This window comes from Thermococcus sp. (assembly GCF_027011145.1).
Lineage (GTDB): Archaea > Methanobacteriota_B > Thermococci > Thermococcales > Thermococcaceae > Thermococcus.
Genome location: NZ_JALVAO010000050.1, coordinates 1 through 108327 on the forward strand (window position 1 = coordinate 1; position 108327 = coordinate 108327).

The following is a 108327-nucleotide window of genomic DNA, read 5'->3' on the forward strand; positions in this document are numbered from 1 at the left end:
AGGAGGAACCTCGTCTGGAAGAGGCTGAACGAGATGGGCCTGCCGACCGTTAAACCGAAGGGAGCCTTCTATATCTTCCCGCGCATTAAAGACACCGGCCTCACAGACAAGGAGTTCAGCGAGTTAATGCTCAAAGAAGCTAAAGTTGCCGTCGTTCCGGGTTCGGCCTTCGGAAAGGCCGGTGAGGGCTACATCAGGATAAGCTATGCAACGGCCTACGAGAAGCTCGAGGAAGCTATGGACAGAATGGAGAAAGTTTTAAAGGAGAAAAAGTTGGTCTGAGTTATAGTTCCCCGAGCTCCACGTTTTCCACCTTTTTTGTCGCCTCATTGAGCTCGATAACGGCGTAGTAACCCCTGAAAAGCGGGCCGGGATTAACGATGACTGTTTTTCCGACCCTGTCAACGCTCCTGGCTTCGTGTATATGCCCGGTGACGACGAGGGGTGGCTGGTTCCTCTCAATGAACTCCCTCAGAGCTTTGCTTCCAACGTGGAGGCCCGAATGAATTCTATCAGCTTTGGTTTCCCTCGGAGGAACGTGAGAGAGAATAACATCTCCGGGGCGGTAGTTCCGCTCAAGGATTTTCATAATTTCGTCCTCGGTGAGTTCCCAAACAGTGTTGAACGGGGTTATGTTGGAGCCCCCAATGCCGATGAAGCCGACGCCGTTGATTTCAACCCTCTTGTCGTGAAGGCCGATGCCGAGTTCATCGAGCAGTTGGGGGACGTCTCTGCCGTCGCAGTTGCCGTGAACTGCAAGAATTGGGATTTCCAACCTTAATAGCGGTTTGAGGACTTCTTTAGCTGTTTCAATTCCTGAAAAGTGTGTTATATCACCAGCAACAAGAAGAACGTCGAAATTCGAATGTGAAACCAAACTAGTAAACTTTTCAACCCACATTCTGTTACCATGTATATCAGTCACTGCAACTATTCGCACTTTCTTCACCTCCATTTATGGAATAACACATGAACTTTAATTAATTTCTATCGACAATTGACTAAATTAACTTTAACGTTTACCGAAAACCTTATAAGGTTTAGGCTCCCCTAAGAGATTAGGTGATAGCATGGAGAGGGTTAAGTCAATACTTCATAGAAGACTTGAGGTTGTTAAGAAAAGGAAAGAAATTCTAATCCTTGAAGAGGCAAAGCTAGTGAGAATGGCAAAACAGAAAAAAGACGTCGCCCACAAACTTGCAAAGGTTAAGAGCGAAAAACTTGCACTGATGATGGAAGAGGCTAAACTTCTAAGAACGCTCAAACAGAACTCTTCCGCTTTCTGAACTTTCCAAACTTTTAAGAAGGAAAGGTCGAAAAAGAGGGAATCAGAAGACGTTGAGCTTGTCCTCAAGAATCAGCTTCTGTATCTTCGTTATGTTGGCTAGCCACTCGTCGGCAATCTCGTAGGCCGGCTTCTGGAGGACGTCGATTGAGTAGCCCTTCTTCGGGATTATCTGGACGCTGGCAACGAGGGGCTCGTCAATTGGCTTGCCTATCTGGCTCAGAATCCTCACGTAGACCTCCTCAACTCCCTCGACCTGCTCGGCTATGTCGTTGGCTATGAGCATAGAGAGGAGGTTGTATATCTTTCCAACGTGGCTAACCGGGTTCTTTCCGGCCGCGGCTTCCATACTCATGTGCCTGTTTGGAGTGATGAGGCCGTTTACGCGGTTGCCCCTTCCAACGCTACCGTCGTCTCCAGCTTCCGCGCTCGTTCCTGTGACAGTGATGTAATAAATTCCATCTTTTGGATCATCGGCTGTGTTAACGTATATCTTTGTAGGTCTCTCTGTGTGGGCCTCGACTATCTCTTTAGCTTTCTCGTAGATAGCTTCCTTAACTGCCATGTACTCGTCGGGGTTTTCAACTTCACTGTCCACTATAGCCGCGGCTATTGTGAGGTCAATCTCATCTCCCCTCCTGAGACCCATGACTTTGATGTCCTCGCCGACGGCCGGCCATTCCTTCTTGAACTCGTCGCTGTTGAGTGCTTTCTCAGTCTCAAGAACTATCTTTTCCGTTTCGCTGAGCGGGGCGTAGCCGACTCCAAAGGATGTGTCGTTGGCGAGCGGAATCGGGTTCTCCTTGGCCTTGTTGAAGACACCCACGAGGTCAACGCTTCCCTGTCCGATGCGTGAGTCTATGACAACGTGGTTCTCGATGTCAAGGTGCCTAACGGCCTTTTTGAGATAGTCCTTTGCGGCCTTTATGGCTATCTCGTGGACCGGGAAGAACTCCCTGTCAACCATCTCAACTGCCCTTCCGGAGAGGAGGATGTAAATCGGCTTTATGACCTCTCCACCGCCAAACTGCGGATAGGCCCTACCGCCAACGACTTCAACCTGGTCAGTGTTGTGGTGGAGGATTATGCCGTATCTCTTGATGTACTCCCTGCTGAGGGCTCTGCTGACCGCCTCGGCGATACCGTCGGCAATGCTGTCCGGGTGACCTATACCCTTTCTCTCGACGAGTTCAACCTTCTGCATCTCAACAGGAGTCCTTACGAGCTCCTCAACGACGATGTTCCTAACCTTCTCGGCCATGAGCGTCACCACCTTTTCCTTTAGCAAGGCTCGCTTCGGCGGAGCTCTTATATAATTTTCGGCATGAATTAGGAAAACTAACATTCCTACTGGTTATGAACCTCGAAAGCCTTAAAATATACCCCGAATAATTTTCTACGACGGTCTCCGCCCGGTGGCCCGGGCCCGGGAGTGGGTTGAGCCTTCGATGAACGGGTAAGACGATGCCGGGCGGACAGGGCTTGGCCTCCGGACCGCCTGAGGGTGGCGATGCCTTCGATGAGGGTGGGGGATAGCCAAGCCCACATTTTTAAGGCGTTTCTCCAACCTTCTCCGGTGGGAGCATGAAGATGGAGGAGATTATAGAGGCCATAAGGAGCGTTCTGGACGAGAAAGATTCCCTGAGGGAGGAGGCCCTTAAACTTACGAGGGAAATCGTCAGGCTTAGCGGAGATACCGTTAAAGCAATCCACCGCGGAGAGCTAAACCTCGCAAAGGAGCGCTGGGAAGAAACTAGAGAGAGGGTAGAAAGACTCAGGGAGATGCTGAAAGACCACCCGGACCTCTACTACTCCGGCTACGTTCAGACCGCCAACCAGGAGTTCGTTGAGGCCTCGCTCCTCCTCAGCTACGTTGAAGGCCAACCGTATCCGTCCCCTGAGAAGCTGGGCGTTCCCCACGCCGATTACGCCCTGGGTATTGGGGACTTCATCGGCGAGCTCAGGAGGTATTTTCTTCACAGACTCCTGGAGGGGGACATTGAAAGGGCAGAAAATGTCTACCGCGAAATGGAGAGCGTTTACAACGCCTTTATAACGCTTGAGTACCCGAAGGGTCTAGTAAACGTCAGGCAGAAGCAGGACCAGGCACGCTACGTCCTTGAGAGGACACTCGAGGATTTGGTGAGGGCAAAGCTCAACAGAAGCCTTGAGAAAAAGCTTGAGAAGGCATTGAATAATGATTGAATTAAACAATTACATAATTCGGGAAAAACTCAAAAAAATTGCCGAGGTTCAGGAGAGACTCTCGAAAAGGATAACCGAGAGACCCGTGAGAAGGGAAGACGTCAAAACCGTAGGTGCCGTTGATGTCTCCTACCGGGGAAACACGGCAGTCTCGGCCCTCGTGGTGTGCACCTTTCCAAAATGCGAGGTGCTTGAAACGAGAACTGTCAAAACGCAGGTTGGATTTCCCTACGTTCCAACCTACTTCTTTCTCAGAGAGACAAGGCCAGTCCTGCTCGTGGTTGGAAACGCTAACTTCGACGTTCTACTGGTGGAGGGACACGGAAGGGCCCACCCAAGGGGCTATGGTCTGGCCTCCCACATAGGGCTTCTCATCGGAAAGCCCGTTATCGGGGTGGCAAGGAAACCCTTACGGGGGGTTTCGCCCGAGCTGTACAGAAGGGTAGGAAAAGCTTATGTAAGCGTCGGGCATCTGATAGACTTGACCTCAGCAGTTGAGATAGTTAAGATACTAAACGATAATGGATATCCGAAACCCCTCAAGCTCGCTGATAAGCTCTCGAAGAGGTGCAACCGATGAAGAAAATCAAGCTCCTGGTTTTGCTCGCCGGCAGGGGGGCAGTGGGAAAGAAGGTTCGCGTAACCGTTAGAGAGCTCGCAAACGAACTTAACGTTTCCCCCCAGACTGTTCTTAGACTTCTGGGGGAGATGGAAGAAGAAGGGCTCATAAAGAGACTCGTGGAGGGCAAAAGGACTTTCATTGAGGTAACACCCGAGGGGGCAGGCTTTCTAAGAGACCTTTGCGAGGAGATTTCGAAGGCACTTTCCACCGGGGTAATAATAGGCGAGGTTGTGTCGGGACTCGGTGAGGGGGCCTATTACGTTAAACAGTACTCTCCTCTAATAAGGGAATATCTCGGCTTTGAGCCTTACCCTGGAACCCTAAACGTCCGAGTCCTCTTCCCGAAGACCGTTTTCGATGCCCTTTGCAACGCGAGGCCGGTCATAATCCCGGGGTTCACAAGAGGGGGCAGAACCTTTGGGGACGTTAAAGCCTACCGCGTGAGGATTGACTCGATAGAAGGGGCTATAGTAATACCCTCGCGAACCGTCCATCCGCCAAAGATAGCGGAGATAGTTGCCCCCGTCAAGCTGAGGGAGAAACTCGGTCTCCGTGATGGGGACAGAATTAGGATTGAGGTGGTAGAATGAAAGTAAACGTTGGTGCCATGCTTACCTTCGCAGGAACGGGCGCGTTCTTTGGGTTTTTACTTGCCGTTCTTGCATACGGGCCCTACGAGAACCAGCTCTTTGCTTACGGGATTTACGTTGGGCTCATCATCGGGGCCCTCCTTGGGATTAGGGCCGATGAGGGGTGGAACTTCAGGACATCGTCTGTTTCCTTCCTCCTAGGAATCGCAATGACGCTTATTCTCGCACTATGGTGGGTCTATAGAGGGATAGACGCCCGGTTTGCCAACCTCATGCTTGGAATTGTTCTCGGAACGGGCCTCTTAGTAAAACCAACGAACTTCACCGACGCGCTTGTAAGCCCCGCGACTTACCTCGGGGGGACCACTACCGCTCTGCTCATCTTGAAGAACTACGGAAGCTTTCAGTCCGTTGAGCACGGAGTTACGGCAATCCTCATCTTCACGGGAAGTGCCATGGCCCTCATTTTCTTTGGGGCGCTCGGCAGGTGGGGTTTCGAGAAGTTCAGGAACTTTGGCAAAAAAAGAAAGTAGCAACGCTTAAATATGCTCATTGATAACCTAAGGCGGTGATTGAAATGGTGATGAGGCTTTCAAAGCTCTACGGCAAGCAGATTTACAATACGAAGGGCAACTACGTGGGTTACGTTGACGAGGTCTTAATCGAGATTGACAGGGGAAAAGGAAAAGTACTCGCGCTTGTTTTGCCGGGAGAAAAGGTTGGAGTCCCCTACGACCGCGTTACTGCAATAGGGGACATAGTCCTCGTGAAGGCAAAGGAGGATTAACCTTCTTTCACCTTTAAAGCTTCCAGGAACCTTTCTGTAACCGCTTCCTCAACGAGCTTAAGGAGGGAGTTCTTGTCCTTGGCGAGCTTGAAGATTCCAAGGGGTATCCTGGCCCCTCCGGCCCTCGCGTGGCCACCTCCGGAGCCGAGTTCTCCGAAGGCCTCCTTCATAACGGCACCGATATTGACCCTAACGTCTCTCGTCCTTGCTGAAATCTCGATTTTGTCGTCAACGATTCCAAAGACGAGGACGGTCGTTATGCCCTCCAGCCTGAGGAGGAAGTCCGCTGCTTCCGCAAGGGCGTCGCGGTTGGTAATGAAACCTACGTTGCTTATTATTATGTTTTTGTATATCCTCCTGTGCATTATGGCTCTCGCGAGGATTTCGGCGGTTTCGGTACTTATGTCGGGGTGCTCTATCTTATCAAGGAGCTCGTAGTCAACTTTACCGGCTAAAAATTCTATTGCCTTCAAATCGACGGGGCTCAGCTTCGAGAACTTCTTTGTGTCTATGTATATGCCGTAGAAGAGGGCAGTCGCGAGGGGCGGTGAAACTGCTATGTTGAGGCCTTTGAGATACTCCACGAGGATTGATGATGCTGAATTGACGTCGGGCCTTATGTCCAGGAATGCATCATCAGGAAGGACATCGGAGAGGTGCTGGAGAACCTGATGATGATCGATGACAATTTTAATCCTCTCGTAGTCGGAGTTCTCGAGTATTGTAAGGTTTCCATTGGGCTGACAATCAACTAGAGCTATGTAAGGATATCTTCTTAGTTCATATGAACCTCTAGAAACGCGAGTTACTTCGATTCCAAGGAGATTGATAAAGGCTCTGTTTTCGTGATGAGTGATCTCCCCACCGTGAACTATTTTTGTTTTGAATCCAAGGGTTTGAGCTATAAGGCTTAGAGCTGCGGCGCTTGCAAGAGAATCTGGATCAGGGTTGTCATGCATAACTATAAGCAGAGAATCGCCATTTGCCTTTAGTTCCCTGAGTTTTTTAACGAGAAGATTAACATTCTTTTTTTCTCCAATGTGCTTTACCATCCTAATCAGAGCATCTCTTAGAGCCGTTCTGGGGGAAATTGCATAGTCCACATTAACGTCTGCTTCAAAGCTTTCTTTTATGCTCGTCTTGAGCTCTTCAAGATTTATTTCATCGGGGAGCACCGTTATTATAGGAACTTCTTTATTGTTTGTTCTGATGACGTAGACGGTCTTTTTTATTGTTTCAACGTCCATAGTTGTTATTATCACGAGCTCTGATTTCTCAATTCCCGCTTTTAAGAGAGTAGCTGTATATGAAAAATCACCGTGAACTACATGAAAACCGCTTTCTTCAAGAGTTCTCGCTCGGATTTCATTTTTTTCAACTATCACAACATCGAACTCTCCCCTGAGGGCCTCTGCTATTGAACGCCCCAGGGCTCCCCCTCCAAGTATGAGGATTCTCATGACTATCACCCACTTTATGCACAACAATGTTTAAATAGGGGCTCTAATATACTAAACCGTGACCCTACCTACGGATTCTTTAATGAGAATGGGGATATATATAGATAATGGTGGTGGGTATGCAGCTACCGGATAAAACACCGCTCGTTGAGAACGTTGTAATAACATCGGCGAGTGAGCTTAGAGATCTTCTTAATCAGGCTCTTAGTCAGGGAAAAGGGGCTTTTCTAAAGATCTTCGCCAAAGACAAAAATGGGAAGTACTACATAACCGTGCTCCTTGATACTTCAAAAGTTCTGGCTGTAGAATGCCTTGTAGTTGACAATAAGCAGACTTTGATTGGAGAAGAAGCAGTTACCCTTCTTAAGTCAATACTTGAAAAGCCCATGGTTGTTGATGTGTACTCTTTGGACGAAATTGAAATGAAGCTTTCAATAGCCGAAAACCTCGAGATATATTCAGAAACTCCCAAAGTTCCCCTCGAAGAACTTCTATCTGGAAAAATAATTCAAACACAGAAGCCTGAAGAGATAACTTCAAGAACAGTTCAATCTGAAACACTAGCTGTTAGAAAACCCTCTTTCGAGCCCCAAAAGCCAGCCCAGCCTGAGATCGTTGTCAATTTTACTGGGGGCACACTTCCAGAGGGGGCCTTTAAGAAATATGCAGAGAACATCATAAGAGAAGCCAATAGAATCAAGGGGCTTTCTATAAGCAGAATTGAGTTCGATGCAAACGTCGGTGAGGGTGTTGTCTATCTAAATGTAAGGGTCTATGGAACAACTGAGAGTACTGACAGAAGGCAGGTAGAAATAGCGGAGAAAAGAATTTTCCACATAGTAAGCAAGTATGCCCCTATAATACTCAGGGAGGCAGAATACAAGCCCATATTGAAGGATATAAGTGTTATTCTAAACGGTGAGGAAGCAAGACCGCATGAGATTGTTGAGAAAGACAAAAAGAAAACAGGAGCTGTTACGAGGGACGGAAAGATTCAGTTATCTGTTCTTGAAGATGTCTGGCCATACTTTAGCAATTTCGCAAGAACGGTGATTAAAGAGTTAGAAACGGCAGGAATAAAGGTTAACAGGGCTTATTTTGACGTAAAGGGAAGAAGAGAGTTTGAAATAAATCTTTCAATAGTAGTTGAAGCTCCCTTTGACAGAGCAACTATTGAAAAAACAGTCAGGACGATTTTGAATAGACACGCAAAGGAACTATCAAGCTCAATAGACCGGTATATCACAGTTCACAATATTGAAGTTGAAGTTGTAGAAAGGGCACTTCAAAAACCAGATACAGCAAAAAGAGTTGTGACCAGTGGGAAAGCTGCGGAGATACTTGCCAAAAAAGAATTACTCGAGAAAGAAGTTGAAAAACTGCTGAAAGAAGCAGGAATAGAGGAACTAGCTCCTTTCACAGAGGAAAAGAAGAAAGAAGCAGAAGAAACTCTGCTGAGGAGTAGAATAGAGCCGGCAATAGAAACCCTGAAAAACAGAGTTCATGCAGAGCTGAAGCTCATTCCAAGGGTTACATTTAAGTGGCTTAAGCTCAACCACGAGATTCAGGGTTCGACAGTCTACGTTGATATCGAGGCATCTTTCGTCAAAGAAAGCGTTGGGGGCCTCTTTGGGGCATATTCAGGTGTTTCAGATGACAGGATAAAACGAGAAATAACTGAGACAATAAACAGAATTATCACAGAAGTCTCCAGAGAGTACAGTGTGTCAATAAGGCCAAGGAAGATAAACGTAATCCTCCGCTGACCTTTTCTCTTTTCAGCACTCAAGATCGTCATCATCCTTTCGTCAGCACTGCCGAGGTCATCATCGTAAGTAGTTCACCGGGACGGTTAAGTCCTTTTTTCATACCTTCATCTAAACGCTAAAGCGCTAATTTTTTAAGGCTTCCTCCAGAGTGGGAACCATGCAAACGTTAATCCTAGGGGTCGCATTGGCGCTTGCATCGGCATTTTCTTGGGCCTCGGCGACGATACTGGTTAGATTAGGCCTCAGAAAGCTGTCGCCAATCGGGGCAAATATCTTCAGGCTTTACGTTGCCTCAACGCTCTTTCTCATAATTTTCGCCCTAACCGGAAACCTGAGCGTTTTTAAACTTCCAGCAAGACTCCTCGTCCTAGCTTTTATCTCAGCACAGTTCGGCTTCGTTATAGGCGATTACTTCTACTTCAACGCCCTGAAAAGGATGGGCGTCTCGAGAACAGTTCCCATAACCTCAACATATCCCCTCTGGGCGATTCTGTGGGCAATCCTCTTTCTGGGCAAAAGGGTCAAGCCCCATGTGATTATTGGTGCCGTTCTCGTCGTCCTAGCAATCATCGTGGTCAAGAAAGCTGAAGAAGAGGAGCACGCCGACAGGCTCGGTTTCCTCTTCGCCTTTATCGCCCCAATTTCATGGAGCGTTGCCATAACTATAATGGACTACCTCACGAGAAGCATGCCTTCCCTTCAGCTTGCAGGTATTAGGATGGTCTTCGCGGCCCTGGGAATTTCGGTCTTCCTTCCAAGATATGGTGAAGAGGTCAGAAAAATAAGCAGAAGGGAAGCAATAGCCCTCACCGGTGCCGCCGTCCTGGGCCTAATCCTTGGGCAGTATCTCTTCGTGTATTCGGTCTCCCTCGTCGGTTCGCCAATAGCGGCACCGGTTTCAGCGATAAATCCAATAATAGCATCGCTACTGGCCGTCCTGCTTCTCAAGGAGAAGCCAAACGCGAGGATATTCGAGGGTCTGATTCTAGCTGTCGTGGGTGTCGTCCTTATCTCGGTGGGCTAAACTTTTAAGGCCCGTTTTCTATTCTAAATCGCCGACAGCGAGGGGACAATACCCCTCGCACGGGCTCGGTCTTCCCGCCTCCGCGAGGTAGTCGGGTTCGATGAGCGGAGCGTGCTCACGCCGAGCCCACAGGGCCGGGAGCATCCACCCGCGGGAGCAATGACCGCGGGCCTCTGTGCCCGGCCTACAGTATTAGAAAGGATTATAACTTCTTAGCTCCATAAATAACTGGTGGTTATTTATGGTAACAATACCTCGGCCAATTGATCCCAGAGAAATCCGGCGAATTCGAAAGGAGCTCGGCATAACTCAGGAGGAACTTGCAAAGAAAGCCGGGGTTACTCAAGCGTACATAGCGAAGCTCGAAGCCGGTAAAGTTGACCCAAGGCTCTCAACGCTGAACAGAATTCTTCAAGCTCTTCTAGAATGCAAAAAGGCTCAACTGAAAGCAAAAGATGTCATGTCTTCGCCAGTAATATATGTTAAGCCATATGAGAAAGTGGAAAAGGTAATTAGACTTATGAACGAGCACAACATTTCTCAGATTCCCGTTGTTTCTGGAAACAAGGTAGTGGGTTCTGTAACCGAGCGGACACTCGTAAGACAGAGCCTTGAGTACGAGGACATCTACGACAGAAAGGTCATGGAGATAATGGAGGAACCGTTCCCCATCGTAAATGAGGAGGAAGACTTGGAAGTTGTTAAGTATCTCCTTGAGGACAATCCAGCTGTTCTCGTCCAGAACAGAGAGGGAAAAATTGTTGGAATCATAACTCGTGTTGACCTTTTCAGAGTTGGTAAGGCATAGTCCACAACTTTTAAAACCTCTCCTTCTCAACATAGTTGGACATTTAATCCGGACAAAACGTCCAGGTGGTAACCATGAAAAAAACAGCGGTGCTTGTTGTTTTGCTCCTGATTGGAGCTGTTATAGCAACCGGATGTATAGCCTCAAATTCAACTACCCCCACGAAAAGTTCCTCATCAACGACGTCCCCAGCCTCAAGCCCAACAACCAGCTCAACAAAGAGCCCAGCCACGAGCTCGAGTTCAACGCAGATGGAAAAGAGCTACTACCCAATAACGATTAAGGACTTTGCAAACAGAACAGTAACAATAAAGGAGGAACCGAAGCGCGTTGTCTCACTCGCCCCAAGTATAACCGAGGACCTGTATTATCTGGGACTTCTCGACAGGGTTGTTGGAGTCACAGGTTACGAGGACTGGCCTCCCGAAGTTAAGAAAATCACCTCAGTTGGAGGCTACGGTGCCTACGCAAGCCTTGAAAAGATAGCAGAACTAAAACCGGACCTTATTATAGCAGACAACGCAGTATTTTACAAGAAGGGTTTCCTTGAAAGTCTGGAAAAGATAGCACCGGTTGTTATAATAGCCCCACAGAGCATTGATCAGATTCCTCAGGCAATTGAGCTCCTCGGAAAAATCTTCAACAGGGAGGACAGGGCGAAGGAAGTCATTGATGAGTTCAACGCAAAGGTAAATGCAATAAAGGAACTCACGAAGAATCAGCCAAAGGTCAAAGTCTTCTTCGTAACCTGGAGCAAGCCCCTCATGACCGCGGGCAAAAACACCTTCATCAACGACGTTATCACGATAGCCGGAGGAGCGAACATCTTTAACGATACCAAGGGATGGCCACAGGTCAGTGCTGAGGAGGTCATAGCAAGGAACCCCGATGTTATAATCTTGACACCCCACTGCGGAATGACGATTGAAGAGGCCTACAAGCTCTTTGCAGGAACCAACGCCGTTAAAGAGGGCCACGTTTACATGATTGAGAACGAGAACGACCTAATTCACCCGAGCCCGAGGATAATAAAGGGAATAGAGATTGTGGCAAAGCTCCTCCACCCAGATGCCTTCAAGACAAAGTATCCACTCACAATAAAGGACATGGCCAACAGAACCGTCACAATCCCGAAGGAGCCACAAAGGGTCGTTTCACTTGCTCCAAGCATTACTGAGACAATATTCTACCTTGGAGCCGGGGACAAGCTCGTTGGAGTTACGAAATATGCAGACTGGCCTCCTGCAGTGAAGAACATAACGAAGGTCGGTGGCTACGGAGCCTACGCCAACCTCGAAGAGATTGCCAAGCTCAAGCCCGACCTCATCATAGCGGACAACGCGGTGTTCTACAAGCAGGGCTTCCTTGAAAGTCTGGAAAAGATAGCGCCAGTTGTAATCGTCAACCCGAAGAGCATCGAGGGAATATACAAACAAATTGAGCTCATTGGAAAGATTCTCAACAGGGAGGAACAGGCCTCGATGGTGATAGCCGAGATGAAAGCACAGATAAGCTACATTGAGGGCCTCGTGGCCAACCAGAGCAGGCCGAGTGTGATGTATCTCGTTAGTACGTACAACGGCTACTGGATAGCCGGAAAAGACACCTTCGCGGACAGTATAATCAAAATTGCAGGAGGTAAGAATGCCTTCGAGGACATTACTGGCTGGAAAGCGGTCAGTGAAGAGGAAATCGTAGCAAGGAACCCGGACGTGGTTATCATAGCCTCAGCCTACGTTGACCCGAAGATATTCTGCTCAGGCCCGCTCTCAACGATCAAAGCCGCGAAGGAGGGCAGGGTTTACACTGTCAGCGATCCCAACGTCTTCCAGAGACCGAGCCCGAGGATTGTACTGGCAATCCGCGAGATGGCCGAACTGCTCCATCCGGACCTCTTCAAGTACCAGCCTCAGCCACTTGTCTGCTCTGCCAACACAACTGCCAACTCGACCGGCTGATTTTTAAGCTTCTTTTCCCTCTTTTTCCCGGTGATGCTATGGAGAAGAAGACCGTTTACAGGGTTCTGCTCGTGATTGTGATAATCCTGGCGATAATATTTACGCTCGGCGTTGTTGGCATCGTTCCCTTTGTCTGGAGCGAATACATAACGGTTTTCATGGTCATCCTGTTCTTCGTTCTGAGGTTCAGTAAAGGCGCTCAACCCTGAGGATTGAGAGGTAAAGGAAGACCATCGAGAGCAGGAGCAGGACGAGGAAGGCATAAATCGGATTGACGACGTCGTAGTAGTGGAGCATGGCGAAGCGAAGGCCATCAACGGAGTACGTCATCGGAGTTACGAGGCCCACAACGAGGAACCACTTCGGAAAAAGGAGGAGAGAAACTATAGCACCGCTCGTGAACATCATGGGGAGCCTAATCAGGTTGAGCCACGTCATGGCGTTTATTGGATTCTCGACGACGAGGGAAACGTAGAGGCCCAAGGCCGAGAAGGTAAAGGCTGACAGAACGAGAAAGAGCACAAAGAGTGAAAGGTTCCATATCGGATAGACCATGAAAGCCCTCAGGAAGAGAAGGCTAACGAAACCGACGAAGAGTCCGAATATCGAACCGGTGAGAACCTTGGCCAGAACGATTTCAGAATAACTCACCGGGGCAACCAGGAGTCTCTCAAAGGTTCTAAGCCTTCTCTCAAAGATTATCGAGGACGAGACGAAGGAGGTCGTCCCGAAGAGGACGGAAATCGAAACGAGACCCGGGGCAAGGTGGTCAACGTCACCGAAGCGAACTGCAAAGGCCAGGGTGAAAACCAGCGGAAAAACGATGCCCCAGCTTATCGAACCGGGTTTTAGAACGTACTCTCTAAGCTCCTTTTCAGCTATTGCAAGGACCTTCAAAGCGGACACCCCCCGCAGGGACAGCCCTTGGTCAGCTCAACGAAAACGTCCTCAACGCTCGGAACCTCTGTGCAGAGGCCCTCAATCCTGAAGCCAAGCTCGGTCTTTAAAGAGTACAGCCTTTCGAGGAATTCATCGACGTTTTCAACCTCCAGAAGGAGCCTCCCCTCATCGAAGGAAACGTCGTACTCCTCTAGGGCCCTCAGGAGAGAAGATGTCAAAGGCTCGACCGAGAGCTTTACAATGACCTTTTTTCCGATTAACTTTGCGAGCTCACCCCTCTTGCCCTCGGCTACTATCTTTCCCTCCCTCATTATCGCTATCCTCTGCGGAATCGTCTCAGCTTCAACCATGTTGTGGGTCGTTATGAAGACAGTCATGCCCCTCTTATTTAGAACCCTGATGAGCGCCCTGACGGCCTTGGCGGAGTGAACATCCAGCCCGTTCGTCGGCTCATCGAGGAAGAGGACTTCGGGCTCGTGAATCAATGCTGAGGCTATCGTCACCCTCCGCTTAAAGCCCGTGCTCAACTTCCCAAACTTCCTATCGGCTGGAAGTTCGAACTCCCTTATGAGCTCCTCAACCCTCTCAAGGGGGGCATCGTAGAGCTTCGCCATGAACCTTAGGTTGTCCCTTACTGTGAGCTCGTCGTAGAGGTTCGAAACGTCCGGAACAAGGCCTATTGACTTCCTAACCGCGAGCCTCTCCCTTTTGACGTCGAAACCGTTGACGTAGGCCTCCCCAGAGGTAATTGACGTTAAGGTCGTTAACATTCTCACGGTGGTCGTCTTTCCGGCACCGTTGGGACCCAGTAGGGCAAAGGCTTCCCCTTTCTTCACACTAAAGCTAACACCCCTCACGGCCTCGAAGTCACCATAGCGCTTAACGAGGTTCTTAGCTATTATCGCTTCCGCCATAGTAGAACCCCCAACAGCAGGATAGCCAAGAGCAGGGAGAGACCAACGTAGGGGTTAAAGCCAAACGTCTCGGTTTCCTCGGTCGAGGTGACGGTAGGTCGGGCCTCGCCGAGGGACCACGCCTCAATGACGCTGTAGCAGTTTTGGACATCATGGGAGCCGTATTCCGTCAGGAAGTAGCCCTTGGGCGAAAAGGCGACGTGGTAAGCGGTCCCGTTGAAGCGCTGGAACCACACAACAGTTCCGTTGGGCGCTATAAGCTCGGCAGTTTTTCCATAGCTAACGACGGTGTAATTGTCTCTGGTTCCAACGTCGTAGGCGTAGCCGATGAGGGGAACGGAGTAGATGGCTTTTCCATCGAGGGCAAGAAGGGTAACGTTCCCGAAGTTCCCGGCAACCGCGATGCCATTCCCGTCGGTATCAACGGCCCTGGCATAGCCGTTGAACTTTTTCTTCCAGAGGACCTTCCCGTTTTCATCAAACGCTATAAGCTCACTCCACAATTCCGACTGCGGAACCACGAGGGCCAGAACCTCATCTCTGGCTACCAGAACTTTCCTAACCGGGCCGGGATTGGTTTTCCACAGGGGTTGTCCGGAAGCTGAAAACACCCACAGCCCCGAGTCCGAACCAACGAGAACCTTATTCCCCCACAGGAGAACGCTCCATGTGTAGTTTCCCAGGCGCTTTTCCCAGGCGAGTTTACCGTTCCGGAAGAGGTAAACCCAGCCCGAGGCATCGCCCGCAACGGCGATACTGCCGTTTTGAGAAATCGAAACGCTGACGACGGCTTCCCTCAGGTTCCTCTCCCACAGGACTTTACCGTCTTTAAAGGCCTGAACCCACCTGCCCTCGGTGCCGATGAGCAGAATATCGTTGTCGGAAAGAGCTGAGGAATAGGCTATCCCCCTTGTTGGTGCCTTCCAGAGAAGCTTTCCGTCGGGACTCAGCAGTTCAGCGTAGTATCCGAAGGCCAGCCCAATCGCTCCGTTCTCGTTTAAGGCCATCGAGAAGACGGCGCATGTGTCGGAGTAGCTCCAGAGATGGGAGGGCTCAAGGGCAAAGGCGTATGGAATGACTAGCAGGATAAGTGCGATTGCAACGAATGTTTTGCTTTTCATCTCACACACCGGCATTCGTTCGGACAACCTAATAAAAAGCTTTCCGGTGTATAGTTGCTAAAACACTTTTGTTCTTCTTTCCCCGTTAGGCTAAACAAACGATGTAAACCTTTGGTTTAGAATTCTCGGGTTTAAAAACGCTTTTTTAGGCTCCGGCAGAGTTCATACTGAGGAACAAAAATGGTCGTGTGTATGTTTATGTTCATCGGAGGTGATTGGGTTGAGATACGTTAAGTTGCCGAAAGAAAACACCTATGAGTTCCTCGAAAGGCTCAAGGAGTGGGGCAAGCTCTATGCCCCTGTAAGGATTTCAGAGAAGTTCTACGATTTCCGCGAAGTTGACGACGTCAGAAAGGTGGAATTTCACTACAACAGGACGATAATGCCTCCGAAAAAGTTCTTCTTCAGGCCTAGGGAAAAGCTCTTCGAGTTCGACCTGAGGAAGCCCGAATACAGGGAAACGATTGAAGACGTTGAACCCTTTGTCCTCTTTGGAGTGCACGCCTGCGACATCTTTGGCCTGAAAATACTCGACACCGTTTACCTCGACGAGCTTCCCGACAAGTATTACAGGGTTCGCAGGGAGAAGGGAATCATAATCGGAATAAGTTGCATGCCAGATGAGTACTGCTTCTGCAACCTAAGGGAGACCGATTTTGCCGATGACGGCTTTGACCTGTTCTTCCACGAGCTCCCAGATGGATGGCTGGTTAGGGTTGGAACCCCCACCGGCCACAGAATAGTGGACAAGAACATCGAGCTCTTTGAAGAGGTTACAACAAAGGATATCTGCGCCTTCAGGGAGTTCGAGAGGAAGAGAAGCGAGGCCTTCAGGTACCACGAGGACTGGAGCGACCTGAGGTATCTCCTTGAGCTCGAAATGGAGCACCCCATGTGGGACGAGGAGAGCGAGAAATGCCTGGCATGTGGAATATGCAACACCACTTGCCCCACCTGTCGCTGTTATGAAGTGCAGGACGTGGTGAACCTTGACGGAGTTACGGGCTATCGGGAAAGGCGCTGGGACTCCTGCCAGTTTAGAAGTCATGGCTTAGTTGCCGGCGGTCACAACTTCAGACCAACCAAAAAGGACCGCTTTAGAAACCGCTACCTCTGTAAAAACTCCTACAACGAAAAGCTGGGCCTAAGCTTCTGTGTGGGATGTGGTCGCTGTACGGCATTCTGTCCGGCGGGGATTAGCTTTGTGAGGAACCTGCGCGTCATCCTCGGCCTCGAAGAGCGCTCTTGCCCCGGGAAAATAGCCGAAGAGATTCCAAAGAAAGGTTTTGCCTATGCGGAAAACATCAGGGGTGAGGACGTATGAGCGAATTACCCAAGGATATTATGATGCCCGACGATAACCCGTACGCCCTCCACAGGGTTAAGGTTCTGAAGGTCTACCAGCTCACGGAAAAGGAAAAGCTCTTCCTTTTCCGCTTTGAGGACCCGAAGATAGCCGAGAAGTGGACCTTCAGGCCGGGCCAGTTCGTCCAGCTGACCATTCCCGGCGTTGGAGAGGTGCCGATAAGCATCTGCTCCTCGCCGATGAGAAGGGGCTTCTTTGAGCTGTGCATCAGAAAGGCGGGAAGGGTGACAACTGTAGTCCACAGGCTTAAGCCCGGAGATACGGTTCTCGTTCGCGGTCCCTACGGCAACGGCTTCCCTGTTGATGAGTGGGAGGGCATGGATTTACTCCTCATCGCCGCTGGACTGGGAACGGCCCCGCTGAGGAGCGTTTTCCTTTACGCGATGGACAACCGCTGGAAGTACGGCAACATAACGTTCATCAATACTGCCCGCTACGGTAAAGACCTGCTCTTTTACAAGGAGCTTGAGGCAATGAAGGACCTAGCGGAAGCTGAGAACGTCAAAATAATCCAGAGCGTAACCAGAGACCCGGACTGGCCAGGGAGACACGGCAGGCCCCAGAAGTTTATCCCAGAGGCAAACACCGACCCCAAGAAGACGGCCATAGCCATCTGCGGTCCCCCGAGGATGTACAAGTCAGTCTTCGAGGCCCTCATAGAATACGGTTACAAGCCAGAGAACATCTACGTAACCCTGGAGAGGAAGATGAAGTGCGGAATCGGAAAATGTGGTCACTGCGTTGCCGGAACGAGCACGAGCTGGAAGTACATTTGCAAAGACGGGCCGGTTTTCGGCTACTTTGATATAGTTTCAACACCCGGGTTGCTCGACTGAGGTGATGGGAATGGAGGAGAAAAAAATCCGCATCGGGTTTTACGCTCTAACCTCATGCTACGGCTGTCAGCTCCAGTTAGCTATGATGGACGAGCTCCTACAACTCATTCCAAACGCTGAAATCGTATGCTGGTACATGCTCGAGAGGAACAGCGTCGAGGATGAGCCGGTTGACATAGCCTTTATCGAAGGAAGCGTCTCTACGGAGGAAGAAGTTGAACTCGTTAAGAAAATCCGCGAGAACGCGAAGATAGTGGTGGCCGTCGGTTCCTGTGCCGTTCAGGGCGGTGTCCAGAGCTGGGAAAAGGATAAGCCACTTGAGGAGCTCTGGAAGACGGTTTACAGCGATGCCAAGGTCAAGTTCCAGCCCAAGATGGCCGAGCCAGTCTCGAAGTACATCAAGGTGGACTACAACATCTACGGCTGTCCACCGGAGAAGAGGGACTTCCTCTACGCCCTCGGGACGTTCCTAATAGGTTCCTGGCCGGAGGACATAGATTATCCAGTCTGCCTTGAGTGCAGGCTGAACGGAAATCCGTGCGTGCTTCTGGAGAAGGGTGAGCCCTGCCTCGGCCCGATAACGAGGGCCGGGTGTAACGCCCGCTGTCCTGCTTATGGTATAGCGTGCATCGGTTGCAGGGGCGCGATAGGCTACGACGTTGCCTGGTTCGACTCGCTCGCGAGGGTCTTCAAGGAGAAGGGTCTGACCAAGGAGGAAATCCTGGAGAGAATGAAGATTTTCAACGCCCACAATCCAAAGGTCGAGGAAATGGTCAACAAGATATTCGAGGGGGTGAAAGAATGAGCAGGGTTTACCTCCCAATCACCGTTGACCACATAGCGAGAGTGGAAGGCAAAGGCGGGGTTGAGATTGTAGTTGGCGACGATGGCGTCAAGGAGGTCAAGCTCAACATCATCGAAGGGCCGAGGTTTTTCGAGGCCATAACCATAGGCAAAAAACTCGAGGAGGCCCTGGCCGTTTACCCGAGGATATGCTCCTTCTGTTCGGCGGCGCACAAACTGACCGCGGTGGAAGCGGCGGAGAAGGCGATAGGATTCACCCCGCGCGAGGAGATTCAGGCCCTAAGGGAGGTCCTCTACATAGGCGATATGATAGAGAGCCACGCTCTCCACCTCTACCTTCTCGTTCTGCCCGACTACCTCGGCTACTCCGGGCCACTCCACATGGTTGAGGAATACAGGAAGGAGATAGGAATAGCACTCGACCTCAAAAACCTCGGGAGCTGGATTATGGATGAGCTGGGAGCGAGGGCCATACACCAGGAGAACGTCATCCTGGGTGGCTTCGGAAAGCTTCCCGGCAAAAGCGTTCTTGAGAAAATGAAGGAGCGCCTGAAGGAAGCCTTACCCAAAGCGGAATACACCTTTGAGATCTTTACTAAGCTTGAACAGTACGAGGAAGTTGAGGGGCCGATAACCCACTTGGCGGTAAAACCGAGGGGTAACGCCTACGGAATCTACGGGGACTACATAAAGGCCAGCGACGGCAACGAGTTCCCGAGTGAAGAGTATAAGGAGCACATAAAGGAGTTCGTCGTTGAACACAGCTTTGCGAAGCACTCCCACTACCATGGGAAGCCCTTCATGGTCGGAGCCATATCGCGCGTCGTCAACAACTCAAGACTCCTCTACGGGAAGGCCAAAGAACTCTACGAGGACCACAAAGAGTTGCTCAGGCCAACGAACCCCTTCGCCAACAACCTTGCTCAGGCCCTCGAGCTCGTCTACTTCATCGAGCGTGGAATCGACCTCATCGATGATGCCCTCGCCAAATGGCCCTTCAGAGCCAAAGACGAGGTAAAGATTAAGGACGGCTTTGGCGTCTCTACCACGGAAGCACCGCGTGGAATACTCGTCTACGCCCTTGAAGTCAAGGACAGAAGGGTGGCTTACGCTGACATAATAACGCCGACGGCCTTCAACCTGGCGATGATGGAGGAGCACGTCAGGATGATGGCAGAGAAGCACTACAACGATGACCCGGAGAGGCTGAAGCTTTTGGCCGAGATGGTGGTGAGAGCCTACGACCCGTGCATCTCCTGTTCAGTGCACGTGGCGAGGCTCTGACCTCTCAACTTTTTTAAGGTCTTTAAACTAACTAAAACCGGGGAGAGAGATGGGGGAGGTTGTTATTCAAGTCGTCGTTCCCGATGGCTACGAGGAGGCCTTTAAAAAAGAGGTTGAGGAGATGGCCAAATACCTTCGAAACAGGGAGAGGCTAAAGAAAAAGATGGAAAAGCTCTTTGGAATGCTAAAAACCGACAAAACGTGGAAGGAAATGAAGAGGGAGATGTATGAAGGGCGTCTTGCTCGATACCTCGATTCTCCTTGAGCACTTCAAAGGAAATCCCAAGGCCAGAAACGTTCTCCTGAGTTTAATGGAGTCCGATGTAGTTCTCTTCATTAACCCTATAATCTTCAGTGAGGTCGTTTATCTGCTTCTCGGCTTCTATTCCGATGTATCTCCAAGAAGCCTGAAGGGAAAGCCTGAAAAGCTACCTGAGGAGCTTGACCTCGTTTTTGAAGTCCTTGAAGAATACGCCTTTGTGGAACTTGGAGAGAAAACTTCTCTGATAGCTAGAGACCTCATTAGGAAATACGCCATGCTCCCGAACGACGCCTTAATCCTAGCGACCTGCATAGAGCACGGCTTCTCCTTGGCGACGCTCGATGAGGATTTTAAAATCCCAGCGAAAGAAGAGGGAATTCAGTTGCTGGGCGTATGAATAAAAAGAAAGGGAAAGTCAACCGCTCATTCTCTCGCAGGGGAAGTAAACCTTGCCAACGAAGCCCTCTCCTGTGGGTCCAACGATGTAAACGTCCCCTATTGAGTACCTGTAAACGATAACCATGTTCCCACTCTTGGATTTACATATACCGGGCAGAACATACGTTCCGTTTATGAATTCAACTTGGGGAGCATTGGCAATCTGGATTGGCTCGTGGAACTTCATGGTAATGTTGAACGTCTCGTTCCACAGGGTTATTCTTTTCACGGACACGAGAAGGGGCCTCACAAGGTAATTGGCTCCGTACTTCTCGACCTCATAGTTGACGGTCATATCAACGGTTTTGTTGGGGACTCCCGAAACCCTAATGTTCAGAAGAACAATGGAGCCGTTGATAAGAAAAGCTGTTAGTGAAAGAGGATCGCGGGACTCGTTGTACTCATAAACTGGAATCATGTATGTGGGAACCATATAAACATCGTTTGAGAGCCTGAATGTTGAAAGGTTGTAAACAGGCCCCCCGGCCTTTATGAATATCACCGGATATGAGTAGTGAACGACTATGTGACGGTAGCCTGTGAAATTGGCCGTGACGTTAACCGTTACGGCAGTTACGTTGATGGGGACTTTAAACGGAACCTCTGTAACGTTGAGGGAAAAGCTCTGAGAAGCCGATGAATTTCTTCCAACCTGCACGAGGCATCCAGCCGAAAAAACCGCCAGGATGAGAACAAGGACCATAATCTTCTTTGCCATAGGAACATCCCTCACATGTTTCTTTGATACTATTATGACAACTGTCAGTTGTATATATAAGGGTTTTGGTAAAACTTCATAAACATCGGGGGGAACTCAATTGGGGGAGTATATGAGAACACTAATTCTCGCCCTCGGAAACGAACTCATGAGGGACGATGGAGTTGGACTTAAAGTTGGCAGAGTTCTCAAGGAGATGGGCTACAACGTTCTCGAAGCTGGAACCGACGTCTTCCTCCTGGCCAACCACTACAAAGGAGAGGATAGGATTGTTATAGTTGATGCAATACTCAGCGATAAGCTTGAAGCGGGTGAAATAGTTCATCTGAGGGGGGAGGAAGTTTTTGAAAAACTAAAGGCAGAGATAAGGAGTGCTCACTTCATGGGTGCGATAGACGGCTTGAAACTCCTAATGGCAATGGACGAGCGCCTTGCCAAAGCGGACATCCATTTCGTGGGTGTTGTTGTCAGGGAGATAGACCTTGGGATGGAGCTGAGCGATGAAGTCAAGGACGCCATTCCGAGGGTCGTTGAGCTTATCGAACGCCTCTCTAGGGACAGTAAAACCCCAAAAGGACATCCTTAAATACAATGTGAGTATAGATAAAATGAGGGATGTTTATGGAGGCCTATAAGTGCGAACGCTGTGGGGCGCCCCTTGAGGTGACCCCCGAGACAATCGTTGCCGTCTGTCCGTACTGCGGTTTTCCGAACCACATCACCGGAAACCTCAGGACTGAGGACATGTTCATCGTTCCCTCGATGAACAAAAACCAGATAGCGGAGGCGTTCTGGCGAACCGTTGAGAAGGACTTTGACCTCAGGCGAATTAAGGACTCCATTCAGGTAGTGGAAATCGAAGGCCACTACGCCCCCTACTGGGTTGGGAACGTTCACGTCGAGGGAGACGTTGAGTATACGGTTCTTGAGGAGGAGTGCCATACCTACACCGACAGCGACGGGAACACAGAGACCAGATGTCACACCGTCGAGAAGCACTATCACGACTACGTTGATGAGACGCTCCACCTGATAGGGCCCGCCAGGAGGCAGGTGGCGAGCTTCGGTGTTGACGACATCATAAAGCACTACTCCAGAACGAATCCAGAGGAGAAGCGCCTGCTCGACCTTGACGAGGGCCAGTGGGAGAGGCTCAAGCTTGAGATACTAAACACCGAGATGGACGAGGAACAGGCAAAGCTGATGATGAGGGAAGACGCTATAGACGTCATAAGGAACCGCTATTCCGCGAAAGCTGACAAGATAGACTGGTTCGATGTGAAAGCCGAGGAACCGAAGTACACGCGCCTCGTGCTCCTGCCGATGTGGACTGTCTATTACAAGTTCGAGAACTCGATATACCATTCGGTCTTCGCGGGCTGGGACGGAAAGAGGGTGGCATCAACCGAACCCATGTCCACCCTGAGGAGGGCCGAGTACCTCGGCGGTGTAGTGCTTGGACTTCTCATCGGGGCCTTTGGAGTCGCCTACGGAGCGGGAGTGAACGACCTGGGCATAGGGGCCTTCTCCCTCGGAATAGGCTCGGTCTTAAGCGGTTACTTCGGCCTTAGAGTCCTCGAAGGCCAGCGCGTCGAGAGGGGTGGTTGAAGTGGAAGTCACCTGTCCCACCTGCTCGGCCAAGTTTAAAGTTCCCGACACCGTTGAAGTGGCAACCTGTCCCTACTGCGGAACGACGTTTCACGTTCATACCAAAGAGACCGGTGAACACTTCTTCTTCCCGCCGATGAAAAAAGACGCAGGTGGAGTTCTCCTCAAGTTCCTCTCAAGGCAGTATGGTGCCCCGGCTGACATAACAGGGGCGAAGATAACCAAAAAGGAACTTCACTGGGTCCCGGTTTACTTCTTCTACCTCCACGGGAGGAGCAGAAGATGGGGGAGCGTTGAGGAAGTCCAGTTCATGGGGATTCCGGCAGGTTCTCCCTTCGAGAGCCTCCTTCAGGGCTATCCCTTCCCGATTAGGGGGAAGGTCTTCTTCAGCGAGGACATTGTGAAGAAAGGCCGCTACTACGAGCCCGAGGTGTCGAGGGAGGAGGCGGAGGAGCTGGCTAGGGTAGCTTTGATAAACGCCCTGAAGGGCGAAGGAAGTCAGGAGGATAAAGACATAAGCGAGGAGGAACTTGAGCTCGAGGTTCGCTACCTCGGTTTGGTTCATTACCCCCTCTGGGAGCTCCGCTACGAGTATGGGGGCAACGAATACTGGGGCTACGTTGACGGAACCGATGGGAGGGTTATCTCAGCTGAATACCCGCTGGAGAGCGAGGCCAGGAAGAAGGCCACCGCCCTGGCGATGGGCGTCGTTGGAGCGGGTGCGGTTCTGGGTGTAATAGCCTCGGCCATCTTTGGAACTCCATGGGGAATTCTCGGTGGGATTGTCCCGGGCATTGCCGGGGCCTGGGGGATAGGCTCAAAGGGCGCCGTGAAGAAGAGAATAGTGAGCGGTGTCATGAAGGGTCGCTCCGGAAACCTTTACTTCCAGCCGATTTGAGGTGATAACATGGGGAAGGAGACCTCAATAGTTGAGAAGCTTGAGCTCGTGATTCCCGGTTTCCACGGATACAAGAAGAAGGAACTTTTGAGGGAAGACGACAGGCTAATCAGGGGCAAGGTCGCGGAGATACTCGGCCAGGCCAAGAGGGAAATGGAGAGGGCACTTCAAAGGTGCGCGATGGTGAACTGCCAGCAACTTATGGCCATTGAGAACCTAAGGAAGAAGCTCATGATGCTTGAGAGCAGGGTCAGACATGCGGAGGCAGGCTACCGCGGTTACTTCGACAGGATTAAGTTCAGGGAGGAGGAGATAAAGAGGCTCATAGAGTACGATGCCAAGATGATTGAGCTGGCCGAGGAGATACTCAACGAGGCCAAGAACCTGAACGCGCAGGTTGCAAATCCCCAATCCCTTGGAATGGCGGTGCTGAACCTCGATGACAAACTCGTTAACTTTGAAGAGGTTTTGAGCCAGAGGATGAGCTTCGCGGTGGGTGAGTGAGATGGTTCAGGTGATAGAATGGGTCAATCCCGGGGAAGACGAGATAATCTGGCGCTATCCAAATGAGGTCATAAAGTGGGGCGCCCAGCTGATAGTCCACGAGTACGAGGTAGCGGTCTTCATGCGCGACGGAAAAATCTACGATGTCCTCGGCCCGGGAAGGCACACCCTAACGACGCAGAACCTGCCACTCCTCTACAAGCTCGTCGGAGGAAGCAACAGCCCATTCAAGGCCACGATAATTTTCGTCAGCACCAAACAGTTTCAGGGACGCTACGGAGGAGAAACGCAGACGAGGGAACTGGCTCCGGTCAAGTACTACGGCGTCTACTGGTTCAAGGTTGCCGACCCGGTTCTCTTCATAACCGAGGTGGTCGGGGGGCAGAGCCTCTACGACGCTCAGGACGTTACAAAGTTCATTCGCGCTTATTTCAACGAAGGCATGATGAAGCACCTTTCCACTTACTCGATAGTTGACCTCTTCCAGAACCTCGACATGGTGAGCACTCAGGTTAAGGTAAAGCTGATGGAGGACTTCAGAAGGCTTGGCCTTGAGCTGGTTGATGTAAAGATTGAGGGCGTCAACACCACCGACGAGTGGCGTCAGAGGCTCTTCTGGCTCATGCAGACGGGCAACGCTCAGGCAGTGATGCAGATGGACACGGTAAAGCAAGTCGCTGCTGAACTCGGAAAGAGCCCCGGAGCTGGGGTGGGAACCGGAATGGTCCTGGTTCCCCAGCTCTTCCAGCAACCGGCCCAGCCCTATGCTGGAACACCCGCGGGGCCACAGCAACCCGTTGCTCCAGCGATGCAACAAGGCCAGCAGGAAATCTGCCCGTACTGTGGCAAGCCGATTCCACCAGGGGCGCGCTTCTGTCCCTACTGCGGGCACGAAATCAAGCGCTGTCCCAACGGCCACATAGTTCCAGAAGGGGCGAAGTTCTGTCCCGTCTGCGGGGCGAAGATTGAGTAATCCCCTTTCCACTTTTCCTGCCCTAAAAGGAGTTAAAAGGGAAAGTTCAAAGTCCAAACTTCTCCTCGATGTAAGCCATTATCAGCTCCTTCGTTGCGAGGAGGCCTTTAACGTGCGTTCTCTCCATGCCGTGGCTCGCATGGACACCGGGCCCAAGGAGGGCAACCCTGAAGTCCCAGCCGGCTCTTAAAGCTGCTGAACCGTCGGAACCGTAGTAGGGAAAGATATCCACGACGTGCGGTATGTCTTTCTCTTCGGCCAGCTCTATCAGTCTGGTCGTCATCTCGTAGTCATATGGACCGGTTGAGTCCTTCGCCGCTATCGAGACGGCCGTTTCTTTACCGTAGACGCCTTCACCGACAACGCCCATGTCCACGACGAGTAGCTCTTTAGTGCTCGATGGATAGCCTGCTGAACCCCCGTGGCCGACCTCCTCGTAGGGCGAAAAGAAGAAAGCAACTGGCAGTTTTTCGAGCTCGTCAGCCAAATCGAGAAGGAGGTCAATCATAACCGCGACGCTCGCCTTGTCATCTAAAAAGTGCGCCTTGACGAAGCCGTTGACGTACTCGAACTTCGGGTCAAAGGCTATAAAATCTCCTGGTCTGATGCCGAGCTTCTCGGTGTCTTCCTTCTTCTCGACGAGCTCGTCGAGACGGATGTACATGTTCTCCTCTTTCCTCTCCTTCTTTCCGGCTTCCCTGTTCACATGGACGCTCGGGTTCTTGAGGAGGAGCGTTCCTCTAAACTTCTTTCCGGAGCGGGTTATTATCGTGCAGTACTCACCCTCGAACGTCGGAAGGAGAAGCCCACCGATTTTTGTGAAGCTCAAATGCCCGTCTGGCAAAATTCCCTTCACCATCGCTCCAAGGGTATCAACGTGGCCCGCTATGACGAGCTCGGGCTCAGGATGGTTGCCCGCTATTAAGGCTCCTTTGTTGGTGTAATACGTTCTTATTCCGGCCTCGTTGAGCCTCTTCTCAATGTGCGCAAGAACCTCCCTGGTGTAGCCAGTCGGAGAAGGTATCCCCAGAATCTCCCTGAGAATCTCGACGACGCGCTCCATAGGAACCACCGTTAAGAAGTGGCTCGAAGGGTTAAAAAGGGCATCGGCAGAAGGTCAAGGGGACAAAAGCGCCCAAGAAATCTGGTAGCGGGGGGAGGATTTGAACCTCCGACCTCCGGGTTATGAGCCCGGCGGGCACTCCTAGCTGCCCCACCCCGCTGCTCGACCCGTTAGTTAGTCATTCGGGGAGACTTTATAAATCTTTCGGAGCGGGATTTATATTCCCTCCCGTCGTTCTTGGTTCGGTGGTGTCATGTACCTGACGAAGGAAGAGGAGCTTATTCTAGCCGGGGAATACGGCTACGCGCTCCAGAAGGCGATGGAGATACTGGTGGCACTCGGCGATATTTACGGTGCCGAAAGGCTCATTCCGATAAAAAGTGCCCAGATTGCCGGCGTTTCCTACAAGAACCTTGGTGAAGCTGGCCTTGAGTTCCTGAGGGACTTTGTAAACGCTGGAGCAAAGGTGAGTGTCTACACAACGCTGAATCCGGCGGGGATAGGCGATGAGGAGTTCATGGAAAAGCAGAGGGAAGTCCTGGACCTTTACAGGGCCATGGGGATAGAGGTTACCTCAACGTGCACGCCCTACTACGGGGCGAACCTGCCCAAGTTCGGCGACCACATAGCTTGGAGCGAGAGCTCGGCGGTAAGCTTTGCCAACTCGATAATAGGAGCGAGAACCAACCGCGAAGGTGGACCCTCAAGCCTCGCCTCAGCCATCGTTGGCAAAACGCCTGAATACGGACTCCACCTCGACGAGAACAGGAAAGCCACCGTGAAGGTAAAAGTGGAAGCGAGAGTAAAGACGTTCGTGGATTACTCAGCACTCGGCTATCACCTAGGAAGGGCCCTGGGCAACGACGTGCCCTACATAACCGGCCTCAAGCCAGAGAGTCTGGACTACCTCAAAGAACTCGGCGCTTCAATGGCGGCAACGGGTTCTATAGCTCTCTACCACGTCGAGAACGAGACGCCGAAATACAAAAACGCGATAGACAAAGAGCTGGAAACCATAACCGTCGATGATAAGGACATCGAAGCCGTTAAGGAGCAGTTCCAAGATGACTGGAAGGACATCGACATGATTCTAATCGGTTGTCCCCATGCATCCCTCCAGGAGGTCAAAGAGATAGCCGGGCTTTTAAAGATGCGGGGAAGGCCACTCAAAATACCGCTCTTCATCACCGCGAGCAGAGCTGTAAAAGCGCTCGCCGATGCCCTCGGCTACACGGAAACCATAGAGCGCTACAACGGCAGGATTATAGCCGATTCGTGCTTTGTTGTGTCCCCGATAAAGGGCTGGTACAGGGGAATAGCAACAAACAGCGGGAAGTCGGCTTTCTACTTCCGTTCCTTCGGCTTCAACGTCAGGCTGGACGATGCTGAGAGGCTCATAAAAGAGGCCCCGTGAGGTGAGACCATGAAGCTTAAGGGGAGGAAAATCGTTGGCGGAAAGGCAGAGGGAGAACTGATAGTGTCCCAAAAGCCCCTCTCATTTCTCGGAGGCGTTGACCCCGAGACGGGAATCGTCACCGATGCCGAGAGCGACATAAGGGGAAAAAGCATAGCCGGGAAGATACTCGCATTTCCAAGGGGAAAGGGCTCAACGGTTGGCTCCTACATAATCTACGCCCTCAAGAAGAACGGAAAGGCGCCAAAGGCCATAATAGTGGGAGAGGCAGAGACAATAGTTGCAACCGGTGCCATAATAGCGGGAATCCCGATGGTTGATGGCATAGACGTCTCAAAGCTCAGGACTGGAATGAAGGTTAAGGTTAATGCCGACAGAGGAGAAATCGAAGTTGAGGAGTAACTTTTTAACCTCCCTTTCAATTTTAACCTCGGAGGTAAAAGATGCCGAAGGGAATTTACGAGTGTCTCAATTGTGGATACAGAGAAGAGAAGGATTCAAGCGAACCCCTTCTTGAGCACTCCTGTCCCCGATGCGGGGGAGATATGATTCTCGTTGGTTACGTTACTGAAGATGTCACTAAAAAACCAGTAGAAGTCCCTTCATCAGGACAATCCGAGTTCATTGAGAATGAAACACCAGGCCTTCCTCCTGAGGTGAAAGCAAAAGTAAAGACATTTTATAACGCAAGTTTTGTAGGATTTGATGGAAGAGTGTTTGTCTTTGAAGTCAACGAGATACTTGAACCAAATTTTGAAAAGGTTCTAAGAGAGATGGAAGAACTAGGCTACTGGTGTGCACTAAAAAAACGCAATGGGAAGATACTCCTGTTTGTCTTCCCAGCGGGAGAAATCAAACCCGACAACAAATGGCTACCCTGGGTTTTTCTCGTTGCGACGATACTTACAACATTCTTTTCAGGTTACTTGCTGGCGGTAAATTACATTTCTGCTCTGGACTATTATGGTCTTTCCGGATTCAGAAATCCATATTTAATAGCTCTTTCCTTCTCAGTAAGTGTTATGGCAATTATCGGAACTCACGAGCTTGGTCACAAAATAGCAGCTGCTTATCATGGTGTTCGCGCAACCATGCCTTACTTCATTCCTTTTCCCTTCAGCTTAATTGGTACTCTCGGTGCAGTTATAAGAGTTAAGTCTCCGCTTCCAACTAGAGATTCCGCAATAGATTTAGGCGCTAGCGGACCAATAGCTGGTTTCTTAGTTGCAATTCCGGTTACAGCAGTCGGATTAAAACTCTCAATAGTTGTTCCCCCAACTGCCGTTCCTCAAACAAAGGGAGGTGTCTATTTCGGAACTAATCTCTTGTTTGAGCTCTTAACCAAAGCGATACTTCATGTACCAGATAATTATGTAATATTCCTTCATCCAGTTGCTATGGCAGGGTGGGTTGGATTGCTTGTTACATTTCTCAACTTAATACCCGTCGCTCAGCTCGATGGAGGCCATATTCTAAGGGCGTTTATCAGTGAAAAAATTCACAGGGCAATAACATACGTAACAGCGTTTGTTCTTATAGGGCTGAGTTATCTTTGGAGTGGCTGGCTTATATGGGGTTTACTCGTGCTGTTAATAGGCTCTGCAGGCAATCCAGGTGCTCTAGATGAAGTTTCTCCGATATCAAAGAAAAGAATAGTTCTTGCAATAATTGCAGGGATAATATTCATACTTACAGCAACTCCGAGGCCAATATGGACTACTTAGATTTACCTGCTTCCTTGAGTATTTGTTCAATATCGTAGTATATTGAATCTCTCGAAACGCCAAAAATTCTGGCTAGTTCGGAAATGTTCAGGACCTTAGGATTGTAGTTAAAGGCCTCAAGAACCATGGCTATTAATTTTCTGCGCTCTTTAAGTGTGTATTCTCCAATAGGCTTTTTCTGGTCAAAAACATTGTAAACAACAACTCCCACAGCATAAGTTCTCCTAGTTACTGGTGTTGTGTATGTTTTTACCTCAAAATCAACAATTTTACTTTTTTCTGGAATTAATGTGTTGAGCTTTTCAAGGGTTTTGTTGATGGCGTTGTCCTTGTTCCGACCAGACGAAAACTCAGCCCTTACGACTTTGTTGGCAGTAATGGATTTATCAATTGCCAATACCACCCCTAAATTCATGAATGCTCCAAAACTTAGGTGTATCTTTGCGGAATTTACAAAGCCAGGAATATCTCGTAAGATATTTTCTGACCTTTTATTGATTTCTTCTACACAATCTTCGATACTTGAAGATTCGCAATGAAAGCTTATTAACATACTATAGCACCTCTTGGAACCTTTGCAATATTGAGCATGGTCATACTCAGTATTGGGCAGAAAGATATTTAAGCTTTTTTAGTCGAAATTCAGTTGAAGTAAACCTTTGGAGGTGATAATAAATGATGAGAAAGGCCCAGGGTGCAATTGAGTACCTCTTCATGATTGCCGCAGCGCTTGTCATTATACTGATAGTTGTCAGGCAACTTCAGAACAGGGGTAAAACTGCTTCAACAACTGCAAACACAGCTGAAACATCAATAAACAACACCCTTAACAGCATGCTTAGCGGATAATTTCGTGTTCTTTCATACTTTTTGAGTTTTTTGTTTTTAAAAAAAATTTATAAACACTATTAGTAGAAGATCCAATTAGGGATGCGATATGAAACATAATGCTCAGGCATCACTTGAGTATATATTTATGTTTGCACTTGCACTTGTTGTTATATATCTAGCACTAAAGAAGTTTATCGATCCTCGAACCGGTACTATAAAAAAGGAAGGACAGTTTGTAAATACAACTATTGACCGGATAAAGACTTCATTAAACTCTATAATCTCTTCAGGACCTTGAGCTGAATAGAGCCTTCGGCAGTGAGTTTGTCATGAAAGACCTTGATTTTTCCCGAGAGTAGGAAGCACGATTCAGATGTACACAGAATCACATTGTCAAAAATACCATTTCTAACGGGTGTTTTGTTGTGTAGAATGACCCCAGGAGAAGTAATTGTTAGAGTTACATTATAAGGAAAAGCTATGGACATGGAGTTATTCCCAAGAGTTATCCTGCCTTCAAAAGTTCTGTTATGAGAAACAATTAACAGTTCATATCCATTATCCTCCTTTACAAGCTTCAAAAATCCCGGAGAGGGATTAAAGTTAACGTTAATTCTGGCTATACTGTAATATACTTGAAGAGAAGTTCCATAGAGGTCAACTCTCCACGGATATGGAGGAGTTCTAAAGGAGAACAAAGCTATTATTTCTCCATCTTTTAAGGACTCTTCAAATAACAGAGTACCATTTTGGAGGGTGTAATTAAACAATGGACCATACACCCGCTGAAGGGGTTTGTTTTTCATCATATTGAACATCCACGTATCATAAATCACGTAATCAGGAGAATATTCTCTGACTAAATCAACTAAGTTATATTTTTCAAGATATCCTAATCCAAAAGTATCTACCATAAAGGGAACAACAGTAAGCCGAAGATAATAGGCATCCATAGGATTAATCGAAAGATAAGTGCCGTTGAGGTTTTCTTGATGGATATATGACAAGAGGTCCTCTCTTAGTTCCTTTGTATGAGGCGCACAAGAAATTCTGAGAAGGCCCTTAGGGTAGTTGTAGATAACCCCGGCATCAATTAGAGCAACTAGGAGTACTATAGATATCAGGATTCCAAGGAATTTCTTCCAGACATCTCCGGTCTTTAAAGTAATCTCTCCGGAAAGAAGATATATGTAGAGCACTAAAAGTAGAGGATATATAAATCGTGGATTTGGAATTATAGGAGCTACAATTAAATAAAAGATTCCATTTAAAAGTGCTAACGCTCCGAGAGGTTTTGAAAATAAGAGTTTGGTGCCTAAAGCCTTAAAAGTAATCCACAAAATGATCAAAGAGAACAATGGTAAGTAGTAAACTAAAAGTTCCAATGAGGACTTTTGAATATAGGTGAGAACATTGTTTAAAACCCAGAAAATACCAACGAAAGGAAAACCACGTGTCCCTTGGGCAAAATAAGTTTGATTGACATAATTTCGTGAAACCATAATTCCTAAAGGTATCTCAACAAGAGCCTTTGAGAAAATAACAATTAAGGATAATATAATTATGTAGCTAAAAACATTACTTAAACCTTTCAATAGCATCTTAAAGGAACTTAAATATCGGATGTTAAGTATATAGACTGTTAGAAAAATCCAGAAAAACAAGAACAGCACACATCCATATATATTACCAATTTTTGCTATTGGGTGAATCCCTGGAACAATGAGAATTATCCTTGCTATATCTCTAGGCCAGATAACAATAATGCTTGTTGAAATTAATATCCACAGCATATATGCAAGAGGTAATACATATTGCTGATTTCTAGTTAAGATGTTTGGGAAATTCAAAAGGATCTTTCTCAAGGGTTCAGATTCATAGAAGATCAAAAAAACAAAAATTGCAAGCAAATACGGAATTAAAGTAAATTTGACAGAAGTTCCAAGAGAAGCTATCACCACAGAAAAATAAGAATATTTTCTTTTTTGGGTAGAGAGATATTTTGTTAAAAATAGAAGGGACAACACTGTGAATAGTTCAACCATGCTTTCATGAAGAACTAAAGTGTTTATTCGAATTGCTAATGGATCTAAAGCAAGAACTAAGGCAAACAGGAGACCAAGATTTTTGTTTTTAACTTCTTTTCCAACAAGATAAGCTATGAAAATCGAAAACAACCCTAAAATGAGAGAAAAAACACGACCCATTATATAACTGTCACCAAAGATTCTTATCCATCCCGCTAGGGCATAGTAGTATAGAGGAGGATGAACTGCGAAAATATCCCGATATGGAAGGATGCCATGGTTTATTAATCGAGCAATAAGAAGGTAAGTCCCTTCATCATAATCAACATAGGAGTTCATAACTGGCAGAAGAGGAAGCCTTAGTATCAATGCCAAAAGACATATCAACAACAGATAGAACGAAGATTTTTTCATATTTTTCACCCCAGTTTAATTTTATAGATCATAAGCACTCCCTTAGATTTGGTTATCTGTATTGTATTTAATGAGTTTTTTTGAACAGTTTCATTAATTTTCACAACATTAAGTCCCCTATTTAACTCTCGGGTTAATACTCTCTTTCCGTTGATACTTACATTAATTTCCATTCTTGTAGATGCAAAGAGGGTTAGATATATTTTGTCATAGTTCTTGCACGGGTTAAATGCTATTACTCCCGTCTTTTCTGAAATCCACGCAACATATAATCCTTCAAATGCAAAATATTCGACATAAAAATATTTTTTAGTAAATCCCCAGACATAATATTTGCCAAACTTATATACATTTCCCGGAAGCGTGCTGGAACATAAAAGAAGATTATGAAGAATTATCTCTCTATTTTTAGAAACATCATGAGATGATAAATCAAAAATCCAGTCGTTTCCATTAAGTCTTAGGAGCTTATATTTTTTGGCAAACTCCAAGGGATTTAAGCTGGGCGCATTTGTATCTATAAAAGCGAGAGTTTGAGGTAATGTCAAGTTCTTGGAAAAGACCTTGTTCACATATTCTTCAACAGTCTTATTCTTGATGTGGCATCGATCAAAATAGGGATCCGTGAGAACAAGATAGTTAGTTCCCTCAAAAAAAGGTAACCATGGAGATGAATCAGAATGACACGATCCAAGAACCGAGACAGAATCATAATGAGCTGAGATCCACTTAAAATCATTAAGAACCTCTGGAGTTACATAGAAGTTTGCTTCAGCCGAAACAATATCCCTTGCTGTCCCATAAGCTGGAACTAGAAAAAATGATGCAATTATCATACTATAAACAAACATAATAACCCCCCTTGCAAGTTGATTCTTGGAATTGCCTCTAAAGTGCTCTACAAGAAGCGATAAGGCATTCATACCAGCGCCGACTAGTACTGGAAAAAATGGCACAGTCCATAGGAATTGTCTTTCCATAGCTGCAGCACTATAAAATGGAACAGGCACGTTAAGAGTGAGCTTATCAATGTTTAAAAATATAACAAATAAAACAAACACAAAAATTGATAAAAGTTCAATTTTCTTTGAGGATTTTTTAAATATGTAATAGGTAAGTCCCAAGATGATCAAAAAGACTTCCACATAATTCCCATTTCTGATAGTTGCCCACTTCCACATAAAATCAAAGAAGGCCCAATTATCATGACTTGTTGAAACATTAAAAAAGTACGCTCCCTTAGCTTCAATTCCTTGAACAAGGATTTTAGTGAAATAAGGATTGAGAACAGCATAGGATAACAGAGGAACAAGGAGATACATAAAGAGTATTGTCCTGAAATCTTTCCGAATAGATTCTTTACCTGTTTTTAATAGAGTTTTTAATAGAATATATACTAATATCACGAACACATAGTTCTGAAAAGAGTAGGGATGAAAAAATATAGAGGCAGTTCCCACAATAACCCCAACCACGTTATAGGAAAATATGCTATGTCTAAAATCACTATTGTTAAGATATGAGGCTGTTAAAGCTAGCATGACCAAGAAAAAGTAAAAACTGACAAAATTTGGTTCAACATAGACAAGTAAGTAATAGTGGACAATGTTCGTAGAAAGTATAGCAAGGACCGAGTACATCGCAATTTTGTTATCAAACCATGTTTTAGCAAAAAAATATATCCCAAACACAAACAATAACCACGCAAGAGTTCGTATAGCAAGCATAACATCTGGTATTGACGATCCAGTAAGTTCTACTAGATAACTCGCGAGAGAATGATACCCCCCTGGATAAAAAACTACACTGGGGGAGGGAGCATCGGTTGGGAACATTGAATCATATCTCAATATATAGAGCACCTTTGTTGCATGAAAATAGTTATCCACGTTGTCTGCGGGATAAGTGTATGCGAAATAATGGATAGTTACCAAGAGAAATGCTGAAAGAAGAACAGTAATGATTTCCTTAAAGTCAAAAAACAATTCCAGATTTGGCTTGTTCCACAGAAGTAGTGAGGTAATAACAACAAAAAAAGTGTATGCCCAATAATATATATGAAGAGGAATATTGAGATCACTACTAACATAAGCCCCGATAGCGAGAACAGAAAGACCCAGAGCTGGAGAAAGTGTAATAAGTACGCTAAATGGAATTCTTGACCTCATTAGGAGCATTAAAATATTAGAACCCAGGATAAATGGAACAAAAAACCCTAAATATGGATTGTTTAAATAATACGCCAAGAGCACAACAACAATTGACAAAAGATTCCATAGTATAAGTTTCTTTCTAGGGACATGCATCATAAAGCATTAAAGGTAAGGAAGTCTTATAAAAATATACCCAAATTAAAAAGTTTAATGGGGTGACAATAATGCCATTATTTAGTTTTGGTTCCAAAAAGAAAAAGGTCAGACAGATGCTTGAATCGGGGCAGTTCGAGCTTCTAGTTCAGGAGGCAATAAAGGACAAAAAGGTTATGAACGCTCTTATAGAGCTTTTAGATGACTCTAACCCGGGAATTGTTGGTGACGCACTGCTAACATTTACACAGATCCTTGAAACAGATAAAAATGTCCTCAAGCCATATATAAATGATGAATCATTTAGAAAACTCATGTCGCTGGTACATAGCAGAAACCCCTATGTCAAGGAGAACGCAATGATTTTGTCATACAGTGTTATTAAAGAATTTCCAGAGCTCGTAAAGAAATATCACAAGTGGATTGTTGAAGAAATAAAAAGTACTCTCTCAGAATGCAACAAAGATGAAAAGGGCTTCCTCCTTGTCGTGATAGGAGAACTTGGACTGAGCGAGTTAAAACCCTTCGTTGAGGAACTCACGGGAGTTGAGGACAAGGTTGTCCTACCATTTGAGGGCAAGAAGTGGGTTCCCCTCGGCCAGATTGCCAAGGAAACACTCGAAAAGCTCTGAGGTGATTTCATGCCGGATTTGTTGCTCTCAGTACTCTTCCTTTTCCTTTTGGTTCTCTTCGGATGGGCCATCCTAGCACTGACAATAGCCGTCCTCAAGTGGCTTGCGGTTAACGCTATAGCTGGACTTCTTGTGATTGGCCTGCTGAACTTTCTCGGGGTAACCCATGTTCCCATAAACCTAATGACCCTTCTCGTACTCGCTGTCGGTGGAATCCTTGGAGCATTCATCTTGATAGTCCTCTCGGTTCTGCACCTTCTCTAACGCCAAACTTTTATAAGGGCCCCTTCTACCCAGAAACGGGAAGAGAAAGGGGTGATGCTCATGTCTCACAAATCAGCCGAGATGTATGAACTGAAAAAGAAGGTCGAAGAGCTCAAAAGCTATCGAGGTCGTGCTACCGAACTGGTAAGCCTCTACATTCCAGCGGGCTACGACATAAACAAGGTAATGCAACAGTTAAGAGAAGAGTACGGAACAGCACAGAACATCAAGAGCAAATCAACGCGAAAGAACGTTCTTGGCGCGTTGGAAAGGGCCATGCAACACCTCAAGCTGTATCGAAAGACTCCGGAGAATGGCCTAGCCCTCTTCGTCGGCAACGTCAGCGAGCAGGAGGGTGTCAGCGACATAAGGCTCTGGGCTATAGTTCCTCCGGAGCCCCTCAAGGTTCGCCTCTACCGATGTGACCAGACCTTTGTCACAGAACCGCTTGAAGAGATGCTCCGCGTTAAGGATGCCTATGGCCTAATCACCGTCGAGAAAAACGAAGCTACGATAGGGCTCCTTCGAGGGAAGCGCATAGAGGTCATAGACGAGCTTACCTCGAACGTTCCCGGAAAGACTAGGGCCGGTGGTCAGTCGGCGAGGCGTTATGAGAGAATTCGCGAGCAGGAAACCCACGAGTTCATGAAGCGCATAGGAGAACACGCCAACAAGGCTTTCCTGCCACTCCTAGAAAAGGGTGAGCTCAAGGGAATAATCATCGGAGGTCCCGGGCCGACGAAGGAGGAGTTCGTTGAAGGGGACTACCTCCACCACGAGCTCAAAAAGAAAATTATCGGCGTCGTTGACATAAGCTACCACGGCGAATACGGTCTCAGGGAGCTCGTCGAAAAGGCCAGCGACATACTTAGGGATCACGAAGCGGTGAAGGAGAGGAAGCTCATCCAGGACTTTTTCAAGCACCTCGTCAAAGATACAGGCATGATAACCTACGGTGAGAAAGAGGTAAGGCAGGCCCTCGAGCTTGGGGCGGTTGATACCCTCCTCATAAGCGAGGGCTACGACAAGGTTCGGGTGAGAGTCAAGTGCAACAACTGTGGCTGGCAGGAAGAGAAAACCATGAGCGAGCAGGAATTCCACGTCTACAAGAAGAAGCTAACGCACTGCCCCAAGTGTGGGAGCCAGAACCTGAGTTTTGAAAAGTGGGACGTTGCCGAGGAGCTCATAAAGATGGCCGAGGAGGCCGGCTCAAACGTGGAGATAATTTCCCTTGACACTGAAGAGGGCCAGCAGTTCTACAAGGCCTTTGGTGGATTGGGAGCTTTCCTCAGGTATAAGATTCACTGATTTTTTTTACATTTAAACTAAACTCCACTCCAAAGAATCAAAGAGAGAAAGACATTACATCTTCTCCGGGGCCTCTATGCCGAGAACCTCCAGACCGTTCCTGAGAACCTGCTTGACGGCCAGGACCAGCAACAGACGCTCCTCCCTTATGCCTTCCTCAGCTTTAAGCACCGGGTGATCCATGTAGAACCTGTTGAAAAGCGAAGCGAGCTCGTTGAGATAAGCAGGAATCAAGTGGGGCTTGATATCCCTTCCAGCGCTTTCCATGACGTTGGGGAACTTAGAGAGGAGCTTTATAAGTTCTTTTTCGCGGTTTGTGAGTTTTGAGAAATCAGCTATCTCAAGGAGAGACTTCCAGTCCGTCTCGATTCCACTTTCCCCTGCCTTCCTGATTATTGAAGCACAGCGGGCGTGGGCGTACTGGATGTATGGAGCGCTCTCGCCTTCGAAGTTAAGAACATCATCCCAGCGGAAGGTGATTATCTTGTCGGGACTGTACTTGACAAGATTGAAGCGCACCGCCCCAACGCCAACGGCTTCCGCTATTTCCTCCTTCTCCTCCTCGCTCAGGCTCGGGTTCTTCTGTTCAACTAATTCCCTCGCCCTCTGGACGGCTTCATTGAGAACCTCATCAACGGTGAAACCGACCCATGTTCCTTTCCTACCGGAGAACTTACCCTCTTCACGGACAACGTGCTCGTAAGCTAGGTGGTGGAAGTTCTTCGCGCTTTCCTCGAAGCCGAGCAACTGGAGGGCGTATTTTATCGCCATCTGCGGGTGCCTCTGCTCCGCGCCGATGACGTTGATGACTACATCGGCCCTTCCAAACCTGCCGGGCATTTCCTCACCATCAGGAGCGGTCGTCCATGTCTCGTGATTCTCTCGCTTATCCCAGAGCTTGTAGAGCATGTCGGACTTTACCTTGCCGAACTTCCAGAGGTGATAGGCTATGTCCTTGCCCGTGTATGTAGCGGTGCCATCGCTTCTCCTGAGGACCAAAAACGGGTTCTTCATGTCTGGGAAGAGCTTCCTTAAATCCATGACGAAGGCTCCCTTGTACTTACCCTCCTCGGCCCAGAAGAAGTTCTCGTTCTTCTCGATAAGCTCGTAGGCCTCCTTGAAGATTCCGCTCCTCATTATGTCGCTCTCCCAGCTGAGGAGGTCGTAGGCTATGCCCATTCTGTATGTGGTCAGCATCTGGGCCCTGACGACTCTCTCGGCCAGCTTCCTGCCAGTTTCCGCTACCTCGTTGTCTCCCTCTTCAAGTTTCTTCATTAGCTCGCGGACTTCTTTATCGACATCAGGGTTCTCCTCAAGCCTTTTGTTCACCTCGACGTAGAGCAGGCCCATGACGTGGTCTATGAAGTCTTCCTTGAGGCCCTTTTCACGGAGTTCGGCATCAATCCTCTCGAATTCCTCCTTGAGGTTGAGGTATCCCCAGAGGACCTGCGCAAACTGCACCCCAAGGTCGTCTATGTAGTTTTGAACCTCAACGGTGTAGCCGAGCTTCCTCATTATGCGCGCCATGGTATCGCCGAGAACGGCGTTCCTCGCGTGCCCCATGTGAAGTGGTTTCGTCGGATTGACGGAGGTGTGCTCGACGATAACCTTTTTGCCCCTTCCAGTCTCGCTCTCACCGTAGGAGGGGCCCTTCTCAAGGATTTCACTAATGAGTGCCCTTCCAAAGTAGGAGTAGTCGAGGTAGAAGTTTATGTAGCCGTTCACGGCCTTAACTTCCCTTATTCCTTCGGGAAGGTTCTCACCGATTCGTTTAACCAGTTCCTCCGCTATGAGCTTCGGGGCTTTCCTCAAGACCCTAGCGAGCTGGAAAGCCAGGGCAGTTCCAAAATCCCCAAGCTCGATACTAGGGGTATCGTCGAAGGTTATCTCGCCGTCCCAATCTTTCCCCACTTCAGTGAGCATCTCGTCGAGTGCTTTCCTTAGTGTGAGCCTCGCCTTCTCCTGGATTTCTCTATAGGCCATCTTTACCACCGCTCTCAATTCAGCCCAACCTTTAAAAACTTCCCCGCTTACTCTCTCCGGGGGTGAGAAAAATGAAGCACCATGTCGGCGAGCACAAGGCCAAGAAGGGTCTCATAAGGATTGAGTTTGACGAAGAAAACGGCATAGCCGAGCACGTCAAAATTACAGGGGACTTTTTCATGCACCCTGAGGAAGCCATTCATGAGCTTGAGCAGAAGCTTGAGGGACACAGGCTGGAGGAGCTTGAGCATCTCGTTGATGAATTCTTTGCGATGAGACTCGATGTGGAAATGCCCTACGTCAACGTTGAGGACTTCAAGATAGCCCTCAAGAAGGCCATCAAAGGGTGATATCGTGAATGCCAAGAAAATCTTCGGTCTGCTTTTGCTGACCTTTGGCATTGGGATAGTTTTCGGTGTTGCATACGCCTACGCTCAGCCTGAAAGAGCGGGTGAATATGTTCTCAAGCTGGCTAAAGAAATTGGTACTCTCTCTCCAAATCCATTCGATAACTTCATCAAAATATTTACCCACAACGCAAGTGTTGCACTCCTCGTCCTGGTCTCCGGGTTGTTCTTCGGCTTAGGACCATGGGCGATGATGTTTTTCAACGGTGCCGTTGTTGGGGTTGTCGCAGGAGTTTTTGTTAGAAAAGGCTTTCCCGTTGAGAAAATTGTCCTGGGTCTGGTTCCTCATGGAGTAGTTGAAATCCCCGCCTTTGTTCTGGCAGGAACAGCAGGGGTTCTCTGGTACAGGAGCATAAGAAACTCAGAGGAACCGGCGGAAGGATTTAAGGAGGGAATGAAAACGGCTTTGAAGCTCTACGGTTTAACGCTTATCATGCTCTTACTTGCGGCTTTCATTGAGGCTTACATAACCCCCAAGGTTGCCGGTCTCTGAGACTTCGAAAGTTCCGCTCTCCTCATAAGTTTCTATTTCCTTCAGTATGGCATCCATGGGATTTTCAAGGCTCGAAACAACGCTTCTTATATAGTTCCTGTAGCTTTTACCCGACTCTATCATATGCTCCGCGACCTCGGCTATTTCCATGGGGTCAGTTGAGTGGAACTTAACGCCGAGCTCGACGAGCCATCTGGTAACGGCCAAGAGCCTTCCTGGATAGGTGGAGATTGTCGGCGTTCCGAGGGCTATCGCTTCCCTGTTCATGGTCCCGCCGGCCCCTATCATCAGTCTGGCGTAATAAAGCAGGCTCAAGCTGTCAACGGGTTTTTCCGGCATTATGACGTTATCAAACCGCTCAAAACGCTTTCTTTGTTCCTCCGTTCTTGGGAAGAGGACCATCGGCATCTCGGGTAGGAGCGGGATTACATCCTCGAGGATGCTCTTCTCGGGGCCGTTGAAGTAGTTGGCCTTGACCGGTTCGGTGCGCATTACTATGTAGCCGTTCCTCCTGAGGCCGAGCTCCTTCAGGACTTTCCTGCTGGGCTTAAAGCCGTAGAGATGAGCAAGTTCGGAGAAACCGTTGACGGGCTTCATGCCGTTGGGGTTGGCACCGCACTTGAGGAGTTCGTAGGCGTCTATTGCCTTCGGATACAGGAGGAGCCTTGTGAGGGGCAAAATGAGCTTGTTTTGAGCAACCGCGGTCTCGTTATCGACGAAACCTATGCTCGGGATTCCGAGGCCAAAGGCAACACGGGGTGCCTCAACGGAGTGCTTGTAGATGGCCAAATCCGGTTTTTCCTCGATTATCAGCCGGCTGAGCTTGTAAACCCTTTCGGCGCTCGCTATGAGTTTGCCCTCAAGCGTGGAACCCCCGTGCTTCCCGACCACGTAGTAGTCAAAACCCAGCATGTCAAGAATCCCTGTTAGGCCATCAAACTTCCTCGTCGTGATTAGAACCTCATGACCAGTTTTTTCAAGTTCCTTGACGATACCCTTGAAAAAGTGAACGTGAGGCGCGTTCGTTATATCAATCCACACCTTCATTCTACCACCCGCCGATGAATGAACGGTTTTGTCCAATATAAGGCTTTCCGAAAAACGGTTGTGGAAGCGTTTTTTCAATTGGTTCTAGGAAGTCCGTTTGATGAAAAACGATTTCTAACGCTTTCTTTCCATGAGGTGAGTTTTAAACGGGCCATCACAGAAAGATGGAATGAACAGAGATGTTCCTCATGAGGAAAGAGGCAAAACCCGAGTAAGAACCGTTCCAATGCTTTCAAAATCGTTACCTCAAAAAGGCTTTTATCTGGGGTTTTCCAACGGGCCTCGGTGAGTGGAATGAATGAAATGCAGGAGATAGCGGTCATAGGTCTTGGCTACATAGGCCTCCCCACGGCCATAATGTTCGCGAATTCCGGATTCAGGGTTACCGGTTATGAAATCAGGGAAGAAGTTGTCAGGAAGATAAACTCCGGAAAAGCCCACATCGTCGAGCCTGAAATAAACGAACTGCTCCAGAAGGCAATAGAGAGTGGTAACCTCAGGGCGACCTCAAATCCGGACGAGATACGGGGGAAGGACGCCTACATAATCTGCGTTCAAACGCCCCTCAAAGAAGACAAAACCCCGGATTTGAGCTACCTTGAGAGCGCCGTCAGGACGGTAGCTAAAGCCATGAAAAAGGGCTCCCTCGTGGTGATAGAGAGCACGGTTCCACCACTGACAACGGTAAAGATGGCCCGTCTGATTGAGGAGATTACGGGCTTTAAAGCGGGCGAGGACTTCTACATGGTCCACGCACCGGAAAGGGTAATGCCCGGGAGGATTTTCAAGGAGCTGGTTTACAACTCAAGGATTTTCGGCGGAATAACGCCGGAGAGCTCGGAGATTGCTGAAGAACTCTACAGGGCTTTTGTCAGGGGCCAGACCTTCAAAACGAGCTCCACCGTCAGCGAGGTCGTTAAGCTGATGGAGAACACCTTTAGGGATGTTAACATAGCCCTGGCCAACGAGTTCGCCTTTTTAGCTCACCAGTACGGGATAAACGTCTTCGAGGCAATAGAGCTCGCCAACACCCACCCGAGGGTCAGAATCCACGTTCCGAGTATAGGTGTTGGGGGCCACTGCCTGCCCAAAGACCCCTATCTTCTCCTCTGGCCGGCCAAGGAGGACTTCGGGCTCATAAAGCTCGCGAGGGAGATAAACGACTCGATGCCCCTCTTCACGAAGGATTTACTCTTCTCAGCTTTAAAGGAACTCAATGTTCCACCGGAAGAGGCGGTTATTGCAGTTCTGGGTCTAGCCTACAAGGGCGACAGCGACGACACTAGAAATTCCCCTGCCCTGGCCTTTATAGATGCCATAAAGGACGACGTGAAGGCCGTTAAGACTTACGACCCGTTCGTTGGGGGAACCGCTGAAAGCGTCGAGAGAGCAGTTGAAAACGCGGACGCGGTTGTTATAGCCACCGACCACACGGCCTTTAAGTCCCTCGACTGGGAAAGCCTTGGGAAACTCATGAGGACGAGAATCCTCATAGACGGCAGGCATGTTGTTAAAGAACCGCCGAGGGGATTCCTCTTCAAGGGCATAGGGAGGGGCGAGTTTTGAAGCCGGCCTTCGTCTTCGGGACGAGACCTGAAATAATAAAGCTCTCCCCCGTGATAAGGGCATTTATTGAGGCAGGCATTAAACCCCTCCTAATTCATACGGGCCAGCACTACGACTACGAGATGAGCAGGGTCTTTCTTGAGGAGCTTGAACTGCCGGAGATAGACTACCACCTTGAGGTCGGCTCCGGAACCCAGGCGGAGCAGACGGGGAAGGCCATGATAGAAATCGAGAGGGTATTAATGAAGGAGAAGCCTGACGTAACGCTCGTTCAAGGCGATACGAACACCGTTTTGGCGGGGGCTCTTGCGAGCGTCAAGCTCAAAATCCCTGTGGCCCACGTTGAAGCTGGACTGAGGAGCTTTGACAGGACGATGCCGGAGGAGATAAACAGAATCTTAGCCGACCACGCCAGTGAAGTCCTTTTCCCTCCGACAGAGGAAGCGAGGAGAAACCTCGAACGGGAGGGAATAACTGAGAACGTTTACGTAGTTGGCAACACGGTTGTTGATGCGGTTTTACAGAACGCCGAGGTGGCGGAGAAGAAAAGCGACGTTCTGGAGAGGTTTGACCTCAAGCCAGGGGAATATCTCCTTATAACCGTTCACAGGGCCGAGAACACGGACAGCAGGGACAACCTTGAAAAGCTGGTTGAAATCCTCGAAAGCCTCCCGATGAGGGCGATATACCCGATGCACCCGCGCACGAGGAACCGGCTTAAGGGGTTCGGCCTGCTGAAGAGAGTCGAAAACATAGAGAACCTGACAATCACAAAGCCCCTCGGCTACCTTGACTTCCTCAGGCTAGAGAAAAACGCCTTCGCGATTATGACGGACTCGGGCGGAATACAGGAGGAGGCGATAATCCTCAACGTGCCCTGCCTGACGCTCCGCTACAACACTGAGAGGCCGGAGACGGTTAAAGCCGGCGGAAACGTCCTGGTCGGCCTTGAGAAGGAGAGGGCAATGAATTATCTGAGACGGCTGATGGAAGAGGGGGAGTTCTACGAGAGAATGGCCAAAGCTAAAAATCCCTTCGGCGATGGAAAAGCTGGGAAAAGAATAGTGGAAATCCTGCTGGAGCTTTATAAGGCAGGAAAACTAAAGGTGAGGAGCTCAAGGTTCATCTGAGGTCCTTAGGAGTTCACCTGTTTTTTCCGCCACTATCTTCGCCAGCTCCCGGTACGGGTCAAACTTTGAGCGGTAGCCGGCCCTCATCGTGATCGTTAGATTGGCAATTGCCACGGGTTTAGCCTCAACACTTCCTGAGGAGTAGATGTACTGCAAAACCACTTCCCTAACGTTGACATTCTTGTAGTACTCGATGGTAACGTTGGCTTCATACGTAACCGAGAGAAAGCCTGAGAGCTCTGCCCAGATCGGCACTTTTATCAGAAGAAGGTTTCCAGTTTCATTGGGTGCATTGTAATAGTCGATGAAAACCGGTCTCAGTTTCAGCGAGCCAAGGGACTCATTTATATAAGCTGGAAGGTATAAATATGTGTTGCCACCGCCCTCTAAGAAAACGTACACCGTGCCGTTTCTGGGTCCCTCATAGGTTGATGTCACTTCATGATACCATTGGTATGAGACATTATACGAAACCAGACGGTAAACTACCAGCGCCGTGAGAATCAGAAGGATAAACGCGAAGGTTCTTGCCCTCATGGTTTCACCTCAAAATAAGGGAAAAATTAAGAGCTCTTGAGGAACTGGTCGAGCTGTGATGCTATCTCGTTAGCAATCATCTCGTAGGGATTTCCACTCTTCAATTTTCCGACCTTTGCTTTTAGATTCCACCAGTAGGCTACGCCAACGGTCTGGTTTGAAACGTGTTCCCTCTTTAGCCGTCTAACGCTCGAAGAGCTCAGTTCAAGAGCAAGCTTTTTGATGGTTTTCTCAGTTTCTTTGGAAACGTTTCTGCTGAGCATGAGCTCGGCGAAGGTCCTAGCGTCGCCGGGGTAGGAGTAGTAGAGAACCCCCGAGACTCCGCACTCAGTGCTGAGGAGCCCCTCACTCCGGAAGTCCATTGGGAGGTAAACGATCACGATCCTTCCCTTAAGGTCGTAGTCGGTTATCGGCTTGTTGACGTAGACTAACCTTAGGCCGTGGGAACGGGTCACGTTTTCAAGGGCGCTTTTAATGGCCTCCTTAAGTCTGACGTTTGGGACTATGATCGATACGTAAACGGTTTGAGGGTCCTCCGGGGCACTTCTCCAGCCTGGACCATTTGGAGTAGAGGAGTATTGGTATTCCCCCCAGAGATCTGAGAAAACACCGGATTCGCTGGCCAATGCCACCGCAACGAGCGAAAAAACTATCACGACCAAGAGGCCGAGGAAGGATAAGCGCCCCATGTTTTCACCCGATGGAGTTTGGAAGAGCACCTTAAAAGGATTAAATCTCCGTCCCGATGTAAATCCCGTGCCTTGTCCTGACGATTCTCACCCTAATCCTGTCTCCTACTTCGGCCCTCGTCCCGACGACTTCGATGAGCCTGTTCCTCGCTTTGGCCAGCATTTCGCCCTCTATCCTGCCCGGCAGAACGACTTCAGCCTTGACAACTTCCCCGGGTCTAAATGCCAGGGGGATAAAATCGCGTCTCTCCATGCCGAAGTGGCTCGGCTTTAGGACCAGCGGTTTCATTCCCGTCCTCTCCTCCAGATTCCTTAGCCAGGCGTAGAACTCCTTGAAGGGCTTTACCTTGGCTATCGTCGGGTTCCTTCCGAACTTGTAGGGTATGTAGTTCTGGAAGCCGAGTGCCGGCCAGCGCTTTCCGGCTCCAATCTTCCGGGCGAACTCTATGAAGGCCTCAGCTTCATCGTCGTTGATTCCGAAGATTATAACTGGGGCTATTAGAACGTCTATTCCAGCGTTCACTAAGGCTTCGGCCATATCAAGGACGTGCTCAAGGTCGTAGCTCTTCATCCCCATGAGCATCTTGGCCTTGTCGGGATCTAGGGAGTGAATTGAGAGGTTCACCCTGTCGAGTCCCGCCTCGGCAAGCTCCTCAACGAGCTTATCTGTTAAGAGCGTCCCGTTGCTCTGCATCGATATTACAGAAACGTTTGGATGCTCTCGCAACGCCTGAACCAGCTCAACCCTGAAGGGATAAATCAATGGTTCCCCTTGGCCGTCGAGGTGGGCTTCCAAACCCTTTCCCTTTATCCTCGCAACGTCGTCGAACCAGTTCATAAGGTAGTCAACGTCAACTACATAGTCAAGCTTTCTCGTCCTTGAATAGGGTCCCTCATCAACGGAACAGAAGATACAGCTCAAATTACACCCGCTTACTCCCCGGATTTGAATCAGGTTTGTTCCCCTGTCTATAAGTCCGAAGGCATTGTAGCCGAGAAGCGGGACGTCGAGTCCCTCGTGGATGTAGAGGACTTTCCTCTTTGTGTAGCGATTCCGCAAAAGCGCGCCGAGGTTGTTCTGGATGTAGAGCGCAATGAATCCCTCAACCTTTTCGTAGTCCGTGTCGATTACCAGCGCGCCGTCCTTGGCCGAGATCTCAGGGGAAACCCTGTACTTCTTCCTTATAACCCGCTCAAGCTCTCTCTTGGGGAAGTCTGCATAAAGAGTTTCACGCCAGATTAACCTAACCGTGTCTCCAAGGTCTTCGAACGTAACGTGGGGGAGGCGGAGCTCTATCATGGTCGTGTGTCGTCACGTTTTGGTTTAAAAAGCCGGCGGTGGATAAAACATCCGCCCGGAAAAATTTTTAAATTCCCCCGGTGAAGGCATGCGGGCATGGAAACATTTTAATATTATTGGATTAAAAAGTCTATTGGTGAACTTAACTGGGTGATAGTCCATGTGGGGAAAGATTGAACACTATTTTGATGAGTATCCTGTCAGGAAACAGATTGCCAAAACCCTCCTGAAGTATGGCCTGAAAGTCTCAGATGACATGAAGATTAAAGCAGGGGACATAGAGGTTCCCTACACGAAGATAGCCAAGGCCCTCGACGTTGACAGGCGCGTTGTAAAGGAGACAGTTGCCATGATACTCAAAATTCAAGAGTTAAAGGATATCTACACTAATCTCGAACCGACTGTCCATATGAAGTACGTTGGAAGACACGTTGGCTATGGTGTCATCGAAATTGAGCCCGAACCGAGGGCCATAGGGATTCTCGCCAAGATTGCCCAGAAGATAGCGGAGCGCGACATCAACATCGTTCAGGTCGTTGCTGAGGATCCCGAGCTCTATCCAGAGGCAACGCTGACGATAATAACGGAAAAGCCCATACCCGGCGACCTTATCAACGAGCTCTCGAAGCTCGAAGGTGTCAAAAGGATATCAATCTATTGACCGAAATTTTTTTGAACATCATTTTCTCTTTTCCCAAAAGATTTTGTTACCTCTTCTCGAAGAACGAACGCCCATGAACGCTTTTCTGAACTATGGGACAAGTTAGAGACGTCCATTTTAACCAAAAGTTCTAAACCTTTCTTCTTCTCAGGTAAGGTTTATAAGTTATGGTTAGTAACTCCCCAGTAGTCACTCCCAATGAGTGTCATTGCTGGAGGGTTGAATATGGAGGAAGCAAGTCGCGCCAGCAAGTTCGCGTACACTTTTATCGTGCTCTTTATTCTGTGGCTGGTTGTTACTTCCAGCCTAGACAGCCAGGAGATAATAACTGGGGCAATTATAGCGCTGATAGTATCTGCACTAACGTACGACGTTTTCACAAAGGCAGGGCTAGCAAACCTGCACCCGAAGAAAGTCGCCTACGCAATAGCCTACATACCCTACTTCCTGTGGGCAATGATAATGGCAAACCTCGACGTTGCATACAGAGTTCTCCACCCCTCGAGGCCAATAAGACCCGGAATCGTCAAGTGCAGGACAATCCTTGACAGCGACACTGGAAAGCTTTCACTGGCGAATTCGATAACGCTCACCCCCGGAACGATAACCCTTGATGTTGACGGAAAAGACTACTTCATCCACTGGATATGGGTGTCCGATGAAGTTCTCAAGGCTAAAGACGATTCTGAGCACGTTGAAAGGGCCTCCGAGGCCATAACAAGACCGTTTGAAAAATTCCTGAAGGTGATATTCGGATGATAGGGATTAACATTTATCTCGCTCTGATTGCTATAGCAACGCTCCTCAGCACCTACAGGGTCTTCAGGGGGCCAACAACAGTTGACAGGCTGGTTGCTGTTGACATCATGACGACGATAACTACCGGGCTAATGGTTCTCTTTGCACTCTACTACGGCAGAATGATTTACATCAGCGTCGCTTTGGTTTACGCGCTCCTAGCTTTCGGTGGAGTCATAGCTTTTGCCCGCTACTTGGAGGGAGGCCTATGAGCGTTCTAGCTATTATCGGCGAAATCCTCGTTCTCATAGGAACGTTCTTCTACTTCCTGTCGGCCCTCGGCCTAATCAGGATGCCCGACGTTTACAACAGGATGCAGACCTCGACGAAGAGCGCTACTCTTGGAAGCCTGGGTGTCATAGTAGGAACAGGAATCTGGGCCGTTGGCAAGGGCTACTCCCCGGCATGGATAGTCCAGACGATAGCGGTTGCTGGGTTCCTCCTCCTCACTAATCCAATAAGTGCCCATGCCCTTATAAGGGCCGCCTACAAGCGCGGAATTCCACTGTGGCACGGTAGCGTCGTTGACAAGTACGCCGAGCACCTCGCGAGCAAGGCCCAGGCCGAAAATAGCGAAGGTGAAGCCCCTGAGGAGGTGAGTGAATGAACTGCATAACCTGTATTGACTACATCATAGTCGCTGTCATGATAGTCTCGGCCATACTGGCGGTTGAATGGAGGGACTTACTTGCTGCGGCAGTTGGAATGGCAGCTGTGAGTTTGTTCGCCTCGATACTGTTCCTAATCCTGCAGGCGCCGGACGTTGCTATGACCGAAGCGGCTATAGGTGCCGCGCTGAGCGGTGCGATATTCATCTTCGCCATTAAGAGGACCAAGCGCTTTGAGACCGAAGAGGAAGAGAGGCCCGGGTGGTGGGTAAGATGGTGAGCATTCTGAAGCGCGGTCTCGCGATAATTACCATTCTAATCATAGGCTACTGGCTTGCCCAAGCTCTGGCCGGGATTCCCTTTGGCCAAGATAAGATGCTTGTCGGTCAGTACTACCTCGACCACGTTAAACAGCAGACGGGTGCAATAAACGCCGTAACAGCCGTTGTTGTCAACTACCGTGGTTTCGATACGCTCGGTGAGGTTACGGTTCTCTTCATAGCATCAACCGGCGTCGGAGCACTTCTGTGGGAGAGAAAGAAGAGGAGAACTGCCAAAACCGAGGGTTCAATCGTGCTCACAACAGGAACGAGACTCCTTGTCCCCTTCGTGATACTATTTGGAGCGTACATCTTCATCCACGGACACCTGACCCCGGGTGGAGGTTTCCCGGGAGGAGCAACGATAGCGACCGCCTTCCTGTTGCTCTACATGGCATTCACAATGTACGAAATCCCGCACAAGGCCTTCGAGAAGACCGAGGGGCTTGTTGGAATGGGCTACGTCATCGTCGGTCTCATAGGCCTTGCAATAGGGGGTTACTTCCTCTTTGACTGGATATGGCAAACTTGGGGCTGGGGACACGAGAACATCGGCAGGCTATTCAGCGGTGGTTTCATACCAATAATCTACATCATCATAGGCCTCAAGGTCGGCACCGAGCTCAGCGGAATCATTGACAACATGCTCAAGGAGGGGGTGAGCGAATGAACCTTCCTCACATAAGCGTCTTCTACTTCGGGGCCATTTCCCTTGTCCTCATAGGCCTCTACGCGATACTGGTCAAGAAGAATATCCTCAAGATGCTCATTGGTCTGAGCATAATGGAAACCGGTGTAAACCTGCTCCTCGTCAGTATAGGTTACATCTACGGAAGGAGTGCTCCAATTTTAAGCGAGGGAATAGGCCCAAACCAGGCAGTTGACCCGATTCCGCAGGCCCTTGTCCTGACTGCAATAGTCATAGGCGTTGCCACAACTGCCATGGCTCTTAGTGCCGTTATTGTCCTCTACAGGCATTACGGAACCCTCAACATTGAGGAGATAAGGAGGTTGAGAGGATGAACGGGCAGTACGCTTCACTCCTCATAGCGTTACCCCTCCTTGGTGCATTCTTCGTCCCCCTCATCAAGGGACTCGGGAAGAAGGCCATAAAGACCTACGTGCTCATAATCACCGCCATCCAGACGGGAATAGCGGCGTGGGTCTTCCAGCAGGTCTACTCCACCGGAAAGCCTATTATAGTAATGGCAGGTGGCTGGAAGCCGCCCGTTGGAATAAACCTTTACATCGGCTACTTCGCGGCACTCTTCATACTCATAGTTGCCATAGCGAGCTTCCTCATGGCGGTATTCAACTTCAAGGCTGTGGACGTTGAGCCGATTGACAAATACGCCATGCTGTTCCTGCTCCTCATGCTTGGAGCTACGGGCATGATAGCCACAGGTGATATCTTCAACCTCTTCGTCTTCATGGAGATAACTGCGATAACCGCCTACGCCCTGACGGCCTACAACAAGACCGGTGAAGCCGCCGAGGCATCCCTCAAGTACATGATTCTCGGTGGCATAGGGTCAAGCTTCTTCCTAATCGGCGTTGCCCTGATTTACGGTGCCACGGGAACTCTCAACATGGCCCAGATTGCCCAGCTTGCAGGCAACATAAACCCGACAGTTGCACAGGTCGGATTGGCCCTCATAGTGTTCGGTCTTGCCGTTGAGGCCGAGCTCTTCCCGCTCAACGCCTGGGCGCCAGATGCCTATCAGGCCGCGCCACACCCGATAACGGCAATGTTTTCCGCCTTCGTCGTCAAGGCCGGCCTCTACGCTCTGGCGAGGGTTCTCTACCTTCTCAGCGCCGTTGGAACCTGGCACAACGTCCTGAAGCTCCTCGTGGTCATGGCCACCCTGACGGTGGTCGTTGCCGAGTTTTCCGCTTTAAGGCAGAGGAACGTCAAGAGGATGATAGCCTACTCGTCAATAAGCCAGGTTGGACTCATAGCCCTTGCCTTCGCCCTCGGAACCCAGGCTGGAGTTGACGCCGGAGTCTTCCAGATGATAAACCACGCAGTAATCAAGCTCCTCCTGTTCCTCGGCGTCGGCTACGTCGCCCTACAGCTCGGAGGGGCAGAGATTGAGAACTTCAGGGGTCTTGGCAGGAAAATGCCCTTTACAGCCCTTGGAATAACAGTCGGCTCTATGGCGGCCGTGGGAATACCGCTGTTCAACATATTCTGGAGCAAGCTCAGGATAATCCTGGCAACAATTGAGGCCGGTTATACTTGGGCCGCTTTCCTCGTCTTGGGTGCCAGCGTCGTTGAGGCCGTCTATTACTTCAGGCTAATCCATGCCATCTGGTTCGAGGGTAGCGGTGAGAGGATTTCGGAGAGCGTTCCCATCGTTGCCATAGTCGTTGCCCTGGTGATACTCGTGATTGCAATAGGAGTCTATCCGAACTACTTCTGGAGCGTTTCCCAGAAGGCCGGAAGTGACATATTCAACGTGGCCAACTACATCAAGAACGTTCCCTTGATGGGGGTGGGAGCATGAATGACACCCTGATAATTATGGGAATGCTTTTTGCTCCCCTCATTGCCGGATTCCTTGCATGGGCCTTTGATTTCAAGGTAATAAGGGAGCTAATAGGTATCGTTGGATCAATATTGCCCTTAGGGATTTTGGCTTGGTATTACCCAACCGTAATTGCCCCTACCTTTAAGGGGATAACGGCTTCAATAAACGCGGGCGGGTTTAACCTTATCTTCCAGCTCAGCAGATTAAGCTGGTACTTTGCCGTTATTGCTTCCCTCGTTGGAGTTGCGATGGCCTTTGGAATGGCCAGCACTTCCAAGAACGCCTACGAGTGGCTCTTCGCCCTAATGAGCTATACAGGTGTCCTCGGCGTATTCCTCAGCGGTGATTTCGTGAGCTTCTTCCTGTTCTGGGAGCTCATGACATTCGCAAGCTTCATGATGGTCCTCAAGAGAAACAAACACGAGTCCCTGAAGTATTTCGTGCTCAGCGTTATAGGTGCCTACGCGATGCTTATAGCGATAGGAATAATCTACGCCAAAACAGGGGCCTTAGATTTTGCAACAGTCAGCAATGCTCTTTCAATGGACGCCATGCTAGGAGGTATAAGCAAAGGCTTAACGGCATTGATATTCCTGCTCTTCCTTACAGCATTCGGTGTTAAGGCTGGAGCCGTTCCCCTTCACGTCTGGGCACCAGGAGCTTACAGCGAGGTTGACCAGAGCTATACGGCCTTCTTCAGTGGTGCCCTCAGCAAGGCCGGAGCCTATGGATTCCTGCTCCTCTACATCCTCATGGGGTACAAGCTATACACTGCCCTCGGTATCTGGCACAATCACATGGTGTTTGCTTACATAATGGCATGGATTGGGGCGATAACCGTCGTCGTTGCCGGGTTCCTCGCGGTCCTTCAGGAGGACATAAGGAAGCTCTTCGCTTACTCCTCTGTCAGTCAGGTTGGTTACATCCTCCTTGGTTTCGGAATAGGTTCAACTTTAGGTTTCGCCGGAGCACTCTTCCACGTGCTGAGCCACGCAATCTTCAAGGGTCTCTTCTGGTTGGTAATCGCGGCCCTGATACTTAGAACCGGCAAGACGCGCTTTGAAGACTTCGGTGGTCTAGCGGAAAAGATGCCGATAACCTTTGCAATGTCCCTTATAGCCGTCCTCAGCCTAACAGGAATTCCCCCAATGGCGGGATTCGCCAGCAAGTGGCTCCTCTACGAAGCGGCAATACAGGCCCACATGCCACTCATCGCTGGAGCAATATTCCTTGGCAGTGGACTGGCCTTTGCCTACGTAGTCAGATTCCTCTACGCTGTCTGGTTCGGCCAGAGGCCAAGTGACCTTGAGAACGTTAAGGAGGCACCACTCCCGCTCATTATTGGAATGGCAATACTCGCTATTCCAAACCTCGTCTTCGGTATTGCTCCGGGACTTGTGACCAAGTACCTCAATAGAATTCTCGGGAACTCTGTTGGAGGTGACTACTTCAAGCTAATAACCCCAACGGGAACATACAACGCGCTCCTCGTCACCGTAGTCCTTATCCTAGGCCTCGCCATAGCCGGACTTATTTTCCTCTATGGGGCTAAAGTAAGAAAGGTTCCCGTTACTGACACCTACCAGTCGGGTAACCCTGTTACAGAGGACTACAACCTCAGCATAAGGAGGAACTTCTACAGACCCCTAGCGGAAGCCCTCGACTTCTGGCTCAAGTACAGCTGGGACAGGTTCTACGAGAGACTCGGGGGAATAGCAGAGGACTTCGCAGACTGGCTCAGGGAGGGCTTCTACAACGGAAACGTCCAGAGTTATGCTTGGTATCTGGCCATTATACTCCTGATACTGGCACTATGGGGGGTGTTGTGAATGTTTGACTGGAAGCTTGCCCTCGAGACGATAGGCATGATAATCTACGCAACCTTCATGGGTTTCATCTTCATGGGTATTGAGAGAAAGGCCATGGCGAGAATCCAGAGGCGCGTTGGGCCTCCCATCTATCAGCCCCTGATTGATACCCTGAAGCTCCTCGGCAAAAAGGAGAGCATAAGCCACGGCTTCATCTACGACTTTGGTCCAGTGTTCGCGCTCGGAGCGAGCATAGCTGCGTTGTTATTTATCCCCATAGCCAACTTCCAGCTCTTCAGCAGTAACGCCGATTTAATCGTCGTTGCTTATCTCCTTGAGGTTCCGATGCTCGGAATAATGCTGGGTGCCATGAGCTCTGGGAACCCGTATTCTGCGGTTGGTGTCCAGCGTGGACTCTTGACAATGGTTGCCATGCAGTTGCCCTACGGTTTAGCACTGATAGCTCTAATTCAATATTGGGGAACTTTCAAGCTCAGCAACATCGTTGCCCTCCAGCAGATACACGGGTGGAGCATAACGGTTCCTGCCCTGTTCCTAGCCTTTATAGTCTTTGACATAGTCTTCCAGGCGATGCTTGGCCTTGAGCCCTTCGACATAATAACTGCCCCTGCAGAAATCTCAATGGGTCCAATGGTTGAGTATGGTGGTAAGCACGCTGCCTTGCTCTTCACCCAGCACGCGGTTCAGCTCTTCGCCGAGACGGCTTTCTTCGCAGTGCTCTTCCTCGGCGGGGCCAGCAACCTCCTAGAGTTGCTCATCAAGCAGATAGCAGTGCTCTTCATAGCTATATTCGTTGCCAGCATCTACCCGCGCTTTACAATAGACCAAGCCGCTAAGTTCTTCTGGAAGTGGCCAACCATACTTGGGATAATAGCCGTTATCCTCACGATGGGGTGGTGAAAGATGGGTGAGGACTTCATAAGCTACGAGCTCAAAGAATTCAAGCTCTTCGAGCCTTTATTTAGGTGGGCGAGGAAAAAGAGCCTTTGGATTGTTGCGTTCTGTACCGGTTGTGGTGGTATAGAAATGCCTCCCCTGATGACTGCAAGATACGACCTTGAACGCTTCGGCATGATGCCAAACCCCGCTCCAAGAATGGCGGACCTATTTCTGATAACGGGTTACGTTACGCCGAAGACCCTCAAGAGAATCATCATAACCTACGAGATGATGCCGGACCCCAAGTACATACTCGCCCACGGCTCCTGCCCAATTAACGGCGGTGTCTACTGGGATTCATACAACGTCGTCAAGCAACTCGACAAGTACATCCCGATTGACGTTGCAATAGCGGGCTGTATGCCAAGGCCAGAGGCAGTTATGGACGGCATTAGAGAAATAATGCGCAAAATAGAAACCGGAGAAGCCGATGGGTGGAAAAGATACAGAGAAAACTACGAATACTACAAGAAAAACCAGGACGAGCTCTTTGGCGAAGGCTGGCGTGAGAAAGAAGGCAAGAGGTGGTTGGCATGGCTGTGAACGAGAACGTTGGGAATGTGGAGGAAAAGCAGACCCTCCCCGACACAAAGGAGGGAAGGCTCGTAAAGCTCATCCTCGAAAAGGCCCCCTACGCCGAGGGGAACGTAAGAAGGGAGAGGCGCGTTGAGTTCCAAGTTCCAATAGAGAAAGTACATGAATTCCTTGAACTTGCAAGTGAAACCTTTGAGATGCTTATCCAAATCAGTGTTGTAGACTGGATTAAGGAAGGGGAGTTTGAACTTGTCTACCAGCTCTGGAGCGTTAGCGAGAGCGTGCATGCCTCCGTCAGGACGAGGGTTCCGAGGGAAAATGCAAAGCTCCCGACCGTGATGGACATTTGGCCGGTCGCTGAAACCTACGAAAGGGAGGCACATGAGTTCTTCGGAATAATCTTCGAGGGCAACCCGAGGCTCGGGCCCTTCATCCTTGAGCCAAGGGAGTACGAGAAGCACCCCTTCAGAAAGGACTTCAACACGCTGAGCTATGTCAAGGCCCTCTATGGAGAGGATTTTGACAGATACGATGAGAGCAAGACAAATTATGTAATCTGAGGTGATGCTCATGTCTAATTTGGAAGTTCCGAAGGAGCTTAGGGAGGAGGCAAAGGCCCACGACATGTACCTTCACCCGATAGCCAAGGACACCTACGAGCTGTTCTTCGGTCCACAGCACATGGCAACCGAGAACTTCAGCATAATCCTCAAGATGGACGGCAACAGGGTTGAGAAAGCCATAGTCAATCCCGGATTTCTCCACAGAGGATTCGAAAAGCTTGCCGAGAACAGGCCTTGGTTCACCAACATAGCACTTCTACTTCGTATCTGTGTGCCTGAGAGTGACGTTCCCGAGAACATATACTCAATGGCAGTTGACGAGATAATCGGCTGGGAGGTCCCAGATAGAGCAATATGGATCAGGAACGTTGTGCTTGAGATGGCAAGGGTTTCGGCATGGATGTTCTGGATAATGGGTTTTGGAAACGAGATAGGTCTCTACACAGCGGGTCAGTGGGCAGCAGCTTACCGTGAGAGGTTCATGCGCCTCTTTGAAGAACTCACCGGTGGAAGGGTTTACCACATCTATACTGTTCCCGGTGGGGTTAGAAGGGACATACCGGGCGACCGCTGGCTTAGACAGCTCCGCGATACCGTGGAGTACATCAAGTCCAAGCTCAAGGACTTCGACGAGATACTCTTCGACAACTACATAACCTTCGAGAGGACTGAAGGTGTTGGTGTGATGGACAAGAAGTTTGCCCTCAAGCACGCCGTTACCGGGCCTAACCTTAGAGCCGTCGGCGTTCCCTACGACGTCAGGAAGGACGACCCATACTACCTCTACGACCAGCTCGACTTTGAGGTTCCCGTCCTGAAGGAAGGAGACAGCCTTGCGCGCGTTCTGGTAAGGAGGTACGAGCTGGAGCAGGACCTCTACATACTGGAGCAACTCCTCGACATGGGGCCTCCCAGCGGGCCCTACATGGTTCAGGATCCCAAACTCAAGAACCTGCCGAGGTTCAAGGTTCCGGCTGGAGACGCTTACGCCCACGTCGAGTCAACGAAGGGCGACTTTGGTGCCTACGTCGTCAGCGACGGAAGCCACAAACCCTACCGCGTCCATATACGCGGACCGAGCCAGAGCCACGGTGTGACAGTGCTTGAAGAGCTCCTTAAAGGTGCCCGCCTTGCCGATGTGCCCGTCATATTGAAGACCCTTGACAACTGTCCGCCCGACATAGACAGGTGATGAATATGGCAAGAGTTGTTGGCGAGGAGAAGGTCAAGCTCAAGAAATCATTCGTCAAGCCCTGGATGGGCATCAAGTACCTGTTCAAGAAGCCGGTAACGATAAAAATACCCTTTGAAAAGATAGAGCCCGCTCCGAAGTACAGGGGCTTCCACACCCTTGACTGGAAGAAGTGCGTCGGCTGTAACTTCTGCGGACAGATATGCCCGGCTAGAGCGATAGAGATGACGTGGCTCGAAGTGGACGGCAAGATGGAGAAGAGGCCTCACCCGAAGGTGGACTATGGAAGGTGCACCTTCTGCCAGTTCTGTGTGGACGTCTGCCCGACGGGAGCCCTCGGCTTCAGCGAGGCCTACATTCTAACCACAGACGGAACGGAAGATGCCCTCGAGCTCTTCAACTGGGTGCCCATTCACCCCGACAAGGTCAAAGAGCTCAACGAGCGCTTTGGTGACTACCGCTTCCCCGTGGTTAAGATAGAGAGGAAAGCCGATGGAACATATGTCTACCACCTCCGCGACGGTTCGAAGATAGAGTTCAAGATACTCGGTTACGGCATAAGGCCACCGAAGAAGCCGACGCCCGCAAAACCGGCAACAAAAACCACAACGACAAAAGGCACCGCTGGGAAGAATGAGAAGTCCTCAGGAAAGGACTCCAAGGAGTGAGTTTTCTTTCACCACCCCTGCACCTTTTTTATAACGTCTTCCGGGACATCTCCATTTTCAACGTCCTCTATCGCCTCCTCAAGCCTGTCAAGGCCTTCCTCGAGGAGCTCCTCCTCTATTGTAAGGGGTGGTTGAACCCTCAGGACGTTGCCCTGGAGGAATGCCACTATAAGGCCCAGCTCATAGGCCCTCCAGACGACCTTCTTGGCCTCGTCGGAGGCCCTCTCCTTCGTTTCCCTGTCCTTCACGAGCTCAACGCCGAGCATGAGGCCGAGGCCGCGGACGTCGCCTATGAGCTCGTGCCTTTTCTTCATTCTCTCGAGCCTGTTCTTGGCTTTCTTTCCAAGCCTCTCTGCCCTAGCCAGAAGGTTCCGCTCCTCGATTTCCTCGATAACGGCCAAAGCCGCGGCGCTCGCCACGGGATTTCCGCTCAGGGTGAATGCATGACCGAGCGGTGGAAGGGAGTCCATTATCTCAGCCCTTCCTATTACAGCGCTTATTGGAAGGCCTCCGCCGAGTGGCTTCGCGAGGGTTATTATGTCCGGCTTCACCCCAAAGTGCTCGATGGCGAACCACCTGCCAGTCCTCCCGAGCCCGCTCTGAACCTCATCAACGCCAAGGAGGATTCCATGCTCGTCGAGGAGCCGTTTCAGTTTTTTGAAGTAACCCTCTGGTGGAACCACCATTCCTGCATCGCCCTGTATCGGCTCCGCCAGGAGGAGCGCGACGCCATCGGCGTGAACCTCTCCCTCGAACTTCTCCTTCAGGTATTCCAGGCATTCCATACGACACTTTCCGGGTTCTTTTCCAAAGGGACAGCGGTAGCAGTTGGGGTAGGGAATGAAGTGAACGTCGCTGAGCTGACCGACCTTGGAGCGGACCTCGAAGTCGAGACTGGTGACGCTCATCGCTCCATAGGTAGAACCGTAGTAGCTCCGCAGGTAGCCGATTACAGACCTCCTGCCTGTGTAGGCCCTCGCGAACTTTATTGCCCCGTCGTTGGCATCGCTCCCGCTCAGGCCGAAGGCCACCTTCGGACCCTCTACCGGGGCTATTTCAGCGAGCTTCTTCGCTAGCAGGTAGGGCTCGACCGGGAAGCCGTAGATGAAGGTGAAGTGGAGCAACCTGTCCGCCGTCCTCTTAACGGCCTCGACCACTCGGGAGTTATTGTGGCCGACGTTCTGAACGGCAGCGTCGCTCAGGAAATCTATGTACTCCCTTCCATCAACGTCCCATACCAGGGCGTTCCTGGCTTTGTAGGGAACAATGGGAGCGTAGGTAACGTGGGAGGCGCGCGATATGTATCTGGAGTAGCCATCTATGACCTCCTCCTTCCTGGGTAGCATGGAACCACCGTATCCTTTTTGTTTTTGAAATTAATAGCAATTTCGGTCAATTTTTGCGGATTTTCTAGAAAAGTTTAAAAGTATGGTGCTAAAAAATTAAAATTGGTGGTTTAAAATGGCTGAGGTAGAAAAGCTGGACGAGCTGGACAGGGCGATACTCCACATACTCCAGGAGGATGGACGAGCCAGCTACTCCGAGATAGCGAGAAGGTTAAAGGTGCCAGAGTCAACGGTCAGGCTAAGGGTGAAGAAGCTCGTTGAGAGGGGCATAATAAGAAAGTTCGTCGCACTCATAAACCCCTTCAAAGCCGGCTACTCCGTTGTGGCGTTCATAGCGGTTGACGTTGAGCCGAGCAAGATAAAGGAGGCCGTTGAGAAGCTGAAGGAGTTGCCAGAGGTTGACGTCCTCGGAATAGCCACGGGGGCGCACGACATACTCATGCAGGTAACGGTAAAGGACCTGCAGGAGCTTGAGAACTTCCTCGTTGAGAAGCTTGGAAGGATAGAGGGAATAAAGAGCACGGAGACATCAATCATGACAAGTGTTAAGAAGTGGGGCTATGCAAGAGTGTTTTGATTTAGATGGAGGGATAGGCATGAGAAACAAGCTGGCCGTTGTCATTGTGATGTTCCTTCTGCTGGCCCCTCTGGTTCTCGCCGATGAGTACGAGAACGAAGAGAACGAATACGAAGCCGGTTATACTGCGTTTGCAGTCGCGGGAGTTGGTCTCATAGGTTTGGGAGTCGTCTACTATGCCCTGACCAAGAGAAAGCTCATCATACGCCACAGAAAGGGCGAAAAGTGGGGCTTTGAAATCCAGCCCGAGCATCCGTACATAACATTCATAGGACCAATATCGCCGATGACGGTTCATCATGCCCTGACGATAACAGGAACACTGCTCGTTTTCGTCCACTTTCTCTCGTGCGGGAACTACTCCGGACTCGGAGGAATGGCTGGACTGGGGATGGGGATAACCCTGGTCATAATCAACGCCCTAGGATTTATCGGGAGGGCAATAAACAGGAAAATACTCGCACTCGCGAAGGAGGGCAAACGTGACAGTGCCAGAAGGTACATAAGGATGTATCAGACATGGAAAAAGGTTCACATAGCCTTTGCCGTTCTCTTTGCAGTACTGCTGGCGATTCATTTGAACGCCGTTGATTGAGAATTTTCACATCTTTTCTGCCGTTAGCGTTTTTAACTTTCCAAAACTTTCCTCTTTCGGTGATAGCATAGACGAGCTGGAGATAATAAGGCGAAGGAAAATGCTCGAACTCATGAAGCGAGCTGGCATGATTGAAGTAAAGCCGAAGCGAAAAGTGATTATAGAAGTAATAACAGCACCGGAATGTCCCTACTGCCCGATAGCTGTTCAGATGGCGAGAGAACTTGAGAAAAAGTATGAAGGTGTTGTGGCGAGGGAACTGAGCGTTGCCACTCCTGAAGGCCAAAGGAAAGCCATGGAACACAACATCCTCGGAACGCCGACGATACTCATAGACAACAAAGTTGAATTTATCGGAGTCCCAAATTTCGCGGAATTCGAGAGGAGAGTTAGAAAAAGGCTGAGTCTAGCCACCCAATAAGACCCATACCCCAATCGCAACGAGCAGGAGTCCCGCAATGACGGAAAGCTCAGCGCTGTGCCTGACCATCGCCTGAGAAAAGCGTTTGCTCTCACTAACGCTACCCAGGGCGAGGAGTATCACAACGAGGGGCAGGACGAATATCAGGTTGTAGAGCGCCAACAGGAAGAATGCAAGTGCCCTGCTTCCGTGGGCTATTATGGTGGCGTAAACCAGGTAGCTCCCAGCGGAGCACGGTAGGAGGGTTGTCGATACGATTACTCCCAGCAGAAAAGAGCCGATAAACGTCGCATCGGCGCTGAAGATTTTCCTCCTTATTTTGGCCTTGTCACCAATCCTCGAACGCTCAAGGATTCCCGTTACCATCGTGTATATTCCAAAGCCTATGGCAAAAACTCCCGCGAGCCAGAGCGGGATGTACTGGCCGAGGTAAAGAAGACCGACTCCGAGGAGAAAATACGAGATGTAAACGGCCAGTATGAAGGCTGACCCTATTACGTAGAGCCTCCTCCGTGATACCTCCCTTACAGATATTGCTATGAGAAGCATCGTGTAAATCACGAAGGTGCAGGGATTGATTGAGTCACTCATGGCCAGTGCGTAGAACTTTGGAATGAAACCCGGGATGCCGAGGAGGTACAGGGCTAAGGCACTGATTCCAAAGGATGAGGCTAGAATAATTGTTAAGGCCTTAATTTCGCCTTTCATGGAGGCCGATACTCAGAAGGGCTTTTCACAGTTTCCAGAACAAAAGGTTGAAAACAAAAGGTCATCCAGTTGAGTTGCCAGTTGAATTAGCCGTCGAGTTCCCCTTCAGCTCGTTGAGTATCTCCTGAACGTTGACGGGCTCGTGTCTGACGAATATCGTGTAGAGCGCTTTTATGACAAGCCTTGCCTTGGGGTCCTTGTAGGAGAGCAGGTACGTCTTTCCCGTGAAGAGTAGCACACCGTCGTTCTTGATTGCCGTAGCGAGGATTTCCGGCGTTGCGGTAACGTTGAACTCGCCCTCAATGACCGCGTAGAGTGTTCCGTTGTAGGTTATCGCTATGGCCGGAACACCCGTTATGCCCGTCAGCTGGGCGAGCTGATTGAAAAGGTTCATGTTGGTTTGGTTGTCCACGAGCTCGTAGTAGGTCAGGGCCTTCTCGCCGTATTCCTGGGGAATCCACTCGTGCATATGCCTGCAGTGGGGACAGGTTTTAAGCCCGTACATGTAGAAGTGAATTTCGTTCAGGTAAATCCTCGTGCCATTAACGTCAACGTAGGCCTGCTTTTGGGGTTCCTTGGGGGCTGTTGAGGTCGGAGACGTGGTGGAGTTGCTGGAGCTCCCTATACAGCCGGCCGAGAATCCAACGAGGACAAGCAGTAGAAGAACCATCCCTGCCTTTTTCATCCAATCACCGTCTCCCCATAGTATGGATGTGGTTATAAACATTGAGACCCGGAAAATCCAACGGAACCCTTAAATCATGCCGGTTCCTAATGGTATGGGGGTATTCATGCAGGCATGGTATCGCTCCCGGGCCCTTTACGATGCCGTCATGAAGCTTGTTAAGGCAGGAAGATTTGAGGAAGCACTAAAACTCGCCTCCGGAATACCGGACGGAAACGTCCGCTCCAAGGCCATGACCGGGATAGTCGTTGAGATGGCCCGTTCGGGGGCTGACTACAGGGAAGCTCTTGAGCGCGCAATTGAGACGGCCCTTGAGACAAAGAGTTCGATTAAAAACCTCATGGGACTCGCCTTTGAGTTCATGGAGCTCGGAAAGTTCGAGGACGCCCTGTATATAGCGGAGCACATCACAGACCTCCCAAACCGCTCAAAGGTTCAGGCGGAGGTCGCTCTGAGGCTTGCGAGGAGAGGGGAACTTGAGAGGGCCATGAAGCTCATAGAGGATATCCTCGATGAGGACGTCAAGACGTGGGCAACATCAATGCTCGCCAGCGAGCTTTAGCTTGCAGGAGTTAAAACGGAAATTTTAAAGGGAGTATTTTAACAGAAACCCCGCCACAATCCTTTTTTAGAAGAGCCCGTTTTTATCCCGGGTGAGACCATGAACGGCGGAGAGGTAATAGGACTGCTCGGAATGTTGCTCCTCGTAAGTGCCTGGGTTCCCCAGACCTTGGAAACGATAAAAACAAGAAAATGCCCCCTGAACATGCAGTTCATAATAATCTACGTGACGGCATCAACGCTCCTGACGATATACTCCTACATAATCGGGGACTGGATATTCTTCGCCCTGAACTTCCTCGCGGCGCTCCAGAGTGCCATAAACCTCGTGATAAAACTGACGGAAAAAAAGTAGGTCATTTCCGCTCGTAGAGACCAACGAGCTCTCCCCACTGGATTACGTGCCCTTCCATTGCCTTTTCAAGTTCTTTTCTCGTTGCCCCCGGCGGGAGGTTCAGGGTGGTATCGAGGGCGTAAACTTTGAAGTGGTAGTGGTGGGGTTTTCCCCTCGGGGGACACGGACCGCCGTAGCCTATCTTCCCGAAGTCGTTCCTTCCCTGAACCATGGGAATCGGCTTCTCCACCCTTCCAACCTTTGGAACCGCCTCGGGAATCTCACCAACGGGAGGTATGTTCCATGCTATCCAGTGGGTGAACGTTCCAGCGGGAGCATCGGGGTCGTCAACTATAATGACGAGGCTTTTTGCCCTTTCACTTATGTTGCCTATGAAAATCGGCGGATTTATGTCCTCCCCGTCGCAGGTGAACTTGGCCGGGATGTAGCTCCCGTTATGGAAGACGGAACCCACCTCAAGGGTCTTCGGGGCGCTCATTTTCTCACCCCCACCTATACACCCGGCCCCGATTAGGAGTAGCGCTATTACCAGCGGAACCATCGACCTCATGTTCAGGACTACGCCATTTCCCTGTAAAAGGGTTTTGCCAAAGGTTAAAATACTCCAAAAACGTTCAACGAACTATGAAGGTGCTCTGGGAGAAGGAAGTGCCGGCGGAGAAAATAGTGGTCTCACCCCGACCGGTGTGGAAGTGCCGGGCGTGTCCCATGTACGGCAAGAGGCCAAGCTGTCCTCCGCACGCTCCGGACTGGAGGGAAGCAAAGGACTGGGTCGGCCACTACAGGAGGGCCCTTTTGGTAAAGTTCCAAGTGGACATGGCACGCTTTGAGGAGGAAAAGAGAAAGGCCCTCCTTTATCTGCTCAAACGCGAGGAGGAACTCTTCAAGGAGGGAAAGCTCTACGTGATGGCACTCTTTCCCGGGAGTTGTAACCTCTGCGACGACTGTCCCTTCGAGAAAGGGAAGGCCTGCAGAATGCCAACCAAGGTCCGCCCGAGTGTTGATGCCATCGGGATAGAGATAAGCTCGCTCGTTCAAATCAACTTCTCGGAGAGTGTCCTCTACGGGATAATCATGGTGGAGTGATTGATATGGCGATAGCCTACGTCACACTGCTCGGTCGTTCGCCCTGGGCCGTGGTAAACACCTATTACAAAATCCTGCGTGAGGGGAAAGGGAGGAAGGAAATCAAAAGAATCTACATCTTCACGGAGCGGAGGTACAAAAACTTTCTTCCCAAGGTCGTTAGAGCCCTCAGGGAGATATCGGAGGCATATCACATAAACCCCGTCATCGAAACCGTCGTTATCAGGGACTATGGCTTTTTTGAGGCGGATAAAAAGTTTAAGGAGCTGTTTTCAAAGCTTAAAGGCGAGGGGTTCAGGATAGGCCTCGACATAACCTCGGGCAGGAAAGCACTGGTTGCAGCTGCCATAGTCCAAATCAAGGACTTCCCGGTGGAGTTCATAGTCTACATGGGGCTCCTCGACATGGACTTCCCTGACAGGCCCTACATGATGATTCCAACGCACATGCAACCGATAAAGAACTTCCTCGGTGATGGGAATGAAACCCGCTGAGGTCATCACGAAGCCCGAACTTCAGGTTCTCCTAAACGTCTTGGCTGAAAAGGGAGAGCTCCTCGTGAGCTATCCCCTCTACGGTATTCCACTCCTCAAAGCCCGGCCGAGCGAGAATGGCTACACCGTTGAGGTTATCGCAGATAGGAAGACCTTCAACTCCCGCGTTCCGCCGAGGCTATCCTCCGAGCTTCCGACGTGGAGCGACTTTTACGAGTGCTTCATCTCATCGGGAATACTAAAGTACGACAACGTTGGTGAGTTCCTCCAGAACCTTGAGCTTTATCAACGGCTTAAGAAGGGCGTTGTCTTTGCACCTGACACAAACCTCTTCTACCACCGCTTTATCTCCTCCTTCAAACCTCTCGACGGCTACCAAATTGTCGTTGCGGAGGCCGTTAAGAAGGAAATTGAGGACGCGATGAACTACAAGTACAGGCACAGGCAACTGGAAGAAATCGCGAGGGAGGTCCTTAACGCCCACCTCCTGAAGGAGTTCAGCAACAGACGGACAAAGAGGAGCAGGAAAGCGGCCTATATAGCGCTCAAAGAGTTTGAGAGGCTCAAGCCGAGGATAATAATAGCCGAGAGCGTTAGCGAGGTCGCTCACAACAACGACGAAATTATCGTGAAGTCGCTCAAAAGGTACGACAACATGACCCCGACTCTGCTCGTCTTCCTGACGGCAGACATAGCGATAACAGACGTTGCCGAAATGGAGGGCCTTGAGTATTTCCTCTTCAAGTATCCCCGGGAAGAACTGGGACGGCACGAGGTTTCCGCATACCAACTCAGAACATTGCTCTTCAACCTTTCAGCCGTTTTTGGGGTCGTTGAGCTCAACGGGATTCTGATTTTCGGCGAGTTCGGTGGCAAGGCAAACCTCGACGAGCTGAAGGTAGTCTTCGAGGGAGAAAACGGAATCTACCACGAGTTCTTCTTCCATCTCAAGCTGAGCAGGAAGCTGATGGAAATAATGAAGGGTTAGCGCCCTTTGGCCTTCATCAGGACCGCAAAGAACTCGAAGGCGAACATAAAAGCCGTGAAAACCTCCGCAAACAGGGTTATATACCCGCCTAAAGGTAGGAGAACCAGGGCCATTGAAACGCCGAAGGCCACAAGTTCTTCGCCTTCCCTCGATTCGCCTCCGTAGCGATACTCGAGCAAAAACGTAAGCCAGTTGAGGAGGACAAAGAAGGCAAGAACCGGTCGGAACATCCAGAACAGGTAAGCCAGGGAATAAACCAGAAAGGGAACCGCTATGTAAAGCCTTCTCATCGTCCCACCTCCATGCCACCGGAGGAAATCTCCGTGTCGTTGTGGAAAACTGCGAAGATGTAGCTTCCGGGTTTGGAAACGAGAACAACAAACCGAAGTCCGTTGATGGTTAAAATCGTCGAGCCGTTGAGGTTGTCGAGCTCCGATTCCATGAGGTTCCCCGTTCCCTTAATAACGTTCCCGGAGCTGACCTTTAGGTATGAGGTAGTGGTAACATTGCCGAACTCAACAAAAACCGGAATCGTCCATGCATAGGGGACAAAGGTCGTCCCATTGATGGGATGGGCGTTTATCGTTACTTCGAAGTCCTTCGGGATGAAGGGCGGGACTAGCTTTAGAACGTAAACGGTAATACTTGAGTTGGACTCGTTCCCGATTATTCTGGCCTCAAAGGAGTAAAGGGTTGCGTTCATTTCTTCAAGAAACTTCTCGACATCCCCAAAGATTTCCGCAGGAGCGGTTAGATTGCCCGAGAACGTGCCGTTTATCGGTGAGGTTACTATTGAAACGCGAATTGAAGCGTGGACGGAAGATGTTTCCCTTTTCGTTTGCTCGAAATGGGAAGAAGTTCCTGTGGAGCTGTTCGACACCGGGGAGGAGCTCGGCGTTTGAGCGCTTGAAGACAGGCACCCGGCACTAGAAGTCAGTAGGAGAATTACGAGGAACACAATGCAGGCCTTACGCATACTCCCACCGAAAGTGTTAAGGAAAATAATCCTTAAAAGTGTTGTGGAAAGGGAAATCAGCTAAGCATGCCCTCAAGCTTTTCAACGAACTCGATGCTCCTCTTGAGGTCAGCGAAGTATTCCTTGGCCCTCTCAACGTGCTCCCTTTCAACCCTTCCTCCCTTCGCCAGCACGCTTGCTGGAGCGAGGAGCTGAACGGCGTAGCGCAGGCTTGTTTTCTCACCGAGTTCGGCCAGATACTCTATCGCCTCCTCGCTGACGTCTATCTTCTCCTCTTTGGCGCGAATCTTGATGATTTCCCTGATTTCCTCCTTCTTGTAGGGTTCTGTGTTTATTATGAGCAACCTGTCAAGCATGTCAATGGGTATGCCGTGGGGTGCCTCTATGTCGGTGCCCCTAATCTTTGTCCTTCCGCGGTTCGTGGCGAGGATTAGAATCGGTGCAAGCTCGCTCTCCATGGCCCTCGCGAGGAACGAGAAGGCCTCTATGTCGAGCATGTGAACCTCGTCAATGAAGAGCACTCCGGGGACGAGCGTGGCCCTGCCCTCCTCAATCCAGCTTTTGACGGTTTCATCAACGCGCCTCCTTACCTCATCGCTTATCTCCGCGCCGGTGCTGAAGAGCAGGCCGAAGATGTTTCCGCGGGCGTTGGCGACATCCAAATCGTGGAGCGTAACGGTGTATGTGAACTCCTTTATCTTGAGCACAGGACCGCTCGGAAGGCTGACCTTCCTCTTGAAGAAGAGCCCCTCCTCGTCCTTCGTTGTTCCAACCTTCGAGACTTTGCCCGTTTCTGCGTCAATCTGTATGACGTCGCCTTCCTCAACGCCGAGCTCCATGAGCTGGTAGGCTATCTCCCTGCCTGCTCTTATCGTCTTTTCATCGTCCCTGGTGCGGAGGGTTATTATCACGCTCTCGGGGATTTCGACGTAAGGATTAAAGGGATGCCTCGTCCTCTTGATTTCGATTTTCTTGACCTCGCCCTCGTAGACCTTTCTCTCCTCGCTTATTCTAACGCCTATGGCCCTTCTCATCGCCTGTTTCAGGAACTCGGTCTTGTTGACTTCAGCGGAATAAATCTCGCTTCCCGCTATCTGGACGAAGGGAACGTCTTCGCCGAGTTCTCTCGCTATACCCATCGCTATCGCGGTCTTTCCGCTACCCGTTGGTCCAACGAGGAGGATTCCCTTGCCCGCAAGCTTTCCGCGCTTTATGAGCTCGACGGCTATTCCAGCGGCTTCCCTGGCCTTTATCTGTCCCACCATTCCGTCGGCCTTGAACTTGGCCTTTCCGTTTTCATCGAGTCCGAGTCCCTTTATGTGGGAGTGCATTCCAACCCTCTCAAAGGAAACCTTGGCAACCTCCTCTATTACAGCGGGCAAGGTCCCCCACCCCCTTTAATTTTCCCAGAGGTAACTAAAAGAGGGGGTTTAAAAATTTGACGGAGGTCATTTGAAAATTCGCCTTATGTGTTTGAAGGCCTCCTCTTCAGGGGCGTAGTCCTCTTTGACCTCGGAGAGAAGCCTGTGCTCGCTGGCCCTTCCCCTGATTGCAAAAGCCCTCTTTAATGAGGGATAAGATGCCACAATAGATGTGGGAATTGAGCCCAAGGGCGCTATTGCACTTTTAAATGGAAGGTTTTTTGCGACCCAGACACCGGATGCGAGGAGGAGAAGGCCGAGGGTTAAGTTTACCGCCCTTTTGAAAACCGATATTGGAAACTCGGCGTAGGGAATCCTTCCGTCGGTTCCATCAACGTAGGCGCGGTATCTGAATGGGCCGTACTTGTACTCGATGTGCCAGATGGGGTAGTAGACCAGACCGTCCAGTTCGGGCTCAAAACCGGGCATCCCGACCTCAACGTTCTTCCAGTGAAAGTACCGCTCGGCTTCGTGTTTCAGAAGCTCCCTAATGCTGTTTTTGAGGAGTTTTCTGGCCTCTTCTTCGCTCAGGTCACCTTTCAAAAGCCTGCCCTCCACGTGGCCGTCGAAATACCTCCTGCCTCTGACGGGCAGGGGATAGCCAACGAGCTCTTCAAACCCTTTGACAGCCGGAACCGTCATGTAGTTAAAGAACTCAACGTAGCCGGCCCCGTCCTTCGAGATTAATCCTTTTCTTGCAACCCCTCTGGCCCTCACAAAGAAGAGGTAAAATGGAACGTAGAGAAGCTCCCTTTTGACTATGCGGGCCTTCCATTCAACGTCGTTGGGGGATAGGCGCTGTATTCTTATGAAGGCCACCAGAGCCTTCCAGGGGTTCTCAACGCGCAGTGGATAGGTAAACGTTCTGGCCTCGCCGAGCTTTATCTGAAAGCCACAGTAGGGACAGGTGACCACACCGGTTTCTTCAGTCTCAAACTCGGCACTGCAGTGAGGGCATCTCACTTTCATCTCTCCACCCTCACATCCCTTGCAACTTTCTTTCCGTAGCCCCTGGCCAGCTCAAATCCGAAGTAAGTCCCGATGGCCGGCAGGATGAACAAGACACTTCCACCCTTTCCGGCGTGGACCAAAGCTTCCCAGTAGGTAAAGTTCCCGTAAATGGCTAGAGAGAAGCCGGCAATTGCTATCCCAATTAATGAGACAAGGGCGTAGTGGATTTTCCTCCACAGCCTAACGGGTTCAACCGCCAGAACTTCTTTACCATAGTGACCATCGTAGGCGACGAAGTACGTGCCGCCTTCAACGTCGTAGTAGACCTTCCAGAGGGGGTAGAAAACGAGGGCAATCTCTTTTACATCCCCCTCAAATTTAAAGAACTTTAGCTCAACATCTTCAGGGACGCGCCGTTCTTTTGCTACATCGGAGGCCCTATCGGAAAGTGCCATCTTCGCGTATTGCTTTCCAAAGTCAGCGTTTAAGAACGCCAGCTCAAGGCTCTCCCACTTCTCCGGCGTCAGCGAGCCAATCGGCCTGACGTCCATCATGTACTTCAGCGTGTCCTCTATCCTCTTGAAGGAGAGGTAACCATAGCGCTCGAACTTAAGGGCCAGCTCTTCAACGGCCGGGTCATAAACGTTTCTTCTGGCAGGGACGCATACGAGGGACTCCATCTTAAACTTTTTGAACTTCACAACGGCTTTGGTATTGTTCCCCTCCTTTTCGTAGATGATATACCGCATGTTTCCCCTGCCCTCGACAATCCCCAGCCAGAGCGGAACGTAATAGCCCTCAACCTTAACAACTTTTATCTTGCCCCTTATCCCCCTGTAGTCCGGGTCTTTTTGAACTCTCTCCTGAAAACGGCGTAGGATTTCCTTTTTGGACAGGCTCTCCACAAAGAAGACGTTTTTCTCCGTGAAAACCTTGTCATATGCATTCGGGTAACCGCAGTAGGGGCAGACAATGATTATATCCTCCGGAGTTACGTCGAGGGGCGCCCCGCAGTGCTCACACTTGAAAACTTCGATGATTACCACCGAAGATTAGGACATAGTTAAGGATTAAAAGTTTTTGGCTCAGGTGGGTTTTCCGGGCATCGGTCACCCCAAAGGCCAATGTCATCATTGCCATTTTAAGTGTATAGTGCTCCCTTAAAAGCTCACCTGAACTTAAGCCAGAAGTAGAGGGATGCAACGGCGAAGATAATCGAGACAGCAATGAGGAAAGACCCGACGAGCTTAGCGACATAGGAGTTCTCTCTGGCTGCGAGGATCCCCAATATCAACCCTGCAGGTATCAGCAAGAGAATAGCCTTCTCGAATTTCCATACAAGCGGAATGAGAAACAGAAGACCACCGACCAGATAAAGCGGGTTACCGTAGGTTATGAAGAGGAAAATCGGCAGAAGGACACCAAGGGCGAGGTGGAAGTTAAAGTCCCGTTCTGGCTTTGAGCGGTTTGCCATGTGAACACCAATAAAGAGGAGCACTAAAGCAATGGCCAAGAGAACTTCAGCTAAGACCCTGTTCGAAGGCTGAATGTAGGCAGAGAGGGCAACGAAAACGAATGAAATAACTATTGGGATTTCTCTTCTCACGATACCACCTTAGAGAACGTTGAGGTACTTGTGAACCTGAAAGCTTAGCCCGACGTTCTTTTTTCCCATTATCCGCGCGGCCTCGCGGTAGAACTCCATGAGCCTCTCCTGGCTTATCTCAATCGGCTCCTTGGGCTGTATCACCAAGGGGACAAGGCCCTTCAAAAGACCCGCGTACCAGCGGACGTTCTCAACCTTTGTCCCTGAGGTAACGACGAGCTTGGCGTAGACCTTTGCACCCGCTTTTTTAAGGATTTCGATGCTCTCCACCTCTCTAAGGACGAGGTTTCTCCAGTCTTCCGTGGCCTTTGCTGTCTCGTCCTTTATGTCCACGCTCGCGTAGTCAGTGAGCGGGGCAACCTCTTTGATAAGCTCCGGAAGGCCTCCGTGTGTTTCGAGGAAGTTGTCAAAGCCGAGGTTTTTCATTCTCTCCATCAGGGCTTTGAGGGGCTTCACCTGAAGTGTCGGCTCTCCGCCGGTGTAGCTTATCGAGTGAATATCGCCGGTATCGAGGCGGAGAATGGCCTCAACCACCTCATCAACGCTCGCGGGATTGGGTTTGTAGCCAAACTTCCCGGTGAAGGGCTCAACCTCGTAGCGCCAGCGTGAAACGCGGGAGGCGTCGATGTACTCGCGGGAGTCGCACCAGAGGCAGTTAAGGTCGCAACCGGCAAAGCGGACGAAAATCTGCCTTCTCCCAAAGGCGCTCCCCGGGACGCTTCCCCCTTCACCCTGCCAGCTGTTGAAGACCTCGGCCATTACGAGCTTCATGGGCTTTCCTTGCCCTGACACAATTTAAAATTTGTCACAAAGATTATAAATGCTAGCGTATTAACACTTCCAGTGGGGTTTCATGCGAAAACTCCTCGTTGTCATCCCCATTGTCTTACTCATAATAACCTTCGTGTGGTTTTACTCTCAACGCCCAGCTCAACGACCGTTTTTGGAAGCATACGGTGTCCGGGCACTCTCACTGTTTCCCGATGGAAAAGTTGTGGTTGTCTCCACTTTCAAGAGCACTGGCGAGGGATTTCTAACTGTTTACTCCGCAAACGGAACTCCACTCTGGAACCTAACGCCCTGCAATTGTGGTACCCTATATAGTACTTATTGGGATAATGTTCTTTACGCTAGGGTTTCTCCCAATGGGAAGTACCTCGGGGTTGTCACAATAAACAAATTTATACTCTACCGTGAGGATGGAACACTGCTCTGGGAGAAGAAAAATCCACTGTCCAGGAATTTATGGTCAGACGGGTCCCAATGGGCTTCAGTTCAATTCACAAATGATTCGAGATACGTTGCATTTGGGGTAACTGCCTCGAAAAGCGTTTTTCAGGTATTCTCCACTAATGGAAAGCTCCTGCTCAATGGAACTGCCCAAGGGATTACTGGGATGAAAGTCTCCGACGATGGAGTGTACCTCATGGAGGACTTCCTCTTTTCAAAGGGCATAATGGGTTCAAAGTTAATCTACTATGGCTTCAACGGAAGCAAGTGGAGCATTGAGTTTCCCTCTGGTAGTCCAAGGGCCATTGACGTTCTCAAAACGGCCAACAGAACGTATGTGGCCTACGCCGACTGCATGCTTGGGATAACTCTAATCAAAGGAGGGAAGGTTCTCTGGAACAGGGATAATGGCACCTGCTACTGGGATGTGGCATTCTGGCGCGGGAGAATCTACGCGGCTACATCGATGAGGCTAGTAGATGTTTATTCAATCGATGGTAGACTGCTCTCAACTATACGAACTCCAGAATTCGGTGGAATTCCCACGCTACTACCAGCCCCTAGGAAGATTTTGCTCCTTCAGAAAATATTGTTACCTTCCGACAACAGGAAATGGGTTGTTGATGTTTTAATAATAAATTCAACTGGAGATATCATCAAAGTTAAAAGCCTTGAAGGATTCCCTGCGAGTGACTTCTTATCACATATAACGGCCGATTACAGGAGGGGGCGGCTTATCCTTGGCGTTATCAAGGAGCCGGGAAGGTATGAAAAATACGAGATATACCTGATTCCTGTAAACTAAAGCTCAATCCCCTTCACCCTTTCACTAACGAAGCCCTCGAGTATCTCGACCCTGACGCTTCTCTCTTCTCTGGTCATGTCCGCCATGAGCTGAACCGCCCTCGCGTAGTCCCAGAGCCTTCTCTTCGCCTCGGAGGTAACTCTCTCTGCCATGACTATTAGCTCCCGCTCTTCCGGATGGGCGCTCATCCATTCCACAACCTTTCTCGCGTCCTCCTCATCGAATACGCCTCTCTTCTTAAAGAGCACACAAGTCACCTCCCTTATTGTTCAATCCTGTAATTATGTAATTATGCAATTCAATAATTCGGGAATTGTTTTAGACATATTTCAGCAGAACGCTCACGGCCTCCTCAAAGACTTCGCGGTCTTTGCCGTCCAGAACTCCCTCAAGGTAGTTCAGCGCAACGAGGTCGATTATGATGTAGGCAGTGTTCCTGTCGAGGCCGAGAGAATAGGCATCGTAGTAGACCCTCTCCTCACCTAAGGCCTCGTTGAGCATCTCGACGAAGTAGTTAATCTCCTCAACGCTCAGCTCGTCCCACCTGCTCTCGAGCTCGTCGAAGTAGCGCTCCATTACCCTGAGCGTTTCGAGGTCGAGTTTCAGCTTTCCGCGAAAGTACGGGAACTCGCCGACGCGGAAGAGCTTTATCCCCTCCTCGTCTCTCACCGCTATGCTGTCCCAGAGGACGATACCCTCAACGGGGTTATGACCGTACTTGCTCGCGAGATAGGAGAAGCGCTCAAGGGCGAAGTCTATGTCATCTATAAACTCCTCCTCGTCGCGGAAGTGGATTATCTTGCTTACCGTTCCAGCCATTTTTTGCACCGGTTCACGGTAGGTGAGACAGTATAAAAATGCTTTGAGGGTTATCCTTCAGTTCTGTTTCCCCATTTGGAAAGCCATGCAAGGTTGCACAGACGAGTTAACTCAAAGTATTCATCGGAGACCCAGCGAAGGGAGATGACCTTCCAGCTGGGCTCAAAGGTTACCTCATAAAACGTTCCGTTTTCACAGTTGTATCCTCTGCAAACTGTGGTGTAGTTGACGAGAAAGAGGAATGTCATAGTCCTGTTCGGCCAGAGACAGTACGTCAAAACCAGACACTTCCCGGCGAGATTAGAACGACAGTAGTTCAGGCCCTTCTTTTCTACCTTACCCCACACATCTTCATACCGGTTTATCAGTTCGTCATAGGTGTTTGAGGATACTTTTCTGAACGAAATCAGGCCCAGATTTGTCAGGTTGAGGTTCACCGCGTAGAGAACACCTCTAGTTCTGGAACATGTGAATCCTTTGCAGTTTATCGTGTAGTTGCCGTAAACTAAAACAGTAGCGGTTTCGTTCGGCCAGGTGCAGAGGGTCGCCACGCTCCACTGCCAGCCGGGATGAACGGCCTGGGCGTAGTCAAGGGCCTTCGTCGTTATGTTGTCCTGAAATCTGAGTTTAGAGAGCGTGTAAATATCATCATGAACATTGTGTTTTTCCTGGCTCCTCTGGGCATAAAATACTGAGACCCCAACAAGTAGGGCAACGACTAGCATAGCGCAGATTACAAGTCTCTTCCCCATCAACCACTGCCCCCAGATGCCAGCAACTGCCTGAGTTTATACTCACACAAGATAATAAAAATATTTCTCCGCTTAAAGGCAAAGCAACCCTTATAATCCCGTCTTCCCAATCAGTACAACGCCCGACGAGTAGAGGGTTGCGATGACGTCGGGACCCCCAGGGGGGCGACAGCCCAAATGCCCCCCCCCCTTACAGCCCTTGCTTGCGCAAGCGCTGGCGGAAAAGTATGTGCTTTTTGATGGGAATTCATTTGAGTGTTGTTTTCTTCCTATTGGTCTGTTTGTGAGTGTTTCACTATGAAAAGGCGAATCTTGAGTGGTTTTCTTCTCAAATTGTTGTGAGAACTGCCCCAGCTTGCTCTCTGCTTGTGGGTTTACCTTTAAAATCGACGTCCAAAGGGTGTCAAAAGAAGAGTAAACCCTTTTTTGGGGCTGTTTTAGCAGGTTCTCCTTTGGGAATGCGCGATTTTATAAGCAAAATCCCCTTCATTTGAACCATTGAGGCGAAGAGTTACAAGCTTTTGGTGAAGCTTTTTCCAGAAACCTCTATGGGCAAAGTTTCTGAGGTAAGGTTTATAAGAACACTTTCAAAGCACGACCGAGGCGAGAGGCGTGGAGCGCGAGGTAACCGATGAGAAGCTCCGGAAATATTTTAGAATCACGGAAGAAGCACTAGAGAGACTCGAAGTTGCCGTCCATGAGAAAAGCCTCTTGCACGCCGTTGCGCGGGATTTTCTAACGATGGCTAGGAGCTATTTTGAGGACGCCAAGTACTACTATGAGAAGGGCGACTACGTTACAGCGTTTGCAGCTTTGAACTACGCGCACGGCTTCATAGATGCCGGTGTGAGGCTCGGTGTATTTAGGGGTGAAGACGACAGGCTTTTTGCCTTCGGGTGAGGTGAGGGAGATGGGAGACTACCTAGTTGTCCTTGAGGCTCCAATCATTGTGCGGGACGTTGAAACGAGTGAAGACGCGATAAACGTCGCAGTGAGTAAAGTCACAAAGGCACTCAACAGGGAGAATCTTGATTTTGTTCGCGTTGAGCTCGGTTATTCCCAGTGCCCTGTTTGTGGTGCTCACTTTGAGAGCGCCTTCGTTATTGGAAACGTCGGGCTCGTCGGGATATACTTAACCCTAAAGGTTTACAATGCCCAGACAATAGAACACGCCGAAAGAATTGCCAAGGCTGTCGTTGGAAAGGCCCTCAAGAAAGTTCCCCTAAAGGTCTATGAGATTAGAAAGCTTGAAGAGGAAGACAATGATGAGATTGAACTCTAGTTAATTTTTTAAACATACATTCCTCAAAACACCCATAGCCATTGGAGGTTTTTACCATGGTAAAGTTTATTTTTGTGACGGGTGGTGTTGTTAGTGGCCTTGGGAAAGGAATTACCAGCGCTTCTCTTGGCATGCTAATGAAGGCTCGCGGGTTCAGAACGACTAATATCAAAATTGACCCCTACCTCAACTACGACGCTGGAACCATGAACCCGTACCAGCACGGTGAAGTTTTCGTTTTAGACGATGGTGGTGAGGTTGATCTCGATTTGGGGAACTACGAGCGCTTTCTCAACACCAGCCTGAGCTTTGACCACAACATAACCACCGGCAAGGTTTACTCCGCTGTCATTGAGAAGGAAAGGAAAGGTGAATACCTCGGCGCGACCGTTCAGGTGATTCCACACATCACCAACGAGATAAAGGAGCGTATCAGGAGAATTGCGAGGGACTACGACGTCGTTATAGTCGAAATCGGTGGAACGGTTGGAGACATTGAGGGCATGCCCTTCCTCGAGGCAGCAAGACAGATGCAACTTGAAGAGGGCAGGGAGAACGTTGCCTTTGTCCACGTTACCTACGTCCCAAAGCTCCGCGTTGTGGGGGAACAGAAGACAAAGCCGACTCAACACAGTGTTAAGGAGCTCCGCTCCCTTGGAATCCAGCCGGATGCAATCGTTGCCCGCTCCGAAGAACCCCTTGAAGAGAGCGCAAGGAGAAAGATAAGCCTCTTCACCAACGTTCCCGAAGAGGCAGTAATCAGCGCCTACGACGTGGAAGACACCTACGAGGTTCCACTGATGCTCGAGAAAGGTGGACTTGCTAAATATCTCGTGAAGAGGCTCGGCCTTCCCGAAAGAAAACCAAATCTCGAAGAATGGCGCAGAATGGTCGAGAAGTACAAGAGCCTAGATAGGGAAGTTGAGATCGCAATAGTCGGCAAGTACGTCAAGTTAGCTGACTCCTACCTGAGTATTAAGGAGGCGCTAAAGCACTCGAGCGTTGCCAACGACGTCAAGGTCAAAATCAGATGGATCGAGGCGGAGGACGTTGAGAGGAAGGGCGTTGGCCTTCTGGAAGGGGTTGACGGCATAATCGTTCCCGGTGGCTTTGGAGCGAGGGGAAGTGAGGGTAAGATGATGGCGATACGCTACGCGAGGGAGAACGATATACCCTTCCTCGGTATCTGCTTCGGCTTCCAGTTGACTGTTGTGGAATTCGCAAGAAACGTCCTCGGCCTTAAGGGGGCGCATTCAACCGAGATAGACCCACAGACTCCTTATCCAGTCGTCGATTTGATGCCGGAGCAACGCGATCTGGACAGACTTGGCGGTACGATGAGGCTCGGAGCTTATCCTGTGTATATAAAGCCAAACACCCTGGCGAAGAAGCTCTACGGCAGGGAAATAGTCTACGAGAGACACAGGCATCGCTGGGAGGTTAACCCCGACTACATTGAGAAATTCGAGGGGGCCGGTCTTGTCTTCAGCGGAATAGCGGGTGATGATGAGAGGAGAATGGAAATTCTGGAGTTGCCCGGTCACAGCTACTTCATAGCGACCCAGTTCCATCCCGAGTTCAAGTCGAGGCCCATGAATCCGGCACCCGTCTTTAGAGGACTTGTCGAGGCAGCAAAGAAAAAGAGGTATCAATAGAGGGGCTCTTCTCCTTTTCTTATGAATCCCCTGAGCTCAAGGTAAAGGAAAGTCCCACCGGCCCAGAGGAATGCCACGAAGAACGCCTTGAATGGGGCTTCAAGAAGCATTATCACGAGGGGATTCGTCCCAGAGATACTCAGGGGCAGAACGAACGGGGTCATAAGAAGCGAGAGGGCAAAGCCAAAGAGTATTGCCAGGAGGCCGTAGCCGAAGGCACGGGGAAGGTGCCCGAAAGTGAGACCCATGGCCCCTATGGAGGCTCCAATGTTTCCTGTTTCCACGTATGCAGGAACGACAAAGGGATAGTAGGTAAGAACAACGGGTATGAGGGCAAAGAATATCGCAACTCCGAGAAGGAAAATCAGGGGACTCATTGTGAAAGCTCCAAAGAGGATTAGGACCAGGGGGATAATCATCAGTAAGATTGAAACCAAATAAGCCAGAATGTTCACGAGAATAACCCCGGGTATTCTTGACAACGCCTCGCCAAATAAAGAGTTTAGAGAATAGCTCTCGCCTAGAACGGAGAGCCAGTATGCCTTGACCGCGGTGTATTCAACGAAGGAAAGGACTATCACGAAGACCAGCAACCTAAGGAGGGAAACCTCAAGGGAATTGATGAAGTTCTCCTCAGATACAGTCCCGTAGTTCTCGAAGATGACGTTGCCGAACACCTGTGTCCCTGCAATGCCCGAGGGGTGGTTGGCCGGGAAAATTAGCTGAACAGCCGAAAAAACTAGGAGTGCCAAAAGTATAAGGAGGTATACACCCTTGTTCTCCGCGACCAAGGAGAAGGCCTTCGAAAAGGCATCGAGCGCACCCATCGACACCACCTTGATTAGTAATGAGGAAGGCCCTTAAAAGGATTCCCCTAAGAAAAGCTTATAAACGAACTGCCCAAAGTGGCGATGGGTTCATCAGGCTAATCGAGGTGAGATAAATGGCTATCTGGCAGGGAAGGTCACTTAAGAAACCCTCAGGTGGAAGGATTGTCCTCGCGAGGAAAAAGAGGAAGAGGGAGCTCGGAAGGGAGCCCGCAAACACCAAGGTCGCCGAGGAGAGGGAGAGGAGAAAGATAATCAGGACCTACGGCGGAAACAGAAAGGTTCGCCTTGTCGAGGCCCTCTACGCCAACGTCTTTGATGGGGGAAAGGGCAAGAAGGTCAAGATACTCAACGTCGTTGAGAACCCGGCTAACAGGCAGTACGCGAGGAGAAACATAATCACCAAGGGGGCCATAATAGAGACCGAGCTCGGAAAGGCAATCGTCACCAGCAGGCCCGGTCAGGACGGAGTTGTAAACGCCGTTCTCCTTAAGGAGGAGAACGCCTGATTTTTCATACCTTTTAAGCATTTTCCAGGACTCGCGTTATAAGGCACTATTGGGTTCTAAAACCAGACAAAGGGCAGGATAATGCGAAAAAAGCAGAGTCTAGCTACTCTCTAAACTTCGAGAGTTCCTTTTCCATGATTTTCTTCGCAAGCTCCTTGGCCTTGGGCTCGACTATCGCTATAACCCTCTTTTTCAGCTCTTCGAGGCCTTTTCCTGTTATGGCCGAGATTTTAACTGGTTCAAGGCCCTTTGCTTTGACGAACTCCTCGACCTTCTTGACTTTCTCTTCCTCCGCTACGTCCACCTTGTTGATTGCCACTATGAAAGGAAACTCCCCAAATTCTTCGAGTATCTCCTCAAAGAGGTGCATCTGCTCCTCAATTGGGAAACCGCAGTACTCGCTCGGGTCGAATATGTAAACGATGACATCGGCCAAGTGTTTCAGGGCCAGAATTGCCTGCTTTTCGACCTCGTTTCTCTCGCTTAGGGGCCTGTCAAGTAAACCCGGCGTGTCGATGACCTGGTAGCGGAGGTAGTGCTCCTCGAACTGGCCGACGTTTATGCCCTTCGTTGTGAAGGGGTAGCTGGCCACCTCCGGCTTCGCATTGGTTAATGCCCTTAGTAGCGTGCTCTTCCCAACGTTAGGGTGGCCCGCTATAACCACCGTTGGAAGCTCCAAATCAACGACCGGCAACTCTTTGAGGACGTTCCTCGCCTGGTTGAGGTATCTGAGGTCGTCGTCAATGTCATGGAGTATATCCGCAACTCGGCCGTAGAAGGCCCTTCTGAGCTTTGCTATCTCCTTTGGGTCCCTCTCAAACCTTATCTTCTCGACGTAGCGTTGCTCGAGGTTTCTGATGGTTTTTATGGCCCAGTTCACCCGGGCCAAAGAGCGGTGGAACTGGTCCCTGTCAACGAGAGTGTCCACCAGCTCCCTGTAGAACTCCGGGAGCGTTGAGACACCGGGCGTTCTGTCGAGTATCTTCCTCAGGTTATCCCTAACGACGTTTGAAACAGTTCTAACGCGTAGCTCTTCCCTCTGACGGGCCTTGGCAACCTTCCCTCCCGGTGGATTGTAGGCTGAAGCCGCCCTCTCAGCCCTTCGAAAGGCCTTGTCAATGAGCTCATCAGCGGTAAGAACCGTTGGCATCTTTTCGAAAGGATTCTTCATTCTCACCCCTCCCCCAATCTCGCGGAGAAAAGGTTGGGAAGGGGCTTTAAAAAGGTATTCAATCGAGGGAGCGGTATAATATAACTCCCACAAGCGAGGCCAGAGAGACCAAGAACAATAGAACAAGTGTCATTAGCCTTCCTACGTGGGACGAGTCCGTGAAACCCGCTATCACCAAGAGGAAAAACACCACGACTATAAGGAGACCAAGCTTTTCAAAGAAGCCTTCGTACCTATTAAGTTTGTCAACAATCGCACCAAGTCCCATATTTTCACCCTCCTTTGGTGTGTTCTAAGAACCCAATTGGTGCGAAAATATAAAAAAGTATCGCTAGAACTCGATGATCTTGCCCACGTGAATGGGCTCAACTCCCTCGCCGAGCCGACACCTAAGATAAGCAAAGGCCTCAAGACCCGTGCAGTGTCCTGCGTAGAGACTGGCCCTGACGTTCTTCACAATGTCTTCAAGGAGCTCTTTATGGGCCCCAATTAGATGGAGTCCACCTATGAGTGCCCCGACTAGCTTTCCGCCAACCTTCTCCGCGTGTCTGACTATGTTTACAACCCCGGAATGACCGCAACCGGTTATGACAGCAGTAGAATCGCCGAGGTCAATTATGAGTGCCATATCGTCTCTGACTGGGTCTTTCCTTCCGTCCGGGAAATAACCAACTGCCCTGTCCCAGGTTATTCTCTCTATCTCTCCAGAGCTGACGAAACCATCAGCGAACTCAAAGGGCTTCTCGCTGAGAACGAACTCGGCACCAAGTTCTTCGAGCTCTTCCCTCGTGAACGGAATCCCTATTTCCCTCCTCCTCGGCTTGAGTGCAATCCTGCGCTGGAATATTCCCGGATGGGCAATAACCTTCAGAGGCTTCGAGCGGACCTGAAGGAGGGCCTTCATTCCACCGGTGTGGTCGTAGTGGCCGTGGGTGATGAAGAGGTAGTCTATCAAGTCGGGCTCAACGCCAAGAGCCCTCATGTTGTTGAGGAGGACGTTCCCTTCGGTTCCGGTGTCAACTAGAACCCTTAGGCCCCTGTGCTCCACCAGGGCCGAGAAGCCGTGACCGCCGAGGAGGCCTTTTCTAAAGCCCGCGTGGTTTTCGTAGAGAACCGTGACCTTCATACGCACCACCGCGAAAAGTTTATGTTCCCTCCGTTTTAAATCCAGCTGTGGTAGAGATGAGCACTCCCGTTGAAGCACTACTCTCTGGGATTTTCTTCGCGCTGACGTCATGGTTACCCATGAACCCGGAAGGTAGGTGGGTTTCGTCACTCGTGAAGGATTACCCCTCGTTCCTGGTCCCTGCCTACCTTGGGGTAACCTTCGCGGTCATGTTCCATTATAGGGAAAGGTTTTCGACGCTCTCACTCAGAGCCATGAGGGGGATTTACGAGGCGGAGCTCAAATATCTCTTCTTTGCAACCCTGTTTACGGTTCTCATCGGATTTCCCCTTCTGAAGTGCTCCACCGGAATAACTGGAAAGGAGTCGGCAATCGTCAACATACTCATAGGAACGCTTATCGTTCTTCTGGCGTTGAACATGCCGAAGAGGAACCCCCTGAAGGAACTCGATAAAAAACTGCCCGAGCAACCGAGTATCTTAGATGCCCTCTCGGGGGGAGTTCTCCAGGGGTTTGCCCTCCTTGAAGGGGTCACAAGAACGGGCATAGTTACCCTCGGCCTCCTCTTGCCGGGTCACAGTGGCAGGAAGGCCCTTGAATGGGGCTTTTTAATCTCCCCTGCCTACTTCGTCCTTAGGCTCATTTGGCTTGGAAACTGGGAGTCCAGCGGTCCCTCATGGATTCCCTTCTTGGCCTTTCTCTCCGCGTTCCTAACAACTCTACTCCTGATTTCGCTCCTCGAAAAACTCGCTGAAAGGTGGGAAAAGCCGTTTTTGATTGCGTTCGGTTTGATTGCGATTGCCTACGCTCTGGGGGTGATGATGTGAAGGGAGTTATACTCGCCGCAGGGAAGGGGGAAAGGTTGAGGCCTTTAACCGACGACAGGCCTAAGGTAATCCTCAAGATGGCCAACAGGCCGATTATCGAGTACGTTCTCGAAAACCTGTACCCTTTCGTTGACGAGTTCGTTGTTGTCGTACGCTATCATAAGGAAAAGCTAATCGAAGCCCTTGGAGACGAGTTCGGTGGCAAGCCGATATCCTACGTCGAGCAGTTGCCCGGTGAGGGAACGGCCAAGGCCATAGAGAGCGCCAGGGAGAGCGTTGAGGAGGAGTTCATTGTTGTCAACGGGGACATATACTTTGAGGAAGAAGCCATAAGGGAGCTGGTGTCTGCATTCAGGAGGGAAAAAGCCGACGTTGCCATGGTCGTCAAGCACTTCGACGATTTAAGCCACTTTGGGAAGGTTGAGCTCGACGGCTTGAGGGTGGTTAGAGTTGCTGAGAAGCCCGGGAAGGTTCCCGGTTACGCCAACCTTGGAATCTACGCCTTCCGCTCAAGCGTCTTTGAGTTCATAGAGAGAACCGAGCTCAGCGAACGCGGAGAGTACGAGATAACCGACACGATAAACCTCATGATTGACTCCGGACTTAAGGTCGTTGCGGTTCCCTACGATGGCTACTGGAACGACATCGGAAGGCCCTGGAACCTTTTGGAACTCAACGAGTATCTCCTGAAGAACAAACTGAGGCACGAGATTAGGGGAACTGTCGAGGAGGGGGCAACGATAGTCCCGCCCGTTGAAATCGGAGAGGGAACTGTCGTGAGGAGCGGGGCTTATATAATCGGTCCCGTAAAGATTGGCAGGAACTCCAGAATAGGCCCGAACTGTTTTATAAGGCCCTACACGAGCATAGGGGACAACTGCCACATCGGCAACGCCGTTGAAATCAAGAACTCAATTATAATGGACAACTCAAATGCTCCCCACCTGAACTATGTGGGCGACTCAATAATAGGCGAGAACACAAACCTCGGAGCTGGGACGATAACCGCTAACCTGAGGCACGACAAGGGCAACGTCAAGGTTGAAATCAAGGGCAAGCTTGAGGACAGCGGCAGGCACAAGCTGGGGGCGATAATCGGCCACGACGTAAAGGTTGGTATCAACGTCAGCATCTATCCGGGCAGAAAGATTGGGAGCAACTCTTTTATAGGACCGGGTGTTATCGTTGACCGCAACGTCCCGCCCAACAGCCTTGTGGTGGTGAGGCAGGAGAAGTTGGTGATGGAAAAATGAGCATTCCAGGAAGTGCTTTTATCCCATATCTCAATTTCATTTCAAGATGGGTTCTTTTCATAGCGGTAACTTACAAGGCTTATGAAACCCGAGAAAAAGGCTGGCTTTTAATAAGCGCAGCTTCTTTAATAGACGCTCTAGATATTGAATCCTACATTCTCGACCCACTCGGAATTCACATAAACCCCCAAGCCTATGTTATAGCGGCAAAGATTCCCAACTTCTTCTTTGGTATTCTGATGATATGGGGAGCTTTTCACTTGAGGTATGGAGATACTGACTTTAAGCATACTGTTTACATTTCAATCTTGGCTATAGCCTCTTATATCTGGCTTTTCCTTCTAGCAACTGATGTTTTTAAGAGCCCTACCCAGGAATCACTGTTTCCATCACTAGTTTTGGGAAGTTCGCTTATATATTTTGGATGTGTCCTTAGAAAATACATCGTCTATCCCAAAATACCAGAGTCCCTGTTTCCTTGCGGTTTAATTTTTCTTGGAATACTAAACCTGACGTATCCAGTTACAAGGTTTATAGAGTGGTTTGCCCCAATTGGATTTTTCCTAGGAGGTATATTTAGACTAATGGCGGCAATAGGCGCTGTTAAGTTTGTATTTTACCCAGTAACTCCAGTAAAAGTTAACAAGGATAATCTACCTTCCCAGAAAGGAGCGTTTCTTTTCCCCTTCAGGGAGAGTGCCTTTAAGAAACTTGGCAAATTATGGAAAATCCCCGGAACAGTTGTTATAACAAGAGAAGATCTCAGAACCTTAAAAAGTTCTCTAAATCCAGAAACCCTTGTCTTCTGGATTACCCGTGCCAAAGAGGGCAAACTGGAGGAGAAGCCCCAGATTTACGCGATAAGTCCAACAAAAATGGAAATTCTAACTGACTTAATTGCACGAGCACTGACACAAGGTTACAAAATGGTTTATGTTGAAGCTTTTGAATATCTAATGCTCGAGAATGGTTTTGAGAACACTCTTAAATTCATATTGAACCTCAAAGATAGAGTCATTGCAGAAGGAGGAACACTGGTACTTGTTGTAAATCCCGACGTCCTTAATGAGAAACAATTAAGAATTATAGAGAGAGAATTTGAAAAGCTTAGCTAAGGCCGAGCTTCTCAAGGAAGCGCTTGGCGTAGCGCGTGTCCTTCTCAAGTTCTGCTTTCTGGAGGAGTTGTCTCTCTATTGCCCTCAGGGCGTCGTGAACTGCCTGTATCGCACCCCAGGTTTCGCCCGTCGCAACGAAGACGCCCCTGTCAGTCACAACTCTCATTCTGGCCTGATAGAGGTGGACTCCCCTGAACTTCTCGGGGAAGCGCCTTATGTGAAGGTATATTATGCCCTCCTGGCCGAGCAGATCCTCGTAGCCGTCAACGAAGCGCTTGATGTCCTCTATGATTCTCTCCCTGGTGAAGTCGCTGAGTATTGAGGCGTCACCGCCGAGCTGGAGGTAGAACCTCGCCTCTTTTTCGGTCATCTTTGAAATCGGTAGGAGCAGGTCCTTGACTGTTAGGATACCAACGACTTTGTTGTTCTCGTTAACGACGACGAGACCGTCTATGTCGTTGTCTCTCATAGTTGCAACGGCTTCCCTGACTTTGGCATCTGGGAGAACTGTTATAACACCCCTAATCATCACGTCCCTGAGGGGCATGCTAAATGGGGGTATCTTTTCTCCGGCGAGTTCTCCTGCCTTGGCCCTGAAGCGCGGTTTTATGAAGCGCAGAATAAGGTCGTGGAGCGTCACGAGGCCTTCCAACCTGCCTTCCTCATCAACTATGGGAATCCTTGAGATTGCATGGTCGCGCATAGTTGCCAGGGCTTTGGCGACTGTATCGTCAGGCCTGAGGGTTATAACGTCCTTGGTCATGAACTCCTCCACTTTCTTCTTTCCAAAATCCGTCTCGGCGACCCTCTCAAGAACGGCTATATCGTTTATAACACCGATGATTTCAGCTTTAGACTCCCCGACGGGGAGTGAGCGGAGGTCAACCTCAATCATAAGCTTGGCGGCCTTGCTGAGATCCTCATCGGGTTTCACAACGGGGGCTGGCTTGTAAACGTCCCTAACCTTCGCCTTGGTTGGGTCCCACTTGAGGTGGGAGCGTATGATTAAGTCCTGGGTGAGAACACCTTTGTACAGGTTTCCATCGAAGACGAGAATAAGGTCGGGGTCTTCCTTTTCGAAGATGCCAATTGCCTCAGAAAGGGGGGCATCTATGTCTATCTTCTGGAACCTGTCCGTCATTACCTCCTGCACCTGAATTCCGACCATTTCTGCCACCTCCTGCAATTTATATTTTGGTTTCCCAGGGATTTAAACCTTTGCAACCGGCGTTGTTTTAGTTAATTTAGGTTAATAAATTTTTCGCGGAAAGGTTTATAAAACAGCTCAGCAAATCCAAGACCGCGCCGGGGTAGCCTAGCCTGGGAAGGCGCGGGACTCGAGATCCCGTGGGCGTTTGCCCGCCAGGGTTCAAATCCCTGCCCCGGCGCCAACTGCCGAGCCCGCAAGGGTTCCCAAGTCCCTTTCCAATTCTTCAAAATTTTAGAAATACAAGACCCAAGACGTTGTTTCTGATTTTTGGGCCGGAATCAAAGAAAAAGAGCTCAGGTAGTTATGTATGCACCGTCTTTCTCGACGATAACCGTGTGCTCGAACTGAGCGACCATGCCACCCCTAACTTCACGCAGTATCGGGTAGCTGTATATTGCCCCCGCCTTGTCAAGCTGGGCCAAGGCCATCTTCAGCTGTCCCTCCGGCAAAAATCCCTGCAACCAGCGGTAGGCGAAGGGAAGCGTTTTGTACTCCCTCTTTATGTGCATCAAAAGCCTCCTGGCATGGAGCATTCTTACGGGCCTGTCGCGGACATACATGAAGATTAGAGCAGGTGGAACTTCTATTACTTGCCCCGCGCCGGTTGTGGCGAAGGGTTCTATTGCAAAAACGTCTCCCTCCTGGAGAACATATGTGTCCGCCTGCCTGTAAACGTTGGGTATGCTAACCCCAGCGTGGAGCCTGTAGCGCTCTACCTTGTGTCCGCTCAGGTTAACTATTGGGTTGAAACCCTTGCCCCGTATTGTCTCTTCAATGGCTTTCGCAACGTCCCTCACCATTACACCCGCCCTAACGGTTGCTATCGCGTTCTCAAGGGCTTCTCTGGCCGCTTCCATTAGCTCGTCTTCGTCCATTCCAACGCGGAAGGTTAAGGCGGTGTCCGCTATGTAACCATCAACGTGGACGCCGAGGTCGAGCTTTAGATAATCCCCCTCATGGAGAACGGTGTCGTCTCCCTTGTAGGGGGTGTAGTGGGCCGCAATCTCGTTGAGCGAGAGGTTGCAGGGAAAGGCTGGCTTTCCCCCGAGTTCAACGATTCTCTTCTCAACGAACTCCGCTATGTCGTAGAGCCTTGCACCAGGTTTTATGAGGTCCTTAACTTCCTCTTTGATTTTCTTCGCTATCTCGCCTGCCTTGATCAGGGCTTCTCTCTCGTCCACCTTTACCACCGACCCAACTGCCCTTAGGTTCCCCTTAAACTTTACGAAAAACCTTTTATTCTGGCCATCATTATGCGAAACGGTGAGCCGATGCTAGAATTCAGAAGAAGCATTAACGTCTCGGCAGACCTGTTCGTGGTAAGGAACCTCATAGGTTCGATACTCCAGGGAGTCGGACTCGCCTATCTGTTTCCGGTTCTTTTGGTGTGGTTCTACCCGAATCAAGCGGAATATGTCCCGTATTTTGCCATCCCCGGAATGGCCTGTATTCTCCTTGGGGCATGGCTCAGCAGACACTCCAGTAAGGTTGAGGACGTGAACCTGAGGCAGGCAATGATTGCCGCCGCCTTCACTTGGCTCTTCGCTTCCTTCGTGAGCGTCGTTCCTTTCATGAATATAGCCCACATGAGCTTCGTCGATTCCTATTTCGAGAGCATGAGTGCATGGACGGGAACGGGACTAACAATGATGAGCCACCTCTCCAGTTATCCCAAGATACTCCTCTTCTGGCGTGCCTGGATGCAATGGCTCGGCGGAATCGGAATAGTCCTCGTTGCCCTGTCTATTCTGATAAGGCCGGGTGTTGCCGCGGCGAGGCTCTACAAAGCCGAAGCGAGGAGCGAGAGAATTCTTCCAAACCTCATCAACACGTCAAAGGTGATATTTGAAATCTACCTAGTCCTTACCCTCGTTGGTACTTACCTCTACTACATAAACGGCATGAACGTCTTTGATGCACTGACCCACGCCATGACCGGACTTGGGACGGGTGGTATGAGCACCCACGATCAGAGCATCGGCTTCTTCCACAGTCCTGCAATAAACGCCGTTACGATTTTCCTCATGATTATGGGTGCCGTTAATTTCACTGTTCACTACAGGATCTTTAAGAGCAAGTCCCTGAAACCGTTCTTTGACGACATCCAGGTTCGCTACATGTTCATCTTTCTAATCCCGGCCATAGCCATAATAGCCTACAGCCTCTACCAGGTGGGGGATTCAGTCGGACAGGCCCTCCAGGGAGCGGTGTTCCATGCCGTTTCAGCGATAAGCTGTACGGGTTTCCAGATAACGAGCCTCTCCAACTACCCGGAGGTTGCAAAGTTTATCCTGGCGATTCTTATGGTCATCGGTGGCGGAGCGGGAAGTACCGCGGGAGGAATAAAGCTCATCCGCGTTACTCTGATGTACGAGAGCCTGAAGTGGACGATAGAGAGTGCAATCCTCCCGAGGGGGGCGGTTATAAAGAGAAAGGTCGGCAACTACGTCTTTACCGAGGAAGATATTCAAGAAGTGATGAGCTTCACAATGACGTATCTGGCATTCCTCCTCATAGGAACAATTTACACGATGCTCAGGGTCAAAACAAGCCTTGCTAATGCACTGTTCGAGGTCGCATCTGCTCAGGGCAACGTCGGACTTAGCGTTGGCATAACATCACCTTCGATGCCCCTCGACCTTAAGATTCTCTACATACTCCTCATGTGGATTGGAAGGCTCGAGATATTCTCAACGCTGGTCTTCATCATAAGCGTCCTCCTTCTGTTCCCAAGGGTGGGCAGGAAATGATTGAGGTCAGGGACGTCACCTTCCACTACCCCCGCTCCACCAGACCGGCCCTCGAGGGTGTTAGCCTTACTATTGGAGACGGGGAATTCATTGGAATCCTGGGGCCGAGCGGGAGCGGAAAGTCAACGCTGGCTTTAACCCTCAACGGCATAATTCCAAACTCCATAAGGGGAACGTTTTTAGGAGAAGTAATTATCAGGAACCCGAAAACTGGAAAGGCCTTCAAAACGACCGAAACACCCGTTCCAAAGCTGTCAACACTCGTTGGCCTCGTCCTCCAGAACCCGGAGAGCCAGCTCTTCAACATGACGGTTGAGGATGAGGTGGCCTTTGCCCTCGAAAACCTCGGCCTTCCGAGAGAGGAGATAGCCGAGAGGGTCGAGTGGGCCCTGAAGGTTACCGGTCTTAAGGGACTGGAAGACGAGTTTCCGCCGAACCTGAGCGGAGGGGAAAAGCAGAGGCTCGCGATAGCGTCGGTAGTAGCGATGAAGCCGAGTCATCTGGTTCTTGACGAGCCAACGTCCCAGCTCGACCCGAGGGGCAAGAGAGAGGTTCTCGATGTCATAAAGAGACTCAACCGGGAGGGGACAACGGTTATCATGGTGGAGCACGACTCAAGGTTCCTCTTCAGAAACGCCGACAGGCTCGTGGTGTTGAGCAGTGGAAGAATTGTCCTCCATGGGGAACCAAGAAAGGTCGCAGAGAGGGTAGAGGAACTTGTTGAAATCGGTGTTAAGATTCCGTACTCCCTTCTCCTTTCGAGGGCCCTTGGCTTTCCTCCGGCCCTTTCTCCCGAGGAGTTTCCCTCGCCAGCAACTCGGAGAGGCTGAGGGACTCACCGAGGATTTCGTGCCTCAGGTCGTAGAGCTTTAGCATGAGCTCGAACCTTGCACCGGGATCCTCTATCCTCTCGGCAATCTTTATGGCCCATTCAACGAACTGGAGTGCCTTCTCGCGGTTTCTGGTCTTCTCGAACTCCGCAAGGTGGAAGAGCGCGACGGCCCGGTGGAAGTTGCTGGTTATGTGGCCTATCACCGCCAAAGCCTTCTCCTCCTCGCCCCTCTCGTAGAGAACCTCAGCCAAGTAAACTAGAACAACGTCGAGCTTCTCCCTGTCCTTCACGAACTTCATGGCGTAGCCGGCCTTTGGAAGGAGGTCCGCGTTTATGAGGTTCATTATTATGTCCCTCAGTATGTCGGGGTGCTCAAGGGCGAGGTTTATCGAGGCCTTAAGAGTAAAATCCCCCTCCAGCTCGGCACCGACGATGTAAAAGGCTAGGGCAAGTTCTCCTAGGAGGAGGGCCCTGTAACGCTCGTTCTTTATGCCGTTGATGTAGGGAACGAGCCCCTTGAGGAGTGGAACGAAGCGCATCTCGGGATTTTCTCCTGATTCCTTCATGTGGAGAATTTTCCTGAGAATCAGTCTAATAGCCATAACAACGTTTTGCTCCTTTTCCAGCTCCTCTAGGAGTGCTATTGCTCCCGGAATGTCATCAACGAGCAGTCTGTCCTCTATCTCGGTAAGCACTTCGGTGTCCGGTCTTTTCCCCTTGATTGCCCCGAAGAGCTCGTCGAGCTTCCCCATTCAGTCACCCTTCTCCAGGAGTAGCTCAAGGTATGAACGCCTCTCGAAGCGCGTAACTCCAAGCTCAAGCAGGATTTCCCTCAGCTTCTCCACGAGCTCGGGAACCTTGCTTTTATCGTCCGTGATGGCCTCAATCTCGACGAACTTTCCAAGGCCCTCGACCTCATCGAGGGTAAGGGTTATGCCCTTCTCGACGTAGTATTTCTCCCGAACTTTCTCAACTGTCAGAACCTCCCTGAATCCAAGGGACTCCAGAATCCTCGCGTGGGCATCTGGGTCTTCAATCGGGACTTCAATCTCTTCTCTGGTCTTGGACCTGGGGTCAATTTTTGGCCCTTTGTAGGTCAGGAAAGCCTCAAAGTGGCCGTTGAAGCGCCTCACACGAATCCTCAGGGCCTCATCGGTTTTGGAAAAGTCCCTGCACGGATGCTGGTAGTAGGTGTCCTCGTGATACTCCTTCCTTATGAGCTTGAAGTTTTTTCTGACTTTCTCAAAGACTTCATCGTTACCGTATCCCTTAACTTCAACCTCAATCATTCCAACACCCCCAGCTTTCTGAGATTCTCCACGAGTTTCCTTTCACATACGGGACAGTAGAGGGACCCCTTGACGTCGGTATCTACCAGGGAGTTCGAGAAGTGCATGACACATTTAGGATTGGGGCAGTGGGAGAGGCCAAAGACGTGGCCAAGCTCGTGCATAACCTCTTTAATCGCCCTCTCGAGGAGCAAGTTCTCATCGGGTTCCAGCCCATAAAACTCGTTCCTGAGCCTGCGAACCGAAACGACGGCGCTCTTCAGGGAGGGGTTGGCGAGGCCGAAGATAAAGTTCAGACCTTCTTCATAGAGGTCGAGGTCGGTGATTCCCACAACGGCGATCGCTTTGAGTCTATTGGCAAGGGATGAAAGCGTGGGCAGAAAGACCCGTCCGAGATACTGGTTCCTGCCGGGGTTGAAGGCTACCGAGAAGGGTCCGACCGGAACTTCACCTGCAAACCTGACACTAATCCCAAAGCGGGAGTAGTAATCCCTTACGAATTGGACAATACCATCAATAAGCCACCTCTCAAGGGGGCCAATCGAAACGACCGCTATCATCTGGTCACCAAATAAAAGAGGGAAGAGAAGCCAATAAACCTTTCCATCACGGGGTCAGGTCCATTGGCCTGAGCTCCTCAAGGAGGTGCTTGGCGAGCTTTATCGTGAGGTCGATGTCCCTTAAATCGGCCGTCTCGACCTGGCTGTGCATGTAGCGTATCGGTATGCTCAGCACGGCGGTGGCAACGCCCTCCCTGTTAATCTGCATTATGTTCGCATCCGTCCCGGTCGGCCTCGGGCTGGCCTCTACTTGGAGCGGAATGTCATACTTCTTTGCAACCTCGTCGGCGAAGGCCCTCAGCTTGGGGTTGATGTTTGGGCCAACGGCGTCCATAACGGGCCCGCCGCCGAGCTTGGGAACGATTTTACCCTTGTCGCCCACCTGCTTGGCAAAGGTGACGTCCATGGCTATGCCTATCTCGGGGTCTATCGCGTAGGAAGCGACGCGAGCACCTCTAAGGCCTACCTCCTCCTGGACGCTGGCAACGAAGTAGATGTCCGCCTCGTGGTTTTCAAGGACCTTGGCAGTCTCAATCATTGCGTAGAGGCAAACCCGGTCATCGAGGTAGGGGGTGGCTATTCTGTTCTCGCTGAGCTGGGTGAAGGCCGGGGCGAACTCACCGACGGTTCCGACGCGGAAGCCGAGCTCCTCAGCTTCCTCCCCGCTGTCAGCGCCCACATCTACGACGATGGTGTCCCAGTCCGCTGCCTTCTTCCTGTCCTCTGGTTTCTGAAGGTGGGGCGGAATGTGGCCGACAACTCCAAAGCGCTCGCCCTTCTCGGTGAAGAAGCGAATCCTCTGGGCAACCAGCGTTCTCGGGTCAACGCCTCCAACCGGGACTATGTGGAGGTAGCCCTCCTTGTCTATGTGGTTCACCATAACGCCTATCTTGTCCATATGAGCTGCAATCATGACCTTCGGTCCAGAACCCTTCTTGTGGGCTATAACGTTTCCGAGCTTGTCGACCTTAATTTCATCAACATGATCCTTCAGTTCCTCAATCACGACGTCCCTAATCCCAAGGAATTCAAATCCAGAAACGCCCGGAGCCTCAACGATTTTCTTGAGCAGTTCGAGGTCTACCATGGCCCTCGCCTCCTTTAGATTTTCGTCTTAATGTGTTCGGCCGGCTTAATAAGGTTTGCTAAAGAAAAGTTAAAGAGCAGTCACCCGAGGAGTGCCTGAAGGTAAGCTTCCTCACCTGGCTCGAGGTCGAGCTCCCAGATTAGTTTCCCGTTCTCAACCTTGGCATTGCCCTTCGTGGCTCTGACTTCAACGGCCTTCACCGGCCTCTCAATGCGGTACTTCTCAAGGGGGCGGAGTCTTGGGGCTTTGACCTTGAGGAAGTAATAGCGGTCGAGCGTTTCCTCCTGAATTATGGGATGGGCGAAGGCCAGATAAGATGTTCCCGCAAGGACAATGCCCGATAGGATCAAAATCAGCCCGAGGTGGCTTGAACTTTTTGGTGTAATCTCCGATGTACTGGGAGGAAGCGGGATAGTCGCGTTGGATGGGGTCTGCGTTGGGCTTGGACTCGATGTCGTGGTCGGAGATGGCTTTGGGACACTCACAACGACCTCCCCGGGAAGGTAGCGGTCGCTTTCAGCTTTGATGACGATGCTCCCGTATCCTGTTCTTTTCAAACTTATCACAGCAACTCCCGAGGAGTTGGTTACCTCGTAATCCGTGCCCAGCGGACCGGACGCAACAACCGTGACGTTTGGGGCCGGAAGCCCGGAGGAATCGATGACCCGGACTACAACCGTCCCGTTGGAGACCGTTGGGGTTAGAATCAGTTTCTTGACGTCAACAAAGGTCGTCACGATTTTTCCGTCAAGGTTCAGTGTTACCCTGTAAACTCCCGGTTTCGTAACTAGGTAGGAGACCTGGCCACTTGGGTCCGTTTCAAATGTGGCGTTATTAATTGAGACCTCTATACCGGGAACCCCGCCCGTCGAGTTGAAAACCCTGACGTAGATGGCACCGTCCCTGAAGTAGACGTCATAGGAGAGCTTCCGCTGATAGACTTCGAAGGTCTTTGTAACTCTCTTGGATTTGCCACCGAGGTTTGCCCAGAGCTCAACCGTGTAGTTGCCGATATCCGGGCGCTTGAGGACGATGCTCTTCTCCCAGACTTCCCCGGGGTTGAGGTAAGTGGAGTTCTCGTAGCTTTTGAGTATGACACCTCCCCTCATGACCCTGTAACCTATGGAACCGAGGAGAATCCCGTTGGACTTTGAAACAACCTTAAAGGTGATGGCAACATCGTGTCCGTAGATATACCTTTTTCCGACCTCAATGGATAGCGAGTAGTCCGAGAGAACGCCAACGGATACGACAAACCTATCGCTTGAATAAACGTTTCCCGCCTTCGCAACGAGCGTGAGGTTGTACTTCCCAGGGGGGACGTTGAGAACCCTTAGCGTGATTGTATCATTCAAACTCTCCCCCGGTTCAATTGGAGTCCGTATTACCTTGACACTGTACTGGAAACCCTGCGCGGGGCCGGTAACGTAGACTGTAACGTTGCTTATCGTCTCGTTGCCGAGGTTTGTCACCGAAAAGGGAACAACAACAGTGCTCCCGGGCAGGGCTGGAATCTCCTTGTTGAGAACCGTAACGCTCAGAAGGGGGGCTTCCTGGGGCGAAACCTGTGGGGCAGTGAGAAGGGCAACGATTAATATGATGGCAAAAATTTTAGCCCTCATCAAAAATCACCTCTCCGAGGGTTCTCTGCTTTCCGAGGAGGGAATCCAGCGTTTGGAACTCCTCGTTCAAATCGAGCCGGTAACTTTTCCCGCTCGACTTTAGGTTCCTAGGCAAATAGAACCTCCAGCCAATGTTTATGAACTTGACGGCGAGGATTGGCCTCCCCCCAAAGCGTTCCGCAAAGGAAACGAGCCTTTCAACGTCCTCTTTGGGGAGATAAAGCCTCTCCGAGCGGGTGCTCTTGACCTCTATGCAGAGGTAATCCCTTCCGTTGCCGGCAACGAGGTCAACCCGGTGACTGCCGGCGGAACGAACGACGGCAAAACCGGCCTTCTCAAGCATCTTTATGAGCTCTCTTTCGGCACTGGCACCTCGCCTGTATCTCATAGCCCTTTCCCCGCTAAATTTTCCCGGTTATCTTTATAAGTTCTCCCCGAGACTATAACCCGGTGGTGGAAATGGCCGTTTATGAGTTCAACGGAAAGAAACCTAAAATTCATCCGACTGCTTTTGTCGATGAGAGTGCATCCGTAATCGGCGACGTCGTTCTCGAAGAGAAAACCAGTGTCTGGCCCTCCGCGGTTCTAAGGGGCGACATTGAACAGATTTACGTCGGCTGTTGCTCCAACGTTCAGGACAACGTGAGCATACACACCTCCCACAACCAGCCGACCATAATAGGCAAATACGTCACCATAGGCCACAACGCGGTTGTTCACGGCGCGGAGATAAGCGACTACGTCATCATAGGCATGGGAGCGGTAATCCTCGACGGTGCGAAGATTGGCAAGCACGTGGTCATAGGCGCTGGAGCCCTCGTCCCGCCGGGCAAGGAGATTCCCGACTACAGCCTCGTTCTCAGTGTTCCGGGCAAGGTTGTTAGACAGCTAAGCGAGGAGGAAATCGAGTGGACCAAGAAGAACGCGGAAATCTACATGGAGCTCGCCGAGAAGCACCTCAAATCAAGGAAGCGGATTGAGTGAGGGCCATGATTTACAGGCTTCTCTCCCACGTCCCCCACATTATTTTCAAGCCCGCCTACGATCTGTACGAGAAGTACCTCTTTGAAAAGGTTAAATCAGGGAACATTCCCAAGCACGTTGCCATAATAATGGACGGCAACAGGAGATGGGCAAGGAAACTCGAAAAGCCCCCATGGTATGGCCACTTCTTTGGTTCCAAAAAGCTTGAGGAAATCCTCGAATGGTGTCGCGAGCTTGGAATAAGGACGCTCACTGTTTATGCATTCTCCACCGAGAACTTCAAGAGAACACCAGAAGAGGTAAACGCCCTCATGAACCTATTTGAGGAGAAGTTCAAGGAGCTCGTTAAGGACGAAAGGATTCACAGATACGGCATCAGGGTGAACGTCCTTGGGAGAAAGGAACTCCTTCCCGAAAACGTCAGGAAAGCGGCAGAGGAAGCCGAGCGCGCAACGAGGAAGTACTCCAACTATACCCTCAACATAGCGTTGGCCTACGGGGGGAGGAGTGAGATTGCCGATGCCGTCAAGGAGATAGTCGAGGACGTTCTGGCCGGAAAGCTGAAGCCGGATGAGATAGACGAGGAACTCATAAAGCGCTACCTCTATTACCCCAACATGCCCGACCCGGACATAGTGATAAGAACCGGCGGTGAGGTTAGGATAAGCAACTTCCTTCTCTACCAGATTGCCTACAGCGAACTCTTCTTCGTTGATGTATACTTCCCGGAGTTCAGGAAGATTGACTTCCTTCGAATCATACGCGAGTTCCAGAAGAGGCAGAGGCGCTTTGGACGGTAGTTTTTAAGCTTTTCCGCTAAAGCTTATTAACACCCGCGAGAACCTTCTCAGGTGGTGAGCATGTACAGTGAGCTGAGTCCCGGCGTTAAGAAGGTCTACACTCAGGTTCGCTACCTCGACGACTACCACTGGGAAATCGAGGGGAATACGATAATTGGAACCCACAAGAAGAGCAACGTAAAAGTTATCATAGACGTCGCCAAGAACAAAGAGGATGCAGACTCTCTCGCTGGAAAGGACGTCAATGGAATCCACATCGTGGCGATTCCCGACAAGGGCGTCTTTTATGTCAAGAACGGAAGCTTTGTCCTTACCTACCGCTACCTCAAAGCCACCCTCGCGGATATAAACGACCACATAGTTTGGGCCGGCTTCAAGGTCGTTGAAAGCGATGGGAAACTCGTTCAGGAGGACATCTACGAGTACCTAGGCGGTGCGCTGATAAACCACATAAAGGCCAACCTTTTAGCTGGTCAGGACTACATCTTCTGGCAGTTTTACAGGTGCGAGGAATGCGGGAAGTACGTTGACATTGAGAACCTCGAGAACCACCTTAAGGGGCACGGTATAAAACTCCACGAGAAGAGCGAGGAGCACTACGAGGTCTTTGAGCTCAACTTCAGGGACGGCAAGGTTTACGACAAGTTCGGCAAGGAAGTCAAGCTCGACAAGTTCAGCGAAGAGGCGAAGGAGTTCCTGAACGAGGTGTTCTCGGGTGCTCCATCAGGGGGGTGATTGATGGAAACCCTCCTCGAGGTTTTTCCTCCCTCGAAAATGAAGGGGTCAACCGTTTCCGTAATTTTTGACACCTATTCGTCAGCCTGGCAGATTTTATTTCTCTTTCTGAGAAAAGCCATTGAAGAGGGCTACTTTACGGTTATTTCAAACTACAGCGTTCCCCTCAAAAGCCTCCTCCACAGGTGCAGTAGTGTAGGTCTAAACGCGGAGGAAGCACTCCAAAGTTCCAGGCTTGCCATAATAGACGTCTTCGGCTCCAGGTATTCGCCCCTCAGACTCGATATGAAGAACGTCTTCTACCTCGACAAGGTTGAACCAGAGACCATAAACCCGAAGATAGACATGATCTACTGCGGGCCTCTCAAGGAGAGGTTGACTTCAGAGAACGCCATCAGAATGATTTACACCCTTGACGGGGCCTCCCTGATGCTCGGGGAAGAACAGACCATAAAGCTCCTCAACCAGACGATAGCCCAGAAGAGCATCCGCTTTCCTGAATCAATTCTTCTCCTGCCACTCAACGCAGACATGGTCTCCAAGAGGTTCGTGGCATGGGTTTCAAACATAAGCGACTACGTTCTACTGGCAAAGTCGGAGATAAGGGATAACAACGTCAAAGAGCTCCTCTACTTCCTGAAAGCACCATACGCGGACTTCGAACCGATGATATACTCCCTTAAAGTAAGCAGGGGAAGGGAAAAGATAGTGTTGAAAAAGATATCAACCCCTGAACTTTGGCCTCCTGCTGAGGAGGAGCGGTAGGGGCCTCGGCTTGTAGGGGAAGCCCTCGGTCTTCCTCTTTATCTCCCTGATGAGGTCTTCGAGTTGCATCTCAACCTGCTTGCCGTCCTCCCTTCTTCTCACCGTTACCGTGTTCTGCTCCTTCTCGTTCTTGCCGACGACGACTATGTAGGGAATCCACTCCTTCTCAGCTTTCCTTATCTTCTTGTTGAGTCTATCGCCGGTATCGTCAACGTCAACCCTTATCTTAGCTCCTTCAAGCTTTCCTGCAACGTAGAGGGCGTAGTCCATGACTTCATCGCTGACCGGTATAACCCTGGCCTGTATCGGGCTGAGCCAGAGCGGGAAGCTCGGCTTTATTCCCTTCGCCTGCAGTTTCGCCTGCTTCTCGAGGATAGCGTACATGACGCGCTCAATCGCTCCGCTCGGAGAGCAGTGGAGTATCAACGGATAGCGCTCCTTGCCTTCCTCGTCGTAGTAGGTTATTCCAAACCTTTCAGCGTTCTCCACGTCTATCTGCACCGTGCTCAAAGCGGCCGCTTTGTCGAGGTTGTCAACGAAGTTGAACTCGAACTTGAGTATGAAGTAGAAGAACCTCTGGTCCCACATCTCTATCAGGACGGGCTTGCCTATTATCTTCGCCAGCTCGACTATGAAGTCCCTGTTTTCCTCCCAGAAGTCCCTCGTAAAGCGTATGGCCACCTCGTAGTCCTCTGGCGTAAGGCCAACGCCCTTAAGAACCTCCATGCTAAGCTTGTACTGCTTCTTGAACTCGTCCATCGCCTGCTTTAAATCGCGAGCAACGGTGTGCATGTCCGGCATCGTGAAGGCCCTGAGCCTTCTCAGGCCTGAAAGCTCACCGCTCTTCTCTCTCCTAAAGGAGTATCTAGTTAGCTCGTACATCCTCAGCGGAAGGTTGCGGTAGCTTATGATTGCGTCCTTCTTGATGAGGAACTGACCGAAGCAGGCCGCGAAGCGGAGGAAGAACTTCTTGTCACCGCTCTTCACGATATACTGTCTCGCAGGGAACCTGTTAAGGTACTTCTCAAGGGCAGGGTGCTCGAAGTCATACATGATTGGCGTTTCCACTTCCATGGCACCGTATTCAACGACCTTCTCGGTGACGTACTGCTCGAGGAGACCCTTTATGAGCCTGCCCTTTGGATAGTAGCGGAGGTTTCCTCCGTCGCTTCCCGGTTCGTAGTCAACGAGCTCGTGCTCAAGCATGAGCTTAACGTGCGGTGGTTCTCTGTCGGCTATCCTGTTCTTGGCTATTTCATAGTTGACGAACTTCCTGAGGTTCTCGTGACCAGTGAAGTCGAACTTATCCACCTCGATGAGCTCGCCCTCTGGGGTTAGGATATACCAGTAGCTTACAAGCTCCTTCTCCTCCTTTTCAAGGGCTATGTTGCGCTCCTCTTTCGAAACGCCTTCCTCCGGAACTATCGTCCTGCTGAGCTCGGCCAGCGGGTGGCCCTTACAGCTGAGCTTGAAGGCCTTGTAGTAGCCAAACGGGGCGCGCTTGACTTCATAGCCTTTCTCGCGAAGCTTTTCCTCGATTTTCTTGAGCACCTCAAGGGCAACGTCCGGCTTCGCCAGTTCGCTACTCAGGTGGGCGAAGGGGTAAACGAAGACCCTCTCGGCCTTGACCTGTTTTGCGACCTCTTCGATTTCCTTCACTGCCTTCTCGACGACCTCGTCTGGGTTTGACTCATCAACCTTCTCGACGCTTATGAAGACCGCCAGAACCTCATCGAGCCTGCCCTTCTTCTGTTCCTCGCTTATCGGCTCGGGGTTCTTGAGGGCTTTGTCTCTGACCTCGTACTCAAGGTAGTCCGCGTGTATCAGAAGCATTCTCATTCCTACCACCACCTCTCCATCGCTTCGAATTACTAAAACTTTTTCCTTCCGCCTATAAACGTTGGGGAACGCTTAAAAAGACGGGGTAGGAAAATCTTCGGAGGTGAGGGAATGGAGGATAAGAAGGTTAAGAACGGCGACCTCGTACTTCCGGGAGATTATCTCGGCGTCATAGAGGAGTTCATGCCCGGTGAAGGTGTCAGAGAAGAGAACGGCGAACTTTACGCAACGAGGGCTGGTAAAGTCAGAATCAACCAGGAGAAAATGGAGATAAGCGTCGAACCCGTAACAGACACTCCCCCTCTCCCAAAGGTCGGCGATGTGGTTCTCGCCAGGGTCATAGAGGTCAAGCCTCAAGCTGTAATAGTCCAGCTCCTCCAGATAGAGGGTCGCGAAAACGACAGGGAAATAGCGACCTCAAAGCTCGCCGGAATTCACATTTCCCAGATAAAGGAGGGCTTTGTCGAGGACATAACCAAGGAGTTCAAGATTGGCGACATCGTGAGGGCAAAGGTCATAGCCAACGAAAAGAGCCCGATACAGCTTACAACAAGGGATAAAGATCTTGGCGTCGTTTACGCCCTCTGCTCCCGCTGTAGGACTCCCCTCATAAGGCGTGGGGACAAGCTGATCTGCCCGCGCTGTGGAAACGTCGAGACAAGAAAGCTCTCGCCTTATTACAGAAAGGTAAAGGTGTCTCTATGAGGGCCAAGAAGGTAATAACGATTCACGTAAAGGACGACGTTGAAAAGGAGGAGTTCATGAAGGAGCTCCAGAGACTCCGCCTGCCGGCTTTCATCTACGTCCACGGGAAGCTAAACTCGCTTAAAATCAACGTTCAGGGTACAAAGGACGACATCAGGGAGGCAATAAGGAAGATAAGGGAAATCCACAACCGCGTAAGGGCCAAGCTCTATCCGGACAAGCGCGGTTTATACCACTACACGATTGATGACCTCCTCCGCGAGGCCAGAACGAGCGTTTCAACCCCCATAATAATCAAAGCCCTCGAACTCCTCGGCGAAAAGGTCGAACTCAGCGAAGATGAGCTCGTAACATCCCTCCCCTGGAGCGAGGCCGTTGAAGTCGTTGAAAAGCTTGGAGATGCTCTTTCGGAGATAGCGCTCCAGACGACGAGGCAGATTAGGGAAGTAGTAGTTCCGGTCAGCGTTGCCTTTAACCTCCCTCCCGAGGAAGTCATGGAGAAGCTCGTCGAGCTGGGCCTCGCCGAGTGGAAGGAGGATAAGTTTAAATACGAGCTCATTAAGAACAAGGAGCAGGCCCTAGAGGAGCTGTTAAAAGCCCTAAAAGGTGATGCTGATGAGGATTGAAGTAATAAAGCGCGAGGAAAACCTGCTGGAGTTTTACCTCGAAGGGGAGGACCACACATTCGCCAACCTGCTCAACGAAGTCCTCCACGAGAACAAGCACGTTAAGTTCGCAGGTTACACAATCGAGCACCCGATTCTCATGGCCAGAAAGCCGAGGTTTAAAGTCGTAACCGATGGGAAGGTTACCCCGGAGAAAGCCCTGGAGGAGGCCGCCCAGAAGATATTCGACAGGGCCAGGGTTCTTCTTGATGCGTGGAAGAAGGCCCTCGAAGGGTGAAACCCTTGGCCTCTTTTTCTTACTCCAAAGATTTTACCGACAAGGGCCTGGCCAAGTTTGGCGATTCCCTCCTTAACTTCGTGTTTTCCCTGGCCCTGAGCGAGTATCTGGGCAAGCCTACCGGGGAGAGGGTTCCAAACTCATCGCTTGCCCTCGCCATTGAAATGGCAGGCCTACGAAAGCTAGCCCCCCCGAGGAGCGACAAGCACGCGAGGGGTGATGTGGCTGAAGCTATTCTAGCTTACGCCTGGCTTGAGGGCGTTATAACGATTGAGGAGGCCGTTCAAATCATCAGGGAAAACCTCACAGAAGATGTAACCCACTTCACACGGAAAAAGGAGGCAATAGGGAAGGCCCTGGCCGTTCTTTACAGGGAGATAGGGAAGAGAATGGGAGTTTAAGTTATCCTCGGCGGTCTCATCATCTCAGGAAGGTCACGCCAGAGCCAGAGAACGGTTATTGTGTAGTGGAAAAACAGAAAAGGAATCAACCAGCTCTGAAGGCCGAAGCGCTCAATCAGACCAAAGGGAACAACAATAGGATAGGGGATTTTGAGGAGATAGAACAGTTCCCTCGTTTTCTCACCGAGGAGGATTCCCTTCCTTGAGAGCACGATGAGGAGTCCATGGAACAGTAAATAACTCCCAATGAGCAAAAACAGCTGGATATTCTTAACCGAAAGGATAATGGCAAGATAGTGGAAGATCAACTCCCCGATTAAAAGCAACGTAATGAGTATCTCCAGAGCTATCTTCGGACTAAATCCAGCCTCGGTGTAGGGTTGCTCATAATAGTAATCGGGCTTTGTTCTCAGTTTTGGGAGTTTCCCAATATATTCGTCCGAAAACATTAAGGATATCAAGTAGGTAAAGAGCTCCCAGTAAAAGATAAGGGGCACCATATAATCGTATTCAATCCCGGTAGCCCCAAACAGGAAAGTTTCGGAGAATATTAAAACCCCCAACGACCAGTGGAAAGGGAAGGAGTTTGACTTAATCTTTTCCACAATGACTCCAATGCTGACGGAGAGCGAGCCGTACAGAAAGATGAGCACTACCAACGATGCCATGATTTCACCCCGAAAACAAGTGAAAGAACAATATAAATACTTTTCGAAATTAGAATATAAACAAGCTGAGAAAAGGTAAAATTCAGAGGCTCGTTAGCAGTTCTATGAGTCCCTGCTTGCTCGGTATCTTCGCGAACTTGTCCGGGTCTTTGACTTTCAGTAGGAGTGGGACGTCGCCAAATAGTCTGAGCACCTTTCCAAAAGGTATGCTTCCCTCTCCAGGAAGGAGGTGGAGGTCGCCGACACCGTAAGCCAGAGCATCTTCGGGCTCGACCTGCGGGAAGAGCTTTCCAAAGTTGTCGTGTATCATGAGAATCACAGTCTTGTCAGTGCCGAGTTTAACGTCTTCAAGCAGTTTCTCCTCGTTGCCCTGAGCGCTGAGGAAAGCATGAGCAACGTCGAGGGCGAACCCCACGTTTTCTCTGTTTACACTATCAACCACATAAAGCGTGTCCTTAACGCTGAAGGTGTTTTCGAGGGCTATCTTTATGCCGAATGGAGCTACCATGTCCGCCAACTGTTGTATGGCCTCTATCTCAAGGTCGAGCCTTCCTGTCCTTCCGCTCTGCATTATTATAATCTTGGCTCCGAGCTTTATCGCAACGTCGGCTACAGCTTTGGCGACTCTAAAGTGTCTTGAGTAATAGATGTGATCACGAAGGTTAACTGAAACAGGCATTCTGACGGTGTAATCTATACCAACTCCCTTGAGAGTTGTTTCAATAGGCCTAAGCTTTCTCTCAACGACGAACCCGTTTTTTATCAGCCCCAACGCATGGGGAAATATTGACACAAAATCGTAGTCCTTGATTTTTACGTCTGCAAGCACTGAAGCAAGGGTTTTGTCCTTAGTAACGAAGTGGGGATATATCGTTACTCCTATCTCCATGGTATCACCTTGTGGAAAGTTGGCTTCCCGCTATAAAAAGCTTAGGTGAGAGTAGGTTTAAAAGTCAACCGCGTTATGGTCTTTAAGGTGGGACAATGAAAGAGAACATCTGGAAGTACATATCAGCGGTCTTGATCCTTCTGCTTGCCCTATCAGTTGTGGCAATAGCACTCCTCTATCAATCAGCGTCCCCAATAGCTGTTTCACCTAACATGACCACACCTGCCGTCGTTGAGACCCCAGTAAACCTCACCTGCAATGGAACGTCAAGCTACCAGATAAACCAGCTCAAAGAGGAAGTCGCTTATCTGCGTTCCCTCATTAACAAAACTGGCGGAAAAACAATAGCGGTCGTCCCCATTTTTGGGATAGTAGATGATTACACAGCCCTAGAAGTAATACCCCTGCTCAGGAGGATATCTACAAATAGCTCCATTGGGGGCGTTCTTCTCTGGATTGAGAGCCCGGGGGGAGAAGTTGGGCCGGTGATGGAAATATACTCCGCCGTTAAAAAACTTTCACTCGTAAAGCCCGTGGTGGCTTACTCCGGTGGCATAATGGCCTCTGGGGGCTATTACATAGCCAACGGTGCCGACAAAATCGTGGCAAGTCCCCTCGCTGAGGTGGGGAGCATTGGGGTAATATACGTCCACTATGACCTGGAGGAGAACTACCAGAGGAACGGAATTAAAGTGGAGGTCTTCAAAACCGGCCCCTACAAGGACATGGGAGCGGAGTGGAGGGACTTAACCCCAGAGGAGAAGAAGATAATAACCAACATGGTGAACACCTACTTCCAGGCGTTCCTCCAAGCTGTGAGCGAGGGCAGGAACATGAGCGTCTCCCAGGTTAAGAAGTTCGCCAGTGGAAGAACGTGGTTCGCCGAGAACGTTACCGGGACGCTAGTGGACGAAACCGGGGGTATTGATACCGCCATTTCAGTTCTCGAAAGGTTAATGAACGTTACGAGTGCAAAAGTAGTTATATACAAGAACCTTGAAACTCCAAGCGACTTTGAGGTAGCGGGGAGCAAGGCACTCTACCTTGACCCGAGCTATATTACTCCCTACCTCAGGGGGTGAGAGAATGCTCTGCGAGGAGAAGCTCGAGGTGTTTGAGAACGGTTTCGATGACGGGAAGTTCAAACTCAGGATTGAATTCTACGGAAAGGACGCCAGAAGGCTTCTCCTCGCTGTGATAAGGGAACTCTACCTTCCAGAATACGGGGAGGACTATGTTTACCCCTTCGAGTGCGCCAAAGACTTCTGGGGCATTTACCTTGACCCATCTGAGATCATTGCAGAGGAGCCCTCCTTCAGCCCGATAAAGTTCGTCAACAAAAGCGTCCTTAACAGGCTGGAGAAGGTGCTCGATGAAATAGCTCCAGAGGAAATTAAAGACAGAATCGACCTTGAAAAGGCCGAGATAGTGAAGCTCAAGAAAACCCTGCTCGCGCTCGGGAAGGACTTTATCCTCGACGAAAGGGGTTACCTCATAGTCTTCAACAAGCCAAGTGCAAGGGAACTAATCTTAAAATACTTGGGGATGCTGAATGGAGCTTGAAACTGCCGTCTGGGTCGGTGTTTCACTGGCAATACTATATTTGACCTGGCAGACGGTTAGTCCCGTTCTTTCTCCCCTGATAGTGGCGGTTACCCTTACGTATATACTCTATCCACTCCACGAAAGGCTTAGCTCAAAAATCGGCAACCGCTGGTCAGCCCTTCTCATTACGGGAATACTTACGGTTCTTTCCTTCCTTTTCATACTCGGCTTTGCACTCTGGATAAACGACGTTAAGTATTCCCTCGCGGGGTATGTCAACACATTCTTCAAGTGGCTTCTCGGCTTAAACTTACCCGCCGAAGCATATGACTTCCTCCAGAGGCTCTCCCGGGCCATAACGGACCGTTTCGATGCCTACGTTCTGGGATACACGTACTCACTTCCAAAGCTCTCCCTTCAGGTAATCGTCATGGTGTTCTCATTTTACGGCGTCCTTGTAAACGCAAAGGCCATAAAAACGGAAGTGTACTCGCTCCTACCCCCTTCAAACCGAGAACTTGCCGTTAAGTTAATCAACCGGGCCGGGGAAACCCTCCATCAGGTTCTCCGTGGATGGCTTCTGGTCAGCGTTGGAAAAGGCATTGCCATGGCCGTCGCCTTCTCGCTCTTTGGAGTGTCTAACGTCGGAGGTTCAATAGCGGCGGGCATACTTACGGCAATCCTTGAGCTTCTTCCCGTTGTTGGGGGCTGGATGGTCTGGCTCGGGGCATCGTTTTACCTGTTTACATCGGGAATGATTGGGCATGCGATAGCCATCTCGCTTTACGGGTTTACTCTCGTCTCGCCCCTGCCTGATATCTTCCTCTCAAAGAGACTCGGCAGAAGGCAGTGGGGCGTAAACGCACTGGTGAGCCTCGTTGGAATATTTGGAGGTTACATTGCCTTTGGCTTCGTTGGAATAATAATTGGACCCGTATCCCTGTCGCTCCTCATAACCCTTATAGAAGAGTGGAAGAAGGCAAAGAACACTAAGGAGCAAATCGCTTCATAAAACCGGCGACCTTAACTGCATCGAGGGTTTCCCCGACGTCATGGGTTCTCACTATATTGGCCCCTTTCAGAACCGCTATTGCAGTCGCTGAGAGACTTCCAGCCAATCTCTCGGAGGGGTCCTTTCTGCCAGTTATTGCCCCTATGAAGGATTTACGGGAAACGCCGACTAAAATTGGCCTTCCGAGAGATTTTAAAAGGTTGAGGTTCGCTATCACCCTTGAGTCCCACTCATACCACGGGGGGTAATCCGGTCTGAGAAAACCTATCGCAGGGTCCACTGCTATGTCTTCAACACCGTGCTCACTGGCTATAACGAGGCTCTCCTGAAGGAATTCAATCACCGTCCTTACGGGGTCGAGGAAGTCCTTAACCTCACCGTGGGCGCAAAGAACGACCGGAGCGCTGTATTCGGAGGCGACCTTTGGCATCTCCGGGTCGCCCTTGAAACCGGTAACGTCGTTGATTATATCCGCTCCGGCCTTCAGAGCTTCCTCGGCGACCCTTGCGCTCGTCGTGTCTATGCTCACCGGAACGTCCACCGCGTCCTTAATGATTTTAACTGCCCAGATGGCTCTCTTTATCTCCTCCTCCAGTGGAATCTGCGTCTCAAGGTAAGGGGCCGTGGACTTGGCACCCACGTCTATGAAACTCGCTCCCTCTTCAACCATCTTGACTGCCGTTTCGGCTAGGGCCTTTTCGTCGTTCCTCACGCTCCCCTTGTAAAAGCTCTCGGGGGAGACGTTTATGACGCCCATTATCCTCGGTTCGTTGAGCTCAACTCCCGCAAACTTCATGAGCATCCCCGAATAGATTTAGGAGTTGGGATAAAAAGACTTCGAGGTGGTGACCTTGATAATCAGAACACCAAAGAGGCTTCATCTCGGCCTCATAGACCCAACAGGGAGCCTTGGGAGGCGTTTCGGAAGCCTCGGCGTTGCCCTCGAAGGAGGTTATGAGGTTAAGGTACTTCCCTCGGAGAAGCTTGAGGTTAAGGCCGAAGGAGAGGACAGGGAAACGGTGGAGAGAACCGTGGAAACTATGAATTCAGCGTTTGAAACCGGAACCGGCTATTTCATTGAGGTCAGGAAAGCAATTCCAAGGCACGTTGGCCTCGGCTCGACAACGCAGTTGAGCCTGGCCGTTGGCACGGGCATAGCGAAACTGAACGGGATTAACATCTCCATCGAGAGACTCGCGAAAACACTAGGGAGGGGAAAGAACAGCGGGGCAGGAATTTACGCCTTCGCCTACGGAGGGTTCGTTCTGGACGGAGGAGTCGCGAATGGAGTTCCACCGCTCGTGATAAGGGAGGACTTCCCCGATGAGTGGGCGTTCCTTCTGGTCACGCCGGAAGTTAAGCGCGGTCTCGACGAGGAAGAGGAAAAGCCGATAATGGAAAGGGCTTTCGGTAGCGTTGAAGTCGCAAGGGAGATAAGTCACCGTATTCTGCTTGGACTGCTTCCGGCCTTGAAGGAGAGGAATATCAGGGGGTTCGGTAAACACCTCTCGGCTATCCAGAGACTCGTTGGGAGACACTTCTCGGAGTTCCAGGGGGGAGAGTTCAGGGAAGACGTTAAGCTAATCCTTGACTGGCTGGAAAAGAAGACATACGGAGCCGGACAGAGTAGCTGGGGCCCGACGGTTTATGGTCTCGTTCTGAAATCGGAGTATCAGTTGCTTTCAGCAGAGATAATCGATTACTTGAGGGAGCATGGCTTAAAAGCGAAGGTTGAACTCGGAAGGCCGAGGAACAGGGGAGCGGAGATAATAAGGGAGAACGCCTTCCTGGAAAGGCTCATAAGGAGTGTTGCTCAATGACCCTCGACCGCTTTATTCGGGTGAAATACAGAGAGAATACGGAAAAGGTTGAGAGGCTTGTCGAAATCCTGAAGGAGCTCGGCCTTGATTGCGCCCAGACCATCGAGGAGAGAGTAGATTTACAGTTCGACGCGCTGAAGAACCTGCATGAGAACCTAAAGAACGATGAGCTCTTTATTAAACTCGTCATCGCCAATTCTCTCGTCAGTTATCAGCTCACCGGTAAAGGGGAGGACTGGTGGTGGGAATTTTCCAGACACTTCTCAGATAATCCGCCGGTAGAAAGCATTGCGAAGGCCTACGCTGGTTTTCTGCCTTCGTCGAAGACGAACCGAAGACTCGTGAGTGGGAAAATCAGAAGGATAGAAAAGGTTGAGCCGTTCCTAAATTCCCTTTCCCTTGATGATTTGAGGAACTACTATTTCAACGGCATGGAGAGGCTTAGGGACGAACTGGCAAAAGCCCTGAATTCAAAGAGGAGCGCGAAAACCATAGTCTTTGCCGTGAAGATGTTCGGCTATGCAGGGAGGATAGCCTTCGGTGAATTCGTGCCCTACCCGATGAGCATCGAGATTCCCGATGACGTCAGGATAAACGCTTACACCAAACGGTTCACGAACGAACCCCCGGTAAGCTTCTGGAACAGAATAGCGGAAATTACTGGAATTCCTCCGCTACACATAGATTCTATACTGTGGCCGGTCCTTGGTGGGAAGGAGGAAGTCATTGAAAGATTGAAGAAATACTGTCCCAAAGCCAACCTCGTTCTCGAACTTAGAGGACTCTAATCCTATTCCTACTTTAATGACAAAATTTTTATACTTCTTGCCTTAGTTTGCAGGGGTGAATACGATGCTCTGGGGATTTAAGCTTGAGTTCATGAAAGGAATCAGAACAAAGAAGCTGTGGGCTGTAATGGTGATAATAATCGCCCTGTACATTCCCGACTTCTATTACATGAAGCGGGTGGGAGTCACAAACGAACTCCAAGCAATAGCCGAGATAATAAACTTCTCAAGCAAAACTGCCCTCTTTTTCCTTGGAATCCTTGCGATAATCTTTGGGGCAGGGGCAATAAACAAAGAAATTGAGGATGGAACAATTCGTATAGCCCTCAGCAAGAGCGTGACGAGACTGGGCTATATCGTTGGCAAGTATCTAGGCCACATTGTTGTCTTTGGTTTGGCTCTTCTCATTACAAGCTTTGTAACCCTGGCTGGCCTTCAGTGGGTTGGTGTTTCCGTTTCAAAGATAACCTCAGACGTCTTTCTGCTCAATCTGTTGCTCCTTCTGGTTATGCTGGAGTTCTTGGCGATTGGATACATAATCTCGACCTTCATCAGGTCATCGGGAACGTCCCTTGGCGTCGCATTGGGTGTGTTTTTCCTGCTTTACATATTCATCCCATCGTTTGTGGCGTACAGGATGTCCACAAACATCCCAAGCAACTTAACCGTAACGGAATACAACAACTACAAGGCAGAATACTACACCAAATATCTCTTTTATTCCCCTAACGCCCAGTTCATAGTAATACTTGATGCCGTCAACAACTACAAAAAGGTCACCAAAACTATCGAAATCAATGGAGGGACTCACAAGTTTCCACAGTACATCCCTGAATACGCAGGAATCAAGAATGCCATAAAGAAGAGAAGCATAAATGTTCTGTTGCTGGTTGTAATGACCCTCGTCTACCTCGGCATCGCGACCTGGCGCTTCCTTCGTATGGATTTGAGGTGATGGTGATGATTGTGGTTGAGAATCTTGTCAAGACTTACAAGGATGTCAGGGCCTTAGACGGGCTCAACCTCAAAGTCCCGAGGGGAGTGGTTTACGGCTTCCTCGGGCCGAATGGCGCTGGCAAGAGCACGACAATCCTAAGCTTACTCGGCCTGGTCTTTCCCCAAAAGGGAAGGATAGAACTCCTCGGCGAGGAAGTCTTCAGGAACGGAAAGTTCGATGAGAAAAAGCTCGTCGAGGCTAAAGCCAGAATCGGTTACATGCCGGAGCACGCTACCCTCTGGGAATTCTTAACTCCAGTCCAAACCCTCGACATTATCGCTGACGCCTTCAGAATTCCAAAGGCCGAGAAGGAAAGGAGGATTAACGAGCTTCTCGACATGGTTGGACTCAAGGACGTTAGGAACAAGAAGGTTGGCAAGTTCTCTAAAGGAATGCGCCAGAGGCTTCTCCTCGCTCAGGCGTTAATCAACGACCCGGAGCTTTTAATCCTCGACGAGCCCATGACGGGCCTCGACCCAAAGGGCATCGCCGAGTTCAAGGAGGTCATTAGAGAGCAGAGAAAGGCTGGAAAAACCGTCTTCTTCTCGAGTCATATTCTGGCCCACGTTGAGGAGGTCTGTGATACGGTGGGTGTTATTGTTAAGGGCAGGCTAATCCTTGAGGACAGCATTGAGAACATAAAGCGTGAATTCCTGAGGAAGGCCGGTTACACGATTATCATTGAGACCAATAAGCCGGTTGACTGGAGTTCCGCTAAGTGGAGCGTGACTCCCCTCGGTGGGAACAAGTATCGCGTCGTTGCCCCGGATGACATAAGGGAAGAGTTGCACGACTTCGTGGCTTCTCAAGGGGCAAAAATCCTGACGATGCAGGTGAAGGAGCCAAGCTTGGAAGAGATATTCCTAAAACTCGTAGAGTAGCTCATTTTATTTTCAAACTTCTCAATTTTGTTCAGTAAACTTTTTAGGTTTGAACTTAAAATCCGAATGGGTGTTGAACTGAATGCTACTTCCAATGCACATATTTGTGGCTTATCTCATAGGGCTTTGGAGGAACTGGAACCGAAAACTCCTCGGGTTATTTGTAATAGCGAATTCTGCCCCTGACTACAG

128 protein-coding genes and 2 tRNA genes (1 of these 130 only partly in view) are annotated in these 108327 nt (G+C 50.1%); 83 read left to right on the top strand and 47 right to left on the bottom strand.

Annotation, left to right across the window (positions count from 1 at the left end; translation table 11 throughout):
* Positions 1-282: aminotransferase class I/II-fold pyridoxal phosphate-dependent enzyme (locus MVG27_RS06030; protein ID WP_297556357.1), on the top strand; the 282-nt coding region annotated here is incomplete at its 5' end.
* Between the two features lies 1 nt (position 283).
* Here MVG27_RS06030 and MVG27_RS06035 read toward each other — a convergent pair.
* The gene (locus tag MVG27_RS06035) at positions 284-940 is read right to left on the bottom strand and encodes a metallophosphoesterase (protein ID WP_297550409.1); all 657 of its coding nucleotides are present in this window, start codon (positions 938-940) and stop codon (positions 284-286) included.
* A 130-nt stretch (positions 941-1070) separates the two neighbouring features.
* On the opposite strand from MVG27_RS06035, the gene MVG27_RS06040 reads away from it, so the two are divergent.
* Complete coding sequence (locus MVG27_RS06040; RefSeq protein ID WP_297550411.1) at positions 1071-1286, top strand: hypothetical protein; 216 nt, start codon at positions 1071-1073, stop codon at positions 1284-1286.
* A 42-nt stretch (positions 1287-1328) separates the two neighbouring features.
* On the opposite strand, the gene MVG27_RS06045 is transcribed toward MVG27_RS06040, so the two are convergent.
* Complete coding sequence (locus tag MVG27_RS06045; RefSeq protein ID WP_297556377.1) at positions 1329-2546, bottom strand: methionine adenosyltransferase; 1218 nt, start codon at positions 2544-2546, stop codon at positions 1329-1331.
* Positions 2547-2869: 323 nt separating this feature from the next.
* Here MVG27_RS06045 and MVG27_RS06050 point away from each other — a divergent pair, with 323 nt between their 5' ends.
* From MVG27_RS06050 to MVG27_RS06070, 5 genes are read left to right on the top strand one after another with little or no spacing between them, the layout of a single operon-like run.
* Positions 2870-3490: a haloacid dehalogenase gene (locus MVG27_RS06050; protein ID WP_297548339.1), complete on the top strand. Its 621-nt coding sequence runs from the start codon at positions 2870-2872 to the stop codon at positions 3488-3490.
* On the top strand, positions 3483-4070 hold the full coding sequence (locus MVG27_RS06055; protein WP_297548337.1) for an endonuclease V: 588 nt from the start codon (positions 3483-3485) through the stop codon (positions 4068-4070). The genes MVG27_RS06050 and MVG27_RS06055 overlap by 8 nt, the downstream gene beginning before the upstream one ends.
* Positions 4067-4702 (top strand): CTP-dependent riboflavin kinase, encoded by a 636-nt coding sequence (locus tag MVG27_RS06060; protein ID WP_297548336.1) that lies wholly within the window; start codon positions 4067-4069, stop codon positions 4700-4702. The genes MVG27_RS06055 and MVG27_RS06060 overlap by 4 nt, the downstream gene beginning before the upstream one ends.
* Complete coding sequence (locus tag MVG27_RS06065) at positions 4699-5235, top strand: hypothetical protein (protein WP_297548334.1); 537 nt, start codon at positions 4699-4701, stop codon at positions 5233-5235. Before MVG27_RS06060 ends, MVG27_RS06065 begins: the two co-directional genes overlap by 4 nt.
* A gap of 44 nt (positions 5236-5279) precedes the next feature.
* A complete protein-coding gene (locus MVG27_RS06070) occupies positions 5280-5489 on the top strand; it encodes a PRC-barrel domain-containing protein (protein ID WP_297548343.1) in 210 nt (69 codons plus the stop codon).
* On the opposite strand, the gene MVG27_RS06075 is transcribed toward MVG27_RS06070, so the two are convergent.
* A complete protein-coding gene (locus MVG27_RS06075) occupies positions 5486-6949 on the bottom strand; it encodes a DHH family phosphoesterase (protein ID WP_297548332.1) in 1464 nt (487 codons plus the stop codon). The genes MVG27_RS06070 and MVG27_RS06075 overlap by 4 nt on opposite strands.
* 119 nt (positions 6950-7068) lie before the next feature.
* Here MVG27_RS06075 and MVG27_RS06080 point away from each other — a divergent pair, with 119 nt between their 5' ends.
* The 5 genes from MVG27_RS06080 to MVG27_RS06100 all read left to right on the top strand — a co-directional run bounded on the left by MVG27_RS06080 (position 7069) and on the right by MVG27_RS06100 (position 12717).
* Positions 7069-8715 carry a hypothetical protein gene (locus tag MVG27_RS06080; protein WP_297556380.1) on the top strand — a complete coding sequence of 549 codons (1647 nt, stop codon included), beginning with the start codon at positions 7069-7071 and terminating at the stop codon, positions 8713-8715.
* 160 nt (positions 8716-8875) lie between these two features.
* The gene (locus tag MVG27_RS06085; protein WP_297556359.1) at positions 8876-9742 is read left to right on the top strand and encodes a DMT family transporter; all 867 of its coding nucleotides are present in this window, start codon (positions 8876-8878) and stop codon (positions 9740-9742) included.
* Between the two features lie 241 nt (positions 9743-9983).
* Complete coding sequence (locus tag MVG27_RS06090; RefSeq protein ID WP_297549717.1) at positions 9984-10550, top strand: CBS domain-containing protein; 567 nt, start codon at positions 9984-9986, stop codon at positions 10548-10550.
* 74 nt (positions 10551-10624) lie between these two features.
* On the top strand, positions 10625-12508 hold the full coding sequence (locus MVG27_RS06095) for an ABC transporter substrate-binding protein (RefSeq protein ID WP_297549715.1): 1884 nt from the start codon (positions 10625-10627) through the stop codon (positions 12506-12508).
* A 38-nt stretch (positions 12509-12546) separates the two neighbouring features.
* Positions 12547-12717, top strand: a complete 171-nt coding sequence (locus MVG27_RS06100) for a hypothetical protein (RefSeq protein ID WP_297549713.1) — start codon at positions 12547-12549, stop codon at positions 12715-12717.
* Here the strand turns inward: MVG27_RS06100 and MVG27_RS06105 are convergent.
* From MVG27_RS06105 to MVG27_RS06115, 3 genes are read right to left on the bottom strand one after another with little or no spacing between them, the layout of a single operon-like run.
* Positions 12695-13414: an ABC transporter permease gene (locus MVG27_RS06105; RefSeq protein ID WP_297549711.1), complete on the bottom strand. Its 720-nt coding sequence runs from the start codon at positions 13412-13414 to the stop codon at positions 12695-12697. The genes MVG27_RS06100 and MVG27_RS06105 overlap by 23 nt on opposite strands.
* Positions 13402-14322 (bottom strand): ABC transporter ATP-binding protein, encoded by a 921-nt coding sequence (locus MVG27_RS06110; protein WP_297549709.1) that lies wholly within the window; start codon positions 14320-14322, stop codon positions 13402-13404. The genes MVG27_RS06105 and MVG27_RS06110 overlap by 13 nt, the downstream gene beginning before the upstream one ends.
* Complete coding sequence (locus MVG27_RS06115; RefSeq protein ID WP_297549732.1) at positions 14307-15443, bottom strand: PQQ-binding-like beta-propeller repeat protein; 1137 nt, start codon at positions 15441-15443, stop codon at positions 14307-14309. Before MVG27_RS06115 ends, MVG27_RS06110 begins: the two co-directional genes overlap by 16 nt.
* Before the next feature lie 220 nt (positions 15444-15663).
* Here MVG27_RS06115 and hydB point away from each other — a divergent pair, with 220 nt between their 5' ends.
* From hydB to MVG27_RS06145, 6 genes are read left to right on the top strand one after another with little or no spacing between them, the layout of a single operon-like run.
* A complete protein-coding gene (gene hydB / locus MVG27_RS06120) occupies positions 15664-16767 on the top strand; it encodes an NADPH-dependent hydrogenase/sulfhydrogenase 1 subunit beta (protein ID WP_297549707.1) in 1104 nt (367 codons plus the stop codon).
* Complete coding sequence (gene hydG / locus MVG27_RS06125; protein ID WP_297549705.1) at positions 16764-17645, top strand: NADPH-dependent hydrogenase/sulfhydrogenase 1 subunit gamma; 882 nt, start codon at positions 16764-16766, stop codon at positions 17643-17645. Before hydB ends, hydG begins: the two co-directional genes overlap by 4 nt.
* Positions 17646-17655: 10 nt before the next feature.
* Positions 17656-18450 (top strand): NADPH-dependent hydrogenase/sulfhydrogenase 1 subunit delta, encoded by a 795-nt coding sequence (gene hydD / locus MVG27_RS06130; RefSeq protein WP_297549731.1) that lies wholly within the window; start codon positions 17656-17658, stop codon positions 18448-18450.
* Positions 18447-19733 carry an NADPH-dependent hydrogenase/sulfhydrogenase 1 subunit alpha gene (gene hydA, locus MVG27_RS06135; RefSeq protein ID WP_297549703.1) on the top strand — a complete coding sequence of 429 codons (1287 nt, stop codon included), beginning with the start codon at positions 18447-18449 and terminating at the stop codon, positions 19731-19733. The genes hydD and hydA overlap by 4 nt, the downstream gene beginning before the upstream one ends.
* Positions 19734-19782: 49 nt before the next feature.
* On the top strand, positions 19783-19998 hold the full coding sequence (locus MVG27_RS06140) for a hypothetical protein (RefSeq protein ID WP_297549701.1): 216 nt from the start codon (positions 19783-19785) through the stop codon (positions 19996-19998).
* Positions 19961-20392 carry a type II toxin-antitoxin system VapC family toxin gene (locus tag MVG27_RS06145; protein WP_297549699.1) on the top strand — a complete coding sequence of 144 codons (432 nt, stop codon included), beginning with the start codon at positions 19961-19963 and terminating at the stop codon, positions 20390-20392. The genes MVG27_RS06140 and MVG27_RS06145 overlap by 38 nt, the downstream gene beginning before the upstream one ends.
* A gap of 18 nt (positions 20393-20410) precedes the next feature.
* Here MVG27_RS06145 and MVG27_RS06150 read toward each other — a convergent pair whose 3' ends face one another.
* A complete protein-coding gene (locus tag MVG27_RS06150) occupies positions 20411-21151 on the bottom strand; it encodes a hypothetical protein (RefSeq protein WP_297549696.1) in 741 nt (246 codons plus the stop codon).
* 112 nt (positions 21152-21263) lie between these two features.
* Here MVG27_RS06150 and MVG27_RS06155 point away from each other — a divergent pair, with 112 nt between their 5' ends.
* The 5 genes from MVG27_RS06155 to MVG27_RS06175 are packed head-to-tail and all read left to right on the top strand — an operon-like array spanning position 21264 to position 25134.
* Entirely contained in the window at positions 21264-21737 is a 474-nt protein-coding gene (locus tag MVG27_RS06155; protein ID WP_297549694.1) for a hydrogenase maturation protease, read from the top strand.
* A 35-nt stretch (positions 21738-21772) separates the two neighbouring features.
* Entirely contained in the window at positions 21773-22759 is a 987-nt protein-coding gene (locus tag MVG27_RS06160; RefSeq protein ID WP_297549692.1) for a hypothetical protein, read from the top strand.
* Positions 22752-23657 carry a hypothetical protein gene (locus MVG27_RS06165; protein WP_297556361.1) on the top strand — a complete coding sequence of 302 codons (906 nt, stop codon included), beginning with the start codon at positions 22752-22754 and terminating at the stop codon, positions 23655-23657. Before MVG27_RS06160 ends, MVG27_RS06165 begins: the two co-directional genes overlap by 8 nt.
* 9 nt (positions 23658-23666) lie before the next feature.
* Entirely contained in the window at positions 23667-24161 is a 495-nt protein-coding gene (locus MVG27_RS06170) for a hypothetical protein (RefSeq protein ID WP_297549688.1), read from the top strand.
* 1 nt (position 24162) lies between these two features.
* Complete coding sequence (locus MVG27_RS06175; RefSeq protein ID WP_297468651.1) at positions 24163-25134, top strand: SPFH domain-containing protein; 972 nt, start codon at positions 24163-24165, stop codon at positions 25132-25134.
* Positions 25135-25180: 46 nt separating this feature from the next.
* Here MVG27_RS06175 and MVG27_RS06180 read toward each other — a convergent pair whose 3' ends face one another.
* Together MVG27_RS06180 and MVG27_RS06185 are read right to left on the bottom strand one after the other, a co-directional pair.
* Positions 25181-26197, bottom strand: coding sequence for a M42 family metallopeptidase (locus MVG27_RS06180; RefSeq protein ID WP_297549729.1), 1017 nt, complete (start codon positions 26195-26197; stop codon positions 25181-25183).
* An 82-nt stretch (positions 26198-26279) separates the two neighbouring features.
* Positions 26280-26357: transfer RNA gene (locus MVG27_RS06185), tRNA-Met, on the bottom strand.
* Positions 26358-26450: 93 nt separating this feature from the next.
* Here MVG27_RS06185 and MVG27_RS06190 point away from each other — a divergent pair.
* From MVG27_RS06190 to MVG27_RS06200, 3 genes are read left to right on the top strand one after another with little or no spacing between them, the layout of a single operon-like run.
* Positions 26451-27611 carry an aconitase X catalytic domain-containing protein gene (locus MVG27_RS06190; RefSeq protein ID WP_297549686.1) on the top strand — a complete coding sequence of 387 codons (1161 nt, stop codon included), beginning with the start codon at positions 26451-26453 and terminating at the stop codon, positions 27609-27611.
* 9 nt (positions 27612-27620) lie between these two features.
* A complete protein-coding gene (locus MVG27_RS06195; RefSeq protein ID WP_297549684.1) occupies positions 27621-28013 on the top strand; it encodes a DUF126 domain-containing protein in 393 nt (130 codons plus the stop codon).
* A 41-nt stretch (positions 28014-28054) separates the two neighbouring features.
* Positions 28055-29335, top strand: coding sequence for a site-2 protease family protein (locus MVG27_RS06200; protein WP_297549682.1), 1281 nt, complete (start codon positions 28055-28057; stop codon positions 29333-29335).
* Here the strand turns inward: MVG27_RS06200 and MVG27_RS06205 are convergent.
* Positions 29328-29888, bottom strand: coding sequence for a hypothetical protein (locus MVG27_RS06205; protein ID WP_297549680.1), 561 nt, complete (start codon positions 29886-29888; stop codon positions 29328-29330). The genes MVG27_RS06200 and MVG27_RS06205 overlap by 8 nt on opposite strands.
* A gap of 122 nt (positions 29889-30010) precedes the next feature.
* On the opposite strand from MVG27_RS06205, the gene MVG27_RS06210 reads away from it, so the two are divergent.
* On the top strand, positions 30011-30184 hold the full coding sequence (locus MVG27_RS06210) for a class III signal peptide-containing protein (RefSeq protein WP_297549678.1): 174 nt from the start codon (positions 30011-30013) through the stop codon (positions 30182-30184).
* 257 nt (positions 30185-30441) lie between these two features.
* On the opposite strand, the gene MVG27_RS06215 is transcribed toward MVG27_RS06210, so the two are convergent.
* Positions 30442-32607: a glycosyltransferase family 39 protein gene (locus tag MVG27_RS06215; RefSeq protein ID WP_297549676.1), complete on the bottom strand. Its 2166-nt coding sequence runs from the start codon at positions 32605-32607 to the stop codon at positions 30442-30444.
* 5 nt (positions 32608-32612) lie between these two features.
* Entirely contained in the window at positions 32613-34916 is a 2304-nt protein-coding gene (locus MVG27_RS06220; RefSeq protein WP_297549674.1) for a DUF6541 family protein, read from the bottom strand.
* 68 nt (positions 34917-34984) lie between these two features.
* Between MVG27_RS06220 and MVG27_RS06225 the strand changes: the two genes are divergently transcribed.
* From MVG27_RS06225 to prf1, 3 genes are read left to right on the top strand one after another with little or no spacing between them, the layout of a single operon-like run.
* On the top strand, positions 34985-35545 hold the full coding sequence (locus MVG27_RS06225) for a hypothetical protein (protein WP_297549672.1): 561 nt from the start codon (positions 34985-34987) through the stop codon (positions 35543-35545).
* A gap of 9 nt (positions 35546-35554) precedes the next feature.
* Positions 35555-35809, top strand: coding sequence for a pro-sigmaK processing inhibitor BofA family protein (locus tag MVG27_RS06230; protein WP_297549670.1), 255 nt, complete (start codon positions 35555-35557; stop codon positions 35807-35809).
* Between the two features lie 60 nt (positions 35810-35869).
* Positions 35870-37117: a peptide chain release factor aRF-1 gene (gene prf1 / locus MVG27_RS06235; RefSeq protein WP_297549727.1), complete on the top strand. Its 1248-nt coding sequence runs from the start codon at positions 35870-35872 to the stop codon at positions 37115-37117.
* A gap of 54 nt (positions 37118-37171) precedes the next feature.
* On the opposite strand, the gene MVG27_RS06240 is transcribed toward prf1, so the two are convergent.
* A complete protein-coding gene (locus tag MVG27_RS06240) occupies positions 37172-39100 on the bottom strand; it encodes an arginine--tRNA ligase (RefSeq protein WP_297549725.1) in 1929 nt (642 codons plus the stop codon).
* Between the two features lie 71 nt (positions 39101-39171).
* Between MVG27_RS06240 and MVG27_RS06245 the strand changes: the two genes are divergently transcribed.
* Both MVG27_RS06245 and MVG27_RS06250 read left to right on the top strand, forming a co-directional pair.
* Positions 39172-39450, top strand: a complete 279-nt coding sequence (locus MVG27_RS06245) for a lipoate protein ligase C-terminal domain-containing protein (RefSeq protein WP_297467732.1) — start codon at positions 39172-39174, stop codon at positions 39448-39450.
* Between the two features lie 4 nt (positions 39451-39454).
* The gene (locus MVG27_RS06250; RefSeq protein ID WP_297549668.1) at positions 39455-40000 is read left to right on the top strand and encodes a stage II sporulation protein M; all 546 of its coding nucleotides are present in this window, start codon (positions 39455-39457) and stop codon (positions 39998-40000) included.
* On the opposite strand, the gene MVG27_RS06255 is transcribed toward MVG27_RS06250, so the two are convergent.
* Positions 39947-41047, bottom strand: a complete 1101-nt coding sequence (locus tag MVG27_RS06255; RefSeq protein ID WP_297549666.1) for a DUF354 domain-containing protein — start codon at positions 41045-41047, stop codon at positions 39947-39949. The two genes, MVG27_RS06250 and MVG27_RS06255, sit on opposite strands and share 54 nt — an antisense overlap.
* A gap of 294 nt (positions 41048-41341) precedes the next feature.
* On the opposite strand from MVG27_RS06255, the gene MVG27_RS06260 reads away from it, so the two are divergent.
* Together MVG27_RS06260 and wecB are read left to right on the top strand one after the other, a co-directional pair.
* Positions 41342-42613, top strand: coding sequence for a UDP-N-acetyl-D-mannosamine dehydrogenase (locus tag MVG27_RS06260; protein ID WP_297549723.1), 1272 nt, complete (start codon positions 41342-41344; stop codon positions 42611-42613).
* Complete coding sequence (gene wecB / locus MVG27_RS06265) at positions 42610-43743, top strand: UDP-N-acetylglucosamine 2-epimerase (non-hydrolyzing) (RefSeq protein ID WP_297549664.1); 1134 nt, start codon at positions 42610-42612, stop codon at positions 43741-43743. The genes MVG27_RS06260 and wecB overlap by 4 nt, the downstream gene beginning before the upstream one ends.
* Here wecB and MVG27_RS06270 read toward each other — a convergent pair.
* From MVG27_RS06270 to MVG27_RS06280, 3 genes are read right to left on the bottom strand one after another with little or no spacing between them, the layout of a single operon-like run.
* Complete coding sequence (locus tag MVG27_RS06270; RefSeq protein ID WP_297556363.1) at positions 43729-44280, bottom strand: hypothetical protein; 552 nt, start codon at positions 44278-44280, stop codon at positions 43729-43731. The genes wecB and MVG27_RS06270 overlap by 15 nt on opposite strands.
* Before the next feature lie 26 nt (positions 44281-44306).
* Positions 44307-44969, bottom strand: coding sequence for a hypothetical protein (locus MVG27_RS06275; protein WP_297550766.1), 663 nt, complete (start codon positions 44967-44969; stop codon positions 44307-44309).
* Between the two features lie 40 nt (positions 44970-45009).
* Positions 45010-46269, bottom strand: a complete 1260-nt coding sequence (locus MVG27_RS06280) for a radical SAM protein (protein ID WP_297550764.1) — start codon at positions 46267-46269, stop codon at positions 45010-45012.
* 160 nt (positions 46270-46429) lie between these two features.
* On the opposite strand from MVG27_RS06280, the gene MVG27_RS06285 reads away from it, so the two are divergent.
* The 14 genes from MVG27_RS06285 to nuoI all read left to right on the top strand — a co-directional run bounded on the left by MVG27_RS06285 (position 46430) and on the right by nuoI (position 56912).
* Positions 46430-46930, top strand: coding sequence for a regulator (locus tag MVG27_RS06285; protein ID WP_297550762.1), 501 nt, complete (start codon positions 46430-46432; stop codon positions 46928-46930).
* A 225-nt stretch (positions 46931-47155) separates the two neighbouring features.
* Positions 47156-47689 (top strand): Na+/H+ antiporter subunit E, encoded by a 534-nt coding sequence (locus tag MVG27_RS06290; RefSeq protein ID WP_297550760.1) that lies wholly within the window; start codon positions 47156-47158, stop codon positions 47687-47689.
* A complete protein-coding gene (locus MVG27_RS06295; protein ID WP_042689377.1) occupies positions 47686-47940 on the top strand; it encodes a monovalent cation/H+ antiporter complex subunit F in 255 nt (84 codons plus the stop codon). The genes MVG27_RS06290 and MVG27_RS06295 overlap by 4 nt, the downstream gene beginning before the upstream one ends.
* Positions 47937-48335: a monovalent cation/H(+) antiporter subunit G gene (gene mnhG / locus MVG27_RS06300; protein ID WP_297550758.1), complete on the top strand. Its 399-nt coding sequence runs from the start codon at positions 47937-47939 to the stop codon at positions 48333-48335. The genes MVG27_RS06295 and mnhG overlap by 4 nt, the downstream gene beginning before the upstream one ends.
* Positions 48332-48616 carry a DUF4040 domain-containing protein gene (locus MVG27_RS06305; RefSeq protein WP_297062108.1) on the top strand — a complete coding sequence of 95 codons (285 nt, stop codon included), beginning with the start codon at positions 48332-48334 and terminating at the stop codon, positions 48614-48616. Before mnhG ends, MVG27_RS06305 begins: the two co-directional genes overlap by 4 nt.
* Positions 48617-48618: 2 nt before the next feature.
* Positions 48619-49326, top strand: a complete 708-nt coding sequence (locus tag MVG27_RS06310; RefSeq protein ID WP_297550783.1) for a Na(+)/H(+) antiporter subunit B — start codon at positions 48619-48621, stop codon at positions 49324-49326.
* Positions 49323-49679 carry an NADH-quinone oxidoreductase subunit K gene (locus MVG27_RS06315; RefSeq protein ID WP_297466608.1) on the top strand — a complete coding sequence of 119 codons (357 nt, stop codon included), beginning with the start codon at positions 49323-49325 and terminating at the stop codon, positions 49677-49679. Before MVG27_RS06310 ends, MVG27_RS06315 begins: the two co-directional genes overlap by 4 nt.
* Complete coding sequence (locus MVG27_RS06320; RefSeq protein ID WP_297550756.1) at positions 49676-51163, top strand: proton-conducting transporter membrane subunit; 1488 nt, start codon at positions 49676-49678, stop codon at positions 51161-51163. Before MVG27_RS06315 ends, MVG27_RS06320 begins: the two co-directional genes overlap by 4 nt.
* Positions 51160-53016: a proton-conducting transporter membrane subunit gene (locus MVG27_RS06325; protein ID WP_297550754.1), complete on the top strand. Its 1857-nt coding sequence runs from the start codon at positions 51160-51162 to the stop codon at positions 53014-53016. Before MVG27_RS06320 ends, MVG27_RS06325 begins: the two co-directional genes overlap by 4 nt.
* Positions 53017-53916 carry a respiratory chain complex I subunit 1 family protein gene (locus MVG27_RS06330; protein ID WP_297550752.1) on the top strand — a complete coding sequence of 300 codons (900 nt, stop codon included), beginning with the start codon at positions 53017-53019 and terminating at the stop codon, positions 53914-53916.
* A gap of 3 nt (positions 53917-53919) precedes the next feature.
* Positions 53920-54498, top strand: a complete 579-nt coding sequence (locus MVG27_RS06335) for an NADH-quinone oxidoreductase subunit B (RefSeq protein ID WP_297550751.1) — start codon at positions 53920-53922, stop codon at positions 54496-54498.
* Complete coding sequence (locus MVG27_RS06340) at positions 54489-55049, top strand: NADH-quinone oxidoreductase subunit C (RefSeq protein WP_297550749.1); 561 nt, start codon at positions 54489-54491, stop codon at positions 55047-55049. Before MVG27_RS06335 ends, MVG27_RS06340 begins: the two co-directional genes overlap by 10 nt.
* Positions 55050-55059: 10 nt before the next feature.
* Complete coding sequence (locus tag MVG27_RS06345; protein WP_297550780.1) at positions 55060-56244, top strand: NADH-quinone oxidoreductase subunit D; 1185 nt, start codon at positions 55060-55062, stop codon at positions 56242-56244.
* Positions 56245-56249: 5 nt separating this feature from the next.
* Positions 56250-56912 (top strand): NADH-quinone oxidoreductase subunit NuoI, encoded by a 663-nt coding sequence (nuoI, locus tag MVG27_RS06350; RefSeq protein WP_297550778.1) that lies wholly within the window; start codon positions 56250-56252, stop codon positions 56910-56912.
* A gap of 8 nt (positions 56913-56920) precedes the next feature.
* On the opposite strand, the gene MVG27_RS06355 is transcribed toward nuoI, so the two are convergent.
* Positions 56921-58258, bottom strand: a complete 1338-nt coding sequence (locus MVG27_RS06355) for a leucine/methionine racemase (RefSeq protein ID WP_297556365.1) — start codon at positions 58256-58258, stop codon at positions 56921-56923.
* Between the two features lie 115 nt (positions 58259-58373).
* Here MVG27_RS06355 and MVG27_RS06360 point away from each other — a divergent pair, with 115 nt between their 5' ends.
* From MVG27_RS06360 to MVG27_RS06370, 3 genes are all read left to right on the top strand, one after another.
* Positions 58374-58835, top strand: a complete 462-nt coding sequence (locus tag MVG27_RS06360) for an Lrp/AsnC family transcriptional regulator (RefSeq protein WP_297550745.1) — start codon at positions 58374-58376, stop codon at positions 58833-58835.
* Entirely contained in the window at positions 58819-59430 is a 612-nt protein-coding gene (locus MVG27_RS06365) for a hypothetical protein (RefSeq protein ID WP_297550743.1), read from the top strand. The genes MVG27_RS06360 and MVG27_RS06365 overlap by 17 nt, the downstream gene beginning before the upstream one ends.
* A 67-nt stretch (positions 59431-59497) precedes the next feature.
* Complete coding sequence (locus tag MVG27_RS06370) at positions 59498-59851, top strand: thioredoxin family protein (protein WP_297550776.1); 354 nt, start codon at positions 59498-59500, stop codon at positions 59849-59851.
* On the opposite strand, the gene MVG27_RS06375 is transcribed toward MVG27_RS06370, so the two are convergent.
* The gene (locus MVG27_RS06375; RefSeq protein ID WP_297550742.1) at positions 59837-60559 is read right to left on the bottom strand and encodes a cytochrome c biogenesis protein CcdA; all 723 of its coding nucleotides are present in this window, start codon (positions 60557-60559) and stop codon (positions 59837-59839) included. The two genes, MVG27_RS06370 and MVG27_RS06375, sit on opposite strands and share 15 nt — an antisense overlap.
* Before the next feature lie 61 nt (positions 60560-60620).
* A complete protein-coding gene (locus tag MVG27_RS06380; protein WP_297550740.1) occupies positions 60621-61244 on the bottom strand; it encodes a glutaredoxin in 624 nt (207 codons plus the stop codon).
* Between the two features lie 106 nt (positions 61245-61350).
* Between MVG27_RS06380 and MVG27_RS06385 the strand changes: the two genes are divergently transcribed.
* Entirely contained in the window at positions 61351-61806 is a 456-nt protein-coding gene (locus MVG27_RS06385) for a hypothetical protein (protein ID WP_297470526.1), read from the top strand.
* Positions 61807-61905: 99 nt separating this feature from the next.
* Positions 61906-62160 (top strand): hypothetical protein, encoded by a 255-nt coding sequence (locus MVG27_RS06390; RefSeq protein ID WP_297470502.1) that lies wholly within the window; start codon positions 61906-61908, stop codon positions 62158-62160.
* 1 nt (position 62161) lies between these two features.
* Here MVG27_RS06390 and MVG27_RS06395 read toward each other — a convergent pair whose 3' ends face one another.
* Entirely contained in the window at positions 62162-62710 is a 549-nt protein-coding gene (locus MVG27_RS06395; protein WP_297550738.1) for a YbhB/YbcL family Raf kinase inhibitor-like protein, read from the bottom strand.
* 74 nt (positions 62711-62784) lie between these two features.
* Here MVG27_RS06395 and MVG27_RS06400 point away from each other — a divergent pair, with 74 nt between their 5' ends.
* From MVG27_RS06400 to MVG27_RS06410, 3 genes are read left to right on the top strand one after another with little or no spacing between them, the layout of a single operon-like run.
* Complete coding sequence (locus MVG27_RS06400; protein WP_297550736.1) at positions 62785-63246, top strand: DUF2284 domain-containing protein; 462 nt, start codon at positions 62785-62787, stop codon at positions 63244-63246.
* A 5-nt stretch (positions 63247-63251) separates the two neighbouring features.
* Complete coding sequence (locus MVG27_RS06405) at positions 63252-63740, top strand: hypothetical protein (protein ID WP_297556382.1); 489 nt, start codon at positions 63252-63254, stop codon at positions 63738-63740.
* On the top strand, positions 63727-64728 hold the full coding sequence (locus MVG27_RS06410; protein ID WP_297550772.1) for a PIN domain-containing protein: 1002 nt from the start codon (positions 63727-63729) through the stop codon (positions 64726-64728). The genes MVG27_RS06405 and MVG27_RS06410 overlap by 14 nt, the downstream gene beginning before the upstream one ends.
* Here MVG27_RS06410 and MVG27_RS06415 read toward each other — a convergent pair.
* From MVG27_RS06415 to MVG27_RS06445, 7 genes are all read right to left on the bottom strand, one after another.
* Entirely contained in the window at positions 64725-65018 is a 294-nt protein-coding gene (locus MVG27_RS06415; RefSeq protein WP_297550734.1) for a hypothetical protein, read from the bottom strand. The genes MVG27_RS06410 and MVG27_RS06415 overlap by 4 nt on opposite strands.
* Positions 65015-65704 (bottom strand): hypothetical protein, encoded by a 690-nt coding sequence (locus MVG27_RS06420; protein WP_297550732.1) that lies wholly within the window; start codon positions 65702-65704, stop codon positions 65015-65017. The genes MVG27_RS06415 and MVG27_RS06420 overlap by 4 nt, the downstream gene beginning before the upstream one ends.
* A 56-nt stretch (positions 65705-65760) precedes the next feature.
* A complete protein-coding gene (locus MVG27_RS06425) occupies positions 65761-67086 on the bottom strand; it encodes a RuvB-like helicase (RefSeq protein ID WP_297470490.1) in 1326 nt (441 codons plus the stop codon).
* A gap of 66 nt (positions 67087-67152) precedes the next feature.
* On the bottom strand, positions 67153-68094 hold the full coding sequence (locus MVG27_RS06430; RefSeq protein ID WP_297550730.1) for a hypothetical protein: 942 nt from the start codon (positions 68092-68094) through the stop codon (positions 67153-67155).
* A complete protein-coding gene (locus tag MVG27_RS06435; RefSeq protein WP_297556368.1) occupies positions 68091-69122 on the bottom strand; it encodes a zinc ribbon domain-containing protein in 1032 nt (343 codons plus the stop codon). Before MVG27_RS06435 ends, MVG27_RS06430 begins: the two co-directional genes overlap by 4 nt.
* Positions 69123-69244: 122 nt before the next feature.
* Positions 69245-69682 (bottom strand): hypothetical protein, encoded by a 438-nt coding sequence (locus MVG27_RS06440; RefSeq protein WP_297551437.1) that lies wholly within the window; start codon positions 69680-69682, stop codon positions 69245-69247.
* Between the two features lie 9 nt (positions 69683-69691).
* Entirely contained in the window at positions 69692-70453 is a 762-nt protein-coding gene (locus MVG27_RS06445) for a 7-carboxy-7-deazaguanine synthase QueE (RefSeq protein WP_297551439.1), read from the bottom strand.
* A gap of 82 nt (positions 70454-70535) precedes the next feature.
* Here MVG27_RS06445 and MVG27_RS06450 point away from each other — a divergent pair, with 82 nt between their 5' ends.
* Entirely contained in the window at positions 70536-71717 is a 1182-nt protein-coding gene (locus tag MVG27_RS06450; RefSeq protein WP_297551441.1) for a hypothetical protein, read from the top strand.
* Here MVG27_RS06450 and MVG27_RS06455 read toward each other — a convergent pair.
* From MVG27_RS06455 to MVG27_RS06465, 3 genes are all read right to left on the bottom strand, one after another.
* Positions 71714-71965 carry a hypothetical protein gene (locus MVG27_RS06455; RefSeq protein WP_297551443.1) on the bottom strand — a complete coding sequence of 84 codons (252 nt, stop codon included), beginning with the start codon at positions 71963-71965 and terminating at the stop codon, positions 71714-71716. The genes MVG27_RS06450 and MVG27_RS06455 overlap by 4 nt on opposite strands.
* A 70-nt stretch (positions 71966-72035) precedes the next feature.
* Entirely contained in the window at positions 72036-72536 is a 501-nt protein-coding gene (locus MVG27_RS06460) for a hypothetical protein (protein WP_297551451.1), read from the bottom strand.
* A gap of 50 nt (positions 72537-72586) precedes the next feature.
* The gene (locus tag MVG27_RS06465) at positions 72587-73288 is read right to left on the bottom strand and encodes a hypothetical protein (protein WP_297551445.1); all 702 of its coding nucleotides are present in this window, start codon (positions 73286-73288) and stop codon (positions 72587-72589) included.
* Positions 73289-73900: 612 nt separating this feature from the next.
* Here MVG27_RS06465 and MVG27_RS06470 point away from each other — a divergent pair.
* The 3 genes from MVG27_RS06470 to pyrG are packed head-to-tail and all read left to right on the top strand — an operon-like array spanning position 73901 to position 76225.
* Positions 73901-74188, top strand: a complete 288-nt coding sequence (locus MVG27_RS06470; protein ID WP_297551447.1) for a DUF357 domain-containing protein — start codon at positions 73901-73903, stop codon at positions 74186-74188.
* A 10-nt stretch (positions 74189-74198) separates the two neighbouring features.
* Positions 74199-74570, top strand: a complete 372-nt coding sequence (locus MVG27_RS06475) for a DUF555 domain-containing protein (protein WP_297551449.1) — start codon at positions 74199-74201, stop codon at positions 74568-74570.
* A 56-nt stretch (positions 74571-74626) separates the two neighbouring features.
* A complete protein-coding gene (gene pyrG / locus MVG27_RS06480) occupies positions 74627-76225 on the top strand; it encodes a glutamine hydrolyzing CTP synthase (protein WP_297550888.1) in 1599 nt (532 codons plus the stop codon).
* Here the strand turns inward: pyrG and MVG27_RS06485 are convergent.
* Positions 76219-77061, bottom strand: a complete 843-nt coding sequence (locus MVG27_RS06485) for a hypothetical protein (protein WP_297556369.1) — start codon at positions 77059-77061, stop codon at positions 76219-76221. The two genes, pyrG and MVG27_RS06485, sit on opposite strands and share 7 nt — an antisense overlap.
* Before the next feature lie 107 nt (positions 77062-77168).
* On the opposite strand from MVG27_RS06485, the gene MVG27_RS06490 reads away from it, so the two are divergent.
* Positions 77169-77561, top strand: a complete 393-nt coding sequence (locus MVG27_RS06490) for a 30S ribosomal protein S8e (protein WP_297065313.1) — start codon at positions 77169-77171, stop codon at positions 77559-77561.
* 103 nt (positions 77562-77664) lie between these two features.
* On the opposite strand, the gene MVG27_RS06495 is transcribed toward MVG27_RS06490, so the two are convergent.
* From MVG27_RS06495 to MVG27_RS06505, 3 genes are all read right to left on the bottom strand, one after another.
* Positions 77665-78732, bottom strand: a complete 1068-nt coding sequence (locus MVG27_RS06495) for an NOG1 family protein (protein WP_297550723.1) — start codon at positions 78730-78732, stop codon at positions 77665-77667.
* Positions 78733-78790: 58 nt separating this feature from the next.
* Entirely contained in the window at positions 78791-79000 is a 210-nt protein-coding gene (locus MVG27_RS06500) for a hypothetical protein (RefSeq protein ID WP_297550721.1), read from the bottom strand.
* A gap of 63 nt (positions 79001-79063) precedes the next feature.
* On the bottom strand, positions 79064-79858 hold the full coding sequence (locus MVG27_RS06505) for an MBL fold metallo-hydrolase (RefSeq protein ID WP_297550719.1): 795 nt from the start codon (positions 79856-79858) through the stop codon (positions 79064-79066).
* A gap of 56 nt (positions 79859-79914) precedes the next feature.
* Here MVG27_RS06505 and MVG27_RS06510 point away from each other — a divergent pair, with 56 nt between their 5' ends.
* From MVG27_RS06510 to MVG27_RS06520, 3 genes are read left to right on the top strand one after another with little or no spacing between them, the layout of a single operon-like run.
* A complete protein-coding gene (locus MVG27_RS06510) occupies positions 79915-80685 on the top strand; it encodes an undecaprenyl-diphosphate phosphatase (RefSeq protein ID WP_297550727.1) in 771 nt (256 codons plus the stop codon).
* Positions 80682-81938: a bifunctional sugar-1-phosphate nucleotidylyltransferase/acetyltransferase gene (glmU, locus tag MVG27_RS06515; RefSeq protein ID WP_297550717.1), complete on the top strand. Its 1257-nt coding sequence runs from the start codon at positions 80682-80684 to the stop codon at positions 81936-81938. Before MVG27_RS06510 ends, glmU begins: the two co-directional genes overlap by 4 nt.
* Positions 81935-83053 (top strand): DUF835 domain-containing protein, encoded by a 1119-nt coding sequence (locus MVG27_RS06520; RefSeq protein ID WP_297550715.1) that lies wholly within the window; start codon positions 81935-81937, stop codon positions 83051-83053. The genes glmU and MVG27_RS06520 overlap by 4 nt, the downstream gene beginning before the upstream one ends.
* Here the strand turns inward: MVG27_RS06520 and MVG27_RS06525 are convergent.
* Positions 83046-84221 carry a CBS domain-containing protein gene (locus MVG27_RS06525; protein ID WP_297556385.1) on the bottom strand — a complete coding sequence of 392 codons (1176 nt, stop codon included), beginning with the start codon at positions 84219-84221 and terminating at the stop codon, positions 83046-83048. The genes MVG27_RS06520 and MVG27_RS06525 overlap by 8 nt on opposite strands.
* A gap of 136 nt (positions 84222-84357) precedes the next feature.
* Here MVG27_RS06525 and MVG27_RS06530 point away from each other — a divergent pair.
* Positions 84358-84444: transfer RNA gene (locus tag MVG27_RS06530), tRNA-Ser, on the top strand.
* A 112-nt stretch (positions 84445-84556) separates the two neighbouring features.
* On the opposite strand, the gene map is transcribed toward MVG27_RS06530, so the two are convergent.
* A complete protein-coding gene (gene map / locus MVG27_RS06535) occupies positions 84557-85444 on the bottom strand; it encodes a type II methionyl aminopeptidase (protein ID WP_297556371.1) in 888 nt (295 codons plus the stop codon).
* 90 nt (positions 85445-85534) lie between these two features.
* Between map and MVG27_RS06540 the strand changes: the two genes are divergently transcribed.
* Positions 85535-87013, top strand: coding sequence for a TrkH family potassium uptake protein (locus MVG27_RS06540; RefSeq protein WP_297556373.1), 1479 nt, complete (start codon positions 85535-85537; stop codon positions 87011-87013).
* Positions 87010-87843, top strand: coding sequence for an ATP-binding cassette domain-containing protein (locus tag MVG27_RS06545; protein ID WP_297550787.1), 834 nt, complete (start codon positions 87010-87012; stop codon positions 87841-87843). Before MVG27_RS06540 ends, MVG27_RS06545 begins: the two co-directional genes overlap by 4 nt.
* On the opposite strand, the gene MVG27_RS06550 is transcribed toward MVG27_RS06545, so the two are convergent.
* The 6 genes from MVG27_RS06550 to hjc form a co-directional block, all read right to left on the bottom strand.
* A complete protein-coding gene (locus tag MVG27_RS06550; protein WP_297550789.1) occupies positions 87746-88597 on the bottom strand; it encodes a hypothetical protein in 852 nt (283 codons plus the stop codon). The genes MVG27_RS06545 and MVG27_RS06550 overlap by 98 nt on opposite strands.
* Entirely contained in the window at positions 88598-89134 is a 537-nt protein-coding gene (gene cyaB, locus MVG27_RS06555; protein ID WP_297550791.1) for a class IV adenylate cyclase, read from the bottom strand.
* A complete protein-coding gene (locus tag MVG27_RS06560) occupies positions 89131-89694 on the bottom strand; it encodes an archaemetzincin family Zn-dependent metalloprotease (RefSeq protein WP_297550793.1) in 564 nt (187 codons plus the stop codon). Before MVG27_RS06560 ends, cyaB begins: the two co-directional genes overlap by 4 nt.
* A gap of 46 nt (positions 89695-89740) precedes the next feature.
* Positions 89741-90781, bottom strand: coding sequence for a lysyl aminopeptidase (locus MVG27_RS06565; RefSeq protein ID WP_297550795.1), 1041 nt, complete (start codon positions 90779-90781; stop codon positions 89741-89743).
* A gap of 80 nt (positions 90782-90861) precedes the next feature.
* Positions 90862-92403: a hypothetical protein gene (locus tag MVG27_RS06570; RefSeq protein WP_297550797.1), complete on the bottom strand. Its 1542-nt coding sequence runs from the start codon at positions 92401-92403 to the stop codon at positions 90862-90864.
* Positions 92393-92791: a Holliday junction resolvase Hjc gene (hjc, locus tag MVG27_RS06575; RefSeq protein WP_297550799.1), complete on the bottom strand. Its 399-nt coding sequence runs from the start codon at positions 92789-92791 to the stop codon at positions 92393-92395. The genes MVG27_RS06570 and hjc overlap by 11 nt, the downstream gene beginning before the upstream one ends.
* Before the next feature lie 71 nt (positions 92792-92862).
* Between hjc and MVG27_RS06580 the strand changes: the two genes are divergently transcribed.
* The 4 genes from MVG27_RS06580 to MVG27_RS06595 are packed head-to-tail and all read left to right on the top strand — an operon-like array spanning position 92863 to position 95687.
* Complete coding sequence (locus MVG27_RS06580; protein WP_297556387.1) at positions 92863-93387, top strand: gamma carbonic anhydrase family protein; 525 nt, start codon at positions 92863-92865, stop codon at positions 93385-93387.
* A 5-nt stretch (positions 93388-93392) separates the two neighbouring features.
* A complete protein-coding gene (uppS, locus tag MVG27_RS06585) occupies positions 93393-94187 on the top strand; it encodes a polyprenyl diphosphate synthase (RefSeq protein ID WP_297550828.1) in 795 nt (264 codons plus the stop codon).
* 60 nt (positions 94188-94247) lie between these two features.
* On the top strand, positions 94248-94922 hold the full coding sequence (locus MVG27_RS06590; protein ID WP_297550830.1) for a TBP-interacting protein: 675 nt from the start codon (positions 94248-94250) through the stop codon (positions 94920-94922).
* Between the two features lie 3 nt (positions 94923-94925).
* Positions 94926-95687 carry a hypothetical protein gene (locus MVG27_RS06595; protein WP_297550801.1) on the top strand — a complete coding sequence of 254 codons (762 nt, stop codon included), beginning with the start codon at positions 94926-94928 and terminating at the stop codon, positions 95685-95687.
* Here the strand turns inward: MVG27_RS06595 and MVG27_RS06600 are convergent.
* Positions 95646-97526 (bottom strand): threonine--tRNA ligase, encoded by a 1881-nt coding sequence (locus tag MVG27_RS06600; protein WP_297550832.1) that lies wholly within the window; start codon positions 97524-97526, stop codon positions 95646-95648. The genes MVG27_RS06595 and MVG27_RS06600 overlap by 42 nt on opposite strands.
* A gap of 111 nt (positions 97527-97637) precedes the next feature.
* Between MVG27_RS06600 and MVG27_RS06605 the strand changes: the two genes are divergently transcribed.
* From MVG27_RS06605 to MVG27_RS06620, 4 genes are read left to right on the top strand one after another with little or no spacing between them, the layout of a single operon-like run.
* On the top strand, positions 97638-98231 hold the full coding sequence (locus MVG27_RS06605; protein ID WP_297469181.1) for an exosome complex RNA-binding protein Csl4: 594 nt from the start codon (positions 97638-97640) through the stop codon (positions 98229-98231).
* Positions 98228-98857 carry a DUF2067 family protein gene (locus MVG27_RS06610; RefSeq protein ID WP_297550803.1) on the top strand — a complete coding sequence of 210 codons (630 nt, stop codon included), beginning with the start codon at positions 98228-98230 and terminating at the stop codon, positions 98855-98857. Before MVG27_RS06605 ends, MVG27_RS06610 begins: the two co-directional genes overlap by 4 nt.
* On the top strand, positions 98847-99134 hold the full coding sequence (locus tag MVG27_RS06615) for a DNA-directed RNA polymerase subunit L (protein ID WP_297469186.1): 288 nt from the start codon (positions 98847-98849) through the stop codon (positions 99132-99134). Before MVG27_RS06610 ends, MVG27_RS06615 begins: the two co-directional genes overlap by 11 nt.
* 5 nt (positions 99135-99139) lie before the next feature.
* Complete coding sequence (locus MVG27_RS06620) at positions 99140-99535, top strand: ribonuclease III family protein (RefSeq protein ID WP_297550805.1); 396 nt, start codon at positions 99140-99142, stop codon at positions 99533-99535.
* On the opposite strand, the gene MVG27_RS06625 is transcribed toward MVG27_RS06620, so the two are convergent.
* Positions 99532-100203 carry a hypothetical protein gene (locus MVG27_RS06625; protein WP_297550807.1) on the bottom strand — a complete coding sequence of 224 codons (672 nt, stop codon included), beginning with the start codon at positions 100201-100203 and terminating at the stop codon, positions 99532-99534. The genes MVG27_RS06620 and MVG27_RS06625 overlap by 4 nt on opposite strands.
* A gap of 82 nt (positions 100204-100285) precedes the next feature.
* Positions 100286-101092 (bottom strand): sugar phosphate isomerase/epimerase, encoded by an 807-nt coding sequence (locus MVG27_RS06630; protein WP_297550809.1) that lies wholly within the window; start codon positions 101090-101092, stop codon positions 100286-100288.
* 95 nt (positions 101093-101187) lie between these two features.
* On the opposite strand from MVG27_RS06630, the gene sppA reads away from it, so the two are divergent.
* The 3 genes from sppA to MVG27_RS06645 are packed head-to-tail and all read left to right on the top strand — an operon-like array spanning position 101188 to position 103649.
* Complete coding sequence (gene sppA / locus MVG27_RS06635) at positions 101188-102174, top strand: signal peptide peptidase SppA (RefSeq protein ID WP_297550811.1); 987 nt, start codon at positions 101188-101190, stop codon at positions 102172-102174.
* A gap of 4 nt (positions 102175-102178) precedes the next feature.
* The gene (locus tag MVG27_RS06640; RefSeq protein WP_297550813.1) at positions 102179-102655 is read left to right on the top strand and encodes a PH1570 family protein; all 477 of its coding nucleotides are present in this window, start codon (positions 102179-102181) and stop codon (positions 102653-102655) included.
* Positions 102645-103649: an AI-2E family transporter gene (locus MVG27_RS06645; RefSeq protein WP_297550815.1), complete on the top strand. Its 1005-nt coding sequence runs from the start codon at positions 102645-102647 to the stop codon at positions 103647-103649. Before MVG27_RS06640 ends, MVG27_RS06645 begins: the two co-directional genes overlap by 11 nt.
* Here the strand turns inward: MVG27_RS06645 and folP are convergent.
* Positions 103627-104445 carry a dihydropteroate synthase gene (folP, locus tag MVG27_RS06650; RefSeq protein WP_297550834.1) on the bottom strand — a complete coding sequence of 273 codons (819 nt, stop codon included), beginning with the start codon at positions 104443-104445 and terminating at the stop codon, positions 103627-103629. The genes MVG27_RS06645 and folP overlap by 23 nt on opposite strands.
* 55 nt (positions 104446-104500) lie before the next feature.
* Between folP and MVG27_RS06655 the strand changes: the two genes are divergently transcribed.
* The 5 genes from MVG27_RS06655 to MVG27_RS06675 form a co-directional block, all read left to right on the top strand.
* Positions 104501-105469, top strand: coding sequence for a beta-ribofuranosylaminobenzene 5'-phosphate synthase family protein (locus tag MVG27_RS06655; protein WP_297550817.1), 969 nt, complete (start codon positions 104501-104503; stop codon positions 105467-105469).
* Entirely contained in the window at positions 105466-106257 is a 792-nt protein-coding gene (locus tag MVG27_RS06660) for an N-glycosylase/DNA lyase (RefSeq protein ID WP_297550819.1), read from the top strand. The genes MVG27_RS06655 and MVG27_RS06660 overlap by 4 nt, the downstream gene beginning before the upstream one ends.
* A 64-nt stretch (positions 106258-106321) precedes the next feature.
* Positions 106322-107212, top strand: coding sequence for an ABC transporter permease subunit (locus MVG27_RS06665; protein ID WP_297550820.1), 891 nt, complete (start codon positions 106322-106324; stop codon positions 107210-107212).
* Between the two features lie 5 nt (positions 107213-107217).
* On the top strand, positions 107218-108135 hold the full coding sequence (locus MVG27_RS06670) for an ABC transporter ATP-binding protein (RefSeq protein ID WP_297550836.1): 918 nt from the start codon (positions 107218-107220) through the stop codon (positions 108133-108135).
* Positions 108136-108217: 82 nt separating this feature from the next.
* Positions 108218-108327 carry the beginning of a hypothetical protein gene (locus MVG27_RS06675; protein ID WP_297550822.1) on the top strand. It continues 478 nt past the right edge of the window, so the window shows 110 of its 588 coding nt (coding positions 1-110); the start codon lies at positions 108218-108220; the stop codon falls past the right edge of the window.

What these genes read in the sequence shown, in the direction of transcription:
- MVG27_RS06040 (WP_297550411.1), top strand. Translation starts at nt 1,071, where the DNA reads ATGGAGAGGGTTAAGTCAATACTTCATAGAAGACTTGAGGTTGTTAAG.
- MVG27_RS06045 (WP_297556377.1), bottom strand. Translation starts at nt 2,546, where the DNA reads ATGGCCGAGAAGGTTAGGAACATCGTCGTTGAGGAGCTCGTAAGGACT.
- MVG27_RS06050 (WP_297548339.1), top strand. Translation starts at nt 2,870, where the DNA reads ATGAAGATGGAGGAGATTATAGAGGCCATAAGGAGCGTTCTGGACGAG.
- MVG27_RS06055 (WP_297548337.1), top strand. Translation starts at nt 3,483, where the DNA reads ATGATTGAATTAAACAATTACATAATTCGGGAAAAACTCAAAAAAATT.
- MVG27_RS06060 (WP_297548336.1), top strand. Translation starts at nt 4,067, where the DNA reads ATGAAGAAAATCAAGCTCCTGGTTTTGCTCGCCGGCAGGGGGGCAGTG.
- MVG27_RS06065 (WP_297548334.1), top strand. Translation starts at nt 4,699, where the DNA reads ATGAAAGTAAACGTTGGTGCCATGCTTACCTTCGCAGGAACGGGCGCG.
- MVG27_RS06070 (WP_297548343.1), top strand. Translation starts at nt 5,280, where the DNA reads ATGGTGATGAGGCTTTCAAAGCTCTACGGCAAGCAGATTTACAATACG.
- MVG27_RS06075 (WP_297548332.1), bottom strand. Translation starts at nt 6,949, where the DNA reads ATGAGAATCCTCATACTTGGAGGGGGAGCCCTGGGGCGTTCAATAGCA.
- MVG27_RS06080 (WP_297556380.1), top strand. Translation starts at nt 7,069, where the DNA reads ATGCAGCTACCGGATAAAACACCGCTCGTTGAGAACGTTGTAATAACA.
- MVG27_RS06085 (WP_297556359.1), top strand. Translation starts at nt 8,876, where the DNA reads ATGCAAACGTTAATCCTAGGGGTCGCATTGGCGCTTGCATCGGCATTT.
- MVG27_RS06090 (WP_297549717.1), top strand. Translation starts at nt 9,984, where the DNA reads ATGGTAACAATACCTCGGCCAATTGATCCCAGAGAAATCCGGCGAATT.
- MVG27_RS06095 (WP_297549715.1), top strand. Translation starts at nt 10,625, where the DNA reads ATGAAAAAAACAGCGGTGCTTGTTGTTTTGCTCCTGATTGGAGCTGTT.
- MVG27_RS06100 (WP_297549713.1), top strand. Translation starts at nt 12,547, where the DNA reads ATGGAGAAGAAGACCGTTTACAGGGTTCTGCTCGTGATTGTGATAATC.
- MVG27_RS06110 (WP_297549709.1), bottom strand. Translation starts at nt 14,322, where the DNA reads ATGGCGGAAGCGATAATAGCTAAGAACCTCGTTAAGCGCTATGGTGAC.
- MVG27_RS06115 (WP_297549732.1), bottom strand. Translation starts at nt 15,443, where the DNA reads ATGAAAAGCAAAACATTCGTTGCAATCGCACTTATCCTGCTAGTCATT.
- hydG (WP_297549705.1), top strand. Translation starts at nt 16,764, where the DNA reads ATGAGCGAATTACCCAAGGATATTATGATGCCCGACGATAACCCGTAC.
- hydD (WP_297549731.1), top strand. Translation starts at nt 17,656, where the DNA reads ATGGAGGAGAAAAAAATCCGCATCGGGTTTTACGCTCTAACCTCATGC.
- hydA (WP_297549703.1), top strand. Translation starts at nt 18,447, where the DNA reads ATGAGCAGGGTTTACCTCCCAATCACCGTTGACCACATAGCGAGAGTG.
- MVG27_RS06140 (WP_297549701.1), top strand. Translation starts at nt 19,783, where the DNA reads ATGGGGGAGGTTGTTATTCAAGTCGTCGTTCCCGATGGCTACGAGGAG.
- MVG27_RS06145 (WP_297549699.1), top strand. Translation starts at nt 19,961, where the DNA reads ATGAAGGGCGTCTTGCTCGATACCTCGATTCTCCTTGAGCACTTCAAA.
- MVG27_RS06150 (WP_297549696.1), bottom strand. Translation starts at nt 21,151, where the DNA reads ATGGCAAAGAAGATTATGGTCCTTGTTCTCATCCTGGCGGTTTTTTCG.
- MVG27_RS06155 (WP_297549694.1), top strand. Translation starts at nt 21,264, where the DNA reads ATGAGAACACTAATTCTCGCCCTCGGAAACGAACTCATGAGGGACGAT.
- MVG27_RS06160 (WP_297549692.1), top strand. Translation starts at nt 21,773, where the DNA reads ATGGAGGCCTATAAGTGCGAACGCTGTGGGGCGCCCCTTGAGGTGACC.
- MVG27_RS06170 (WP_297549688.1), top strand. Translation starts at nt 23,667, where the DNA reads ATGGGGAAGGAGACCTCAATAGTTGAGAAGCTTGAGCTCGTGATTCCC.
- MVG27_RS06175 (WP_297468651.1), top strand. Translation starts at nt 24,163, where the DNA reads ATGGTTCAGGTGATAGAATGGGTCAATCCCGGGGAAGACGAGATAATC.
- MVG27_RS06180 (WP_297549729.1), bottom strand. Translation starts at nt 26,197, where the DNA reads ATGGAGCGCGTCGTCGAGATTCTCAGGGAGATTCTGGGGATACCTTCT.
- MVG27_RS06190 (WP_297549686.1), top strand. Translation starts at nt 26,451, where the DNA reads ATGTACCTGACGAAGGAAGAGGAGCTTATTCTAGCCGGGGAATACGGC.
- MVG27_RS06195 (WP_297549684.1), top strand. Translation starts at nt 27,621, where the DNA reads ATGAAGCTTAAGGGGAGGAAAATCGTTGGCGGAAAGGCAGAGGGAGAA.
- MVG27_RS06200 (WP_297549682.1), top strand. Translation starts at nt 28,055, where the DNA reads ATGCCGAAGGGAATTTACGAGTGTCTCAATTGTGGATACAGAGAAGAG.
- MVG27_RS06205 (WP_297549680.1), bottom strand. Translation starts at nt 29,888, where the DNA reads ATGTTAATAAGCTTTCATTGCGAATCTTCAAGTATCGAAGATTGTGTA.
- MVG27_RS06210 (WP_297549678.1), top strand. Translation starts at nt 30,011, where the DNA reads ATGATGAGAAAGGCCCAGGGTGCAATTGAGTACCTCTTCATGATTGCC.
- MVG27_RS06215 (WP_297549676.1), bottom strand. Translation starts at nt 32,607, where the DNA reads ATGAAAAAATCTTCGTTCTATCTGTTGTTGATATGTCTTTTGGCATTG.
- MVG27_RS06220 (WP_297549674.1), bottom strand. Translation starts at nt 34,916, where the DNA reads ATGATGCATGTCCCTAGAAAGAAACTTATACTATGGAATCTTTTGTCA.
- MVG27_RS06225 (WP_297549672.1), top strand. Translation starts at nt 34,985, where the DNA reads ATGCCATTATTTAGTTTTGGTTCCAAAAAGAAAAAGGTCAGACAGATG.
- MVG27_RS06230 (WP_297549670.1), top strand. Translation starts at nt 35,555, where the DNA reads ATGCCGGATTTGTTGCTCTCAGTACTCTTCCTTTTCCTTTTGGTTCTC.
- prf1 (WP_297549727.1), top strand. Translation starts at nt 35,870, where the DNA reads ATGTCTCACAAATCAGCCGAGATGTATGAACTGAAAAAGAAGGTCGAA.
- MVG27_RS06240 (WP_297549725.1), bottom strand. Translation starts at nt 39,100, where the DNA reads ATGGCCTATAGAGAAATCCAGGAGAAGGCGAGGCTCACACTAAGGAAA.
- MVG27_RS06245 (WP_297467732.1), top strand. Translation starts at nt 39,172, where the DNA reads ATGAAGCACCATGTCGGCGAGCACAAGGCCAAGAAGGGTCTCATAAGG.
- MVG27_RS06255 (WP_297549666.1), bottom strand. Translation starts at nt 41,047, where the DNA reads ATGAAGGTGTGGATTGATATAACGAACGCGCCTCACGTTCACTTTTTC.
- MVG27_RS06260 (WP_297549723.1), top strand. Translation starts at nt 41,342, where the DNA reads ATGAATGAAATGCAGGAGATAGCGGTCATAGGTCTTGGCTACATAGGC.
- MVG27_RS06270 (WP_297556363.1), bottom strand. Translation starts at nt 44,280, where the DNA reads ATGAGGGCAAGAACCTTCGCGTTTATCCTTCTGATTCTCACGGCGCTG.
- MVG27_RS06275 (WP_297550766.1), bottom strand. Translation starts at nt 44,969, where the DNA reads ATGGGGCGCTTATCCTTCCTCGGCCTCTTGGTCGTGATAGTTTTTTCG.
- MVG27_RS06280 (WP_297550764.1), bottom strand. Translation starts at nt 46,269, where the DNA reads ATGATAGAGCTCCGCCTCCCCCACGTTACGTTCGAAGACCTTGGAGAC.
- MVG27_RS06285 (WP_297550762.1), top strand. Translation starts at nt 46,430, where the DNA reads ATGTGGGGAAAGATTGAACACTATTTTGATGAGTATCCTGTCAGGAAA.
- MVG27_RS06290 (WP_297550760.1), top strand. Translation starts at nt 47,156, where the DNA reads ATGGAGGAAGCAAGTCGCGCCAGCAAGTTCGCGTACACTTTTATCGTG.
- MVG27_RS06295 (WP_042689377.1), top strand. Translation starts at nt 47,686, where the DNA reads ATGATAGGGATTAACATTTATCTCGCTCTGATTGCTATAGCAACGCTC.
- mnhG (WP_297550758.1), top strand. Translation starts at nt 47,937, where the DNA reads ATGAGCGTTCTAGCTATTATCGGCGAAATCCTCGTTCTCATAGGAACG.
- MVG27_RS06305 (WP_297062108.1), top strand. Translation starts at nt 48,332, where the DNA reads ATGAACTGCATAACCTGTATTGACTACATCATAGTCGCTGTCATGATA.
- MVG27_RS06315 (WP_297466608.1), top strand. Translation starts at nt 49,323, where the DNA reads ATGAACCTTCCTCACATAAGCGTCTTCTACTTCGGGGCCATTTCCCTT.
- MVG27_RS06320 (WP_297550756.1), top strand. Translation starts at nt 49,676, where the DNA reads ATGAACGGGCAGTACGCTTCACTCCTCATAGCGTTACCCCTCCTTGGT.
- MVG27_RS06325 (WP_297550754.1), top strand. Translation starts at nt 51,160, where the DNA reads ATGAATGACACCCTGATAATTATGGGAATGCTTTTTGCTCCCCTCATT.
- MVG27_RS06330 (WP_297550752.1), top strand. Translation starts at nt 53,017, where the DNA reads ATGTTTGACTGGAAGCTTGCCCTCGAGACGATAGGCATGATAATCTAC.
- MVG27_RS06335 (WP_297550751.1), top strand. Translation starts at nt 53,920, where the DNA reads ATGGGTGAGGACTTCATAAGCTACGAGCTCAAAGAATTCAAGCTCTTC.
- MVG27_RS06340 (WP_297550749.1), top strand. Translation starts at nt 54,489, where the DNA reads ATGGCTGTGAACGAGAACGTTGGGAATGTGGAGGAAAAGCAGACCCTC.
- MVG27_RS06345 (WP_297550780.1), top strand. Translation starts at nt 55,060, where the DNA reads ATGTCTAATTTGGAAGTTCCGAAGGAGCTTAGGGAGGAGGCAAAGGCC.
- nuoI (WP_297550778.1), top strand. Translation starts at nt 56,250, where the DNA reads ATGGCAAGAGTTGTTGGCGAGGAGAAGGTCAAGCTCAAGAAATCATTC.
- MVG27_RS06355 (WP_297556365.1), bottom strand. Translation starts at nt 58,258, where the DNA reads ATGCTACCCAGGAAGGAGGAGGTCATAGATGGCTACTCCAGATACATA.
- MVG27_RS06360 (WP_297550745.1), top strand. Translation starts at nt 58,374, where the DNA reads ATGGCTGAGGTAGAAAAGCTGGACGAGCTGGACAGGGCGATACTCCAC.
- MVG27_RS06365 (WP_297550743.1), top strand. Translation starts at nt 58,819, where the DNA reads ATGCAAGAGTGTTTTGATTTAGATGGAGGGATAGGCATGAGAAACAAG.
- MVG27_RS06375 (WP_297550742.1), bottom strand. Translation starts at nt 60,559, where the DNA reads ATGAAAGGCGAAATTAAGGCCTTAACAATTATTCTAGCCTCATCCTTT.
- MVG27_RS06380 (WP_297550740.1), bottom strand. Translation starts at nt 61,244, where the DNA reads ATGAAAAAGGCAGGGATGGTTCTTCTACTGCTTGTCCTCGTTGGATTC.
- MVG27_RS06385 (WP_297470526.1), top strand. Translation starts at nt 61,351, where the DNA reads ATGCAGGCATGGTATCGCTCCCGGGCCCTTTACGATGCCGTCATGAAG.
- MVG27_RS06390 (WP_297470502.1), top strand. Translation starts at nt 61,906, where the DNA reads ATGAACGGCGGAGAGGTAATAGGACTGCTCGGAATGTTGCTCCTCGTA.
- MVG27_RS06395 (WP_297550738.1), bottom strand. Translation starts at nt 62,710, where the DNA reads ATGAGGTCGATGGTTCCGCTGGTAATAGCGCTACTCCTAATCGGGGCC.
- MVG27_RS06400 (WP_297550736.1), top strand. Translation starts at nt 62,785, where the DNA reads ATGAAGGTGCTCTGGGAGAAGGAAGTGCCGGCGGAGAAAATAGTGGTC.
- MVG27_RS06405 (WP_297556382.1), top strand. Translation starts at nt 63,252, where the DNA reads ATGGCGATAGCCTACGTCACACTGCTCGGTCGTTCGCCCTGGGCCGTG.
- MVG27_RS06410 (WP_297550772.1), top strand. Translation starts at nt 63,727, where the DNA reads ATGAAACCCGCTGAGGTCATCACGAAGCCCGAACTTCAGGTTCTCCTA.
- MVG27_RS06415 (WP_297550734.1), bottom strand. Translation starts at nt 65,018, where the DNA reads ATGAGAAGGCTTTACATAGCGGTTCCCTTTCTGGTTTATTCCCTGGCT.
- MVG27_RS06420 (WP_297550732.1), bottom strand. Translation starts at nt 65,704, where the DNA reads ATGCGTAAGGCCTGCATTGTGTTCCTCGTAATTCTCCTACTGACTTCT.
- MVG27_RS06430 (WP_297550730.1), bottom strand. Translation starts at nt 68,094, where the DNA reads ATGAAAGTGAGATGCCCTCACTGCAGTGCCGAGTTTGAGACTGAAGAA.
- MVG27_RS06445 (WP_297551439.1), bottom strand. Translation starts at nt 70,453, where the DNA reads ATGAAGCTCGTAATGGCCGAGGTCTTCAACAGCTGGCAGGGTGAAGGG.
- MVG27_RS06450 (WP_297551441.1), top strand. Translation starts at nt 70,536, where the DNA reads ATGCGAAAACTCCTCGTTGTCATCCCCATTGTCTTACTCATAATAACC.
- MVG27_RS06460 (WP_297551451.1), bottom strand. Translation starts at nt 72,536, where the DNA reads ATGGCTGGAACGGTAAGCAAGATAATCCACTTCCGCGACGAGGAGGAG.
- MVG27_RS06465 (WP_297551445.1), bottom strand. Translation starts at nt 73,288, where the DNA reads ATGGGGAAGAGACTTGTAATCTGCGCTATGCTAGTCGTTGCCCTACTT.
- MVG27_RS06475 (WP_297551449.1), top strand. Translation starts at nt 74,199, where the DNA reads ATGGGAGACTACCTAGTTGTCCTTGAGGCTCCAATCATTGTGCGGGAC.
- pyrG (WP_297550888.1), top strand. Translation starts at nt 74,627, where the DNA reads ATGGTAAAGTTTATTTTTGTGACGGGTGGTGTTGTTAGTGGCCTTGGG.
- MVG27_RS06490 (WP_297065313.1), top strand. Translation starts at nt 77,169, where the DNA reads ATGGCTATCTGGCAGGGAAGGTCACTTAAGAAACCCTCAGGTGGAAGG.
- MVG27_RS06495 (WP_297550723.1), bottom strand. Translation starts at nt 78,732, where the DNA reads ATGAAGAATCCTTTCGAAAAGATGCCAACGGTTCTTACCGCTGATGAG.
- MVG27_RS06500 (WP_297550721.1), bottom strand. Translation starts at nt 79,000, where the DNA reads ATGGGACTTGGTGCGATTGTTGACAAACTTAATAGGTACGAAGGCTTC.
- MVG27_RS06505 (WP_297550719.1), bottom strand. Translation starts at nt 79,858, where the DNA reads ATGAAGGTCACGGTTCTCTACGAAAACCACGCGGGCTTTAGAAAAGGC.
- MVG27_RS06510 (WP_297550727.1), top strand. Translation starts at nt 79,915, where the DNA reads ATGAGCACTCCCGTTGAAGCACTACTCTCTGGGATTTTCTTCGCGCTG.
- MVG27_RS06520 (WP_297550715.1), top strand. Translation starts at nt 81,935, where the DNA reads ATGAGCATTCCAGGAAGTGCTTTTATCCCATATCTCAATTTCATTTCA.
- MVG27_RS06525 (WP_297556385.1), bottom strand. Translation starts at nt 84,221, where the DNA reads ATGGTCGGAATTCAGGTGCAGGAGGTAATGACGGACAGGTTCCAGAAG.
- MVG27_RS06540 (WP_297556373.1), top strand. Translation starts at nt 85,535, where the DNA reads ATGCTAGAATTCAGAAGAAGCATTAACGTCTCGGCAGACCTGTTCGTG.
- MVG27_RS06545 (WP_297550787.1), top strand. Translation starts at nt 87,010, where the DNA reads ATGATTGAGGTCAGGGACGTCACCTTCCACTACCCCCGCTCCACCAGA.
- MVG27_RS06550 (WP_297550789.1), bottom strand. Translation starts at nt 88,597, where the DNA reads ATGGGGAAGCTCGACGAGCTCTTCGGGGCAATCAAGGGGAAAAGACCG.
- cyaB (WP_297550791.1), bottom strand. Translation starts at nt 89,134, where the DNA reads ATGATTGAGGTTGAAGTTAAGGGATACGGTAACGATGAAGTCTTTGAG.
- MVG27_RS06560 (WP_297550793.1), bottom strand. Translation starts at nt 89,694, where the DNA reads ATGATAGCGGTCGTTTCGATTGGCCCCCTTGAGAGGTGGCTTATTGAT.
- MVG27_RS06565 (WP_297550795.1), bottom strand. Translation starts at nt 90,781, where the DNA reads ATGGTAGACCTCGAACTGCTCAAGAAAATCGTTGAGGCTCCGGGCGTT.
- MVG27_RS06570 (WP_297550797.1), bottom strand. Translation starts at nt 92,403, where the DNA reads ATGAGGGCTAAAATTTTTGCCATCATATTAATCGTTGCCCTTCTCACT.
- hjc (WP_297550799.1), bottom strand. Translation starts at nt 92,791, where the DNA reads ATGAGATACAGGCGAGGTGCCAGTGCCGAAAGAGAGCTCATAAAGATG.
- MVG27_RS06580 (WP_297556387.1), top strand. Translation starts at nt 92,863, where the DNA reads ATGGCCGTTTATGAGTTCAACGGAAAGAAACCTAAAATTCATCCGACT.
- uppS (WP_297550828.1), top strand. Translation starts at nt 93,393, where the DNA reads ATGATTTACAGGCTTCTCTCCCACGTCCCCCACATTATTTTCAAGCCC.
- MVG27_RS06590 (WP_297550830.1), top strand. Translation starts at nt 94,248, where the DNA reads ATGTACAGTGAGCTGAGTCCCGGCGTTAAGAAGGTCTACACTCAGGTT.
- MVG27_RS06595 (WP_297550801.1), top strand. Translation starts at nt 94,926, where the DNA reads ATGGAAACCCTCCTCGAGGTTTTTCCTCCCTCGAAAATGAAGGGGTCA.
- MVG27_RS06600 (WP_297550832.1), bottom strand. Translation starts at nt 97,526, where the DNA reads ATGAGAATGCTTCTGATACACGCGGACTACCTTGAGTACGAGGTCAGA.
- MVG27_RS06605 (WP_297469181.1), top strand. Translation starts at nt 97,638, where the DNA reads ATGGAGGATAAGAAGGTTAAGAACGGCGACCTCGTACTTCCGGGAGAT.
- MVG27_RS06610 (WP_297550803.1), top strand. Translation starts at nt 98,228, where the DNA reads ATGAGGGCCAAGAAGGTAATAACGATTCACGTAAAGGACGACGTTGAA.
- MVG27_RS06615 (WP_297469186.1), top strand. Translation starts at nt 98,847, where the DNA reads ATGAGGATTGAAGTAATAAAGCGCGAGGAAAACCTGCTGGAGTTTTAC.
- MVG27_RS06625 (WP_297550807.1), bottom strand. Translation starts at nt 100,203, where the DNA reads ATGGCATCGTTGGTAGTGCTCATCTTTCTGTACGGCTCGCTCTCCGTC.
- MVG27_RS06630 (WP_297550809.1), bottom strand. Translation starts at nt 101,092, where the DNA reads ATGGAGATAGGAGTAACGATATATCCCCACTTCGTTACTAAGGACAAA.
- sppA (WP_297550811.1), top strand. Translation starts at nt 101,188, where the DNA reads ATGAAAGAGAACATCTGGAAGTACATATCAGCGGTCTTGATCCTTCTG.
- MVG27_RS06640 (WP_297550813.1), top strand. Translation starts at nt 102,179, where the DNA reads ATGCTCTGCGAGGAGAAGCTCGAGGTGTTTGAGAACGGTTTCGATGAC.
- MVG27_RS06645 (WP_297550815.1), top strand. Translation starts at nt 102,645, where the DNA reads ATGGAGCTTGAAACTGCCGTCTGGGTCGGTGTTTCACTGGCAATACTA.
- folP (WP_297550834.1), bottom strand. Translation starts at nt 104,445, where the DNA reads ATGAAGTTTGCGGGAGTTGAGCTCAACGAACCGAGGATAATGGGCGTC.
- MVG27_RS06660 (WP_297550819.1), top strand. Translation starts at nt 105,466, where the DNA reads ATGACCCTCGACCGCTTTATTCGGGTGAAATACAGAGAGAATACGGAA.
- MVG27_RS06665 (WP_297550820.1), top strand. Translation starts at nt 106,322, where the DNA reads ATGCTCTGGGGATTTAAGCTTGAGTTCATGAAAGGAATCAGAACAAAG.
- MVG27_RS06670 (WP_297550836.1), top strand. Translation starts at nt 107,218, where the DNA reads ATGATTGTGGTTGAGAATCTTGTCAAGACTTACAAGGATGTCAGGGCC.